The organism is Xenorhabdus sp. SGI 60 (genome assembly GCF_056632175.1).
On the sequence record NZ_CP196860.1, the window covers coordinates 2,296,187 to 2,411,529 of the forward strand.

Here is a 115,343-nt window from a genome sequence, read left to right on the forward strand (position 1 = left end):
GATCATCCAATATGCATGGGATAAAGGGGATGTTGATGGCTATCGTGAAACAGGTAACAACAGCACCTCCATGCATTTTGCAGATCAAAGCTATCACTCCAAAGTTGGCTCGGTGGGTTGGCGCGTAGATACTAAACTGGGCCGTTTCAATCCTTATGCCTCCATTCTGTTCAACCATCAATTTGATGATGAACGCTATGCTCTTCGCAGCGCGATCAATGCGACCAAAACAAGTTTCGTCCAACAGGGAGAGAAACAGAAGAGAGATCATGTCCAATATACGGTCGGTGTTAATGCCAATCTGACCAACGACTTTCGCGCATTTGCCGCCGTATCACATGAAAAAAATGATAATGAACCGAATCATGACTACTATTTCAACCTCGGCTTCAATGTCAGCTTTTAATATACTGAACATTTAACAAATAAGGATAAGGCGGTAACCATGACCGCCTTATCCAAAATAATCACGAATGTCGCTGTTTTTTACGGCAATAACGTTCATCGTAATTCTTTAGCCACCAGTATTTATCAGTAACCTGTTCTCGGCCGCCAATACTGGCTCCTACCAGCCAAATAAATGCCCCAACAAACAATCCCATTAATGAGAGGCTTGTCAAAAACTCCGAAAGACCAAAATTAAAGATATGACTAAGCAATACATAAGCTAAACTAATAAACATTGCCGCCATTCCCGCGCTCATGAGAATATTGCCAAAAATAAACGCCTTTTTACGTCTCATAACCAACCTCCAATACTTTTTGTGAACGCTAATTTGCAAATACAACGAACGCAAAAGCACGAAAGTAGATATCTTCTTCAAAATTAATTATAGACATATTATATGAAAGGTTATTGCGGTGGCGATCACAAGCTGTACAGATTTAAGCCTAATTTTTTACATTCCATCAGAATAATCTTTGTTAAATCAGTTTTGTACTCAAGCCTTAAGATAGGTAAACTAATCTCCTTTTTGTTCTATTGCCAATAAGCGAAATTAAACCGTGAGTAACATAAAATTAATCGTTGGTCTGGCAAACCCTGGAGCCGAATATGCACAGACCAGACATAATGCCGGAGCATGGTTTGTTGATTTGTTAGCACAACGCTATAACCAATCCCTGAAAGAAGAGAGTAAATTTTTTGGCTATACCGCCCGTATCAACGTTAATGGGCAGGATATTCGTTTACTGGTTCCCTCCACTTTCATGAATCTAAGCGGTAAATCCGTCCTTGCCCTTGCTGGATTTTATCGTATTCTGCCGGATGAAATCCTGGTGGCCCATGACGAGCTGGATCTCCCGCCTGGTGTGGCAAAAATGAAACTCGGTGGCAGCAATGGCGGTCATAATGGCTTAAAAGACATTCAGAACAAACTCGGTAATAATCCTAACTTCCACCGTCTGCGTATCGGTATTGGTCATCCAGGCGATAAAAACAAAGTCATCGGTTTTGTCCTTGGCAAGCCTCCTGCCAGCGAACAAAAACTGATTGACGATGCCATAGATGAAGCGTTGCGCTGTACTGACATCTTGATTAAAGATGGCATGAACCAGGCAATTAATCGCCTGCATGCCTTTAAAGCCAGCGCTTAACTGGGAGTGCATGGCGCATCGGGCTATTGCGTGTATAATAGCGCCAATTTTGTAAACTCACCGACAAGCCTGTTGCTTGTTGGTTTATAAGTGATTTAAGGTGATAAATATATGGGATTCAAATGCGGTATCGTTGGCCTGCCTAACGTTGGGAAATCTACATTATTCAATGCGCTGACCAAAGCAGGTATCGAAGCAGCAAATTTCCCGTTCTGCACTATCGAGCCAAACACAGGTGTTGTACCGATGCCAGATCCACGTCTCGAGCAGTTGGCTGAGATTGTGAAACCACAACGCATTCTGCCAACTACGATGGAATTTGTAGATATTGCCGGTCTGGTAAAAGGTGCATCAAAAGGTGAAGGTTTAGGCAACCAATTCCTGACCAACATCCGTGAAACAGAAGCAATTGGCCATGTGGTGCGTTGCTTTGAAAACGACAACATTATCCACGTTTCTGGTCAGGTTGACCCTGCCTCTGATATTGAAGTTATCAATACAGAACTGGCACTGTCGGATTTGGATACCTGCGAGCGCGCTATCCATCGTATCCAAAAGAAAGCCAAGGGTGGCGATAAGGACGCTAAAGCAGAACTGGAAGTCTTAGAAAAATGCCTTCCACACCTTGAACAAGCAGGTATGCTGCGCGCTTTAAATCTGAGTGCGGAAGAAAAAGCGATTATTCGCTATCTGAGTTTCCTGACTTTGAAACCGACCATGTACATTGCCAACGTCAATGAAGATGGTTTCGAAAATAATCCACACCTTAATACCGTCCGCGCCATTGCTGAAAAAGAAGGTTCCGTTGTTGTTCCTGTTTGTGCAGCGATTGAAGCCGATATCGCAGAGTTGGAAGATGCTGACCGCGAAGAATTTATGGCAGAGTTAGGTCTGGAAGAGCCGGGTTTGAACCGTGTCATTCGGGCTGGTTACCAGTTGCTGAATCTGCAAACCTACTTTACCGCAGGTGTGAAAGAAGTCCGTGCCTGGACGATCCCGGTTGGTGCTACCGCCCCACAAGCAGCGGGTAAAATCCATACTGATTTTGAAAAGGGTTTTATCCGTGCTCAGACTATTTCGTTTGAAGACTTTATCACTTACAAAGGTGAACAAGGCGCGAAAGAAACGGGCAAAATGCGTGCGGAAGGGAAAGACTATATCGTTAAAGATGGCGATGTGATGAACTTCTTGTTCAACGTCTAAATAGCTTCTGTAGTTCAAGCTCTCATGATGATTCACTGAAGACGCAGACAAGAAACCATATAAAATCCACGCGATTGCGTGGATTTTAATTTTTATCATGCTACAAAGAAACTCGTAAGGACACAGTGAAAATAAGTATGGAAGGCTGTTACTTCTATGAACCAATTACAATACCAAAACTGGCTGAGAATACAAAAAATAACCCTAATAATTATCACATATGAAATAAAATATTCCCTTAACGTTATTTAAAATAATAAATTCATTCAAAATATTTTTTATCTATTTTGTAATCATTTTTTCTATAAAATAATAATAAAAAATGATTAAAAAACTGTAAACAAAACATCAATACAATAAAAAAATCAATAGCAAAAAACACAGAGCACTTGTAAAAATGAGTATGTTGACGTTAATACTCGTTCTAACGTCAACTTCGTTTCTACATAATTTATCGTTATGCTTTTATTCATGTTAATCCCTAACTCTATGAGGTACAGATCATGAAAAGAAAATTAGCTGCTTGTATGCTTTCATTACTCGTAGGAACAATCATCACAACTAACGCAAATGCGTTCTTATGTAAGGCATTTAATCCAGATATACGGGAATCATGCGACAACTTGTGTAATCTAATACCTGACGGTGGTACTGGTCTTAAAATCACTAAAGCCATTTGCTTATAACTATAACTTAGTTATAACACTGTACGAAAAACAAAGATATTCTTGTCTTTATTTATTGATATTCTAACCTGAATTCTACTGTTACAGTAAAAATATGAAGCCAGAATAGAGATAACATTGAAGTTATGATACCTTAAAATATAATAGTGGGGGCGCTTTTAAGTGTTTTACTAAATAAACATGCAATAAAAGTCTCCAATAAAAGCCTCCCGCTATTATTTATCATAATCAATGGATTATTACACTTAATTTCATTGAAAATCCTTAAGAAATTTGACCAGGATAGGATTAAATAATTCCGGGGCCTCCCAGAATGGGGCATGGCCAACGCCAGACAAATTAAATACTTTGCCTTTCCAAAGAGTTAGGTAACTCAGACCATTAATATAATCAAAATTAAGATAGGGATCATCTGCCCCATTAACAATCGCCAACGGTATTTCACTGGATTCGGCCAATAGTTTTTGATCCGTTGCCTGAGAAGAAAGAAAAGCCTCAAACATATATTGCCGTGCCAATCCCTCTGTTCTTACCACCGCTTCAACAATAAAAGGCTCATGAGGAGCATTAACACCATAGGTATCAGATACAAAAATTTTGATATCTTCCCCAGTAAATTCCACCTTGCCGGCAAGCCCCAAACCAGGACGAAAACCCAGAGCCACGTTATCTGCACCGACGGATACCGGCGGCGTACCGCAAATCATTAAACCAATCATCTTAGGAAACAACGCCAACATTTCCAACCCAATATGACCACCTAATGACCAACCAAACACCACCACTCTGTTAATGCCTATTTTTGCCAGTACCTCAATGACCGTATGTGCATAACCCGGCATTGAATAGGCCTGACGTGGTTCACTGGCATTTGATGATGAACCATGCCCTGGCAAATCTAACGCCAAAACCCGATACTTTCCTTTTAACTGGTTAATTTGATGACGAAATATTTCTTTACAACTTGAATTGCCATGAATTAACAAAACGGGCAATCCATTTCCGCCCGTATCGATGACCGATATATTTGCATAACGAGTTCGGATATTATAGTGATGAATATTATGATGTGTAGTAATCATTATTTATCTCCTCAAGAGTCAATAACAGATTGGTTTAAGGAAATGTTAGAAATTTCTACTGATATACCTTAAGGGGGGTTGGTTAACATTAAAAAGGATTTTTTTTTAAAAACCCTTTTTTTTTTCCCCTGGGGGGGGTTTAGTGCCCTTCTCTCATTTAAAATCTATCAGTGACTGCATATTCCTCACCTATTTTTTAGGTATACAAAACACCTATCACAAATTTTCAACATCAAACTCTGAACTAAATCAGTAATGTTGTATACAAGTGAATGCAAACATTTAACATTTATTACACAACATCATCTGGTAACTACATTATGACTATAAAAAATATGGCTTCCTCAAAAGTAAAGCTCCTGTTAACAGCTATTGTCGCCATCGCTCTGGTCATTATGGCCGTGACAGGAAAAATGGAAAATGCCAATAAGCGTTTTCTCTCCGTTGCTACCGCTTCTACAGGCGGCACTTATTATCCCATGGGAGTGGGTCTGGCCAATGTCTGGAGTAACCATCTGAAACAAGAAAATATTCAGGTTACGGGACAATCTTCAGCCGGTTCGATTGAAAATATTGATCTGCTCCAAAAAAATGAAGCCCAGCTCGCTATTTTACAGAGCTTGCTCGCCGTCGAAGCCTATCAAGGTGTCCGAAATTTCAAAAATCACCCCTATCAGGATCTGCGGTCTATCTCCGTTCTGTGGCCAAATGTTGAACACTTTGTTTTAGCAGACGATAAGGTCAAAGATGGCACGCTAAACGATATTGCCGGAACACGTTTTTCGGTTGGACCACAAGCGAGTGGAACCGAACAATCTACCCAGATTATTCTGCAAGGTGTCAATCTCAGCAAACAAGATATTCACCCAGAATATCTTGGCTATGGCGATACCGTTTCAGCCATGCGGGACGGTCGTCTTGATGGCGGCGCCTTACCTGCGGGTGTACCCGCTTCGGCAGTCACAGATATGTATGCCAGTGGTGTCCCTGCTCGCATTCTAAATGTGACAGATGAACAATTGAAAAAGATTAACGCGATTGCTAACTCATGGTTCCGGTTTGTCATTAAACCTGAAACCTATCCACGCCAAAAACAGCCTATCCAAACAATTGCTCAACCCAATATTCTGATGACAACCCGTAAAATAGATGAAAAAACCATCTATGAATTAACAAAAGTGATGTTTGAAAACCAGAAAGAAGTCCACCAGATCCACAGCTCCGCAAAATACATTCAGCCCGAAAACGCGTTGAAAGGTGTCTCCGTACCATTACACCTTGGTGCCTATCGATATTATCGCGAAATTGGCCTTGATATTCCTGACTATCTTGTACCACCAGAACTTAAATCTACGGATAACTAACAATAACTTTTAACCTGAAACCCTAAGTTTCCATTTGATTTTCCCATCATGTTATTAACCATAATATTATGGAGTCAGCATGAACACTGATAATGTCACACCATCCACGATGGAGCTGGATAAAGAAACCGGATCAGGCAGCCGCCAATTAAGTGGTTTCTATTTGCAGCTCACAAAGATACTTGCTATCGCTATTTCCCTTTATGCTATCTATTCCAATGCGTTATCCAATACGCAGGAATTTTATCGCAATGCAACATTTCTCGCTGGCATTCTGGTTTTGGGTTTTATTCTGTTTCCAATTTCCCAACGCTATTCAACCGCCAAATTTAATTATTGGGATTACTTTTTTATTCTGCTTACCTTGATTAGCTATGGCTATTTTTATTTTACTTACATTGACTTGCATGTTGTACGCAACAGCATTCCCAATACCACGGATTATGTGATGTCTGTCATGGGTATCGCTGTATTATTTGAGGCAGCGAGACGTACAACAGGCTATTTCATACCAGGTTTATCCCTTTTTGCCATCATCTATGCTTTATTCGGCAACTATTTCATGGGACTCTTCGGTCATGCCGGATTTTCACTTGAGCGTCTGCTATTCCGCTTATTTATGACCAGCGAAGGGATTTTCGGTATTACCCTATCCACGGCATCAACGGCAATTATTGTTTTTATCCTGTTTGGTGCATTCTTAAGTGTCAGCGGCGCGACGGCATTGTTCAATGATCTTGCAATGGCAATGGCCGGACGTCGTCGTGGTGGCCCGGCCCAGGTTGCGGTCATCTCCTCTGCCCTGACAGGTTCACTGAGTGGCAGTGCTGTTGCCAACGTTGCCACCACCGGAACTTTCACCATTCCCCTGATGAAAAACATCGGCCTGTCTCCCCGTTTTGCCGGTGCTGTCGAAGCGGCGGCATCAACGGGCGGCATGATCATGCCACCGATTATGGGAGCAGCCGCATTTATCATGGCAGGTTTCTTGGGCATTTCTTACACCACCATTGTCATTGCCGCCATTGTTCCAGCCCTGCTCTATTACGCAGCCCTGATTATCGCCATTGATCTGGAAGCCAAGAAACAAGGATTGAAAGGCATCAGCAAGGAAAATATTCCCCAAGTCAAAACGGTACTCAAATCCCGTGGCCTACTATTACTACCACTCTTTATCGTGATTGGGACTTTATTGACTGGAAAAACACCGATTTATGCTGGTTTCCTCGGTATTATTGCGATTATTATCGCAAGTTGGATCACACCAGATACTTCCGTGCGCATGACTCCAAAAAAAATCGCTGCGGCCCTGAATGAAGCTGCCCAGGGAGCCATTCAGGTCACTGTCGCCTGTGCGGCCATTGGCGTTATTATCTGTGTTGTCACCATGACAGGCATTGGATCGACCCTCGCTTTCAATATCGTATCCCTGACCAACAATACCCTGTGGATGATCCTGTTGGTTGTCATGATAGTTTGTATCGTTCTCAGTATGGGGCTGCCTTCGACCGCTTTGTATATTGTTGTTGCCGTGACGGTGTCACCTATATTAATCAAAGCAGGTGTTTTACCCTTAGCTGCCCACTTCTTTGTTTTTTGGTTTGGCGCACTTTCCAATATCACACCACCTGTCGCACTCGCCAGTTACACGGCTGCCAGCATTGCTCGCGCTGATCCAATACAGACTTCATGGAACGCGGTCTATCTGGCTCTGCCCGGTTTTATCATTCCCTTTATTTTGGTGTACAACCCGGCATTATTGATGCAGGGTGATGACTTAAACGTCCTATCCATTAGTTATATGATCCTGACTGCGCTGATTGGCATCTATTCGCTTTCTGTTGCCAGCGCTAATTTCTGGATGTACAAAACTCATTGGCTAGAAAGAATTCTCTTTGCTATTGCCGCGATCCTGTTAATCAAACCGGGAATGCTCACAGACCTGGCCGGAACAGTAGTGATTATCGTGGCAGGAACCCTGCATTTCTTACGCAATAAATTGGAACGTGTAAAAAATAAACATAATGAGGAACCCTCTAAAAATGTATGACGTGATTATTATTGGTGCGGGATTGGTCGGACTTGGCACCGCCAATGCCTTGCAGGAACAGCATCCGCACTTACACTTGCTGATATTAGATAAAGAAAATGGCGTAGCTGTACACCAGAGCGGCCATAATAGTAACGTTGTGCACTCCGGCATTTATTACACACCTGGCAGTTTAAAAGCACGACTGGCGAAACAAGGAAACCGCACGATATATGAATTCTGTCAGCAGCACGGATTATATTACGACCGTTGTGGTAAAGTGATTGTCGCTACCCAACTCAAGGAGCTTCCCTTGCTGGAAAATATCTACCAGCGAGGATTGAAAAACGGCCTTGAAGTCAGCCTGCTTTCGCAAGACCAATTGAAAGATCGCGAACCTTATGTCAACGGCCTTGAGGCAATATTGGTGCCGGATGCTGGGATCGTGAATTACCCAGAAATTGCGGCTAAACTGGCTGAAATCATTCAAACCCGGGGTGGCAATATTTATTATCAACAGCAAACCCAGGGTATTCGTGAATATAGTGATTATGTTGAAGTACAAACTCAGCAAACCCGTTATCAAGCAAAATGGCTGGTGAATTGTGCCGGATTACATAGTGACAGAATTGCCAGGTTAGCAGGCTATAAGACAGGTATGAAGATCGTTCCTTTCCGCGGTGAGTATTATGTTCTGGACAGCAGTAAAAATTATCTGGTTAATCATCTGATTTACCCCGTACCTAACCCTGATTTTCCTTTCCTCGGCGTTCATTTTACGCGGATGCATAACGGCAAACGCGATGTTGGCCCGAATGCAGTATTAGCATTTAAGCGTGAGGGATATAGCAAAACAGATTTCAATTTACGGGATTTAGCAGAAGTACTGACATACAAAGGATTTTGGAATATCGCCACACGTTATTTCTGTGAAGGCATGGCAGAAATGCGACGGTCTTTTTCTCGCCAGCTTTTTACTGAAAATGCCCGCCAGCTTATTCCTGATTTGCAGCCGGAGGATATCACATCAGGGCCAGCCGGCGTGCGCGCTCAAGCACTCACCGCCGATGGTAAATTGGTGGATGATTTTCACTTTGTGAAAGGCCGTCGTTCACTGCATGTCTGTAATGCCCCCTCACCGGCCGCCACGGCTTCGATGGAGATTGGCAGGGAGATTGTGAGGCGATATTTTACTGAACTGTAAGGATTGGTATGGTTTAAACTGACAGTTACCGTTTTTTCGGTATCTGTCAGTGAAATAATGATAAGAAAACTAAAAATGGTACTGTAATCCAAGATCGATACTGTAGTTTCGGTTTTCAATTCCGACAGCATTGTCACCTAAATCTTCGGTGTAGCCAGCATCATAGTAGATGAGCCTCGCTTGACCTTTACCTTCGCGATATTTATTCCAGATAAACGCCGTATATACCTTTGTATTTTGAGTTAAATAATAACCGGCATCTATACTGGCACCAAAGTAACGCACATTATCAGATCGCTGAGGGAGGGTTAAACGACGCATATAGCGCTCGTCGTTGCCCCAGGCTTTTACCCACGAGCTATATTTTAGTAAAAGGTTAAATTCAAAATCCTGATAACGGTATTGTCCGGTTAATCCAATATAAGGCAGGCTATATTTTTGTTTATAGTCAGCGCCGGCAGGAAATTCTCCGATATTAGCACCATTATCATAGACATAATTATCGCCATAAGCCGTCCAACTGAAACGCGTTTCCTGATAACCCAATACCGCCCCCAATTTATAATTAGATTGTTTAATCAACCAACCTGCGGCATTTAAATCAAATTCATTGGTATCGCTCATTTTCCAATTCAATTGGCTGCTTTTGTATTTTGGATCTTGGGGATCCCCATAGAGATGTTCGTTAGATTCTCCTTTTAGCCAACCAAGTCCAAGCGCAAAAGATACACTGCCATCGTACCAATCCAATTGTGGTGGAGCAGACACTGCCATAATCCCAAAAGAAAAAGTCAATAATGGAGTAGCTATCAAGATTTTTTTCATAATTATTAATAACCTTACCAGAGTATAATTTAAGTTTTCATCATTTCAGTTACCTTGATGGCGATTCATCTTGGGTATATTACTTTTATCGTTGTATGCCTATAGTTTAAGATTATACTCTTTTAGCTATTTTTCATTTATTAGGTAAGGTTTTTTTAACTAAAATTTGAAATTATTGGATTTAATCACATAAAACTCAACGACCTGCTATAAAGCAGGCCGCTTATTGTATTAATTTTCAATAAGTATCCCATTCACCCAATCGGGCGTAAATCAACCCACAAAAGCTTGCTATCCGCAATCAATGGTTTAATTACCCCTTCTCGTATATCCGGTAACCACCATGCACCTTGACCAAAAGCAAGCTGGACACAATTCGCCCCTGTCATTTCCCAACGCCCTTTTAAAACATAAAGTACACCACTGTGTGATGTTGGCAGTAAACGTTCATCAGAAATAACTGAAATCTCAGAAGTCCAACATGAACGGCGAGTCATGATATTGAAACACTGAACAGGACCATCCATTAATTCCGCATGGACCAAAATATCACCTGAAAAATTAAATGGCGTCATCTTTTTCACCAATTCGTGTTCCAAAAAACCCGGACTGGTCAAGCGGACGCCCTTTCCTTTTAATAAAATGACTGAGCATTCAATATCAGGGAATTGCCCTAATATCCCACTTTGATGGACAGTCGAAAAACACGCTCTCCAGGCGAAATCATCAGACACAGGCCAGCAAACAATATCCCTTGTTTCGCCTTCCCCTCCAGACCATTGCACTCTTGGTAATGTTGCATAATCGAAACATTTCATTTTCATGCCACTCCCTCACCGCTTTTAAATTTTGTTTACAGAACTAAAAGATAACCAGTGTCAACTTGTTAACAGAAACATTGGCAAATAATTTCCCTTACGACAATATTGAGATAGTTGAAATGTGATTGATTACCCGCATTCTTTTAAGAGCATGTGGCACATATTCCCCAATTCTTTCATTGCCAAGGCCTGTGTTTCATTCCAGGCAAATGAAGTATTCAAGCGAAAGGCATGATCAAACTGGGTACTCGTGGAAAACATGCTACCTGGTGCGATACTGATATTCTTTGCCAATGCCAGTTGATAAAGTCGGTTGGCATTAAAAGGGGGTTCAAACTCCAGCCAGAGAAAATAACCACCACGTGCACTGTTTACTTTCACAGATTGGGGAAAGTATTCACTGATTGCCCATAACATCCGATTTTGCCGTTGCTCCAACTGCCGCCTCAATCGACGCAGATGATTGTCATATCCTCCCTGCGCCAGATAGTCTGCAATCGCCAACTGGGTTGGCGTGCTGGCAGATACCGTACTCATCATCTGTAATTGCTGAATTTTCTTCGCATGTTTGCCTGCTGCAACCCAACCTACCCGATAACCGGGCGCAAGACATTTTGAAAATGATGAACAGTGCATGAAATTATTTTCGGTATCCCATGCTTTGATTGGCGCCGGTGGTTCCTGCTCAAAATACAATTCACCATATACATCATCTTCAATCAGGGCGATCTGGTTTTGGTTCAAAATCGCTACCAATCGCTGTTTATTTTCAGGGGGCATTGTGCTGCACAGTGGGTTTTGAAAACGCGACATCAGCCAGCAAGCTTTTATTGGATATTTCTGCACAACGTCTTTCAAAGTATCCAAATCAATGCCTGTATGGGGATCTGTCTTAATAGCAATAGCTTTCAATCGTAACCGTTCTATCGCCTGCAACGCGCCATAAAAAGCCGGCGATTCAATCACCACCCAATCCCCTGGCGAAGTGACAGATTGCAAACTGAAACTTAATGATTCCATTGCTCCGGCAGAAATCACAATTTCCTCAGGAGAAACATGGATACCGTGGGAAGCATAGCGACGAGAAATATTACGCCGTAACTTTTCATTGCCTGGCGGCAAATTTGCCAGCGAACTGTGTGGCACGAAACGGCGAGCGACTGAAGCCAGCATTTTTGATAATTTGGGTTCGACCAATAAAGAAGGATCGGGAAATGCCGAACCGAAAGGAATAATTTGCGGATCTTTACATGCCTGTAGTACATCAAATATGGACGCACTGATCTCCACATTTTCACTTAAGTTGAGTCCCTTCCCCCCTTTTGCCGCCGCAAAGGGTTTTAACCGAGTGGCAACATAATACCCTGATTGTGGACGTGCCACGATCCAACCCTGGCTTTCCAGCAACTGGTAAGCTTGTAGCACCGTCATCAAACTCAAACCCGACGATTTCACTGATTCCCGCAATGATGGCAATCTATCACCTACTTGCCAAATATCATCTTCTATTTGTTGGCGGATCACGCCAGCCAATTGTTCGTAACGCGTCATACGCCTGGCCTTTGTCTAAACTGTTATAGGTATAGAATACAAAATTCTCAGTATTATACCTGGTGTTTTCTGAAACAGAAATCACTCTATGATTAGAATGAATGAATGCCCTGAAAAAGATAATTCCCATATACGCATTAAACTTCAAGTTGCAATTGACAACACGATATTAAGGCGCATCTTGAAAGGTGATAGGTATAAACAATGTGTATTAATTAATAATCTTTTCAATACGGTTAATAATAAATTTATTATTAATGCAATACTTCTCCCTTAATACATTCTAAAAGAAAGATAATGGATTATTTTAGTCTTTATGATTGCCCTATCTATTATTCAGCACTAATTTAGGATAGCATCTGTGCCCTTTTTAACATTTTCTACGATTAAATATGAGGAAACCTATGTTCATCGGTTTTGACTATGGCACATCAAATTGCGCAGTAGCAGAAATGATCGGAGATACACCACAGCTTATTGCTATTGAGAATGATAGCTTCTACATGCCTTCAGCTCTGGCGGCACCGACCAGAGAGTCTGTTTCTGAGCACTTGTTTCGCCACTGGAACATCAAACCCAGTAATCAAACAGGTGAGCAATTACTTCGTAGCGCGATCACGGCAAACAGAGAGGAAGGTATTGAACTTTTGCCAGGTGATATCGTCTTTGGGCAAAAGGCACTTGCTCAATATTTAGAAGATCCTCAAGAGGTTTATTACGTTAAATCGCCAAAATCTTTTCTGGGTGCAATGGGATTAAGAGATACTCAAATCAGTTTTTTTGAGGATCTGGTTTGTGCCATGATGGCGAATATCAAACAACAAGTAGAAGCCAATAAACAGCAAGTTATCACAGATGTCGTCATTGGGCGCCCAATCAATTTTCATGGGCGTGGTGGTGATAAATCGAATCAACAAGCTGAAGAAATCTTACTTAATGCAGCCAAACGGGCAGGTTTCCGCAACATTGAATTCCAATTTGAACCCGTGGCAGCGGGCTTGGAATATGAAGCCACATTAACAGAAGATAAAACGGTATTAGTTGTCGATATTGGTGGCGGAACCACAGATTGCTCAGTTATCCAAATGGGGCCAAGCTGGAAAAACCTATCTGAGCGCAATGACAGCTTACTGGCGCACACAGGTCAACGCATCGGGGGAAATGATTTAGATATTAATCTCACCTTTAAACAACTTATGCACCCTTTTGGATTAGGCAGCAAAGTCTCTTCAGGTATTGATATGCCCCTGACGCAATTCTGGAACCCGATTGCCATCAATGACATACAGGCCCAAAAAGCATTCTACTCTCGCCAGAATTTAACGACATTAAAATCCTTGCACAGAGATGCCCAAGAGCCAGAAAAACTCGCCCGTTTATTGAAAGTGCACCAAGAGACGTTAGGATACAGCCTGGTTCGCAGCGCAGAGGAAGCCAAAATTGCGCTTTCAGAACTGTCTGAGTATGGCGTTAAACTTAATTTATTAACAGAGATTATTGAAGTTAATATTCAGCGTGATCAGATGATTGCGGCCATCGAATCCACTAAAGAGAAAATGGCAAAATTGGTGAGTGAAGCCGTGGCACAAAGTGGAACCCAACCAGATGTGATATTTATGACAGGAGGCTCAGCCAGCTCCCCTATTCTGCGTCAGGAAGTTGAACAAAAATTGCCAAGTATCCCGTTGGTTGGCGGGAATTACTTCGGTTCAGTAACGACAGGCCTGGCACGCTGGGCAAAAATTTGTTTTGCTTAATAGGCATAAGCAGATTCAATGATACTGAGTCTGCTTTATTAGCATATACATTAATTGACTCTATAAAGTAGGGAGCGTATTGTAGCTTCTAGTAGATAGTCTATAATCATCAAAGGCAATGATAACCATCATCTCCAAATTTTTATGCTGTCCTTATTGCCCTATGGGAAAAATAATAGTCAATATAACCTGTTGCCATTAATATATTAATTCAGCGCCAGACTGTAAAGTGATGGTGAGATGGTCATAAGAAAATGAAGCGTAACATAATGACATGAAATCGAAAGCTTTCATCTATTATAAATCGATCTTCTTTTGCCCCAAATAAAGATGTGTTTTATAAACATATCATTTTTAACCCCATAAATTCAGCCTGAAACGAGGAACGTGTTGAACACTCTACTTTAGAATGCATTTTCAACACTACATGATCATAATATAAAAGGGGAAACTATATGTATAAAAAATTTTTCAAATCATTAAAAGTATTTTCTTTATTAAGTTTTATTTTATTTACAACAACGACTCAGGTTCATGCTCAACCTCGACCTTCTCATTTTGACCCATCTGATCCAGCTTATAATCATGTTGGCTTCTTAATAGAAGATGAAACACTGCACACTATTAGACCTCTGCCATATTCAGCAGTCCACAATTATGGACCTTTTATGCGTTACTATATAGAAAACCCACAAATGACAATTCGTTTTAATATAGAAGGTGGTGGGAGTGAAGATATTCTTTTACAGCCTCTTGTTGATGAAGCAGCAACATATTGGAATGAAATTCTTAGGGATCAAGGACTCACTATAGCACCACTTCCAGCAGGTGGTGGCATTCCAAATTTTATTATACGAACAGTTCCAAATTCTTATTTTAGCGATGTTTTGCATACGCCAGAATCTATGGCAACGACATATGAAGCAGGTTATAGAGAATTAAGAGAACTTAATAGACGATATCCTTTTATTACATCAGCTGGAATATACCTTCGCGAAAGTGATGAAATAACTAACGAAGATTTACAACAATTAGAGACTAACTTTGGAACCAACGATAGGAGAGTTCTACTAGAAAATCTCACTTATACACTTATTCTCCATGAATTTGGACATGCAGTAGGGCTTTCTCATCCAAGAACAAGCAGAGATGCAATTGAGTATTATCCACCACCAAGAGAAAGATGGCATGTTTATGATGAACTGGGTGTTGCCTCTCTTGAACCTTTACAAGATAGGCCACAGCCAGGTCTTATGGAAAATTTTCAATTTGAGTATTTGCAAGCGCTTTATCTTTATAATCAACCGCAATATCAACATCTTGCAAGACATATGATCCATTTATCAGATGGCGAAAGGCTTTGGATCCAGGGCATGGTTTCTTGTACTCGTAGGTATGATCCACCCCCCATTCCTCACTAAATTTGTTTTTCTCAATCGGAAATATACCCATAGAACAGCTTGATATGACAGGTTTATGTGTTGAAATCTAATGCTATGTATTAACGTGATACTATCGGTTAGAAATAAAGACTAAAAATCAATGATCAGCACTCCCCGTTAGATTAGGGATCAGTGGCGAAACCATCGCATACCACTTCCAGTAAATTCCCAAGCCTAAATAAAATTGTGAAAGGTTTTTAATTTTAATACAAGCATAAATAACTCACCCACCCACTCAAGTCGGTGGGTGAGTTATTAACGGACTGAAAACTTGGAGCTGTCATATTTGATCCACATTGCACCTCTCGTGCAACACAATTTCTCAGTTAACGCTGGCCGACTACTAAAGCCGGTTTTAACCTTTCATATATACGCATTAAACTTCAAGTTGCAATTTACAACACGATATGAAACCTGATCTCTCCCCGCTTCGCGGGGAGAGATCACACTCATCTTGAAGTAAGATTGCTATAGAAAAATAAATAAATATTTATACACATTTAAAAAGTAAAATGATGAAATCTGCTTTAATCATTAGCACCTTAAATATTTCAACAATCATATCTTCCGTAGTGACGACAAAACTCATTACAAAGTATGCATTTGTTGAATGTCAACATCTGTTTTCTACATAATAAATTTGCAACTAAATAAGTTAGTAAGCATCAGGTCCAACCCACAAAGATTTAATATAATTATTGGAGTCACATTGAATAACAACTTTTTGTCCACTAGATGCGGCATAAATTGCCGTTGCAAGGGTGGCTTTCCCTATCGGGGTATCAACTTGATAAGCTCCCCAATACCAAGCCTTGGCACCTTTTTCATTTTTAATTGTATAAGTTGCCCAGTTTGTATTATCATCATATCCTACAGATAAAGAAATAAGATAACCCTGGTTGACAGAGCAGTTTTGTGCAGAACCCAGCTTACTTACTGGGTCAACGATATTTGATTTAGGTTGTATATTATTTGTAGTATCTTTAGGTGTTATAGCAATTGCTATATTGCTAATTGCACCCAAAAACAAAGCAAGTATAGAAAATATTTTCATCTTATTTAACCTATTTTTTAACGTATTTATTCATATGTAGTATATTCAATTTTCCAACTGATTATTTTGTCTCGATTATAACAATTTAACCAAGATATACTAATGGTATTTTTAGTTTTTATGGTAAAAGAGCGATCTAAGTTTGGTTTAATTTCAAATGAGCCTGGGCCGGTATCGTAGTAACAACTAGAAGTAATATATGAAATTTTTGCAGTTCCGCTACCTTTATTTTCAAACTTCATGTTGTTGATTGATAATAGATTGATCGAATGGTGAGATACGTTAATTTTTTCTGTATTTTGAACACGCTCAATAGACTCTTGCTTATCATTTTTTTCACCATCATATATAATTAATTGAAATTTATTTTTTTTGGAATAATCTCCAACAGAAGGGGAACAGGCGCTTTCACTTCCATCACAAATTAACCTAAGCTTAATCTGACAACCATCTTTACGAGTAAAGGTGCTATACCATGAACTGAAAGTCCAAGTCTTTGTTGTTTTTAATTCAACCTCGCATTCTTTTATCTTAGGTTTAGAGTCAGTGAGCAATATATTGATAATTGGAATTAGATTTTCTGCCAGGGGATAGACAATAATAAAGTCATTGCATTGTAAGTTACTCGAATTTTTCTCTGTATGCGATAATGGAGGAGAATTGTCACGCCTATAATTAGCCATAGCGAGAGTCGGCGTTTGCTCATCATCAGATAAGCGCATCATGTACCTGTCAACAAAGATATTGGCATAAGGATCATTAGCATTGCTGTATTCATAAATATTTTGTAAGTCTTGTATTGCATTAGAACGCATAAAAATAGGTGGATTAAGGGAGTTAGTCACTGAGTCCATCTGAGCATCGTTTTTTAGTATTTGATAACGGGAGAAGCTATTTGGATCAAATACGCCATAATTTATCTGCTCTCTACAATTATAATTATATGGAGCAGAATAAGGAAAAGGTTGTCTTTGTGTATTTATATGGTTTTGTAGAATAAAAAATGCAACACGGTTGTTAACTGGATCACTTTCATTAAATGTGGCGTAGCTTTGCACCGACAAAGCAGACAGTGTCAAACTGATAAGAAATATCGCCTGTGATCGTCTCAAAAAAAATTTCATATATTTAATTTCCTTTTATTTTTTGAAATATAATGTTTTTTACATTTGGCAGTTTACTTTGGGATTGCAAACATTCATCTTCCGCTACTATCATTTTTCAGCGCAAGCCTTGGTTAAATTCATGATATGCATCCCTACATTACCAATGTGTCTGGTCTAACCCATAAAGATTTTATGTTGTAATGAGTTCCACGATTTCCTGCCGCCTCCATATTCGATTGCAACAAAACTAACACAGCGGTGTTTTGTCAGTTTCCACATAAGTGATATTTATAGTTATAAAAGCTAATTGCTAGTTTTAAACTATTTTTTATATTGACCTCTTATGTGATAGTTAATTTTCATAATATGTAATATGATATTTCATTAATTCTGGATAAGAAATTGACGTGAGGCCTGTTCCGGGAGCCAAGTTTTGGTGCACACCAAAAACAGCTCCGAGGTGGAACAGGCCATGAACAAGTTAGTTGAAATTTTCTGCGATGTCGACGATTTTTGTCGTCTTTTCATCCCTCAATGGGAGCAGTTTTGCCTTGATAACGGATACCGCCTGGCGTCGTAGGCAAGGTCAGTGAAATCATGACGATTTTGATCCTCTTTCACCCCCCTGATACTTCACTCCCGTTTAAAACGGCCTTAACAGAAAAACGATAGGCTATTCCAAATCAGAAGAGATGCACGACAAAGTGATAGATACATTGATTGAAGTCGAACACGACTTTTTCGAAGTGATCTAACTACCCTGAATTTTTATACGCATTAAACTTCAAGTTGTAATTTACAGCACGATATGAAACATGATTTCTCCCCGCGTCGCAGGGAGAAATCACATGCATCTTGAAGTTAGATTGGTATATATGTGCCATAGTGGCGGCAAGGCTTATCACAAAGAGTGCATTTTCTGAATATCAATATTTGTTTTCTACATAATACATGTGCAACTAAATGAGTTAATAAGCATCAGGTCCAACCCATAAAGATTTAATATAATTATTGCTGTCACATTGAATAAGAACTTTTTGTCCACTAGCTGCAGCATAAATTGCCGTTGCAAGGATAGCTTTCCCTGCCGGGGTATCAACATGATCAGCCCCCCAATACCAAGCTTGGCCACCTTTTACATTTTTTACTGTATAAGCTGCCCAGTTTTTATTATCATTATATCCTACAGATACAGAAATAAGATAACCCTGGTTGATAGAACAGTCTTGTGCAGAACTCAGATTACTTATTGGATCAACGATATTTAATTTAGGTTGTGTATTATTTGTAGTATCTACAGGTGTTGTAGCAACTGCTACGTTGCTCATTAAACCTAAAAATAAAGCAAGTATGGAAAACTTTTTCATCTTATTTATCCTCTTTTTAACGTATTTATTCATATGTAGTATATTCAATTTTCCAACTGATCTTTTTGTCTTGGTTATAACAATTCCACCAAGATACACTAAGCGTGTTTTTAGTTTTTATGGTAAAAGCACGATCTAAGTTTGGTTTAATTTCAAATGTACTTGGGCCGGTATCAGAGTAACAACTAGAAGTAACATATGAAATTTTTGCCGTGCCGCTGCCTTTATTTTCAAATTTCATATTATCGGTTGACTCTAGATTACTCGAACGGTGAGGTACGTTAATTTTTTCTGTGTTTTGAACACGTTCAATAAACTCTTGCTTATCATTTTTTTCATCATCATATATAATTAATTGAAATTTATTTCTTGTGGAATAATCTCCCGTAGAAGAGGAACACGCGTTTTCACTTCCATCACAAATTAACTTAAGATTAATCTGACAATTATCCTTACGAGTAAAGATACTATACCATGAACTTAAAGCCCAAGTTTTTGTTGTATTTAACTCGACCTCGCATTTTTTTATCTTAGGCTCAGAGCCAGCTAGCAATATATTAGTAATTGGAACTAGACTTTTTGCCAGGGGATAGGCAATAATAAAGTTATTGCATTGTAAACTACTCAAACTTTCCTCTTTATGCGATAACGGAGTGGAATGACCATGCCCATAATTAACCATAGCTTGAATCGGTCTTCGCTCATCATCAAATAAGCGCATCATGTACCTGTCAATAAAAATATTGGCATAAGGATCATTATCACTACTGTATTCATAAATATTTTGTAAGTCTTGTATTGCATTAGAACGCATCAAAATAAGTGGATTAAGGGAGTTAGCCGCTGAGTCTATCTGAGCATCGTTTTTTAGTATTCGATAACGAAAGGAGCCATTTGGATCAAATACGCCATAATTTATCTGCTCTCCGCAATTATAATTATATGGAACAGAATAAGAAGAAGGTTGTTTTTGTATATTTATTTGGTTTTGTTTAATAAAAAATGCAACACGGTTATTGACTGGATCATTTTCATTAAATGTGGCATAGCTTTGCACCGCTGAAGCAGGCAGTGTAAAACTTAGAAGAAATATCGTCTGTAATCGTTTCAAAAAAAATTTCATATATTTAATTTCCTTTGATTTTTTGAAATATAATGTTCTTACATTTGGCAGTTTACCTTGGGATTGCAAATATTCATCTTCCGCTGCCATCATTTTTCAGCGCAAGCTTTATTAAATTCATTATATGCATGGTCTAACCCATAAAGATTTTATGTTATAATAAGTTACACCATTTTCTACAGCCTCCATATTCGATTGACACAAAGCTAACACAACGGTGTTTTATCAGTTTCTACATAATTGATATTTATAATTCTAAAAGCTAAATAGGTTTTCATAATACTGAGAGTATCAGATGTTGGAATTCCTATCATTTTGAAACGCTATTTATACCCATCTCACTTCAAGAAACAATGAGTTATGTTGTCTTACTAATGAGCAACTTGAAAGGTAACGCGTATAGTTACTAGTTTTATTAATGAATAAAACATTTATTTACATCTACCCTCCTCCACTAATGGTAATATTATGATAAGTATGTTCTGTTTTTCAAACAGTATCCATTGCCCACAACACATCATATGGCTGATCTTCACTCAAAACTGTTATAGTCAATATACAAAAAATTGTCACTATTATACCTCAATTCCTTGTGTTCTACTTGTCTGCATCTTCTAACTTCGTTTATCCATATATCCAAAGATTTCAATAAGAGGTCACTATGCTAGGGTTGAATGCCCTTGAACTCGCAAGGATACAATTTGCATTTACGGTTTCTTTTCACATTATCTTTCCTGCCATTACGATAGGCTTGGCGAGCTTTCTGGCGGTATTGGAAGGTTTATGGCTTAAAACACGTAATACGGACTACAAAACGTTATATCACTTCTGGTCAAAAATTTTCGCGGTTAATTTCGGTATGGGCGTGGTTTCTGGTTTGGTGATGGCTTATCAGTTTGGCACCAACTGGAGTTTCTTTTCTGATTTTGCCGGCTCTATTACCGGCCCGCTGTTGGTCTATGAGGTGCTGACCGCATTTTTCCTTGAGGCTGGATTCCTCGGCGTTATGCTGTTTGGCTGGCATCGGGTCGGAGAAAAGCTACATTTTTTCTCAACCTGTATGGTGGCGCTCGGCACGATTATTTCGACATTCTGGATATTGGCCTCTAATAGCTGGATGCAGACACCACAAGGCCATGAAATTATAGATAATCAGGTTGTTCCTGTTGATTGGTTCGCAGTGATTTTCAATCCCTCTTTCCCCTATCGTCTGCTGCATATGGGAACAGCGGCATTCCTGGCCTCTGCATTTTTCATTGCGGCTTCTGCTGCCTGGCATTTGCTGAAAGGCAATGATTCATCCGCCATGAGAAAAATGTTGTCAATGGCGATGTGGATGATCCTGATTATTGCCCCATTGCAAGCCATCATTGGCGATATGCACGGGTTGAATACATTAAAACATCAACCGGCTAAAGTCGCTGCCATGGAAGGTCATTGGGAAAATCATCCTGGTGAAGCTACCCCATTGATTCTATTTGGTATACCCAACCAGGAAGCGGAAGAGACACGTTATGCAATCAAGATCCCCTATCTTGCCAGCCTGATTCTGACACACAGTCTGGACAAACAAGTTCCAGCACTAAAAGAATTTGCCCCAGAAGATCGCCCAAATACTTTTATGGTGTTTTGGGCATTTCGCATTATGGTGGGATTAGGGATTTTGATGATTTTTGCTGGCATTTGGGCGCTATGGTTGCGTCATAAAAAGCGCCTGTATGAAAACCCGCTCTTTCTCCGCTTTATGCTCTTGATGGCACCTTCTGGCCTTATCGCAATTCTGGCGGGCTGGTTCACCACAGAAATTGGCCGTCAACCGTGGGTCGTCTACGGCTTAATGCGCACCAAAGATGCAGTATCAGCACACGGTGAAATCCACATGAGCATCAGCTTGCTTATTTTCTTTGTCGTCTATGCCGCCGTCTTCGGGGTGGGTTACGCCTATATGATGAAACTCATCCGTAAAGGCCTTCCACAAGCCCCCAATAAGGAGTCAGTAAATGGGTATTGATCTTCCTCTCATTTGGTTCCTGATCATTATATTTAGCACCATGATGTATATCGTGATGGATGGTTTTGATCTTGGCATCGGTATCTTATATCCAGTGATTAAAGCGCAATCCGATCGTGATTTGATGATGAATTCTGTTGCTCCCGTCTGGGATGGCAATGAAACCTGGCTGGTGCTGGGCGGCGCCGGGTTATTTGGTGCGTTTCCACTGGCTTATGCAGTCGTTTTGGATGCACTGGCAATTCCATTAACCATTATGTTATTAGGCCTGATATTTCGTGGCGTAGCCTTTGAATTTCGGTTCAAAGCCACGCCAAGGCACCAACACCTCTGGGATAAGGCATTTATTGTCGGTTCAATTCTCGCCACTTTTATGCAAGGTGTCGTCGTTGGCGCAGTTATTACCGGTTTTCCTGTCGAAAATCGTGTTTATATCGGCAGCTATTTTGATTGGCTGGCCCCTTTTCCTCTGTTTTGTGGAATTGGACTCGTCATCGCTTATGCCTTATTAGGATGTGGCTGGCTAGTGATGAAAACAGAAGGTCATCTGCAACAACAAATGTACCGTGTCCTGCGCCCTTTGACATTGCTGATGCTGGTCATTATTACCATTATCAGTATTTGGACACCACTCGCTCACCCAACGATTGCTGAACGTTGGTTCAGTTTACCGAATCTATTTTTCTTCATGCCCGTACCATTATTGGTGCTGTGGTCAAGCTGGCAGCTATTGAAATCTAACCCAAACTCAAGCCATTACACCCCGTTTTTGACAGCACTATTATTGATTTTCATGGGCTTTACTGGATTGGGGATCAGCATTTGGCCGAACCTTATCCCTCCCTCTATTAGCTATGAAGGAGCTGCCTCCCCTCCTCAATCATTGGGCTTTATGCTGGTTGGTGCCCTGTTCATTATTCCGATAATTTTGACTTATACCTTTTGGAGTTATTATGTCTTCCGAGGAAAAATCACCCATGAACAAGGCTACCATTAAACCAGTACCACAGCGTCCATCATTATGGAAGCGCTTGAGCTGGATGGTAGCAATTTGGTTTTGCAGTGTATTGGCTTTATACGCCGTATCTACGTTATTTCGTACTCTAATGACAATGGCGGGAATGAAAGTCAAATGATAACTCTCTTTTTTTAATGGCTGAGACGGTATCTGAATTGATGCGTCTTATATCTCCCCGCATAGCGGGGAGTATAAATTTTTTAACCGGACGTTATGGTAAATATGGGGGGTATGACAAAAAACAAATCTACCGGATATCGTGTTTAATCTCTTTGGGTTGAATTCTCCGTTGCTTGCGACATATAAACTTAAATCATTTGCTGCTTGAGGCGGGGTTATTTGTTAGTAATTTTCAAATATAAGGTTAAATTACTGATGTGGAACGAAAGGTATTCATGCTCTGATTACATCTTCGGTACCGAACCGAACATCTTTCTTACCTCTTGTAAGCACCTGCTATCACCGGGGAAATCAGTGTTATCTGTCGCGGATGGCGAAGGCCGAAACAGCATCTGGCTCGCTTCGCAGGGGCTGAATGTGACGGCTTTCGATGTGTCCGCAGAAGGTCTGAACAAAGCGAAAAAACTAGCTACGCTTAAGGATGTGTCGGTTAATTTCAAACTCTCTGACATAGAAAATTGGCGCTGGATTCCGGAACAGTTTGATATTGTTGTTGCCATTTTTATTCAGTTCGCACCACCTGCTATGCGCAGGAGAATCTTCGAAGGAATGAAAACGACGCTGCGCCCAGGCGGGGTGATACTGATGCAGGGTTACAGACCAGAGCAGATAGAATATGGAACTGGTGGGCCGAGGGAACCTGAATATTGTTACACACGGGCGTTACTGGAAGAAATGTTTGGGGATTTCAACATAATCAAATTAGATGAATATGATACTGAACTCCAAGAAGGGACAGGTCATTCTGGTATATCTGCTTTGATTGATTTAGTCGCATTTAAACCGAGTTGATTGGCATCCTCCTGGCTGTGTGAAAAAGCGGGTTAAATGCCCGCTTCAGATCGCTGTATGGGCTTCTTCTGTACTTATCGGCTGATAACTTATTACTCAGGCAGCATTTCCATGACAATCTGTCCCGCATCTGATACGGTCACGTATCTGGTCAAGGGTAACACCGTATAGATGTGAAACTTATTTGATAAATTTTATGGCTATAAAATAGGAAAACTATGATCACCCCATTTTTGCAACACTGATTTTTAACCTTTGATGGGCTTGCTTAAATCTATCCTGTGTCTCTATGGGCAAGGATGCCCGCGCCACGATGAGTTCCGCGCCTGATGAACCTAAAAAACCCCTCGGCCTCAGTGAGCCATTTCTATTATTAGGCTGAATAACAGCAAAATAAAATGGGTTCCCGATCAGCAAATAACGTTTATACGCATTACCTTTCAAGTTGCTCATTATAAGACAACATAACTCATTGTTTCTCCCCGCTTCGCGGGGAGATATAAACAATTACATTGATTTGCAAGCCACAATTTGGAATTTATTGGTTATCAACCATAAGCCATCAATGCTTTCTGACATAATTTCGAGCGAATACAATCTTGTTGGGAGAAATGGATCACACTGATAGCTTCGTCATCAGAAAACCGCTTTAATGCATCCACCAATCCTGATGTGATATTTGTTGGCAAATCACACTGGCTAACATCACCATTTACAATCACGGTTACATTTTCTCCTAACCGCGTTAAAAACATTTTCATTTGATTAACGGTAACATTTTGCGCTTCGTCAAGGATCACAAATGCATTTTCAAATGTTCTTCCTCGCATATAGGCAAAAGGGGCAATTTCTACTTTGCCAATTTCAGGACGCAAACAATATTGCAAAAATGAAGTTCCCATACGTTTTAATAACACGTCATAAACCGGACGGAAATAAGGGGCAAATTTCTCTGCCATATCTCCTGGCAGAAAACCAAGATCTTCTTCTGCCTGTAATACCGGACGCGTCACAATAATTTTATCAACCTCTTTATTGATTAAGGCATCGGCCGCCATTACGGCACTAACGTAAGTTTTGCCACAACCCGCCTCACCATTAGCAATAATCAATTGCTTGTTATTGATCGCCCGCATATAACGATACTGCACTTCGCTGCGCGGCATAATTTCTGAAGTATCCCTGCTTTCACGCGCCATTCCGATAGCCTCCACACCTCCTAGCTGCACCAGTGAAGTGACATTATCGTTATCCCGATAACGTGATTCCCTTTTTAACATTCTTCTGACTTCACGGCGAGATTTCATCACTGCTTTCTGTCTACCCATAGTTGCACACCTTATTGTTAGCCTCACTTTACGGTGTCTTAACATCGATGTTATTTATAGATAGGAGCTCCCTTTTAAGCTCATTAAAGGCCCATAAAAAAACCGACGCTAAGATCGTCACTTTTTATCAGTGACATGATCTTAAGCGCCGGCTCCTAACCGAGAATGCAGTTTTAGTATCTGTCATTAGCATTCCTCGCATCTTTCCGTTTTCTTTGGTGTAATCTAACGGACTATGATGTCAGTATAATGACAGTTTTTTATTTATGACAAGCTCAATGGTTAAGTTTTACAATTACCTGCCAAGCGATATCCCGCTTTTTTAGCTTCTGCTTCTGAGCGGAAGTAAATTGCGTTTTTATCTGCCAGCGTTTTATAGCCAGCACAGTGTACAAAATGATAAATCTGGCTATTTTTATTCCCCTTAATTATCTCATTTTGCGCCATCAATCTTTGCTGCGATATTAAACTCTGGCCTGAATTTTTATGTCCCAATTCCCACTTTTTGCTGCCAGTCACAAATGGGTTATGGTGCCCCATAATCTTGGCGATTCGGTTATCTCTTTCACGCTCCCAGGCATTCACTGGATACTGGCGATCCCATGCCATCATCAATTGTTGCTGTTGGCGTGACATAGTCAGATTATAGCGGTCATGCATATAGAAATAGACTCTGGCAACCATACCTTTTACTCTATCGCGTGGTTCAAACAAATGTGATTTAAAATCCACCTTACTGCTACATGAACCATACATATTAGGTGTGTTTCTGGCGAGCATTCCGTAACCAAAATTACTGCGATCACCGTTAACTTCACCGATTGATGGCGCCAGATTATGCATGTCTGATTCGATCATGCGAAATACAGGATCGGTTTCAACGCAGTTTTTCCGCCCACCATTTTGCCAACATTGACGCTGATGCCCAAATACCCAGGCTGGCACCATATGTTCCCATTCAATGCGTGCAGCCCTTGTTTGCTGTGATCTGACGTGATAACCGCAAGAAGCCAGATCAACACGCCCACCACTTTTGCCAACCCATTGCCAATCACATCCACAATATAGTGTGCCTATGCCTGATTTTGTTTGTCCATTATAAACATTTTTTCTTGATTCAACTTTAGCTTGTTCGAAGCTGGTCGGTGCACTCCATGCATGAAAAGAGAGGGTTAATCCAAAAACCAAAAGATAACGTGCCAACTGACCTATTTTACTATTCAAAATAATACCTATTTACTTATTGTGCATAACATCCATCTATTATCCTGCCTGACAACACGCTAAAATGACAAATATTATTCGTCGATTTCCCTTTAACGATTAGGAAAACGTCAATGCATTATTTGAATTAATTGATAGTAATATGATTTATACAATAAGCTCAGGGAGAAAAAACAAGTTACTAACTGAAAACAACCGTGCTATGTTCAGGCACGGTTTTTATAGATAATAATCCACTTTATCCAGATGCAGTCGGTTATCTCACAACTAAAACAGCAATGTTGGCATATCCTACAATACCCGATGCATTTGAACCCAGCAAGTGAGTTGAGATATCTGGCCGACGGGATCCGACAATAATCAAATCTGCATTAATCTCACGCGCTGTAGACAACACCTTATCCCGTGGAGAGCCGAAGGCAACAGAGAATGATACCCTGTCTTTAGGTACATCAATTCGTTCTACGACTTTTTTCAGTTCCTCTTCAGAATTCGCTATTGCTTTTTTAGCAAAAGCACTCAATAAATCATAGTGGTAACTATAATTCACGGAAAATCGGGAAATATCTGGCACAGAGTGAAAAAGATGGACTTTGCATTAGATATTTTTGCCAAATATTCAGCATGTTTGATTGCATTATCAGTTAATATATCTTCCGCAATATCAATTGGAACTAAAATCGTGTTATACATACATATTCCCCCTGTAATCGGATATAACCACTAGCTATTGAGCATCAATTAAAATCAATAAATTAGCATTCTCACTACCAATAATTATCGCACTACTAATACAGATGTTTTTGCATATCTGACAACTCCAGCAGAGTTGGAACCCAACAAATGCGTCGTGATATTAGGCCGTCTTGAACCGATAACAATCAAATCAGCGCCAATTTCATCCGCTGTAGCAGTAATTTCGTCTCTTGGTGAACCAAATGCAATCGAATAGGAGATCTGACGATTTGGTAATCCAATGGAATCAACCCGCTTTTTCAAGTCCTGTTCTGCCTTGATAGTCGCCTTGTCCTTAATTTCCATATAGCCTAGTGCATAAGCATTAATAATCGCCGATGAAATGGGTAATACATGTAAAAAATGGAGTTTGGCCCCTGTTTCCCTGGCGATTTTAAGCGCACAGTCAACTGCCTTGTTGGTTAGATCTTCTTCTGAAATATCGACTGGTACTAAAATAGTTTTGTACATATGCACGCTCCTACTTATCGAAATACCTAGTTATCCTGATTTCTTTTAGTATATTGAAATGTGGATAACTTACTGTGAGTTATCTAACACCTAAAACATGTTAGCGCCTATTCAGATTCATGGATAGGGATTAGCCCGATAAGGTCATGTATTCGAGGCGTTGTTTATAGTACTTCAGCGAAAGAAAATATTATGTTTAAAGCCAATCAACACTCTGAATACATTGCCCCTTTATCTCGCGACCCCTGATTGATTATCACTCCACCTGTTCAAAGGTGGAGTGAAGTTAAATTGAACACGATTACAAAAAACTGGCGTTTAAAAAAGCGATTGTCAATAAACTGTCATGGCATTTCTTTAATTTTTTTAGAAAGGGATATTTGTCGGGAGTACGGGCTGCAAGACGAGAGGAATAACGTGGCAAAGACAGATTGAGAGCACAATAAGTTTCAGGCGCGATTATTTCATTTTGTGATGGGGAACGCTGTACATAATTACCTGTATTTGCGGTTGTTTCAGCATCCTGATACCACCTGTTAAGTCTATAATCACCTTCAACGTAACTACCATCATTCACATCATACAGAAACTCCTGAACTCCACGAATTTGTGTGACAGCAATACCTCGGATTGCCAAATATTCAGCCTGGTCTTCATAAATTTCAATCAGAGTCAGATAGTTCCTGTTACCTGTCTGAGCATAAAGCTGCTGCAATGATAAAACCACACTATAAAAATTAAAGGTTGGCCGTATATCATAGACATAGAATGGTTGTTCATCCTGGAATTTACGCCCCACTCAATAGCAACCTCTCGATTAGCTGTCGTTGCGACAAATGCTGAAGGGATTGTAGTTGCTCATTCCCTGCTTTCATCGCGTTCCTGAATATGTTCCACAATATCGTCATTCGTTCCCGGAGGAGAAAATCCTCCCCCTGCTGAACGGAAAATTATTTCTGGAGAGCGCGAATCCATTCGGTAAACTCTGGTAACTGGTGACTGAGCATAGGATAGCGCTGTGTATAAAAATAAAACGCATAATAAATAAAGGAGTTTTGAAATTCTCATTAAATGTTCCTCCCTTAAAATTTTATCAATTTTCAGAAAAACCAGAAAAATGATTCAAGATTATGGAAACCAAGCTTGTACTGAATTGAATTGCGGGCCGTTATATGAACCAGAACCCCATTTGTTACATCGAAATCCAGTCTGATCATCCAAAAGTGCCACCATCTGTCCACTGGCTTGGGCTGCCAGAATAGTTGCGTAAGCGTTTTTTCCACTATCATAGTCACTTTCTAACTTACTGTAAGCCCAATAAATTTGGACATCATCATTATTCCAACTCCGCCCTTTTTTTGATAACCAAACTGCCCACTGATCCCAGCCATTAGCATTTGACCATACCCCGACCACATAACCTCTTCCACATTCCATCATGGCCGTGCCGATCTTGAAGACTTGTGTCTTACGATCAATAGGGTTAGGGTTTAAAAAATGTGTTGTTCTAGTTAGTTTCGTACCATTTGAGCAAGCCGAACAACTCAGCGCTATCATTATCGATATGAATAATTTATATTTTTTCATAATATTTATTCCCCAAAGAAAGATAATCATCTGCAAGGCAAAGCCTTACCATCCAAATCAAGCATAAAATCATTTCCTTTGTTATTTGAATACTACACACAGAAGCGCCAATATCAGGACAAGATCACAAATTGCGAATGTTTTTTGATCAAAAATGACCATAGTCAGGGCGCGAGCATACTCTGATTAATTTTCACCCAAAGAAAACGCTTGCCCGATAATCATCACACCAACTCGCTTTTTTAAGCTTATTTCTTTGGCTGGGTGCACCGCAATCGCACTGTTTAACCATATTCAGCACGATACGTCGAAATAAAGCCAGATTCTCAACGGCTCCATCCAGAACAATCCGTGAATCATCTTCTTTAAAAACAACATCAAGGATATAGTGCTGACTATTTTCAATCCGCCAGTGTTGGCGAATGTAGTACCCCAATAATTTATGCTTGGGCGAGAGAGAACTCACATAATACGAGGTCTCTACCGTTCCTTTGCCCTTTTGTGTCCGGTGGCGTTCAACGGCAATAATACTGCGGATTGTCGGCCACTTATCTGCCAGTTCTGGTGGCAGTTTTGCCTTTAACTGAAAGACATAGCGCTCTTCCCGTCGACCATGCGCTTCTTGCTTTATTTCCGTGATAATTTTTTCTTTACCCGCATCAAACACTGCCTGAAATTGAGACCGGACAGCCTCCCATAGATGAGGCTGATTTTTCTTCACCTGAACAACGACATGCGCCTTTTTTTCACTGAGCTTTTCCAGCGTTTGGCGCTGACAATGCAAGGCATCCAGCGTCACGATACTGCCTTTCAGATTAAGGAGTTCCAACATCTGTTGGACGATACGGATCTCTCCATTTTTCGTGGCCGTCGCTTTTTGGCTTAGACAACCATGAAAATTCATCTGACACCAGAACAAAAACGTGCCCTCGAATTGATGCATGATACAACTCGTGACAGTCGAGTCAGTGATCGCATCAAGGCCGTGCTTTTGGCGTCAGAGGGCTGGACTGTCCAGATGATTGCACAGGCCTTGCGTATTCATGAAAGTACGGTAAGCCGTCACCTAAAAGATTTCATCGCGCAGGAAAGCTCACCCCGGAAAATGGCGGCTCTGAAAGCCATCTCTCTGCCGAACAATCCGCCGACCTGATTGACTATTTGACGGCAAATTTGCTGCATACCACCGCTCAAATTATGGCCTATGTCCGAACACGTTGGTCGGTTTCTTTCAGCGTGGGCGGAATGACGAAATGGCTTCACCGCCAAGGTTTCAGCTACAAAAAACCAAAGGGAGTGCCTCATAAATTCGATGCGAATAAACAGTAACAATTTATTGATGACGACCAGTCTCTGAAAGACGGAGCGGGTCAGAATGGCTGGATGAAAGCAGGAAAAAATCAGGTATAGTTAGTCAAGACCAAGGCAGTAGTACCCGTCTCAATATTCTGGTGCCCTCAATTTACAACGAATTGAAGACACCAGTAATCCGGGAATATCCGAGGAATCAATGCCGAAAACATCGCGTATTTCTTCGGCGCGCTCCGGGAAACTTACTCGCTTTCGCAAAAAATCCATATTATTTTGGATAGTGCGGGTTACCACCGGGGGTAGACCCAACAGTCGTGTCACCAGCCGCCATTTCGATTATGGAAGGTTAAGACGGGCATTCATATCAAGGTCGAAACGTCCATAGGGATTGACGTGTTCCCATATCAATGGCGTCAAAGCAGCATAATCTCGGAGCGTAAATTTCCTTTCCCAATGAGGTTGGGACAATACTTCCTGAATCATCAGCGTGTTGATGTAAATCATGCAGTTTTGGAGCAGGTGCAGTGCCAGCATACTGATTTCATGATCTTCACGGCGGTTACAGTATCCATCGTCTCGTCTCATGCGGTAAATCTGGTCATGATGCCTGTTGCAGAAAAAGCAAACCTATAGCAGAATCAACATAACCTGACACATTCGATGTGCTCGGTGAACAACTCATCAACTGAACATCTTTTTTGTCTTCTTATCGCTTTTGCCCCACCCCATTTGTGTTCTATGGGATTCAAGTCCGGACTATAAGCGGGCAGCCACTCTAATTGAGATTGACTCTCTGCTATCCAGCACTATATTCTTGATGTGGTTTTTAAAGAAGATGATTCACGGATTGTTCTGGAGGGGGCGGTTGAGAATTTGGCCTTATTCCGGCGTCTCGTTTTGAATAGGGTCAAACAGTGCGATTGCGGGGCCCCCAGCCAAAGAAACAAGCTTAAAAAAAGCGAGTTGGAGTGATGATTATCGTGCAAGAGTTTTCTTTGGATGAAAATCCATCAGAGTATGCTCGCGCCCTGCCATGAACGTAAACGCTCAATTAACCCGTGCAATTCACATAATCTCGCTGATATTCACATTCCACGGGAGCAGATCGTGCAGGGGATCACCGGATTGGCGTTTGGGGAGTTCGGTGAAAATATGCCGGAAGTAAAAATACGGATTGATGTCATTGGCCCGGCAGGTCATCACCAGACTGTATAAATTCGCGCTGGCAAATGCGCCTGCTGCTGAAGTCGAAAAAATCCAGTTTTTGCGCCCGGTGGTGAACGGACGGATATCCCGCTCGGTAATATTATTGTCAATGCTGATATGCCCGTCTTCCAGATACATTATTAGTTTCGGCCACTGATTCAGCGCATAGGTGATCGCCGTGCCGATAGCACTTTTCGGCAACACCGTCTGACTCGCCTCCGTCAGCCAGTCGTGAAAGTTTTTCAGCAGAGGACAGGCTTTTTCCTGCCGTAACCGTCGTCGTTCATCGGGGCTGAGTAATCGCGCTTCCCGTTCAATGCCGTACAGTTTGGCGATAAACGTCAGTGCCTGCTCAGCGCGGCCGGCTTTTTTACCGGCCTGTACTTTCTGGGCATCGGTAAATTTACGCCGGGCATGGGCCATGCAGCCCGCGTGTTTAACGGATTTCAGGGTATCATAAGCGGCATAGCCATCCGTCAGCAGATACCCCGCATAATCACCCAAAAAATCCGCGACACAGCGACTACTGCGGCTTGGCTGATAGTCAAAAATCACCGCCGGATGCGCCGCAAATTCACCACTGCGATACACCCACATGTAGGATTTGCTTTGCGCCAGGCGATCGACTTCGCGAAGCACCTGCACCGGCGTTTCATCCGCACAAATCAACGGTTCACTGAGCAAGTGAGTCCGCATCAGGTCAACCAGCACATGCACTTTGCGCCCGAGCTGGACACACCAGTTCGCCAAGGTACTGCGGCTGATTTCAATCCCGGAGCGGGCTAAAATATCGGCCTGCCGATACAGGGGCAGCGCATCGACATATTTCGCCGTGACTATCGCGGCCTGCGTGTCCGGGCTGGCGATGGTCCGGGGTAACAGGCTGGGCGGAACCGGTGCCGTGATGATGTTGCTGTGGGCTTCGGTTTTGTCACACTGCCGGCAGGCGTATTTGGTGCGTTCGTGACGAATGACGCTCACTTTTTGCGGGATGATTTTCAGCGTTTCTGACGTTTCGGTGCCGCAGGCATGCAATGGTTCACCGCAACAATCGCAGTGCGGCGCATTCAGCGTATGACGCAGCACTTCCCGCGCCAGCCCGGCCGGCAACGGCTGACGGCCTTTTTTGTGATGCGCCGGGGCCGGTTTCGGCAGGCTCTCCTGCTGTTCCGCTTTCGTTGAACGTCCCTTTGTCGGCCTTTTCGCTCTGTTTACCAAAGCGTTTTAATTTGCTGAGGTTAAGCTGTTCGAGCAGATGTCTGAATTTGATGATCTTTTTCCTGAATATCGGCCTGAAGCTGATAAATCAGGGCTTTTTAGTTGGTCAATATCATCAGGCAGGTCAGTCATGACTCAGGCTCTCAGAAGGAAAATCTGAGTGTGACAGCGCCACGGGGATCATGCAAATGAGCAAATGAAGGATGCAGTGTCACCGGTCACACTTTTAATTCCCGCAAGGGCTGATGAGCGCGGGAATGGGATAAGGTCAGCCCGGAAAGCAGCCAGTTCAGTTGCTGACGAAGGATGTGCACCGGTGCCATCCGACACCGGAGACGGCCACTGGAAGCGACCTTTTTCCAGCCGGCGATAGTAAAGCCAGAAGCCATTGGTGTCCCAGAACAGGATCTTGAGTTTATCGCGCTGGCGATTACAGAAAATAAATCCGGCTTCACTGAGCGGATCTAACCCCAGCGCATCAACCACACTGGCCAGCCCGTCGATGGATTTTCGCATGTCAGTCTGGCCAGACACCAGATAGATGTTGCCAACCGGTATCATTGCAGCGCCTCAACCCAGTGGCGGATCTGTACAGTGGATAACGCCGCGGGTAACTCAACCCGGATCCCGTTAGGCAGGCAGAGTATGACGGGATGTCCGGTATCCGGGAACTCATCAAGCACAACGGGATGCAGGCGCTGCGGTTCAGACTGTTGCCGAAGTTTTTTGGACCAATAGTAAAAGGTGGCGAGATTAATCTCATGGTGCTGGCAAAACGCGGTCACCGTCAGTCCGCTCTGCTTCTGGGAATCAATCACCGCTGCCCAATGTTGCTGTTTTTCAGTCAGTGTCATGGTGGTTTTCCTTATCAATAAGAGAAAACACACTATGACAAAAGATTAATGCGCTGGGTATGTGGGGTTAATTGCGCGGTTACGTTAAAAAAAGGTGCTGAAATAACAGCACCAAAATATGTGACACCCCAAAATTGAAGTTATTCTTTTTTATCTAACGGAAAAGGGACAGGATGTTTCGTGTTGTAGTTAAAGGTATACATTGCTGTTATGACCATCATGACAACGAGTGTCCATACCACTTCTTTTGCTCCGGTTCCCAAAACTGCCCAGATGCAATAAATGAAGGCAATAAACGTAATGATGATATATCGCGTTTTCTCTTGCCCAAGATGACCATGACCAATTAACAGCAACGCTGCACAGGTATACAGGTAAGGTATCAAGGTAAAAATCACAGAGACGGAAGAAACCAAGCCAAATTCTTTCGCGGCATTTGGCGAAATACTACTGAGTTGGAAAAGCGTCATTAAAACACCCAATATCAACAAACCCGCAACTGGCGTTCCGGCTTTGTTCACTTTGGCAAAGATTGAAGGAAACAGCCCATCATCTGCGGCAGCTTTGGCAGTTTGCCCTGCGAGCAATGTCCAGCCGCCCAATGATCCCAAACAGCCGGCCGCCGCACAAAAGGCAACTACTGCTCCTGCGGTATCGCCCAACGCCAATCGGGCAGCATCGCCAAAAGGTGAAGAGGAGATTTTCAACGCCGCGTTAGGGATCATGCCCATAATCACGCTGCTGGACAGCACATAACAGACGGCAGCAATCAGCACACCACCAATAGTCGCGATCGGCACGTTACGTTTAGGATTTTTGACCACACCAGCCGCAACAGAAGCACTTTCAACGCCAATAAAAGACCATAATGTGACGTTTAAAATACTTTGAATCGCGCCAAAGGTATTCAATCCACTGACGTTCCACGCATCCATATAGGTCTTACCGTTGAACCAGAACCAACCCAATACGGCGGTTGCTACAATCGGAATCAATGCTAAAGTGGTCGCTACCGCTTGCACTCGGGTAATAACATGTGGCCCGATAATGTTCAAAATGACAAATATCCACAGTATGACTGTACAAGTGATGGTTAAAATAATGGGATCTTTCAGGACAGGGAAAAAATAGCTCAGGTAACCCACGCCAATCACAACCATAGCGATATTACCGATCCAACACGCCAGCCAATACAAAATATTCGTCTGATAACCTAAAAAAGGACCAAAGGCCCGTCGTGCATAGGCATAAGACCCCCCCGGGCTGTCATCCAGTGAGGAGATTTTCGCATAGACGATTGATAACCCCACGGCACCAATAATAGTCACCAGCCATCCAAGGATCGCAATACCGCCTGTTGAAGCCAGGCTGGCAGGCAGCAAAAAAACGCCCGATCCCATGATGTTACCCGCAACCATCAGAGTAACGGGGATCAATCCGACTTTTTTTGCCTCTGAAACATTTGCCTCTGAAACAATAGCCATAATCTATCTTCCCATTTTCACTTTTTTATACACATAACGTGATAAATGCCGTTGATAATCTCTGTGCCTTCCGTTTCATGCTCAAAACCAGGAAATTCATGATCCCACTTTTGTAACGCATGCAAATATCCAATTTGGGGACTGGTTTTATCACCAAAGTTTTCGCCTGAAAGCAGCATGGGAATACCGGGCGGATATGGAATGATAGCGTTCGCCGCAATGCGATGAGGTAAATCGTCCAGGGCCACCATTTCCACATTATTGGTCACAATGGCCTGATAAGCGGCTCGCGGAGTCATTTCCATTTTGGGTAAACCAGCATATGCCCGATTCAGTTTTTCACCCGGATTATTCTGTCGCAAATAATCGAACATTTTATCGCCTAACTCTTTCAATCCTAATTGCTCATACACTTCCGGGCGCTGCTCTACCAAATCTGGCAACACCTTATTCAAGGGCGTATTAGCATCATAATGATGTTTGAAAGACAACAAGGTGTTAAGCAATGTTCCCCATTTTCCTTTGGTGATCCCCATTGAAAACAGGAACATAATTTGGAAGTCTGTCGTGCGGGTCGGTACGATACCGTGCTGGCTTAACCATGCGGTGACTAATGCGGCCGGCACGCCCTGTTTTTTCAACTTACCATTATCTCCCATGCCCGGAGCCAATATGCTGACTTTAATCGGATCAAGCATACTCCAGTTATCCGGCAAATCTTCAAATCCGTGCCAACTGTCTCCCGGACGCATTACCCAACAACTTTGTTCTTTCGCCAGTAATTCCTTTGGCGCATCCTCAAAGGCAATTTTCTTACCGGTTGCAGGATCTGTCACTTTTTCCTGATTCCAGGGTTTAAAAAACCAATCTCCCTTCTTATTGAAATCTCGATTCAAGCGTGCTAATGCCTGACGAAAATCAATGGCTTCCTCAATGACTTCCTGCGTTAATGAGTAACCGCTGTTGCCATCCATCATCGAAACGGCAATATCGTTTGAAGCGCAAATCGCATACAGAGGAGAAGTTGTTGCATGCATCATATAAGCTTGGTTAAACCTTGAAAAATCCACAGGTTTGCGTCCGTCCCGTACGTGGATAAAAGAGGCTTGAGATAGTGCATTCAACAACTTGTGAGATGAATGGGTAGCAAAGACTGTCGGCCCGGAGTGGTTTTTTGGATCTCCACGCATGGCAAAATGATCGTGATAGATTGGGTTAAACCGCGCATAGCCATACCACGCTTCATCAAAATGTATTCTATCGACGCTTTTATCCAATAACTCCTGTACATGTTTGACGTTATAACAGACACCATCATAGGTACAGTTTGTCACTACGCTATAAACGGGTTTCTGGCTCGCTATGCCCTGAATCAGTGGATTTTGTTTCAGTTTTTTCTGTAATGTTTTAACCTGCATTTCTTGTGGATAGATAGGCCCGATGATGCCATAGCGGTTACGACTCGGCAGCATATAAACCGGTTTGGCGCCTGTCAGTATCAGCCCTTGCTCAATGGATTTATGGCAATTTCGGTCAATGATCACCACGTCATCTTCGGTCATGCACGCTTGCATAATCGTGCGGTTAGAGCCTGACGTCCCCACCACGACAGAATAAGAATGGTCTGCGCCAAACACTCTGGCGGCGTTTTTTTCACTTTCACCAAATGCACCGGAATGATCTAATAGCGAACCCAATGAGGCTCGTTCAATTCCCATATCGGTACGGAAAAGATTCTCCCCATAATAGTCATGATAAAAGCGGCCAACCGGTGTTTTATTAAATCCGACTCCCCCTTGATGCCCAGGCGCCGCCCAGGAGTATTCATAGGTTCGGCTGTATTTCATCAACGCTGACATTAAAGGAGGAAATAATTGTTGACGATAACGCTGCATGGCAGCAATAGCCCGACCCGCGATAAAAGCCGCTGAATCTTCTAATATCCAGGCAAATTCAGTTAACTGTTCCAATAATTCATGATTTAGCAAAAATACCGTTTTTTCCCGATCACTTAACAAAAAGACCGGAACATTTTCCTGTCGTTCAAATAATTTATTTAATATTCTCTGTACTTGAAGATATAAATCATCATCCATGAGTGCACAACTTATCATTAAACAATCAAACGGCTCATTGGCAGAAATTATTGTATAGCTATCATCAAAAGAATCAGCAATAACAACATCAACATCTTTCTCGATTAATTTATCTGCCAACCTATGCACAGCATTTTCAACATAGTGACTATGATACCGTGTACCCACTTCATTTTTTGCTATCAATACTTTCATGGCATTATTCCTTACTCTATCTCTACTTGAACTGACAGGATAAATTCAGTGTTACTTGGCAATGACCATCGAATAGTTGATACGATCAAGGAAATTTTATGATGCTAAAATGAGCTACAGAAAAAATCACCAACAATATAATTGTTTAAGTTAACTATTTGTTAAAATATAATTTTACTATTAAAAATCACATTGATTAATATAGTGTCTATTTGAATTTGTGCAATTCATTTGTTTTTTGTCTATCTCTAAAATTTGGCGTTTATGGGTTTAGTAAGAGCCAGAGCACAATAGCGTAACCATGTGGATTTTCTTTACCAGCGTTACTATGAAAGGGTACGGGACGTCATTAAGTCAGTGTTGATGATGCCTATCACTAAATTATGGGAACAATAATGAAAGAACATCCTGATTTATGGGCCGATTTATTAAACGGCCTAAGAAACGCTTGGCCGCAAATTTCTGGTTCTATTTTGGCCGTCATGATCTGTTACGGCCGGCTTATTTATGACGGTGTGGAGCGGAAAAATCGCTGGGTCGAGCCGCTACTATGTGGAGCGCTGTCGTGGGGATTTTCCAGTGGACTGGAACTATTTGGTATTCCAAACAGCATTTCACCTGCCCTCGGCGGTGCCGTTGGTTTTATGGGCGTAGAGAAAATACGAGAGTTTGCCATTCGTGCCATCAATAAACGTTTAGGAGATAACAATGACAAGAGGGATTCGTAACCACAACCCTGGCAATATCCGTCATAGAGACAAATGGCAGGGTTTGCGTGATATCCAGACAGACAAATCATTTTGTCAATTTGTGGCACCAGAATATGGCATACGGGCGATGCTAAAAATTCTGCGCAACTACGAACGCAAATACGGGGACAATACTATTCGCCAGTTTATTTCCCGCTGGGCACCACCGAATGAAAATAATACCGAGAGTTATATCGCTTATGTCTGTAAATCAGTTGGCATAGCTAGCAGTGCCGTGGTGGATGTAGAAAATGTCGCCACGATGAGCCGACTGGTTAAAGCGATCATTCAAATGGAAAACGGCCAACAGCCTTATCCCGATGAGGTGTTTAAGCGAGCATTTGAATTGTTATAAGTTCTAATCACCGCCAGTAGGCGGTGATTTTCAACAGTATTGTATCCCTCTTACCCGCAATTATAAAAATCCGCTAAAATATAACTTGCTTAATATTCGAGATCATGCGTTAATAGCGGAGTCGGTTTGAAAGACAGACCTCATACAAAGCAGTTTATTAAAGCAGTTCTCATCCTCAGGCGTTATCCCAGATATCCCTTCTTTTTGAGTTTCTACGTTAAGCGCTAAGTAGTTTCTGTAAAACAAGCCATATTCGCCTAAAAAGGCTCAATTAAAGGAAATATCACATGTCTAATAAAATGACTGGTTTAGTAAAATGGTTTAATGCGGATAAAGGTTTTGGTTTTATCTCCCCTGCCGATGGAAGCAAAGACGTATTCGTACACTTCTCCGCAATTCAGAGTAACGACTACCGTACTCTGTTCGAAGGCCAGAAGGTCGAGTTCTCCATCGAGAAAGGTGCCAAAGGCCCAGCAGCAGCAAACGTTGTGCCTACAGCGTAAAATATTCCCTGAATCCCTTCCTCTGCGATAACGAAGACGGCCTCAGGCTTGAGTAGACAGAGTGACGGGATGTCAGAATATTTTCAGTTGCCGGTATGGATAAAACCAGACCGGTTTCTGAAACATCCCTCCAGTGTTCCCGTGCTAGTTAATCCTTTTTCTGGCGAGGGGATATTTATGCCAGATGCCTTCAATATACCGCCAAAAAGATTATATAAGAACAAAACACTATATATAGGGATTTGGAGATTTGATTCTTAAGAGTCTTATATGATAACCCCATAGGCACGCCATCAGCATTTTCAAAACTCCTTATATCTAACTTTAATCTCTGACTCTATTCAAAAATTCCCCAAACGACACTTATATCAGTATTTTTTATACAAATAATCAAAAAATACACAAACTCATTCCCTTATAACAAAAATCAAAAAAACAAAGCATCCGTTTATGAAAGCGTTAGTTAGCCAATCATATTCTAGCGTGCAGCACTGTTACATAACTCAAATTTAATTTATTAGCATGACTAATTATTATCACGAGCAGGAGTTAAGCAATGCCTATGCCACGTAATAGTAACAATAATATTAAATTCCCACTCAGTTCTCCCCAGCAAGTCGTCTGGCTCGACCAGATCTTCCGTCCTCATAGCACCTGCTATAACTTAGGTTCAGTGATTCTTGTTGAGGGAAAATTGGATGACGCGCTGTTAGTACGCGCTGTTGAGACCGTTGTTTATCGTCATGATGCATTGCGTTTACGACTTGTTAAAACTCAGGAATTACCACGGCAAGACTCACCGAGGCCTTGTCTGTATCCGTGACAATCCACGATTTCTCAGGTTATGCTGATGCTGAAGAACAAGCTGAACAATATATCCGTACTGCCTTCATACGCCCGTTTGATTTGTACAATGAACTATGGCGTTTTGCACTGTTACGGGTAAGTGATAACCGTTGGTACTTCCAGTTTTGCTGTCATCATCTTATTGGCGATACGACGACTTTAAGACTTATTTCCGAAGAAATAGCCAATACGTATACTCGGTTAAGCAGAGGAAAGAAATCGACAAAAGCGGCGCCCTCTTATCTCGACTTAATTAATGAAGATAATGCCTATTTAAACTCACAGCGCTATCGACAAGACCAGCAATTCTGGTCAGAGCGCTATAAAAATTTACCGCCTGCCTTAATTCAGCCATCAAATTTAGAGAAAACAACAGATAGCGAACATACCGAACCTTTAATTTGGCCACTGGATAAAACGCTCTTCCAGCGAATCGAAGAGATTGTCGCTGCACATGGATTGTCTGTCCTGCATTTTATGTATGCCGCGCTGGCTTGCTATTTTTCACGTACTGCTTATTCGCTGACAAACCGTACCGAAGATGAAGATATTGTTATTGGTATTCCCGTAGATAACCGTAAAAACAGCAAACAAAAACGCACGGTGGGGATGTTTTCATCGGTGATTCCGGTCGGTATAACTGTTTCGCCCCATGATACTTTCCTTGATGTGATGAGCAAAACTGCAACAGAATTGCGGCGTTGCTACAAACATCAGCGTCTTCCCCTCACAGAAATCAATCGTCTCACACAAATCCAGCAGCAGACCGGACGCACCCAGTTATTCGATATCATGCTGTCATTTGAGCGGATAGGAGTGAACGCCGATATACCCGACGCCACACTCAAATACTCAAAAATACAACGTGGTGCAGCGTTTCCTCTGACTATCGCAGTCCACCAATATGCCTTTGCTAACAGTGAGGATGCACAGAAACCGGTCACCCTTGAGTTTAATTTTTCGCCCAATTACCTGAGTCGTGCTGAAGTGACAGCACTCCAGTCCCGTCTCATGGTGTTGATAGAAGCCGCCCTGACGTCTCCAAAAACCCAGATCCGATGCTTACCTCTATTATCGCTAACAGAGCAGCAACAATTACTGGTGGATTTCAATGCCACACAGATAGATTTCCCACAAGAGACCCTGATCCATCAATTGTTCGAAGCACAAACGGCAAAAACACCCAACGCAACAGCCGTCGTGTTTGCCGAGCAATCCCTGAGCTATGACGAGCTTAACCGCCGAGCCAACCAACTGGCTCATTACCTGATTGCGCAGGGAGTGCGGCCGGATGATCGGGTCGCTATTTGTGTCGAACGCAGTCTGGAGATGATAGTCGGCTTTCTGGCTATCCTCAAATCTGGCGGGGCTTATGTGCCGATTGATCCCACTTATCCGGCCGAACGACTGGCCTATATGCTGGAAGATGCCGCCCCGGTGGCTTTACTGACCCAATCAGTGCTGGCCCGGTCAGAGTGGCTCGCTCAGTTTAACGCCTTGCCAACGGTCTTGCTGGATAACCAAGAACCGTATCTGGCAACACAACCTACTGATAATCCAGCGCCTCAAGCCTTGGGGTTGACGCCCCGCCATCTGGCTTATGTCATTTATACTTCCGGTTCGACCGGTCAACCGAAAGGGGTAATAATCAAACATCATAGCCTGTGCAATTTAGTAACCGCCCAGCAACATGCCCTGACACTCACTGCCGACAGTCGCGTCTTACAATTCGCCTCCAATAGCTTTGATGCCAGTATTTCGGGAATATGTCCATGGCTTTAATGACGGGTGGGCGTCTCTATCTCGTTAATGACCCGCGGCGGGTGTCCGGCGACAGCTCTCTAGCTGATCCAGCGACATACTGTATGACCGCATTTTTCTGACCTTATTTCGCTTCAGCATCTGACCTGTAACCGCCAGTTACAGTGATGACGACTTTGCCTGTCTGGCGCATATCGTGCAAACCTTGCTGGCGGGCAATTGCGTATCAGACTGTCCATAACCCGCTTAGTCAAACAGGCTGGTCGGCCGGTCAGATAATCACTATGGGCCGACAGAGATTCACGTTGTCACAGTCTATTCCTTCGCTGATTCCATCGCAAAATAATCCGCCCCCGATTGGCCGCCCGATAGCCAATACCCGGATTTATATTCTGGATGCACACGGCCAACTTGTTCCTCGCGGTGTGGCGGGAGAAATTTATATTGCAGGTGTCGGCGTGGCTCGCGGTTACCTGAATCGCCCTGAACTCACCGCCGAACGTTTCCTCGCTGACCCGTTCTCTTCCACCCCCAATGCGCGGATGTACAAGACTGGCGACCTCGGTCGCTGGCTGCCCGATGGCAATATCGAATACCTCGGCCGCAATGATTTTCAGGTCAAACTACGCGGTTTCCGCATTGAGTTGGGGGAAATAGAAGCCAGACTGACCCAATGTGACGGGGTACGCGAAGCGGTGGTGATTGCTCGCGAAGATGAACCCGGCCAAAAGCGACTGGTGGCCTACCTGTTACCACAGAAAGATGTTGAATTGGTGCCGGCTGAACTACGCCAGCAACTCGCCCAGCATCTGGCTGACTATATGCTGCCCAGTGCTTTTGTCACGCTGACATCCTTCCCGTTGACCCCCAATGGCAAGCTAGATAGCAAAGCCCTGCCTGCCCGATTTATCGGCCGTGATAGTTAGAGATTATGCCGCCCCCGAGGGCGAAATAGAAATCACCCTGGCCCAAATTTGGCAAGCGTTGTTAGGTTTGGAACAAGTGGGTCGTCACGATCATTTCTTCGAACTCGGTGGTCATTCCCTGCTTGCTACCCAACTGGTAGCACGATCCGCCAACGGTTAGCGCGAGAATTGCCATTACAGCAACTCTTTGAGCAACCTGTTTTGATGCATTTGGCTCAGACGCTCACAAATACTTCAACTATGGCTCAAGTAGTGATCCCTGTCGCTGACCGCAGCCAGTCGTTACCCCTGTCCTTTGCTCAACAAAGACTGTGGTTCCTGGGGCAACTCGATCCGGCGGCCAGCCTGGCATACCATATTCCTGTAGCATTGCGCCTGACGGGGCAGCTTAATCGCCCTGCCTTGACCCGTGCATTTGACCATTTGGTCGCCCGTCATGAAAGTTTGCGTACCCGCTTTGTACTGGTTTCCGGTCAACCTTGCCAGCACATCGATGCGGCTGATATCAGTTTTGCCCTGCCTTACCAGGATCTGCGTTTATTACCATCTGAAGCACATCACAATTTTATTGCGGAATTAACGGCACTCGAAGCTCAGACGCCTTTTGACTTTACCCAAGGTCCGCTGCTGCGTGGACACTTACTTCAACTGACAGACGAAGAGCATGTCTTACTGCTCACCCAGCATCATATTATTACTGATGGCTGGTCCGTCGGTGTGCTGATGCATGAACTCAGTGTTTTTTACCGCGCCATCCTTGATGGTCAAGACGCGCCTTTACCGCCCCTGCCGATTCAGTATGCCGACTATGCCGTCTGGCAGCGTCACTGGCTGCAAGAGGAAAAGGCCACGCTCACGGCACAACGTGATTTCTGGTGCTCCCAGCTTACAGGCGCCCCTGCCTTACTGACACTCCCGACCGATCGACCGCGCCCGGCAGTACAATCCTTTATTGGCAGCCGAGTCCCTGTGCACGTTGATGCAGACTTATTGGCCTCACTGAAAAAACTGGGATTGCGCCATCACACCACGTTGTTTATGACGGTGCTCAGTGCCTGGAGTCTCGTATTGTCCAGGCTTAGCGGGCAGGATGATATTGTTATCGGTACGCCGGTAGCTAACCGTCCGCATCATGAACTGGAAGAGTTAGTCGGTTTCTTCGTTAACACGCTGGCTTTACGCATTACCTTCAATGATGATCTCAGTGTGGCCGATCTGCTTGCCCAGATTCGGGAGCGGGCACTGGCGGCTTATGCCCATCAAGATTTACCCTTTGAGCAAGTGGTAGAAGCGCTCCAGCCCGAACGCAATCTCAGCTATAGCCCGATCTTTCAGGTGATGCTGGCCTTAAATAACACCCCCGCCCAGCCAGACACTGGCATTTCCTGATGTCCAATCACCCCATTGAGCAAATTCAGACCAGTGCTCATTTTGATTTGACCTTGTCACTGAGTGAAACCGAGGCCGGTCTGGTCGGTGAACTGGAATATGTCACCGATTTATTCGACACCACCACCGCTGAGCGGATAGTCGGTTATTTCAACAATGTGCTGACCGCCATGGTAGCGGATGAAACCCAACATATTGCCACTTTGCCGTTACTGCCCGCCTCAGAACGGCAACAACTGCTGGTGGATTTTAATACCACTCAGGCCGATTTCCCGCAAGACGCGTTGATCCACCTGCTTTTTGAGGCGCAAGCAACACAGAATCCCATACTACCGCGTATTTGAGGAGCAAACCCTCAGCTATGGCGAGCTTAATCGCCAAGCCAATCAGTTGGCCCATTACCTGATTGCGCTGGGGGTGCATCCAGATGATCGGGTGGCGATTTGTGCTGAACGCAGTCTGGACACCATCGTGGGCTTGCTTGGCATCCTCAAGGCTGGTGGGGCTTATGTCCCACTCGATCCGTCCTATCCTACCGAACGGCTGGCCTATATGCTCGAAGATGCCGCCCCCGTGGTGGTGCTAACCCAGACGGCACAAGTCCACAAGCTGCCCAACACCGTGCCGGTAGTTTTACTTGACCGTTTATTTGACAATCAAGAACCGAAGTGGGTATCACAGTCAACGGATAACCCCGACATACAAGCACTGGGACTGACATCACGTCATTTGGCCTATGTTATTTACACGTCAGGCTCGACGGGGCAACCGAAGGGGGTGATGGTCGAACACCGCAATGTCCTCCGTCTTATCGTTAATAGCGGGTTTGCTGATATTGCGCCAAATGACTGTGTCGCCCATTGTGCCAATATCGCTTTTGATGCCTCGACCTGGGAAATTTGGTCTGCCCTGCTCAATGGGGCACGCTTGCATGTGGTTCCACCATCGGTGCTGCTTAATCCGGTGCGGTTCTTCAATGTACTGGTAAGGCAAGGACAGGTCAACGCGGCACTTTGGTTAACAGCCGGTTTATTTAACGAATATCTGGATAATCTCCTTCCCCTGTTTGGGCAGTTACGTTACCTGCTTGTCGGCGGTGACTTGATCCGAGAAAGATACAACAGGTGCATTTATTTTGTCGCCCAGCCCGCGCATCTGATAAATGGATATGGTCCAACAGAAACCACAACATTTGCCGCCACCTATGCGATGACGTCCCCGGTTGATGTCACCCATTCCATTCCTATCGGCCGTCCAATTGCCAATACCCAAATTTATATTCTGGATACGTGTGGTCAGCCTGTTCCCCCTGGGGTAGCGGGTGAAATCCATATCGCGGGTGATGGTGTCGCCCGTGGCTATCTGAATCGGCCTGAACTCACCGTTGAACGCTTCCTGACCGATCCGTTCTCTTCCACCCCCAATGCGCGGATGTACAAAACCGGCGATCTCGGTCGCTGGCGGCCCGATGGCAATATCGACTACCTCGGCCGCAATGATTTTCAGGTCAAACTGCGCGGTTTCCGTATCGAGTTGGGAGAAATTGAGGCAGGACTGACCCAATGTGACGGGGTACGTGAGGCGGTGGTGATTGCTCGCGAAGATGAATTCGGGCAAAAGCGACTGGTGGCCTACCTGTTACCACAGAAAGATGTTGAATTGGCGCCCGCTGAACTGCGCCAGCAACTCGCCCAGCACCTCGCTGATTATATGTTGCCCAGTGCCTTTGTCACACTGGACACCTTCCCTCTCACGCCAAACGGAAAACTCGACCGTCAGGCGCTGCCAGCCCCCGATTTATCGGCGGTTGTCGCTCGCAACTATGAAGCCCCCGTCGGTGAGAGAGAAACCGCTCTGGCGCAGATTTGGCAAAAACTCCTGGGACTCGAACAGGTCAGTCGCCATGACCATTTCTTTGAACTCGGCGGCCATTCGCTGATGATTGTCAGCCTGATCGAAGAGTTGCAAAATCTTGGCTGGCAACTCCATGCTCGCAGTGTCTTCGCCGCCCCCATTCTGACCGATATGGCTCAGGCTATCCAGCGTGATGCCAATACCTTTGTCGTGCCACCCAACCTTATTCCTGAGAACTGTACGGCCATTACCCCCGATATGCTGCCACTGGTTTCGCTTTCCCAATCCGAAATTGATGCCATCATTGATACCGTTTCCGGCGGAGCGAGTAATGTACAGGATATCTATCCACTGGCTCCGTTGCAGGAAGGCATCCTGTTCCATCATCTGTTACAGACACAAGGTGATGCCTATTTATTACGGATCGTATTTGCCTGTGACACTCGCGAATATCTTGATGCCTTTCTGGCAGCTTTACAACAACTTATTGATCGTCATGACATCCTGCGCACAGCGGTTTATTGGCAAGGGCTGGAGCAGCCAGTTCAGGTGGTCTGGCGTCAGGCATCGCTGACTATCTGTGAATTCACCCCTGCCCAGACGGACGATATTCTAGCGCAGTTACTGGCTCACACTGATCCACATCAGCATCGTATTAATTTGAACCAGGCGCCCCTCTTTGCCGCTGATATCGCCTGTGATCCCACACAAAATGAGTGGTTGCTGGTGCTGCGCTTCCATCATCTGGTCAGTGACCATATGACCTCAGATCTGATTTTCGCCGAGATTGCCCAGATACTACAGGGCAATGCCAAAACATTGCCCCCCATGCTACCCTACCGCAACTTTATTGCCCAAACATTAAGTGTGCCCGTGGCAGAGCATGAAGCCTATTTCCGTAGCCGACTGGCGGATATTGATGAACCCACCGCCCCCTTTGGGATACTCAGCGTACCCAGCAATAATAGTGCTATCAATGAAAATAGCCTTCTGCTTGACTCCACGTTGGCACAGGCCATCCGCACTCAGGCGCGTCGGCTGGGCGTCAGCCCCGGAGTCCTGTTCCATGTGGCCTGGGCGCAGGTATTGGCCCAAACCAGCGGCCGCGATGATGTGGTGTTTGGCTCCGTGCTACTGGGTCGTTTGCAAGGCGGCGCAGGGCATTCGCATACTGGGGATGTTTATCAATACGCTACCCCTGCGTATCTCTCTGGATGGGCGCACAGTACAGGAAATCGTGCAGGAGGCCTATCACAATTTAAGTACCTTGCTGGAGCATGAGCAAGCCCCATTGGCACTGGCACAACGGGGCAGTAGCGTGACTCCACCGCTACCGCTGTTCAGTACCCTGCTCAATTATCGCCATAGCCAGGCTGACAAGGATAATCATAGACACCCCATATGGACAGAAATGCGCCTGGTCACGGCTGAGGAACAGACCAATTATCCCATTACCCTGTCTGTGGATGACTTTGGGGATGATTTCCAGCTGACAGCCCTGACCGTCACCGACATTGCGCCCGAACGCATCAATACCTATCTGACGACGGCCATCAGCGGTTTAATCGATGCCCTGGTTCACAACCCACAACAAGCGATCCAGACTATCCCCATCTTACCGGCGGCAGAGCGGCAACAACTGCTGACCGATTTCAATGCCACTCAGACCGACTTCCCGCAAGACGCATTGATCCACCAGCTGTTTGAGGCACAAGCCGCCCTGCATCCCGATAGCATTGCTGTCGTCTATGAAGACCAGACACTGAGCTATGGTGAATTAAACCGCCGCGCCAATCAACTGGCGCACCATCTGCTGGCGCTGGGCGTACAACCCGATGACCGGATCGCCATTTGTGTTGAACGCAGTCTGGAGATGGTGGTGGGATTCTGGGTATTCTCAAGGCCGGCCGCTTATGTGCCACTCGACCCAACTTATCCACTCGAACGGCTGGCTTATATGCTGGACGATGCGGCACCGGTGGTATTACTGACCCAAACGTCACTCATTGACAAGACAGGCACCAGCCTGCCTATCGTGCTACTTGATGCCCCTGTTTTCGGCTATCACGCGGAAAATAATCCTATCCCCAAGCACTGGGGCTGACCTCACATCATCTGGCGTATGTCATCTATACCTCTGGCTCAACCGGCCAGCCCAAAGGGGTGATGGTTGAACATCGTAATGTCGTTCGCCTGATCATCAATAATGGCTTTGCCGATATGGGACCTGACGACTGTATTGCCCATTGCGCCAATGTCTCATTTGACGCCGCCACCTGGGAAGTGTGGGCTGGTCTGGTTCATGGCGCGCGCATTTTGCTCATCCCGGAAAAGACCCTGCTACAGCCCACTCATTTTGGTCAGTGTCTGTCATCGCAAGGGGTCACTGCCCTCTTACTGACTACCCGTTTAACCAATATGCGAATCTAATTGGACTATCACTCTCTGGCTTACGCTATGTCCTTTTCGGCGGTGAACAGGCGGATAACCGCCCTGCTATTCATCTCAGAACCGAATTCCCTCCCAAACATTTATTGCATGTGTATGGGCCAACGGAGACCACCACGTTTGCCACCGCCTATGAGATCCCGGCCATGGCAGATCAGGAAGTTGACGGTAAGATCCCTATCGGCCACCCCATCGCTAATACCCAGATTTATATTCTGGACGCGCAGGGTCAGCCCGTTCCTTGCGGTGTGGCGGGGGAAATCCATATCGCCGGTGACGGGGTCGCCCGCGGCTACCTGAACCGGCCTGAACTGACCGCTGAACGCTTCCTGGCTGATCCATTCTCTTCGAAACCTAATGCTCGCATGTACAAGACCGGCGACCTCGGTCGTTGGCTGCCCGATGGTAATATCGAATACCTTGGCCGCAATGACTTTCAGGTCAAGTTGCGGGGCTTCCGTATTGAGTTGGGAGAAATCGAAGCCAAACTCAACCAATGTGACGGCGTGCGTGAGGCGGTGGTGCTGGTTCGCGAAGATGAACCCGGGCAGAAACGGCTGGTCGCTTACCTGCTTCCACAGGAAGGGGTTGAACTGGTGCCCGCTGAACTGCGCCAGCAACTGGTTCAACATCTGGCTGACTATATGTTGCCCAGCGCCTTTATCTCGCTGGACGCCTTCCCGCTCACGCCTAACGGCAAGCTGGATCGTCGTGCCTTGCCTGCGCCAGATGTAGCGGCCGTGGTGACCCGAGATTATGCCGCCCCCGTAGGCGAAACAGAAATCGCTCTGGTCGAGATTTGGCAAGACTTGCTAGGCTTAGAACAGGTGGGACGTCATGATAATTTCTTCGAACTGGGGGGCCATTCCCTGCTGGCTGTCCAGTTGGCGGCTCGCATTCGTCAACAACTGGCTCGCGAGTTGCCATTACAGCAACTCTTTGACCAACCGCTTTTGATCGATCTGGCTCACGCGCTGACTGATACGGCAACCACCTCTCGGGTAAACATCCCCGTGGCTGATCGCAACCAGCCGTTGCCCCTGTCCTTTGCTCAACAGCGTTTATGGTTCCTCGCTCAACTCGATCCGGCGGCCAGCCTGGCCTATCATATTCCGATGGCGTTGCGCCTGACCGGTCAGCTTCATCGCCCAGCTCTGACCCGCGCTCTTGACCATCTGGTCGCCCGCCATGAAAGCTTGCGTACCCGTTTTGTGCTGATTTCCGGTCAACCTTGCCAATATATCGATCCGGCAGATATCGGCTTTGCCCTGTCTTATCAGGATCTTCGGGCTCACCAGACGCCCGTAACAACCGTATTACCGAAGTCACGGCACTTGACGCGCAGACGCCATTTGACCTGGCCAAGATCCGTTGCTGCGGGGTCACTTGCTGCAACTGACCGATGATGAGCATCTCCTGCTGCTTACCCAACATCATATTATCTCGGATGGCTGGTCCATCGGTGTACTGCTGCATGAACTCAGTACCCTTTATCGCGCCATCCTTGACGGGCAAGATACACCTTTACCGCCATTACCCATTCAGTATGCCGACTATACCGTCTGGCAGCGAACATGGTTACAAGACGCCGTTATTACTGAACAACGTGATTTCTGGAGCAACCGGCTGGCTGGCGCACCGGCCTTACTGACATTACCCACCGACCGGCCCCGTCCTGCGGTACAAACTTATGCGGGCAGCCGATCCCAGTCCACATTGATGCAGCATTACTGGCTTCGCTTAAAGAACTGGGACAGCGCCATCACACCACCTTATTTATGACGGTACTCAGTGCCTGGAGCATCGTCCTCGCCCGGCTCAGTGGGCAGGAGGATATTGTTATCGGTACACCGGTAGCTAACCACCCGCATCATGAACTGGAAGGATTAATCGGATTCTTCGTCAATACGCTGGCTTTGCGTATCACGCTGGATGATGCCACCAGTGTTGCTGACTTGCTCGCCCAAGTGCGGGAACACGCTTTCGCGGCCTACGCTCATCAGAATATACCCTTTGAACAGGTGGTGGAACTCCTCCAGCCCGAACGCAGTCTGGGTTACAGCCCAATCTTCCAAGTGATGCTGGCCTTAAACAACACGCCGCAGCACTTATCATGCCAGCGGCCGCGTTACCTGATCTGCAACTCTCACACGTTGCGCAGGAATACCAGCGTGCACACTTTGATTTAACCTTCTCCCTGACCGAAACCGAAGCCGGTCTGGTCGGTGAACTGGCTTATACCGTGGATTTATTCGACGCCACAACCATTGAGCGCATGGTCGGTTATTTAACGAATGTGCTGACTGCCATGGTAGCCGATGAAACCCAACTGATTACCGCCCTGCCCATGCTGACGGTATCGGAGCGGCAACAACTGTTAGTGGACTTCAATGCTGCCCAGACAGATTTCCCGCAAGACGCGTTAATCCACCAATTGTTTGAAGCACAGGGCGCACAGCATCCCGATAGTATTGCTGTCGTCTATGAAGACCAAACACTGAGCTATGCTGAATTAAACCACCGCGCTAACCAGTTGGCTCATCATTTGATTGCGCTGGGCGTACAACCCGATGACCGGATTGCCATCTGTGTTGAACGTTGTCCAGAGATGGTGGTCGGCTTACTGGCTATCCTCAAGGCAGGCGCCGCCTATGTGCCGCTCGATTCGGCCTACCCCGCCGAACGGCTGGCTTATATACTGGAAGATGCCACTCCGGTGGCTTTACTGACCCAAAGATTTATTGTGAATCTAACAGCCCCTTACCTGTGGTCTTGCTGGATAGCCCGGAACTGAGCCTGACAGCCCGGCCGACGGATAATCCCGATGTACGCGCGCGGGGTCTGACATCCCGTCATCTGGCCTACGTGATTTACACGTCGGGTTCGACCGGCCAACCGAAAGGGGTGATGGTCGAACACGCCAATGTCACTTTCAGCTCGCCGATAGCCGCTTGACGGTATCCTCAGTGATGTCAAGACGTCTTCCCTCGTTTTTCTCGTTTGTTTCGATTTCTCCGTCTGGGAATTGTTGCTGGCTTACGGTGGCCGGCTGGTCATTGTCTCAGCAGAATGTTCCCGTTCACCGCACCGGTTTTATTCTGTCCTGTGACTGAACCGTCACACCCCCAGTGCTTTCCGTCCTCTGATTGCCGCTCAGGATGCGACTGCGCATTCCCTGCGGTGCATCATTTTTGGCGGCGAAGCGCTGGAATTACATACTCTGGCACCGTGGGTAGAGCGCAACCCGGACGGCAAACCCGTGTCAATATGTACGGCATCACCGAAATCACCGTTCATTCTACGCCTACCTACAGACGCACCGATAGTTCACTCAATTGACCAGGGCGTTGTGATTGGTCAGCCTCTGGCGGATCTGCAGCTCTATATCCTCGATACCCACAGCCAACCGGTGCCATTCGGTGTGGCGGGGGAAATCTATATCGCCGGTGACGGGGTCGCGCGCGGCTACCTGAACCGGCCTGAACTGACGGCCGATCGCTTCCTGACCGATCCGTTTTTCCCAGACTCGGCTGCCCGCCTGTACAAGACCGGTGACTCGGGACGCTGGCTACCCGATGGTTCGATTGAATACCTCGGCCGCAATGATTTTCAGGTCAAGTTGCGTGGATTCCGCATTGAGCTGGGGGAAATCGAGGCCCGACTCAGCCAATGTGACGGTGCGTGAGGCAGTGGTGCTGGCACGCGAAGATGGCCGGGGGGCGAGAACGGCTGGTCGCCTATCTGCGGCCACTGGAGGGCGTTGAGCTGTTACCGGCTGAACTGCGCCAGCAACTCGCCCAACACCTTGCCCAATATATGTTACCCAGCGCTTTTGTGACATTGGCAACACTTTCCCGCTCACCCCTAACGGTAAACTCAACCGTCAGGCTCTGCCTGCTCCTGATTTATCCGCGGTAGTCACGCGCAGCTATGAAGCCCCCATCGGTGAGACAGAAATCGCCTTAGCCCAAATCTGGCAAAAACTCCTGAGGTTGAAACAGGTCAGCCGCCATGACCACTTCTTTGAGCTTGGCGGCCATTCGCTGATGATTGTCAGCCTGATAGAAGAGCTGCGCAATCTGGGTTGGCAACTTGATGTTCGCAGCGTGTTTGTCGCGCCGGTCCTCATTGATATGGCTCGGACTATACGGCGTGAGGTCAGCACTTTTGTCGTGCCCCCCAACCGTATTCCCGAAGATTGCACAAATATTACGCCCGATATGTTGCCTTTGGTTGTCCTGTCCCAAACTGAAATTGATGCCATCGCTACCACTGTTCCGGGCGGCGTCACCAATGTGCAGGATATCTATCCGCTGGCTCCATTACAGGAAGGTATCCTGTTCCATCATCTGTTACAGGCACAAGGAGATAATTATCTGCTGCAAAGCTTGCTCGCGTTCGATACCCGTGAGCACCTCAATGCCTTTTTAGCGGCACTGCAACAGGTTATCGACCGCCATGATATCCTGCGCACCGCCGTTTGCTGGCAGACGCTGGCACAACCGGTACAAGTGGTCTGGCGTCAGGCACCGACTGGCGGTTAACATTTTCAACCCCGCTACAACGGTGACGTTGTTACTCAACTCAAGCATCATACCGATCCACACCAGCATCGTATCAATTTAAATCAGGCCCCCCTCTTTGCCACTGATATCGCCTATGATCCGGCACAAGATGAATGGTTGCTGGCGCTGCGCTTTCATCATCTGGTCAGTGACCATATGACACTGGAGCTGATTCTGGCGGAAATCGCGCTTATCTTGCAAGGTAAAACGGAGAGGCTGCCATGGTACTGCCTTATCGCAACTTTATTGCCCAAACATTAAGTGTGCCCGTGGCAGAACATGAAGCCTATTTCCGACACTGGCGGATATTGATGAACCCACGGCCCCCTTTGGGGTACTCAGGATACCGAAATAACGTGCCAGTGATAATAATGCTGTCACTGTGGCTGATCCCGCTTCCTATCGCCCCTAATTTGGCCAAAGCCATCCGCACTCAGGCGCGTCGTTTGGGCGTCAGCCCGGGAGTCCTGTTCCATGTGGCCTGGGCGCAGGTATTGGCCCAAACCAGCGGCCGCGATGATGTGGTGTTTGGCTCCGTGCTACTGGGTCGTTTGCAAGGCGGCGCAGGGGCTGATCGCATACTGGGGATGTTTATCAATACGCTGCCCCTGCGTATCTCTCTGGATGGGCGCCACAGTACAGGAAATCGTGCAGGAGGCCTATCATAATCTAAGTACCTTGCTGGAGCATGAGCAAGCCCCATTGGCACTGGCACAACGGTGCAGTAGCGTAGCTCCACCGCTACCGCTGTTCAGTACCCTACTCAATTATCGCCATAGCCAGGCTGACAAGTATGAATCCATAGACACCATATGGACAGAAATGCGTACTGTCGCGGCTGAGGAACAGACCAATTATCCCATTACCCTGTCTGTGGATGACTTTGGGGATGATTTCCTACTCACAGCCCTGACCGTCACCGACATTGCGCCAGAACGCATCAATACCTATCTGACGACGGCCATCAGCGGTTTAATCGATGCCCTGGTTCACAACCCACAACAAGCGATCCGGGATATCCCCATCTTACCGGCGGCAGAGCGGCAACAACTGCTGACCGATTTCAATGCCACTCAGACCGATTTCCCGCAAGACGCGTTGATCCACCAGCTGTTTGAGGCACAGGCGGCGCCCTGCATCCCGATTGCTGTCGTCTATGAAGACCAGACACTGAGCTATGGTGAATTAAACCGCCGCGCCAATCAACTGGCGCACCATCTGCTGGCGCTGGGCGTACAACCCGATGACCGGATCGCCATTTGTGTTGAACGCAGTCTGGAGATGGTGGTGGGATTATTGGGTATTCTCAAGGCCGGTGCCGCTTATGTGCCACTCGACCCAACTTATCCACTCGAACGGCTGGCTTATATGCTGGACGATGCGGCACCGGTGGTATTACTGACCCAAACGTCACTCATTGACAAGGACAGGCACCAGCCTGCCTATCGTGCTTGACTCTGTTTTTGACAATGACCCCTGTTTTCGGCAAACGCGGAAAATAATCCTGATCCCCAAGCACTGGGGCTGACCTCACATCATCTGGCGTATGTCATCTATACCTCTGGCTCAACCGGCCAGCCCAAAGGGGTGATGGTTGAACATCGTAATGTCGTTAGCCTGATCATCAATAATGGCTTTGCCGATATGGGACCTGACGACTGTATTGCCCATTGCGCCAATGTCTCATTTGACGCCGCCACCTGGGAAGTGTGGGCTGGTCTGGTTCATGGCGCGCGCATTTTGCTCATCCCGGAAAAGACCCTGCTACAGCCCACTCATTTTGGTCAGTGTCTGTCATCGCAAGGGGTCACTGCCCTCTTCCTGACTACGGCCCTGTTTAACCAATATGCGAATCTAATTGGACTATCACTCTCTGGCTTACGCTATGTCCTTTTCGGCGGTGAACAGGCGGATAACCGCCCTGCTATTCATCTCAGAACCGAATTCCCTCCCAAACATTTATTGCATGTGTATGGGCCAACGGAGACCACCACGTTTGCCACCGCCTATGAGATCCCGGCCATGGCAGATCAGGAAGTTGACGGTAGATCCCTATCGGCCACCCCATCGCTAATACCCAGATTTATATTCTGGACGCGCAGGGTCAGCCCGTTCCTTGCGGTGTGGCGGGGGAAATCCATATCGCCGGTGACGGGGTCGCCCGCGGCTACCTGAACCGGCCTGAACTGACCGCTGAACGCTTCCTGGCTGATCCGTTCTCTTCGAAACCTGATGCTCGCATGTACAAGACCGGCGACCTCGGTCGTTGGCTGCCCGATGGTAATATCGAATACCTTGGCCGCAATGACTTTCAGGTCAAGTTGCGGGGCTTCCGTATCGAGTTGGGAGAAATCGAAGCCAAACTCAACCAATGTGACGGCGTGCGTGAGGCGGTGGTGCTGGTTCGCGAAGATGAACCCGGGCAGAAACGGCTGGTCGCTTACCTGCTTCCACAGGAAGGGGTTGAACTGGTGCCCGCTGAACTGCGCCAGCAACTGGTTCAACATCTGGCTGACTATATGTTGCCCAGCGCCTTTATCTCGCTGGACGCCTTCCCGCTCACGCCTAACGGCAAGCTGGATCGTCGTGCCTTGCCTGCGCCAGATGTAGCGGCCGTGGTGACCCGAGATTATGCCGCCCCCGTAGGCGAAACAGAAATCGCTCTGGTCGAGATTTGGCAAGACTTGCTAGGCTTAGAACAGGTGGGACGTCATGATAATTTCTTCGAACTCGGGGGCCATTCCCTGCTGGCTGTCCAGTTGGCGGCTCGCATTCGTCAACAACTGGCTCGCGAGTTGCCATTACAGCAACTCTTTGACCAACCGCTTTTGATCGATCTGGCTCACGCGCTGACTGATACGGCAACCACCTCTCGGGTAAACATCCCCGTGGCTGATCGCAACCAGCCGTTGCCCCTGTCCTTTGCTCAACAGCGTTTATGGTTCCTCGCTCAACTCGATCCGGCGGCCAGCCTGGCCTATCATATTCCGATGGCGTTGCGCCTGACCGGTCAGCTTCATCGCCCAGCTCTGACCCGCGCTCTTGACCATCTGGTCGCCCGCCATGAAAGCTTGCGTACCCGTTTTGTGCTGATTTCCGGTCAACCTTGCCAATATATCGATCCGGCAGATATCGGCTTTGCCCTGTCTTATCAGGATCTGCGGGCATTAACGCCAGACGCCCGTAACAACCGTATTACCGAAGTCACGGCACTTGACGCGCAGACGCCATTTGACCTGGCTCAAGATCCGTTGCTGCGGGGTCACTTGCTGCAACTGACCGATGATGAGCATCTCCTGCTGCTTACCCAACATCATATTATCTCGGATGGCTGGTCCATCGGTGTACTGCTGCATGAACTCAGTACCCTTTATCGCGCCATCCTTGACGGGCAAGATACACCTTTACCGCCATTACCCATTCAGTATGCCGACTATACCGTCTGGCAGCGAACATGGTTACAAGACGCCGTTATTACTGAACAACGTGATTTCTGGAGCAACCGGCTGGCTGGCGCACCGGCCTTACTGACATTACCCACCGACCGGCCCCGTCCTGCGGTACAAACTTATGCGGGCAGCCAGATCCCAGTCCACATTGATGCAGCATTACTGGCTTCGCTTAAAGAACTGGGACAGCGCCATCACACCACCTTATTTATGACGGTACTCAGTGCCTGGAGCATCGTCCTCGCCCGGCTCAGTGGGCAGGAGGATATTGTTATCGGTACACCGGTAGCTAACCGCCCGCATCATGAACTGGAAGGATTAATCGGATTCTTCGTCAATACGCTGGCTTTGCGTATCACGCTGGATGATGCCACCAGTGTTGCTGACTTGCTCGCCCAAGTGCGGGAACACGCTTTCGCGGCCTACGCTCATCAGGATCTACCCTTTGAACAGGTGGTGGAACTCCTCCAGCCCGAACGCAGTCTGGGTTACAGCCCAATCTTCCAAGTGATGCTGGCCTTAAACAACACGCCGCAGCACTTATCACTCCAAGCGGCCGCGTTACCTGATCTGCAACTCTCACACGTTGCGCAGGAATACCAGCGTGCACACTTTGATTTAACCTTCTCCCTGACCGAAACCGAAGCCGGTCTGGTCGGTGAACTGGCTTATACCGTGGATTTATTCGACGCCACAACCATTGAGCGCATGGTCGGTTATTTAACGAATGTGCTGACTGCCATGGTAGCCGATGAAACCCAACTGATTACCGCCCTGCCCATGCTGACGGTATCGGAGCGGCAACAACTGTTAGTGGACTTCAATGCTGCCCAGACAGATTTCCCGCAAGACGCGTTAATCCACCAATTGTTTGAAGCACAGGTCGCACAGCATCCCGATAGTATTGCTGTCGTCTATGAAGACCAAACACTGAGCTATGCTGAATTAAACCACCGCGCTAACCAGTTGGCTCATCATTTGATTGCGCTGGGCGTACAACCCGATGACCGGATTGCCATCTGTGTTGAACGTTGTCCAGAGATGGTGGTCGGCTTACTGGCTATCCTCAAGGCAGGCGCCGCCTATGTGCCGCTCGATTCGGCCTACCCCGCCGAACGGCTGGCTTATATACTGGAAGATGCCACTCCGGTGGCTTTACTGACCCAAACCATATTATGTGACAAACTGAACAGCCCCTTACCTGTGGTCTTGCTGGATAGCCCGGATAGCCGGAGCGCCTGACAGCCCGGCCGACGGATAATCCCGATGTACGCGCGCGGGGTCTGACATCCCGTCATCTGGCCTACGTGATTTACACGTCGGGTTCGACCGGCCAGCCGAAAGGGGTGATGGTCGAACACGCCAATGTCACTCGCCTGTTAGCCGCCACGCAAGCCCGTTTCCAGTTTGATGATCAAGATGTCTGGACGCTCTTCCACTCGTTTGCTTTCGATTTCTCCGTCTGGGAATTGTGGGGGGCGCTGGCTTACGGTGGCCGGCTGGTCATTGTCTCAGCAGAATGTTCCCGTTCACCGCACCGGTTCTATTCACTCCTGTGCCGTGAACACGTCACGATCCTGAACCAGACCCCCAGTGCTTTCCGTCCTCTGATTGCCGCTCAGGATGCGACTGCGCATTCCCTGCGGTGCATCATTTTTGGCGGCGAAGCGCTGGAATTACATACTCTGGCACCGTGGGTAGAGCGCAACCCGACGGCGCAAACCCGTCTGGTCAATATGTACGGCATCACCGAAATCACCGTTCATGCTACCTACCGTGAACTCACCGAAGCCGATATTCACTCAGGGCGCGGCAGTTTGATTGGTCAGCCTCTGGCGGATCTGCGGATCTATATCCTCGATACCCACAGCCAACCGGTGCCATTCGGTGTGGCGGGGGAAATCTATATCGCCGGTGACGGGGTCGCGCGCGGCTACCTGAACCGGCCTGAACTGACGGCCGATCGCTTCCTGACCGATCCGTTTTTCCCAGACTCGGCTGCCCGCCTGTACAAGACCGGTGACTGGGACGCTGGCTACCCGATGGTTCGATTGAATACCTCGGCCGCAATGATTTTCAGGTCAAGTTGCGTGGATTCCGCATTGAGCTGGGGGAAATCGAGGCCCGACTCAGCCAATGTGACGGGGTGCGTGAGGCAGTGGTGCTGGCACGCGAAGATGAGCCGGGGCAGAAACGGCTGGTCGCCTATCTGCGGCCACTGGAGGGCGTTGAGCTGTTACCGGCTGAACTGCGCCAGCAACTCGCCCAACACCTTGCCGAATATATGTTACCCAGCGCTTTTGTGACATTGGACACTTTCCCGCTCACCCCTAACGGTAAACTCAACCGTCAGGCTCTGCCTGCTCCTGATTTATCCGCGGTAGTCACGCGCAGCTATGAAGCCCCCATCGGTGAGACAGAAATCGCCTTAGCCCAAATCTGGCAAAAACTCCTGAGGTTGAAACAGGTCAGCCGCCATGACCACTTCTTTGAGCTTGGCGGCCATTCGCTGATGATTGTCAGTCTGATCGAAGAGCTGCGCAATCTGGGTTGGCAACTTGATGTTCGCAGCGTGTTTGTCGCGCCGGTCCTCATTGATATGGCTCGGACTATACGGCGTGAGGTCAGCACTTTTGTCGTGCCCCCCAACCGTATTCCCGAAGATTGCACAAATATTACGCCCGATATGTTGCCTTTGGTTGTCCTGTCCCAAACTGAAATTGATGCCATCGCTACCACTGTTCCGGGCGGCGTCACCAATGTGCAGGATATCTATCCGCTGGCTCCATTACAGGAAGGTATCCTGTTCCATCATCTGTTACAGGCACAAGGAGATAATTATCTGCTGCAAAGCTTGCTCGCGTTCGATACCCGTGAGCACCTCAATGCCTTTTTAGCGGCACTGCAACAGGTCATCGACCGCCATGATATCCTGCGCACCGCCGTTTGCTGGCAGACGCTGGCACAACCGGTACAAGTGGTCTGGCGTCAGGCACCGCTGGCGGTTAACATTTTCAACCCCGCTACAACGGGTGACGTTGTCACTCAACTCAAGCATCATACCGATCCACACCAGCATCGTATCAATTTAAATCAGGCCCCCCTCTTTGCCACCGATATCGCCTATGATCCGGCACAAGATGAATGGTTGCTGGCGCTGCGCTTTCATCATCTGGTCAGTGACCATATGACACTGGAGCTGATTCTGGCGGAAATCGCGCTTATCTTGCAAGGTAAAACGGAGAGGCTGCCAGTGGTACTGCCTTATCGCAACTTTATTGCCCAAACATTAAGTGTGCCCGTGGCAGAACATGAAGCCTATTTCCGTACCCGACTGGCGGATATTGATGAACCCACGGCCCCCTTTGGGATACTCAAGGTACACCCTGACAATAACTGCGTGACTGAGTCCCGTCTTCCTATCGCCCCTAATTTGGCCAAAGCCATCCGCACTCAGGCGCGCTTGTTTAGGGGTCAGTCCGAGTGTGCTGTTCCATGTCGCCTGGGCTCAGGTGCTGGCACACACCAGCGGGCGCGATGACGTCGTCTTTGGCTCCGTGCTATCGGGACGTCTGGCAGGTGGCGCAGGGGCTGATCGGAAGATGCATGTTTATTAATACGCTGCCCCTGCGCATCTCCCTGAGCGGGTTCACGGTACAAGATATCGTGCAGGAAACCTATCATAACCTGACTGCCTTGCTTGAGCATCAGCAAGCCCCATTGGTACTGGCACAACGGTGTAGTGGCGTAGCCCAACCAATGCCGCTGTTCAGTAGCTTACTGAATTATCGTCATGGTCAATCTGCTGAAACCGGAGGGCTTGATACTATCTGGGCGGGTATACGTACTTTAGCCGCAGAAGAGCGCACTAACTATCCTGTCACCCTGTCAGTAGATGATTTAGGCGTCAATTTCCAGCTCATCGCCCAGACAGTAGCCGGTATCGACCCAACCCGCGTAACCAACTATCTGGTCACCGCCATCAGTGGCTTAATCGATGCTCTGGTTCATGATCCACAACGGTTAGTTCGGGCTATCCCCATCTTACCGGCGGCAGAGCGGCAACAAGTGTTGGCAGATTTCAATACCACTCAGGCCGATTTCCCGCAAGACGCGTTTGATCCACCTGCTTTTTTGAGGCGCAAGCAACACAGAATCCCGATACTATCGCCGTCGTATTTGAGGGAGCAAACCCTCAGCTATGGCGAGCTTAATCGCCAAGCCAATCCGTTGGCCAATTACCTGATTGCGCTGGGGGTGCATCCAGATAATGGGTGGCGATTTGTGCTGAACGCAGTCTGGACACCATTGTGGGTTTGCTTGCCATCCTCAAGGCTGGTGGGGCTTATGTCCCACTCAATCCGTCCTATCCTACCGAACGGCTGGCCTATATGCTCGAAGATGCCGCCCCCGTGGTGGTGCTAACCCAAGAGGCACAAGTCCACAAGCTGCCCAGAAAACAGACCCGTGCCGGTAGTTTTACTGACCGTTTATTTGACAACCAAGAACCGAAGTGGGTATCACAGTCAACGGATAACCCCGACATACAAGCACTGGGACTGACATCACGTCATTTGGCCTATGTTATTTACACGTCAGGTTCGACGGGGCAACCGAAGGGGGTAATGGTCGAACACCGCAATGTCCTCCCGTCTTATCGTTAATAGCGGGTTTGCTGATATTGCGCCAAATGACTGTGTCGCCCATTGTGCCAATATCGCGTTTGATGCCTCGACCTGGGAAATTTGGTCTGCCCTGCTCAATGGGGCACGCTTGCATGTGGTTCCACCATCGGTGCTGCTAATCCGGTGGTTCTTCAATGTACTGGTAAAAGGACAGGTCACGGCACTTTGGTTAACAGCCGGTTTATTTAACGAATATCTGGATAATCTCCTTCCCCTGTTTGGGCAGTTACGTTACCTGCTTGTCGGCGGGATGTCCTCGATCCGAGAAAGATACAACAGGTGCAGTTGGCTCTGTCCCAGCCCGCGCATCTGATAAATGGATATGGTCCAACAGAAACCACAACATTTGCCGCCACCTATGCGATGACGTCCCCGGTTGATGTCACCCATTCCATTCCTATCGGCCGTCCAATTGCCAATACCCAAATTTATATTCTGGATACGTGTGGTCAGCCTGTTCCCCTCGGGTAGCGGGTGAAATCCATATCGCGGGTGATGGTGTCGCCCGTGGCTATCTGAATGGCCTGAACTCACCGCTGAACGCTTCCTGACCGATCCGTTCTCTTCCACCCCCAATGCGCGGATGTACAAAACCGGCGATCTCGGTCGCTGGCGGCCCGATGGCAATATCGACTACCTCGGCCGCAATGATTTTCAGGTCAAACTGCGCGGTTTCCGTATCGAGTTGGGAGAAATTGAGGCAGGACTGACCCAATGTGACGGGGTACGTGAGGCGGTGGTGATCGCTCGCGAAGATGAATTCGGGCAAAAGCGACTGGTGGCCTACCTGTTACCACAGAAAGATGTTGAATTGGCGCCCGCTGAACTGCGCCAGCAACTCGCCCAGCACCTCGCTGATTATATGTTGCCCAGTGCCTTTGTCACGCTGACATCCTTCCCCTGACGCCCAATGGCAAACTTGACCGTCAGGCCCTGCCGGCGCCGGATCTGGCTGCCGTGGTGACTCAGGGTTATGAACCGCCACAAGGCAGGATAGAAACCGCGTTGGCGCAAATCTGGCAGGATTTATTAGGACTGAGCGTATCAGTCGCCACGACCACTTCTTTGAACTGGCGGTCACTCGCTGATGGTCGTCAGACTGATAACCCGCATACAAGACAAATTCCTGGTCAGTATCCCTCTGACTTCGTTATTTGCTTCGCCCACATTGACAGAGCAGGCCACTGTCATTCTCTCAGCCCAAAAGAGTGTAGTAGGGGAAAACGAACTTGAGTCAATTCAGGACGATCTTGACTCACTGTCAGCAGAAGAATTGATGGCCATTTTAGGCGGGAAAGAGCCCCGCGGAGGCAGTAGATAATGACAAAGATCAATATGAATATCGATGACTTGAAACAGGCGGTTCTGGAGAAAAGACTTGCAGAACAGCTGAAAGCCCGCAGAGAACAACAGCAACCGGCATTGATTAAACCCGCGGACAGACATCACTCTCTGCCTCTTTCTTTTGCCCAGCAGCGGTTATGGTTTATCAACCAGCTCGATCCGGCGGCCAGTCAGGCTTATCATCTGCCAGTGACCTTACGCCTCACAGGCCAGCTCAACTCCCATGCGCTGAAAACATCACTTGACCGCCTGATTGCCCGCCATGAAAGTCTGCGTACCCGCTTTATCCTGGCAGAAGGTCAACCCTGCCAGCATATCGATCCGGCTGATATCGGTTTTGCTCTGTCCTGTCACGACCTGCGCCCGCTTGATCCGGCCTTACGTACCCAGCGTGTCACTGAACTCGCTGATATTGAGGCGCAAACGCCCTTCGATTTTGCCCGGGGGCCGCTGATCCGTGGGCAATTGCTACAACTGGCAGACGAAGAGCATGTGCTGTTACTGACCCTGCATCACATCATCACTGATGGCTGGTCCATCGGTGTGCTGGTGCAAGAACTGGGCACTTTTTACCGTGCGGCCCTTGACGGTCATCATGATGACCCTTTGCCCTCCCTGCCAATTCAGTATGCTGATTATACGGTCTGGCAACAGGAGCAGTTACAAGGCACAGTCTTCACTGAACAACGTGATTTCTGGTGTGCCCAGCTTGCTGGCGCGCCCGCCTTACTCACTCTCCCAACCGACCGGCCACGCCCGGCGGTACAAACCTATGTGGGCAACCAAGTGCCTGTGCACGTTGACGCAAACTTATTGGCTTCACTAAAGGAACTTGGACAGCGCCATCACACCACCTTATTTATGACGGTACTCAGTGCCTGGAGTCTCGTATTGGCTCGGCTCAGTGGACAGGATGATATCGTTATCGGCACCCCGGTTGCCAACCGTCCACACCGTGAACTGGAAGGGTTAATCGGTTTCTTTGTTAACACACTGGCTTTACGCATTACCTTCAATGATGATCTCAGTGTGGCGGATCTGCTGGCCCAGGTTCGGGAGCGGGCACTGGCCGCCTATACCCGTCAGGATCTGCCCTTCGAACAGGTGGTAGAAGCACTCCAGCCTGAACGTAGCTTAAGCTACAACCCCCTTTTTCAGGTGATGCTGGCCTTAAATAACACCCCAGCCCAAGCGTTGACCCTGCCGGGGTTGCAACTGACTACGATTGACCAGGCACATCGTAGTGCACATTTTGATTTGACCTTGTCACTGAGTGAAACCGAGGCCGGTCTGGTCGGTGAGTTGGAATATGCCACCGATTTATTCGACACCACCACCGTTGAGCGGATAGTCGGTTATTTCAACAATGTGCTGACCGCCATGGTAGCGGATGAAACCCAACATATTGCCACTTTGCCGTTACTGCCCGCCTCAGAACGGCAACAACTGCTGGTGGATTTTAATACCACTCAGGCCGATTTCCCGCAAGACGCGTTGATCCACCTGCTTTTTGAGGCTCAAGCAACACAGAATCCCGATACTATCGCCGTCGTATTTGAGGAGCAAACCCTCAGCTATGGCGAGCTTAATCGCCGAGCCAATCAGTTGGCCCATTACCTGATTGCGCTGGGGGTGCATCCAGATGATCGGGTGGCGATTTGTGCTGAACGCAGTCTGGACACCATCGTGGGCTTGCTTGCCATCCTCAAGGCTGGCGGGGCTTATGTCCCGCTCGATCCGTCCTATCCTACCGAACGGCTGGCTTATATGCTCGAAGATGCCACTCCGGTGGTGTTACTGACCCAGACAGCACAATACGACAGACTGCACGACAGCATCCCGGCAACGGTGCCTGTCATCGTGCTTGAGGCCCAGAAAACGTTACTGGAAACACAACCGACTCATAATCCGCAAGCCCATACATTGGGGCTGACATCACGCCATCTGGCTTATGTGATTTATACCTCCGGCTCGACGGGGCAGTCCAAAGGCGTAATGGTCGAACATCGTAATGTACTTCGGCTCATCATTAACAGTGGCTTTGCTGATGTTGGCTCTGACGATTGTATTGCCCATTGCGCCAATGTCTCATTTGACGCCGCCACCTGGGAAGTGTGGGCGGGCTTAGTTCATGGGGCGCGTATTCTGCTCATCCCGGAAAAGACCCTGCTACAGCCCACTCATTTTGGTCAGTGTCTGTCATCGCAAGGGGTCACTGCCCTCTTCCTGACCACAGCCCTGTTTAACCAATATGCGAATCTAATTGGGCCATCACTCGCTGGTTTACGCTATGTCCTTTCGGCGGTGAACAGGCGGATAACCGCCCTGCTATTCGTCTCAGAACCGAATATCCCCCCAAACACTTACTGCATGTGTATGGGCCAACGGAGACCACCACGTTTGCCAGTGCCTATGAAATCCCGGCCATGGAAGACGAAGACGTTGAAGGTAAAGGCAGAAAAATCCCTATCGGCCACCCCATCGCTAATACCCAAATTTATATTCTGGATACGCAGGGTCAACCTGTTCCCGTCGGGGTGGCGGGTGAAATTCATATTGCCGGTGACGGTGTGGCTCGCGGTTACCTGAATCGGCCTGAACTCACCGCTGAACGCTTCCTGCCCGATCCCTTCTCTTCGCAGCCAAACGCCCGTATGTACAAAACCGGCGACCTTGCCCGCTGGCTGCCCGATGGCAATATCGACTACCTCGGCCGCAATGATTTTCAGGTCAAACTGCGCGGTTTCCGTATCGAGTTGGGAGAAATTGAGGCAAGACTGACCCAATGTGACGGGGTACGTGAAGCGGTTGTGTTGGCTCGCGAAGATGAGCCGGGACAGAAACGGCTGGTGGCCTACCTGTTACCACTGGAAGGGGTTGAACTGGCGCCCGCTGAACTGCGCCAGCAACTCGCTCAGCATCTGGCTGACTATATGCTGCCCGGTGCTTTTGTCATGTTAGAGACTTTCCCGCTCACGCCCAATGGTAAACTTAACCGTCAGGCGCTGCCGGCCCCGGACTTATCAGCGGTTGTGGCCCGCAGCTATGCAGCCCCCGTCGGCGAGAGAGAAATCGCTCTGGCGCAGATTTGGCAAAAACTCCTGGGACTCAAACAAGTCAGTCGCCATGACCATTTCTTTGAACTCGGCGGCCATTCGTTGATGATTGTCAGTCTGGTGGAAGAACTGCGCAATTTAGGCTGGCAGCTCGACGTTCGCAATGTATTCGCCTCACCTGTCCTCGCCGATATGGCTCAGGCTACCCAGCATGGGGTCAACACCTTTGTCGTGCCCCCCAACCGTATCCCCGAAGATTGTACGGCTATCACCCCTGATATGTTGCCACTGGTTTCGCTTTCCCAATCTGAGATTGATGCTATCGTTGAGCAGATCCCGGCGGAGCAGGTAATGTACAGGATATCTATCCACTGGCCCCGTTGCAGGAAGGTATCCTGTTCCATCATCTGTTACAGACACAGGGGGATACCTATCTGTTGCAGAGCCTGCTCGCGTTCAATTCTCGCGATCGTCTCGATAGCTTCCTGAATGCCTTGCAACAGGTTATCAACCGCCACGATATCCTGCGTACGGCAGTTTATTGGCAAGGACTGGCACAGCCGGTTCAGGTGGTCTGGCGTCAGGCACCGCTGACTATCCATGAATTCATCCCGGCCACGACAGGCGATATTCCGGCTCAGTTACAGGCTCACACTGATCCGCGTCAGCATCGGATCAATTTGAACCGCGCCCCTCTCTTTGCTGCCGATATCGTCCACGATCCGCTACAGAATGAGTGGCTGCTGGCTTTACGTTTCCACCATCTGGTCAGTGACCATATGACACTGGAGCTGATTTTAGCGGAAATTGCCCAGATACTACGGGGCAATGCAAAAACACTGCCCTCGATGTTGCCCTACCGCAACTTTATTGCCCAGACATTAAGTGTGCCCGTGGCAGAACATGAAGCCTATTTCCGTAGCCAACTGGCAGATATTGATGAACCCACCGCTCCCTTCGGGATACTTCAGCGTACCCAGCGATAATAGTGTTATCAACGAACACCGTCTTCCACTTGACTCTACGTTGGCGAAGGCCATTCGCTCTCAGGCGCGTCGGTTGGGCGTCAGTCCCGGTGTCCTGTTCCATGTGGCCTGGGCGCAGGTATTGGCCCAAACCTGCGGCCGCGATGATGTGGTTTTTGGCTCCGTGCTGCTGGGTCGTTTGCAAGGCGGTGCGGGAGGCTAATCGCATACTGGGCATGTTTATCAACACCCTGCCCCTGCGTATCTCTCTGAATGGACGAACTGTACAAGAAATCGTGCAGGACACCTATCACAATCTGACCACCTTGCTGGAGCATGAGCAGGCACCGTTAGTGCTGGCACAACGATGCAGTGGCGTGGAGCAACCCATGCCGCTGTTTAGCACTTTCGTCAATTATCGCCATTCGGGTGAAACGAAAGTGGGTGAAAACGAGGGGGTTGATACCATTTGGCCAGGCATACGTACTTTATCTGCTCGTAGGAGCGTACTAGCTATCCCATTACCCGGTCAGTGGATGATTTAGGGAACGGCTTCCAGCTTACGGCCCTGACCGTCACCGAAATCGCCCCCGAACGAATCAACACCTTATCTGGCGACAGCTATCAGCGGTTCTATTGATGCTCTGGTTGACACAACTGGCAAAACAAATCCGGCATATCCCCCCGATCTTACCGGCGGCAGAGCGGCAACAAGTGCTGACCATTTTAACGCCACTCAAGTTGATTTCCCACAAGAGGGACTGATGACCAATTAGTCGAAGCACAAGCGGGCAAAATGCCAATGCAACCGCCGTCATTTGTGGCGCTCACGCTCTCAGCTATGAGAAATTGTATCGCCACGTGACTGTTTGGCAAATCACCTCATTGCGCTGGGGTTCATCCTGACTCATCGGATAGCGATTTGTGTCGAACGCAGTCTGGAGATGGTGGTGGGGTTACTCGCCATTCTTAAAGCAGGTGGTGCTCATGTCCCGCTCTATCCCGCCTTACCGTACCGAACGGTTGGCCTATATGCTGGAAGATGCGGCACCGGTGGTTTTACTGACCCAGACAGCACAATTCGACAGGTTACACCGCAATGTATCTGCGACAGTGCCTATCATCGTGCTTGATAGCCAAGAGATACATCCGATTTCCTCCCCTAATCCACGGGTACTGAACCTGACATCACAAAATCTAGCCTATGTGATCTACACCTCTGGCTCTACGGGGCAACCCAAAGGGGTGATGGTCGAACACCGCAGTGTCAATCGGCTGGTTATCAATAGTGCTTATGCAGATATCGGTACATCCGACTGCGTTGCTCATTGTGCCAATATCGCTTTTGATGCCTCGACCTGGGAAATTTGGTCTGCCCTGCTCAACGGGGCACGCCTGCATATCATTCCGCAATCCGTGCTGCTCGATCCAGAACGTTTCTGCGATTCATTGATCAAGGGGCGAGTCACCGCCCTTTGGTTAACGGTGGGTTTGTTCAACGAATATCTCGATAGTCTCAAACCCTTATTTGGTCAGTTACGTTACCTGCTTACCGGTGGTGATGTGCTCGATCCGAGGAAAATACAACAGGTACAACGGGCTGCGTCTCAACCCGTCCACCTGATTAACGGCTATGGCCCAACGGAAACGACAACATTTGCCTCCACCTACGAGATCACTTCCCCCGTGGATGTAACCCGCTCCATCCCTATTGGCCGCCCAATTGCCAATACCCGGATTTATATTCTGGATACGCGTGGTCAACCCGTTCCCATCGGGGTAGCAGGTGAAATCCATATTGCCGGTGACGGCGTGGCTCGCGGTTACCTGAACCGGCCTGAACTGACTGCCGAACGCTTCCTTGCCGATCCGTTCTCCCAGAACCCCGATGCCCGTATGTACAAAACCGGTGATATCGGGCGTTGGCTGCCTGATGGCAATATCGAATATCTTGGTCGCAATGATTTTCAGGTCAAGTTGCGTGGTTTTCGCATTGAACCCGGCGAGATTGAAGCTAAGTTAATGCAATGTGATGGCGTGCACGAAGCCATCGTTCTTATGCGCGAAGATACGCTTCTCGACAACACGGGGAGCCAGAGACGTCTGGTCGCCTACCTGATCCCCCAAACCGGTGTTGAACTGGTGCCGACAGAACTGCATCAGCAACTGGCCCAGCATCTCGCTGGCTATATGCTGCCTGGCGCCTTTGTCATATTGGAGACTTTCCCGCTGACCCCCAATGGCAAACTCGACCGTCAGGCACTTCCTGCCCCTGATGCATCCGCTATGGTCGCACGCCACTATGAAGCACCGATCAATGCAGAAGAAATCATGCTGGCCCAAATCTGGCAAGACTTGCTGGGATTAGCACGAATTGGTCGCCACGATGACTTTTTTGAACTTGGCGGCCACTCATTGCTGATCGCGCAATTAGCAACACGCATACAAGATGAATTTCTGGTCGATATCCCTATCTCCTCGTTGTTTCTTTCTCCTCAATTGGCAGAGCAGGCCGACATCATCCTTACTACCCAATTGGATGCTATAGGGAACAGCAATATTGAATTACTTGAGGACGAGCTGGATTTAATGTCAACCGAAGAATTAATGGCAATTTTAGGCGGAGACAACAACAAATGATAAGGCATAACATGAACCGCGATAATCTGAAACGTGCTGTTTTACAAAAGAAAATTAAAGAACAATTACAACATAACAAGCATCATCAGAAGCGGCCACCCATCAAACAAGCCGTCCGTGCGCGTCCTCTGCCATTGTCCTTCGCCCAACAGCGGCTGTGGTTCCTTAACCAACTCGATCCTGCCGCTAGTCTGGCCTATCATCTTCCAATAGCGCTGCGCCTGACAGGCCAACTTAACCGTGACTCCCTGACTAACGCACTCAATCATCTGGTTGCACGTCATGAAAGTCTGCGTACCCGCTTTGTTCTGAACGAAGGCCAACCCTGTCAGCATATCGATCCGGCTGACAGCGGTTTTGCCCTGTCCTGCCATGATCTACGTCGATTAGACACCAAAACGCGGGCTAGCCGTCTCGCCGAACTGACTGCCCTTGCAACACAGGCGCCTTTCGACCTAACTCAAGGCCCGCTGATCCGCGGCCAACTGTTACAACTCACGGATGAAGAACATGTGTTATTGCTGACCCAGCATCACATCATCTCTGACGGCTGGTCTATCGGGGTACTGGTGCACGAACTAGGCGCACTCTATCGTGCGGCTCTTGACAACCAGGATGATCCGCTGCCGCCACTCCCCATTCAGTATGTTGACTATGCCGTCTGGCAACGTGAGTGGTTACAAGACACTGTCCTTGCTAAACAACGCGATTTTTGGTGTACGCAACTTAAGGGCGCCCCAGCCTTGCTGACATTACCCACCGATCGGCCACGACCTTCCGTACCCACTTATGCAGGTAAACAGGTGCCTGTTCAGTTTGATGCGACCTTGCTGGCATCACTTAAGTCATTTGGACAACGGCATCACACGACTCTGTTTATGACTATACTGGCAGCCTGGAGTATTGTACTCGCCCGACTCAGTGGACAGGATGATATCGTCATCGGTACGCCAGTTGCTAACCGTCCACACCGTGAGCTTGAGGGGCTGGTTGGTTTCTTTGTCAATACGCTGGCCTTACGTGTCACTCTCAATGATGACCTTAATGTAACGGATCTGCTTGACCAGGTGCGGGAACGGGCACTTGCTGCCTACGCCCATCAGGATCTGCCGTTTGAACAGGTCGTGGAAGCACTCCAGCCTGAACGTAGCCTAAGCTACAGCCCGATCTTTCAGGTGATGTTGGCTCTAAACAATACGCCCGCCAAGACCCTGACGTTACCTGGCTTGCAACTCAGCCAAATTGAACAAGCACGCCACAGTACCCACTTCGATATGACCTTATCGCTGACCGAAACAGAATCTGGTTTGTTTGGCGAGCTGGAATATGCCGTTGATCTGTTTGATTCCTCGACGATAGAACGGATGGTCAGCTATTTGAAACGGGTACTGGTGGCAATGACAAGCGAAACCGAACAGACTATTGCCAGCCTGCCAATATTGTCAGCCTCGGAGCGGCACCAATTGTTGGTGGAATTCAACGCCACTCAAGCCGATTTCCCCCAGGACGCCCTGATCCATCAATTGGTCGAAATGCAAACTGCACAAACGCCCAATGCAACAGCGGTAGTATGTGGCGATCAGTCTCTTAGCTATGGGGAATTGAACCACTATGCCAATCATCTGGCTTATCATTTGATTACATTAGGGGTAAATCCAGATGATCGAGTCGCTATCTGTGTCGAACGCAGTTTAGAAATGGTGGTGGGGTTACTGGCTATTCTTAAAGCGGGGGGTGCTTATGTCCCGCTCGATCCCGCTTACCCAACCAGCCGATTGGCCTATATGCTTGAGGATGCGACTCCCGTCGTAGTCATCACGCAGAAAAAATTCACCGACAGACTGACCAGTTCCGCCGCTACGGTCTTTATCGACAATCTACTCAGCAGTGACAATCAATACCGCTTAAGTCAATCGATAGCCAATCCCGACGCTCAGGCACTGGGTTTAACATCAAATCATTTGGCTTATGTGATCTACACCTCAGGTTCGACCGGATCACCCAAAGGGGTTGCCATTGCGCATCGCAATACCGTGAATTTCCTGACCTGGGCCCAACGGGCTTTTCGCCCCGAAGTATTGGCTCATACTCTGTTTGCGACTTCGTTTAATTTTGATTTGTCCGTGTACGAATGTTTTGCGCCACTGATTTCTGGCGGTACGGTTCATATTGTTGCTGATACCCTGTCGTTAATCGCTGCCAAATCTGCTGCTACAGAACAGGCGATCAGCCTGATTAATACGGTGCCATCGGCCATCGCGCATTTGAGCGAGACAAATGCCATTCCCCCCACCGTTAAAGCCATTAATCTGGCGGGGGAAGCGCTGAAACCCCATATTGTCGAACATCTGTTTACCCATTCTGGTGTAGAGGATATCTGCAATCTCTATGGCCCTTCGGAGACGACAACGTATTCGACCTGGACCCGCATGAATCGGACAACAAATGTTGTTTCTCATATTGGTCGTCCCATCGCCAATACCCGCATCTATATCCTTGACGCGGCCAGACAACTTGTTCCCCTTGGAGTTACCGGCGAAATTTATATCGCCGGTGCCGGTGTGGCCCGCGGTTACCTGAATCGGCCTGAACTCACTGCCGAGCGCTTCTTAAGCGATCCCTTCGCTTCAGAACCGAACGCACGTATGTACAAAACCGGTGATCTCGGCCGTTGGCTGCCTGATGGCAATATCGAATACCTCGGCCGCAATGATTTTCAGGTCAAGTTGCGTGGATTTCGCATTGAATTAGGGGAAATCGAGGCACAACTGATGCAATGTCACGGTGTACGTGAAGCGGTGGTTATTGCCCGTGAAGATGAGCCAGGGCAGAAACGGCTGGTGGCTTATCTGCGATCGCTGGCGGGTGCCGAACTGATACCGGCCGAATTACGCCAGCAACTCGCCCAACACCTGGCCGAATATATGTTACCCAGCGCTTTTGTGACATTGGACACCTTCCCACTGAATGCTAATGGCAAGCTCGACCGGCAGGCCCTGCCTGTCCCCGATACATCTGCGGTGATCACTCGCGGCTATGCAACGCCGGTCGGAGAGATAGAAACGGCTTTAGCCCGGATCTGGCAAGATTTGCTGGGACTGGAACAGGTCGGTCGTCATGAACATTTCTTTGAACTCGGCGGACACTCATTGCTGATAGTCAACCTGATTGAACAACTGCATAACCTTGGTTGGCGACTTGACGTGCGCAGTGTGTTTGCGACCCCAATCTTAAGTGAGCTGGCGCAAGCCATTCTGACATCTCAAGACAATCCCTGCGCTTTTGAAACGCCACCCCAGCTTATCCCCGAAGGCTGTACTTCCATTACGCCAGATATGCTGCCACTGGTTTCGTTGTCCCAGGACGAGATTGATGCCATTGTCGCGACTGTGTCAGGAGGGGTCGCCAATGTGCAGGATATCTATCCTCTGGCGCCGTTACAGGAAGGCATTCTTTTCCAGCACTTATTACAGACACAAGGTGATGATTATCTGCTGCAAAGCCTGCTCGCTTTCGATACCCGCGAACGGCTTGATGCCTTTTTAGCCGCGCTGCAACACATTATCGATCGCCATGATATTCTGCGAACTGCCGCCTATTGGCAAGATCTGGCCCAGCCCGTTCAGGTAGTTTGGCGTCAGGCATCGCTGCATATCAATGTCTTCACCCCGTCCACGGAAGACGACGTATTATCCCAACCAATGCCATTACAATTACGTAACTACACAGATCCACGCCAGTATCGCCTCGATTTAAGCCGTGCGCCGCTGTTTGCCGCAGATATCGCCCATGATCCCGTACACGATGAATGGTTGTTATCTTTGCGTTTTCATCATCTGGTCAGTGACCATATGACACTGGAGCTGATTTTCGCTGAGATTGCCCACGTGTTGCAGGGAAATGCCGCCATGCTGCCTACTGCTCTGCCCTATCGTAACTTTATTGCCCGGACATTAAGTGTGCCAGTAGCAGAGCATGAAACCTATTTCCGTGACCAGCTGGCTGATATTGCTGAGCCAACCGCTCCTTACGGGGTACTCAGCGTAGCAAGCGATAATCGGACTCTCAACGAACACAGCCTGTCGCTTGATCCCACGCTGGCAAAGGCGATTCGTTCTCAGGCTCGCCGTTTAGGTATCAGTCCTGGCGTCCTGTTTCATGTCGCGTGGGCGCAAGTGTTGGCTCAAACCAGTGGTCACCACGATGTGGTCTTTGGCTCAGTATTATTGGGACGTTTGCAAGGGATCACAGGAGCCAACCGAATATTGGGCATGTTTATCAACACGCTGCCGATACGGATTACGCTGACCGGATTTAGCGTGCAAGAAGTGGTACAGGCTACCTACCACAATCTGACTCGGTTATTAGAACATGAACAGGCACCGTTATCGCTGGCACAACGATGCAGTGGCGTACCCCAACCAATGCCGCTGTTCAGTGCGTTATTGAATTATCGTCATAGTCAATCGGGTGAGATAGAAACAGCCAGTTCGGTCTGGGCGGGTATCCGCATCCTGGCAGCGGAAGAGCGAACCAACTATCCAATCACGCTATCGGTAGATGATATGGGCGTTGGTTTCCATTTAACTGCCCAAACTGTGACGAATATTGATCCGGCACGTATAACTCATTATCTGGTCACTGCTATCAGTGGTCTTATTGATGCACTTATCCATAATCCGCAGCAACCCATTCTGCACGTGCCGATCCTGCCTGCTCTGGAGCAACGACAACTGCTGACAGACTTCAATGCCACACAAGCCGATTTTCCGCAGGATGTCCTGATCCACCAACTGTTTGAAATCGAAGCAGTACAGCACCCCGCTGATATCGCCGTAGTATACGGTGAACAGTCACTCAGCTATGGTGAACTGAATCGCCGTGCCAATCGTCTGGCGCATCATTTAATCATGTTGGGTGTACGCCCAGACGATCGTGTCGCTATGTGTGTCGAACGCAGCCCAGAGATGGTGGTCGGTTTACTGGCTATCCTGAAAGCGGGAGGGGCTTATGTGCCGCTTGATCCGGCTTACCCGGCCGAACGGCTGGCCTATATGCTTGAGGATTCAGCACCGGTAGCGATACTGACCCAACTAGCCTGGCTTGATATTTTTACAGGTACTGAGTCAACCGATGCTGTTCCTCTCCTCCTGCTTGATATCCAAGATGACAGCATGGAAATGCAGCCAGATCACAACCCAGAAGTATCTGGCCTGACTCCCCGTCATCTGGCCTATGTTGTTTATACTTCTGGCTCCACTGGCCTGCCCAAAGGAGTCATGAGTAGTCATCTAGCCCTATGCAATCGGCTCTTGTGGTTCGTCCGAGACATCGCGATTCCGCCATTAATCGGGGCGCTGAAAACCAGTATCAGCTTTGTTGATTCAATCACTGAAACGTTGGGTGTACTGCTGGCAGGTGGCAAACTGGTGGTTTTCAATAACTATGAAGTGAAAGATCCCAGCCAGTTCAGTGCAGGTTTGCAGCGTTTTAATGTTAACTATCTGGTCGTTGTACCTTCACTATTAAAACTTTTAATACAGGATCATGATAATCGAATTCATCTCAAATCAGTCAGGACGTTGATTTGCAGCGGAGAACGGCTTGCACCTGAGTTAGCCCGACAGGTAGTGACAGATTACCCCTGGCTCCGTCTCCTGAATTTTTATGGTTCATCTGAAATCAATGGTGATGCCACTTGGTATGAATATTCTGCTCAGGCAGGTGTACCGGAAGTTTCCGTTATTGGTCGCCCGATCGCCAATAGCCAAAGTTATATTCTGGACCCTCACGGACAACTCGTCCCCCTTGGTGTCACAGGGGAAATCTATATCGCGGGCGTCAGCCTGGCCCGCGGTTATCTCAACCAACCGGAACTGACTACCGAACGTTTTCTTGCCGATCCATTCTCTTCAGAGCCAGACGCACGTATGTATAAAACCGGTGACCTTGGCCGCTGGCTGCCCGATGGTAATATCGAATACCTCGGCCGCAATGATTTTCAGGTCAAGCTGCGGGGCTTTCGCATTGAATTGGGCGAAATCGAGACACAACTGATGCAGTGTGATGGGGTGCGCGAAGCGGTTGTGATCGCCCGCGAAGATGAAGCAGGGCAAAAACAGTTGGTTGCCTATCTGCGTCCACGAAATGGTGCTGAACTACTGCCCGCTGAATTGCGTCAGCAACTCGCTCAACACCTTGCCGACTATATGCTGCCGAGTGCTTTTGTCACGTTAGCGACTTTTCCGTTAACGCCTAACGGCAAACTCAACCGGCAGGCGCTCCCTGTGCCGGATGCTGCTGCCGTCGTGACGCGCAGCTATGAAGCCCCCGTCGGTGAAATAGAAACTGCGTTGGCCCAAATTTGGCGAGACTTACTGGGGCTGGAACAGGTTGGCCGTCATGATCATTTCTTTGAGCTGGGTGGACACTCTCTGCTTGCCGTCCAACTTGTTGCGCGTATCCGTCAGGTGCTGGCACGGGAGTTACCGTTACAGACGCTCTTTGACCAACCGATTCTAATGGCATTAGCGCATACGTTAACTAACATGGCTACAACGACTCATACCGTTATTCCCATTGCGGATCGCAACCAGCCACTGCCTCTCTCCTTTGCGCAACAACGTTTATGGTTCCTCGGTCAGCTCGATCCGGCGGCGAGTCAAGCCTACCATTTACCTGCGGCACTACGCCTGAGCGGTTCACTGGATCGTCATGCGTTAGTGATTGCCCTTGACCGTCTGGTTGCTCGCCATGAAAGCCTGCGCACTCGCTTTATATTGATTGAAGGACAACCCTACCAACACATTGAACCTGCTGACCTCGGTTTTACCTTGTCCTGCCACAACCTGTGCCAGCTTGATCCGGCCTTGCATACCCGCCGTGTTACCGAGCTTATCGAACGCGAATCCCAAACACCTTTTGATTTCGTCCAAGGGCCACTTATTCGTGGTCAACTGCTGCAACTGGCAGACGAAGAACATATCTTGCTGCTGACCCTGCATCATATTATCACTGACGGCTGGTCGCTTGGTGTGCTGGTACGAGAACTGGGTGTTTTCTACCGTGCAGCGCTTGAGAGCGAAGAAAATCCTTTACCACCACTCCCCATCCAGTATGCGGATTATGCGGTCTGGCAACATGCTCAGCAAAAAGAAACGCCTCTGGAAACACAACGTGATTTCTGGTGTACCCAGCTTAAAGACGCGCCAGCCTTACTGACATTACCCACCGATCGGCCGCGTCCAGCCATACAAACCTATGCGGGTGACCAGATCTCTTTCCAGTTTGATACCGCGTTATTGGTATCACTTAAAGAACTTGGACAACGCCATAACTGCACCTTGTTTATGACCCTATTGAGTGCCTGGAGTATCGTATTGGCCCGACTCAGTGGTCAGAGCGATATCGTTATCGGCACCCCAGTCGCCAATCGCCCACACCATGAACTTGAAGGCGTGATAGGTTTCTTTGTCAATACGCTGGCCTTACGTGTCACATTTAATGATGGCCTCAATGTCACGGAGCTGCTCGCACAAGTTCGCGAACGATCACTTGCCGCCTATGCTCATCAGGATCTGCCTTTCGAACAGATGGTGGAGGCACTCCAGCCTGAACGTAACTTAAGCTACAGTCCCATTTTTCAGGTAATGCTGACCTTGAATAACACACCCGCCCAGAATCTGGTATTACCTGATTTGCAGCTCATCTCAATTGAGCAGGCTCACCATGGTGCCTATTTTGACATCACATTATCACTCACTGAAACCGAATCAGGTTTAGCCGGCGCTATAACCTATGCTGCTGATTTATTCGATTCAACCACGGTTGAACGGATGGTTGACTACCTGAAGAATATATTGGCGGCCATGGTTACTGATGAAACACAATGCATTGCCACTCTGCCGATAATGCCAAAATCGGAACAGCAATTGCTGACAAATTTCAATGCCACACAGATGGATTTCCCGTCAGAAATCTTAATCCATCCCCCGTTTGAAGCACTGGCCGCGCAACAACCCAATGCGCCCGCCGTGGTATTTGAAGAACAAACGATGAGTTATGGCGAACTGAACCGTCGCGCTAATCAGCTGGCCCATTATTTGATTGCGCGGGGCGTCCGTCCAGACAAGCGCGTGGCGATTTGTGTCGAGCGCAGTCTGGATATGGTGGTCGGCTTACTGGCTATCCTTAAGGCTGGCGGAGCCTATGTCCCGCTCGATCCGGCCTACCCGACTGAACGGCTAACCTATATGCTCAACGATGCGGCGCCCGTGGTCCTGCTGACCCAGAGCACGTTAGCTAACACCCTGAACAGGACAGACACCGGTTATCTCACCCTGCTGCTTGATGCGCCGGCAATGTCTCTCGCAGAACAACCGACTGACAATCCAGACACGCAGAATTTGGGGCTGACACCCCACCATCTGGCCTATGTGATTTACACGTCTGGCTCCACCGGATTACCCAAGGGCGTAGAAATGCCGCTGGCCGCCTTATCAAACTTACTGCAATGGCACCGGCACGCCCCTTCACACCCCGCCGGCACGGGCAAAACCCTGCAATTTGCCGCGCTGGGATTTGATGTCGCTTTTCAGGAAATCTTTACCACCCTGAGTGAAGGCGGCTGTCTGGTTCTGGTTAATGAAACCCGACGGCGGGTGCCGCAACAGTTTCTCCGGCTGATCCAGCAACAACAGATTGACCGCATTTTTCTGCCCTATATTGCGCTCCAGCATCTGGCTGAAGCCGCCAGTGACAGCGAAGAGGATTTTTCCTGTCTGGCGCATATCATCACCGCCGGCGAGCAATTGCGTATTACGCCGGCCATTGAACGTTTCCTGCAACGGGCTGATTGCCGGTTACATAATCACTATGGCCCGACAGAAAGCCACGTTGTCACGGCATATTCATTAGATAAGGAGATAGCGCAATGGCCAACACTGCCCCCCATCGGTCGCCCGATTGCCAACAACCGTATTTATATCCTTGATGGCAGCGGCCAGCCCGTACCTTTGGGCGTGACCGGAGAAATCTATATCGCCGGCGCTGGGGTGGCCCGTGGGTATCGAAACCGGCCGGAACTGACCGCTGAACGTTTCCTTGTTGACCCGTTTTCCCCAAATCCCAATGACCGCATGTACAAAACCGGCGACCTCGGCCGCTGGCGGCCCGATGGCAATATCGAATACCTCGGCCGCAATGATTTTCAGGTCAAACTGCGGGGGTTCCGCATTGAACTGGGGGAAATCGAAACACAGCTGATGCAATGTCACGGGGTGCGCGAAGCCGTGGTGATTGCCCGCGAAGAGGAGCCTGGCGAGAAACGGCTGGTGGCCTATCTGCGGCCGCTGGCGGGCGCTAAACTCATGCCGGCTGAACTGCGTCAACAACTCGCCCGACACCTGGCCGACTATATGTTACCCAGTGCTTTTGTGATACTGGAAACTTTTCCACTCACGCCCAATGGCAAACTCAACCGTCAGGCCCTGCCTGCACCGGATGCGTCGGCCGTGGCAACGCGCCGCTATGAAGCGCCAGCCGGTGACACAGAAACCGCACTGGCCCAAATCTGGCAAGACTTGCTGGGGCTGGAACGGGTTGGCCGCCATGATCATTTCTTTGAGCTGGGCGGGCATTCTTTGCTTGCCGTCCAGCTTGTCGCCCGTATCCGTCAGCGACTGGCGCGGGAATTACCGTTACAAACCCTGTTTGCTCAACCCGTCCTGCTGGCGCAGGCCCAGACGCTGACAGAAACGGCCACTCTCACACAAACCGTGATCTCCCCAGCTGATCGCAGCCAGCCCTTGCCTTTATCCTTTGCTCAACAGCGGTTATGGTTCCTCGGTCAGCTCGATCCGGCAGCGAGTCAAGCCTACCATCTCCCTGCGGCGCTACGCTTGTCCGGTTCACTCAATCGCCATGCCCTGATGACGGCGTTTGATCGTCTGGTGGCTCGGCATGAAAGTCTGCGGACACGTTTCGTGCTGGTTGCAGGCCAACCCAGCCAGCAAATCGCCCCGGCGGATATCGGTTTTGCCCTGTCCTGTCAGGACTTGCGTCAGCTCGATCCCACTTTGCATATCAAGCGGGTAACTGAACTCGCGACCCTTGAAGCCCAGACTCCCTTCGATTTTGCTCAAGGCCCCCTGATCCGCGGTCAACTGCTGCAACTGGCGGATAAGGAACACGTGTTGCTACTCACACAACACCATATTATTACCGACGGTTGGTCTATTGGCGTGCTGGTACGAGAATTGGGGATTTTCTACTGTGCGGCACTTGATGGCAATGAAGATCCTTTACCACCACTACCCATTCAATATGCTGATTATGCGGTCTGGCAACATGAACAGTTAAAAGCAACCACCCTCGCTGCACAACGTGATTTCTGGTGTACTCAGCTTGAAGGCGTACCGGCCTTACTGACGTTACCCACCGATCGGCCACGCCCAGCCATACAAACCTATATCGGTGGCCAAATCTCTTTCCAGCTTGATACCACCTTATTGACGTCACTGAAGGAACTTGGACAGCGCCATAACACTACGCTGTTTATGACCCTATTGAGTGCCTGGAGTATCGTGCTGGCCCGACTCAGTGGACAAGATGATATCGTTATTGGTACTCCAGTCGCTAACCGCCCGCATCATGAGCTTGAAGGGTTGATAGGGTTCTTCGTCAATACGCTAGCCTTGCGCGTTACATTCAATGATGAACTCAGTGTGGCTGATCTGCTTGCACAAGTTCGCGAACGGGCGCTGGCCGCCTACGCCCATCAGGATCTGCCTTTCGAGCAGGTGGTAGAAGCCCTCCAACCTGAACGTAGTCTGGGCCACAGCCCGCTCTTCCAGGTGATGCTGGCCTTAAATAATACGCCAGCCCAAACTCTCATCTTGCCTGAACTACGGCTCACACCATTTGAACAGACGTATCACACCACTCATTTTGATTTGACATTATCACTGGCAGAAACTGAAGCAGGTTTAACCGGCGCCTTGTCCTATGCTACCGCGCTGTTCGATGCTGCAACTGTTGAGCGTATGATCAGTTACTTAACCAATATACTGATGGCGATAGTGGCAGATGAAACACAACGCATTGCTGCCTTGCCGATGCTGCCGGAATCAGAACAGCAACAGCTATTGATAAATTTCAACGCCACTCAAACGGATTTTCCGCAAGATGCCCTGATCCACCAACTGTTTGAAACTCATGCAGAACAGCATCCTGATACTCTTGCTATTGTCTATGAAGGCCAGACACTGAGCTATGGTGAACTCAACCGCCGCGCCAATCGGCTGGCCCATTATTTGATCACGCTGGGTGTGCGCCCGGATGATCGGGTAGCGATTTGTGCTGAACGCAGTTTAGACACAATCGTCGGCTTACTGGGTATCCTTAAGGCTGGCGGGGCTTACGTCCCTATCGACCCAAACTATCCGACTGAGCGGCTGATCTATATGCTTGAGGATGCAAGACCCGTGGCCTTGCTAACGCAAACAACACAGGTTAACCGACTGGACAACACCATACCCAAAGTATTGCTTGATGCACCAGATCCATGTTTGGCAACGCAACCGACCCACAACCCGCAAGCACATACACTGGGACTCACGTCACGCCATCTGGCCTATGTGATCTATACGTCTGGCTCAACCGGCCAGCCGAAAGGAGTGATGGTCGAGCACCGCAGTATCAATCGGCTGGTGATTAATAATGCTTACGCAGATATCGGTGCGCACGACTGTGTCGCTCATTGTGCCAATATCGCTTTTGACGCCTCAACCTGGGAAATCTGGTCTGCCCTGCTCAATGGAGGATGTCTGTACATCGTTCCACAATCTGTACTACTCGATCCGGCTCATTTCTGCACTTCCCTAATGAAGGGGCACGTTACCGCCCTTTGGTTAACGGTGGGCTTGTTCAACGCCTATTTCGATAGCCTCAAGCCCCTGTTAGGGCAATTGCGCTACCTGCTTATTGGCGGCGATGTGCTCGATCCCAGGAGGATACAGCAGGTGCAATTGGCTAAGTCCCAACCTGTACATTTCATTAATGGCTATGGTCCAACGGAAACCACGACGTTTGCTGCAACCTACGAAATGACTGCTCTTATTGATGCAACCCGTTCTATTCCTATAGGCCGCCCGATTGCCAATACCCAGATTTATATTCTGGATGCACATAGTCAACCCGTTCCCATCGGTGTTACTGGTGAAATCCATATCGCAGGCGCTGGCGTGGCCCGCGGTTATTTGAATCGCCCTGAACTGACGGCCGAACGTTTTCTCACTAATCCGTTCTCTGCGGAGCCAGACGCCCGCATGTACAAAACCGGCGATCTCGGCCGCTGGCTGCCCGATGGCAATATTGAATACCTCGGCCGCACTGATTTTCAGATCAAGCTGCGTGGCTTCCGCATTGAACTGGAAGAAATCGAAGCCAGACTCAGCCAATGTGACGGGGTACGCGAAGCGGTGGTGCTGGTTCGTGAAGATACGCCCGGTCAAAAACGACTGGTCGCCTATTTACGGCCGCAGGAAAGAATTGAGTTGCTGCCAACCACACTGCGCCAGCAACTTGCCCAATATCTTGCCGACTATATGCTGCCCAGTGCCTTTGTCTCGTTAACGACTTTTCCGCTAACCCCTAACGGCAAACTCGACCGACAGGCGTTACCTGTTCCCGATCAGTCCGCTTTCGTGGTGCGTGGCTATGAATCGCCTATCGGCAAGACAGAAACCGCTCTGGCCCAAATCTGGCAGGATTTGTTAGGACTGGAAAAAATCAGTCGTCATAATCATTTCTTTGAGCTTGGCGGGCACTCGCTGCTCGCTATACAGTTGTTGAATCGTATGCGTGAACAAAATATGCAGGTTTCACTGACCACCCTGTTCGCCCATCCAACCTTATGTGATCTGGCCCTGGCTACTAAGGAGCACTTCGTCATGCCTGTATCCCCATTTGATGCAAACCCTGTCCCACTCAGCCCGGCAGGTTCCTTGCTCCCTTTATTCTTAGTGCACGAAACTTCCGGCGATCCCCTGGTGTATTCTCCCCTGGCTGCCTTACTACCCCCTGAACTTCCCGTCTATGCTTTACAGGCGCTTGGCATCCATACATTGGCACACCCTCCGATGTCGATTGAAGCACTTGCCGCCTGCCATATTCAGGCCATTCGCCGCCTCCAACCCCAAGGACCTTATCGTCTGATGGGCTGGTCGATTGGCGGGTTGATTGCCTATGAAATAGCCCAACAATTAACCTGTGAGGGTGAGACAGTCGCGTTTCTTGGTATGATCGATTCCTATTATCACACCCATAAAGACAGTGATGACTTCTCTATAGACGAAGAAGCAAGGCGAATAGAATTAATCATTAACGCACTGCGTACTCAAAAAATGATTGGCGATGAGGAAGCGTTAGCAGAGCTGCACAGCCTCAGTGATCTGGAGCAAGTGCTTGATCACTGTATCGAACGCCAATGGCTGTCGGCGGGCATCACGCGCGAAGATATTCTTCTGCGTTTCTATACCGCCGAGATGATTACACAGCTTGGTCAGGGATATATCGCGCAAAAATCCACCTTACCTGTCTACCTCTATACTGCGGAGGAGTTAGTCAACGGCGACAGTTGGCACGGCTGGCATGACATTGTCGGTCACGATTCGGTGCTCCATCCTATCGGCGGGACGCCGTTTCCATTATGCAGCCTCCTTTGCTAAACCAAATCGTGGATTCAATCACTGAAAACTTACGGGATGTGCCTTCCTTCAGAGCCACTGGTTATTATTCAGCAAGGCTCTCCAGCCGTATCGCCGCTATTTTGCCTGCCAGGTGCCGGTGCCAGCCCGTCCAGTATTCTCGAACTGGCGCTATCGTCCACAGACAACTTCCGGTATACGCTTTACAGGCACGTGGGTTCACGATTGAGCATCATTTCCCTTACAGCAGTGTTGAAGGAGCAGCTCGTGCCTATATCCGGAATTATCCGCCAAATCCAACCGCATCCACCCTATCACCTGCTCGGTCACTCTTTTGGAGGCTGGCTGGATTGCCTTTGAAATAGCCTTGCAATTGCAGGCCGATGGAGAACAGGTCTCCAAGCTGATTCTTATCGATACCGATGAACCTGACCAGCAAGGAAAAGCTCTCAAGTCAGTCAACCGTATTGAGACAATCATGGAGTTAATCGATATCTATAATATGATATTAAATCAGCCGCTTCCGCTCGCCCGGCAAGATTTTGCTAACCTGGCCGCGGATGAACAAATTCAGCACCTGCACAGTGCCTTGGTTAAGGCCGGCCTTTTCCCGGCCAAAACACCAATATCGCTGTTGCAAGGGATTATTCGCGTTATGCAGGCTAATCTGAACACCAGTTATATTCCTCGTGCCCGTTATAAGGGACTTGTCCATCTGGTTAACGCTGAGGAAGGCGATAAGAATGAAAGGAGGAGTCGCGAAACCCAATGGCGTCTTCTGGTGGCAGAACTCAATACGATAGTTGTGCCCGGCAATCATATGACCCTGTTATCCACCCCCCATGTCGGGCAATGGGTAACCCGCCTATGGCAGAAGTGAGAGAAAAACATGACCGATATTATTAATGACTCTAAAGAGGCAAACTATGCTGTATTTTCCTGACAGCCTGGATCACGACGAAACGGATAAAAAAACGCTTAACACGCACTGTCTGGATGAGCAAGAATGGCAAGCACTGCTCAACCAGTTTATTTCCGCTGTCGGTGACGAAGATCTGGCCGGACTGGAAACGGAAATTGCTAGTGACCCTGTCGCTTATTGTCTGCGCGAATTAAACAAACCCATACGCGAACTAACGGAAATTGAAAGTCAGTTCTCCTCCGTGATTATCCCAGAATCTCCGGTTGATGCTGGGGCATATACCCAGTATCTGAGCGAAAATATCCTCAATCAAGTTGTGCCTGTATCATCACCGGCCTTTGTCGGTCACATGACATCGGCTCTCCCCAGACATTTGCCTGCTCTTGGCAAGATAGTAACAGCCCTGAATCAGAATCTGGTCAAACTGGAAACATCGCATATTTTAACTGCGCTGGAACGGCAGGTTCTGGGTATGATGCACAAGCTGGTGTATCGCGGTGATGAAACTTTCTATAAACAGTGGCTGCACAACAGTGATCATGCGCTGGCGACCTTCTGTTCTGGTGGAACCGTGGCTAATTTAACCGCCATGTGGGCGTGCCGAAACAAGCTTATGCCCGCCGACGGAGAGTTTGCTGGTCTTGCACGTGAGGGATTAGCCAGGGGGATGATGCATTATGGCTATAGTGGCTTAGCTATTTTGGTATCGGAACTCGGACACTATTCGCTGAAAAAAGCGGTGGATATTCTTGGATTAGGGCAGGATGCCCTGATAAAAGTGGATGCCGACAGAGAGGGGCGGATCAGCATTGATGCTCTGCTCACACAATTGCAAAAACTGCGCCAGCGCAATATCAAGCCTATGGCGATTGTCGGAATAGCTGGCACCACAGAAACCGGTGCCATTGACCCGCTGGATCTTCTGGCGGATATCGCTGAACAAGAACAGTGTCATTTTCATGTCGATGCCGCCTGGGGCGGAGCGAGTTTGCTGTCCGAACGCTACCGACACTTATTTACGGGTATCGAACGTGCTGATACCGTCACGATCGATGCACATAAACAAATGTATGTCCCTATGGGAGCAGGTATGGTGTTGTTCCGTCAGCCTACCCTGACCAACGCCATCGCCCAGCATGCTAATTATATTGTACGCAAGGGGTCAAAGGATCTGGGGCGCCATACTTTGGAAGGTTCACGCAGTGCAATGTCGTTGATGTTACACAGTAACTTCCATTTGCTTGGCCGCCAAAGATTGGCTGGCCTGATCGATGCAAGCATCGAGAAAGCACAACAATTCGCCAATCTCATCCGCCAGCAAGAAGATTTCGAGTTGATCAGTGAACCACAGCTTTGCCTGTTGACCTACCGATACGTGCCGCCAAAGGTATTACAGGCACTACGGGAGAGTTCAGACCAGATGAAACAGCAATTGCATGAAGCAATTAATGCACTGAACCAGAATATCCAAGCGGTGCAGTGGTCCGCCGGAAAATCTTTTGTCTCACATACCAGTCTCAAACCCGTGCAATGGGATCGACAACCCACAACCGTTTTGCGTGTCGTGCTGGCAAATCCTCTGACCACGTTGGCAATACTCGAAAATATGCTTGAAGAGCAGCGTCAGCTAGCACAACAAAGCCCGTTTTGGCAAACGCTACACAACTTAATCTGTTGAATATACCAATCTCACTTCAAGATGCGTGTGATATCTCCCCACGAAGCGGGGAGATATCAGGTTTCATATCGTGTTGTAAATGGCAAACGCCCTATCACCATATTTATATCAGTATTTTTTATACAAATAATCAAAAAATACACAAACTCATTCCCTTATAACAAAAATCAAAAAAACAAAGCATCCGTTTATGAAAGCGTTAGTTAGCCAATCATATTCTAGCGTGCAGCACTGTTACATAACTCAAATTTAATTTATTAGCATGACTAATTATTATCACGAGCAGGAGTTAAGCAATGCCTATGCCACGTAATAGTAACAATAATATTAAATTCCCACTCAGTTCTCCCCAGCAAGTCGTCTGGCTCGACCAGATCTTCCGTCCTCATAGCACCTGCTATAACTTAGGTTCAGTGATTCTTGTTGAGGGAAAATTGGATGACGCGCTGTTAGTACGCGCTGTTGAGACCGTTGTTTATCGTCATGATGCATTGCGTTTACGACTTGTTAAAACTCAGGAATTACCACGGCAAGAACTCACCGAGGCCTTGTCTGTATCCGTGACAATCCACGATTTCTCAGGTTATGCTGATGCTGAAGAACAAGCTGAACAATATATCCGTACTGCCTTCATACGCCCGTTTGATTTGTACAATGAACTATGGCGTTTTGCACTGTTACGGGTAAGTGATAACCGTTGGTACTTCCAGTTTTGCTGTCATCATCTTATTGGCGATACGACGACTTTAAGACTTATTTCCGAAGAAATAGCCAATACGTATACTCGGTTAAGCAGAGGAAAGAAATCGACAAAAGCGGCGCCCTCTTATCTCGACTTAATTAATGAAGATAATGCCTATTTAAACTCACAGCGCTATCGACAAGACCAGCAATTCTGGTCAGAGCGCTATAAAAATTTACCGCCTGCCTTAATTCAGCCATCAAATTTAGAGAAAACAACAGATAGCGAACATACCGAACCTTTAATTTGGCCACTGGATAAAACGCTCTTCCAGCGAATCGAAGAGATTGTCGCTGCACATGGATTGTCTGTCCTGCATTTTATGTATGCCGCGCTGGCTTGCTATTTTTCACGTACTGCTTATTCGCTGACAAACCGTACCGAAGATGAAGATATTGTTATTGGTATTCCCGTAGATAACCGTAAAAACAGCAAACAAAAACGCACGGTGGGGATGTTTTCATCGGTGATTCCGGTCGGTATAACTGTTTCGCCCCATGATACTTTCCTTGATGTGATGAGCAAAACTGCAACAGAATTGCGGCGTTGCTACAAACATCAGCGTCCTTCCCCTCACAGAAATCAATCGTCTCACACAAATCCAGCAGCAGACCGGACGCACCCAGTTATTCGATATCATGCTGTCATTTGAGCGGATAGGAGTGAACGCCGATATACCCGACGCCACACTCAAATACTCAAAAATACAACGTGGTGCAGCGTTTCCTCTGACTATCGCAGTCCACCAATATGCCTTTGCTAACAGTGAGGATGCACAGAAACCGGTCACCCTTGAGTTTAATTTTTCGCCCAATTACCTGAGTCGTGCTGAAGTGACAGCACTCCAGTCCCGTCTCATGGTGTTGATAGAAGCCGCCCTGACGTCTCCAAAAACCCAGATCCGATGCTTACCTCTATTATCGCTAACAGAGCAGCAACAATTACTGGTGGATTTCAATGCCACACAGATAGATTTCCCACAAGAGACCCTGATCCATCAATTGTTCGAAGCACAAACGGCAAAAACACCCAACGCAACAGCCGTCGTGTTTGCCGAGCAATCCCTGAGCTATGACGAGCTTAACCGCCGAGCCAACCAACTGGCTCATTACCTGATTGCGCAGGGAGTGCGGCCGGATGATCGGGTCGCTATTTGTGTCGAACGCAGTCTGGAGATGATAGTCGGCTTTCTGGCTATCCTCAAATCTGGCGGGGCTTATGTGCCGATTGATCCCACTTATCCGGCCGAACGACTGGCCTATATGCTGGAAGATGCCGCCCCGGTGGCTTTACTGACCCAATCAGTGCTGGCCCGGTCAGAGTGGCTCGCTCAGTTTAACGCCTTGCCAACGGTCTTGCTGGATAACCAAGAACCGTATCTGGCAACACAACCTACTGATAATCCAGCGCCTCAAGCCTTGGGGTTGACGCCCCGCCATCTGGCTTATGTCATTTATACTTCCGGTTCGACCGGTCAACCGAAAGGGGTAATGATCGAACATCATAGCCTGTGCAATTTAGTAACCGCCCAGCAACATGCCCTGACACTCACTGCCGACAGTCGCGTCTTACAATTCGCCTCCAATAGCTTTGATGCCAGTATTTGGGAATATGTCATGGCTTTAATGACGGGTGGGCGTCTCTATCTCGCCCAGCGGGCCAGCCTGTTGCCCGGCGACATACTGTCTGGCTACTTAGCTGACCATGCCATCAGCCATGTTACCTTGTCACCGACCACGTTAGCCGTAATGGATTCCCTGCCCGATACCGTGCAAACCTTGCTGGTGGGGGGAGAGGCCTGTCCATCAACCTTAGTCAAACGCTGGTCACCAGGCCGGCAGATGATCAATGCGTATGGGCCGACAGAGATCACGGTCTGTGCCACACTCTATGCCTGTACTTCCTTCGCAGAGGATAATCCGCCCCCGATTGGCCGCCCGATAGCCAATACCCGGATTTATATTCTGGATGCACACGGCCAACTTGTTCCTCGCGGTGTGGCGGGAGAAATTTATATTGCAGGTGTCGGCGTGGCTCGCGGTTACCTGAATCGCCCTGAACTCACCGCCGAACGTTTCCTCGCTGACCCGTTCTCTTCCACCCCCAATGCGCGGATGTACAAGACTGGCGACCTCGGTCGCTGGCTGCCCGATGGCAATATCGAATACCTCGGCCGCAATGATTTTCAGGTCAAACTACGCGGTTTCCGCATTGAGTTGGGGGAAATAGAAGCCAGACTGACCCAATGTGACGGGGTACGCGAAGCGGTGGTGATTGCTCGCGAAGATGAACCCGGGCAAAAGCGACTGGTGGCCTACCTGTTACCACAGAAAGATGTTGAATTGGTGCCGGCTGAACTACGCCAGCAACTCGCCCAGCATCTGGCTGACTATATGCTGCCCAGTGCTTTTGTCACGCTGACATCCTTCCCGTTGACCCCCAATGGCAAGCTAGATAGCAAAGCCTTGCCTGCCCCCGATTTATCGGCCGTGATAGTTAGAGATTATGCCGCCCCCGAGGGCGAAATAGAAATCACCCTGGCCCAAATTTGGCAAGCGTTGTTAGGTTTGGAACAAGTGGGTCGTCACGATCATTTCTTCGAACTCGGTGGTCATTCCCTGCTTGCTACCCAACTGGTAGCACGAGTCCGCCAACGGTTAGCGCGAGAATTGCCATTACAGCAACTCTTTGAGCAACCTGTTTTGATGCATTTGGCTCAGACGCTCACAAATGCTTCAACAATGGCTCAGTTAGTGATCCCTGTCGCTGACCGCAGCCAGTCGTTACCCCTGTCCTTTGCTCAACAAAGACTGTGGTTCCTGGGGCAACTCGATCCGGCGGCCAGCCTGGCATACCATATTCCTGTAGCATTGCGCCTGACGGGGCAGCTTAATCGCCCTGCCTTGACCCGTGCATTTGACCATTTGGTCGCCCGTCATGAAAGTTTGCGTACCCGCTTTGTACTGGTTTCCGGTCAACCTTGCCAGCACATCGATGCGGCTGATATCAGTTTTGCCCTGCCTTACCAGGATCTGCGTTTATTACCATCTGAAGCACATCACAATTTTATTGCGGAATTAACGGCACTCGAAGCTCAGACGCCTTTTGACTTTACCCAAGGTCCGCTGCTGCGTGGACACTTACTTCAACTGACAGACGAAGAGCATGTCTTACTGCTCACCCAGCATCATATTATTACTGATGGCTGGTCCGTCGGTGTGCTGATGCATGAACTCAGTGTTTTTTACCGCGCCATCCTTGATGGTCAAGACGCGCCTTTACCGCCCCTGCCGATTCAGTATGCCGACTATGCCGTCTGGCAGCGTCACTGGCTGCAAGAGGAAAAGGCCACGCTCACGGCACAACGTGATTTCTGGTGCTCCCAGCTTACAGGCGCCCCTGCCTTACTGACACTCCCGACCGATCGACCGCGCCCGGCAGTACAATCCTTTATTGGCAGCCGAGTCCCTGTGCACGTTGATGCAGACTTATTGGCCTCACTGAAAAAACTGGGATTGCGCCATCACACCACGTTGTTTATGACGGTGCTCAGTGCCTGGAGTCTCGTATTGTCCAGGCTTAGCGGGCAGGATGATATTGTTATCGGTACGCCGGTAGCTAACCGTCCGCATCATGAACTGGAAGAGTTAGTCGGTTTCTTCGTTAACACGCTGGCTTTACGCATTACCTTCAATGATGATCTCAGTGTGGCCGATCTGCTTGCCCAGATTCGGGAGCGGGCACTGGCGGCTTATGCCCATCAAGATTTACCCTTTGAGCAAGTGGTAGAAGCGCTCCAGCCCGAACGCAATCTCAGCTATAGCCCGATCTTTCAGGTGATGCTGGCCTTAAATAACACCCCCGCCCAGACACTGGCATTTCCTGATGTCCAATGCACGCCCATTGAGCAAATTCAGACCAGTGCTCATTTTGATTTGACCTTGTCACTGAGTGAAACCGAGGCCGGTCTGGTCGGTGAACTGGAATATGTCACCGATTTATTCGACACCACCACCGCTGAGCGGATAGTCGGTTATTTCAACAATGTGCTGACCGCCATGGTAGCGGATGAAACCCAACATATTGCCACTTTGCCGTTACTGCCCGCCTCAGAACGGCAACAACTGCTGGTGGATTTTAATACCACTCAGGCCGATTTCCCGCAAGACGCGTTGATCCACCTGCTTTTTGAGGCGCAAGCAACACAGAATCCCGATACTATCGCCGTCGTATTTGAGGAGCAAACCCTCAGCTATGGCGAGCTTAATCGCCGAGCCAATCAGTTGGCCCATTACCTGATTGCGCTGGGGGTGCATCCAGATGATCGGGTGGCGATTTGTGCTGAACGCAGTCTGGACACCATCGTGGGCTTGCTTGGCATCCTCAAGGCTGGTGGGGCTTATGTCCCACTCGATCCGTCCTATCCTACCGAACGGCTGGCCTATATGCTCGAAGATGCCGCCCCCGTGGTGGTGCTAACCCAGACGGCACAAGTCCACAAGCTGCCCAACACCGTGCCGGTAGTTTTACTTGACCGTTTATTTGACAATCAAGAACCGAAGTGGGTATCACAGTCAACGGATAACCCCGACAGACAAGCACTGGGACTGACATCACGTCATTTGGCCTATGTTATTTACACGTCAGGCTCGACGGGGCAACCGAAGGGGGTGATGGTCGAACACCGCAATGTCCTCCGTCTTATCGTTAATAGCGGGTTTGCTGATATTGCGCCAAATGACTGTGTCGCCCATTGTGCCAATATCGCGTTTGATGCCTCGACCTGGGAAATTTGGTCTGCCCTGCTCAATGGGGCACGCTTCTGTGGTTTCCCACCATCGGTGCTGCTTAATCCGGTGCGGTTCTTCAATGTACTGGTAAAAGGACAGGTCACGGCACTTTGGTTAACAGCCGGTTTATTTAACGAATATCTGGATAATCTCCTTGGCCCCCTGTTTGGGCAGTTACGTTATCTGCTTTTCGGCTGAACAGAAAGATACAACAGGTGCTGGCTCTGTCCCAGAATGAATACCCGCGCATCTGATAAATGTATATGGTCCAACAGAAACCACAACATTTGCCGCCACCTATGAACGATGATGACGTCCCCGTTGATGTCACCCATTCCATTCCTATCGGCCGTCCAATTGCCAATACCCAAATTTATATTCTGGATACGTGTGGTCAGCCTGTTCCCCTCGGGGTAGCGGGTGAAATCCATATCGCGGGTGATGGTGTCGCCCGTGGCTATCTGAATCGGCCTGAACTCACCGTTGAACGCTTCCTGACCGATCCGTTCTCTTCCACCCCCAATGCGCGGATGTACAAAACCGGCGATCTCGGTCGCTGGCGGCCCGATGGCAATATCGACTACCTCGGCCGCAATGATTTTCAGGTCAAACTGCGCGGTTTCCGTATCGAGTTGGGAGAAATTGAGGCAGGACTGACCCAATGTGACGGGGTACGTGAGGCGGTGGTGATTGCTCGCGAAGATGAATTCGGGCAAAAGCGACTGGTGGCCTACCTGTTACCACAGAAAGATGTTGAATTGGCGCCCGCTGAACTGCGCCAGCAACTCGCCCAGCACCTCGCTGATTATATGTTGCCCAGTGCCTTTGTCACACTGGACACCTTCCCTCTCACGCCAAACGGAAAACTCGACCGTCAGGCGCTGCCAGCCCCCGATTTATCGGCGGTTGTCGCTCGCAACTATGAAGCCCCCGTCGGTGAGAGAGAAACCGCTCTGGCGCAGATTTGGCAAAAACTCCTGGGACTCGAACAGGTCAGTCGCCATGACCATTTCTTTGAACTCGGCGGCCATTCGCTGATGATTGTCAGCCTGATCGAAGAGTTGCGAAATCTTGGCTGGCAACTCCATGCTCGCAGTGTCTTCGCCGCCCCCATTCTGACCGATATGGCTCAGGCTATCCAGCGTGATGCCAATACCTTTGTCGTGCCACCCAACCTTATTCCTGAGAACTGTACGGCCATTACCCCCGATATGCTGCCACTGGTTTCGCTTTCCCAATCCGAAATTGATGCCATCATTGATACCGTTTCCGGCGGAGCGAGTAATGTACAGGATATCTATCCACTGGCTCCGTTGCAGGAAGGCATCCTGTTCCATCATCTGTTACAGACACAAGGTGATGCCTATTTATTACGGATCGTATTTGCCTGTGACACTCGCGAATATCTTGATGCCTTTCTGGCAGCTTTACAACAACTTATTGATCGTCATGACATCCTGCGCACAGCGGTTTATTGGCAAGGGCTGGAGCAGCCGGTACAGGTGGTCTGGCGTCAGGCATCGCTGACTATCTGTGAATTCACCCCTGCCCAGACGGACGATATTCTAGCGCAGTTACTGGCTCACACTGATCCACATCAGCATCGTATTAATTTGAACCAGGCGCCCCTCTTTGCCGCTGATATCGCCTGTGATCCCACACAAAATGAGTGGTTGCTGGTGCTGCGCTTCCATCATCTGGTCAGTGACCATATGACCTCAGATCTGATTTTCGCCGAGATTGCCCAGATACTACAGGGCAATGCCAAAACATTGCCCCCCATGCTACCCTACCGCAACTTTATTGCCCAAACATTAAGTGTGCCCGTGGCAGAGCATGAAGCCTATTTCCGTAGCCGACTGGCGGATATTGATGAACCCACCGCCCCCTTTGGGATACTCAGCGTACCCAGCAATAATAGTGCTATCAATGAAAATAGCCTTCTGCTTGACTCCACGTTGGCACAGGCCATCCGCACTCAGGCGCGTCGGCTGGGCGTCAGCCCCGGAGTCCTGTTCCATGTGGCCTGGGCGCAGGTATTGGCCCAAACCAGCGGCCGCGATGATGTGGTGTTTGGCTCCGTGCTGCTGGGTCGTTTGCAAGGCGGCGCAGGGGCGGATCGCATACTGGGGATGTTTATCAATACGCTACCCCTGCGTATCTCTCTGGATGGGCGCACAGTACAGGAAATCGTGCAGGAGGCCTATCACAATTTAAGTACCTTGCTGGAGCATGAGCAAGCCCCATTGGCACTGGCACAACGGGGCAGTAGCGTGACTCCACCGCTACCGCTGTTCAGTACCCTGCTCAATTATCGCCATAGCCAGGCTGACAAGGATGAATCCATAGACACCATATGGACAGAAATGCGCCTGGTCACGGCTGAGGAACAGACCAATTATCCCATTACCCTGTCTGTGGATGACTTTGGGGATGATTTCCAGCTGACAGCCCTGACCGTCACCGACATTGCGCCCGAACGCATCAATACCTATCTGACGACGGCCATCAGCGGTTTGATCGATGCCCTGGTTCACAACCCACAACAAGCGATCCAGACTATCCCCATCTTACCGGCGGCAGAGCGGCAACAACTGCTGACCGATTTCAATGCCACTCAGACCGACTTCCCGCAAGACGCATTGATCCACCAGCTGTTTGAGGCACAAGCCGCCCTGCATCCCGATAGCATTGCTGTCGTCTATGAAGACCAGACACTGAGCTATGGTGAATTAAACCGCCGCGCCAATCAACTGGCGCACCATCTGCTTGCGCTGGGCGTACAACCCGATGACCGGATCGCCATTTGTGTTGAACGCAGTCTGGAGATGGTGGTGGGATTATTGGCTATTCTCAAGGCCGGTGCCGCTTATGTGCCACTCGACCCAACTTATCCACCGAACGGCTGGCCTATATGCTGGAAGATGCCACCCCGGTGGTAGTACTAACCCAGACGTCACAATCAACAAGCTGCCCAACACAGTGCCTATCGTTTTACTTGACCGTTTATTTGACAATCAAGAACCGAAAATAGTATCACAGTCAACGGATAATCCCGACATACAAGCACTGGGACTGACATCACGTCATCTGGCCTATGTTATCTACACCTCAGGCTCGACGGGCCAACCCAAGGGGGTGATGGTCGAACATCGTAATGTCCTCCGTCTTATCGTTAATAGCGGCTTTGCTGATATTGCGCCTAATGACTGTGTCGCCCATTGTGCCAATATCTCGTTTGACGCCTCGACCTGGGAAATTTGGTCTGTCTTGTTCAATGGCGCGCGCTTGCATGTCATTCCACCATCGATGCTGCTTAATCCGGTGCATTTCTTCAATGTACTGGTAAAAGGACGGTCACTGCACTTTGCTTAACAGCCGGTTTATTTAACGAATATCTGGATAATCTCACTCCCCTCTTTGGGCTTACGTTATCTGCTTTTCGGCGGGGATGTCCTTGATCCGAGAAAGATACAACAGGTGCAGTTGGCTCTGTCCCAGCCCGCGCATTTGATACATGTGTATGGGCCAACGGAAACCACCACGTTTGCCGCCACCTATGCGATGACGTCCACGGTTGATGTCACCCATTCCATCCCTATCGGCCACCCCATCGCCAATACCCAGATTTATATTCTGGATGCGTGGGGTCAGCCCGTTCCTTGCGGTGTGGCGGGTGAAATCCATATCGCGGGTGATGGTGTCGCCCGTGGCTATCTGAATCGGCCTGAACTGACCGCTGAACGCTTCCTGACTGATCCGTTCTCTTCGAACCCTGATGCTCGCATGTACAAGACCGGCGACCTCGGTCGTTGGCTGCCCGATGGTAATATCGAATACCTCGGCCGCAATGACTTTCAGGTCAAATTGCGGGGTTTCCGTATCGAGTTGGGAGAAATTGAAGCCAGACTCAACCAATGTGACGGCGTGCGTGAGGCGGTGGTGGCTGGCTCGCGAAGATGAACCCGGGCAGAAGCGGCTGGTGGCTTACCTGCTTCCACAGGAAGGGGTTGAACTGGTGCCCGCTGAACTGCGCCAGCAACTGGTCCAACATCTGGCTGACTATATGTTGCCCAGCGCCTTTATCTCGCTGGATGCCTTCCCGCTCACGCCTAACGGCAAACTGGATCGTCGGGCCTTGCCTGCGCCAGATGTAGCGGCCGTGGTGACCGAGATTATGAAGCCCCCGTAGGCGAAACAGAAATCGCTCTGGTCGAGATTTGGCAAGACTTGCTAGGCTTAGAACAGGTGGGACGTCATGATAATTTCTTCGAACTCGGGGGCCATTCCCTGCTGGCTGTCCAGTTGGCGGCTCGCATTCGTCAACAACTGGCTCGCGAGTTGCCATTACAGCAACTCTTTGACCAACCGCTTTTGATCGATCTGGCTCACGCGCTGACTGATACGGCAACCACCTCTCGGGTAAACATCCCCGTGGCTGATCGCAACCAGCCGTTGCCCCTGTCCTTTGCTCAACAGCGTTTATGGTTCCTCGCTCAACTCGATCCGGCGGCCAGCCTGGCCTATCATATTCCGATGGCGTTGCGCCTGACCGGTCAGCTTCATCGCCCAGCTCTGACCCGCGCTCTTGACCATCTGGTCGCCCGCCATGAAAGCTTGCGTACCCGTTTTGTGCTGATTTCCGGTCAACCTTGCCAATATATCGATCCGGCAGATATCGGCTTTGCCCTGTCTTATCAGGATCTGCGGGCATTAACGCCAGACGCCCGTAACAACCGTATTACCGAAGTCACGGCACTTGACGCGCAGACGCCATTTGACCTGGCTCAAGATCCGTTGCTGCGGGGTCACTTGCTGCAACTGACCGATGATGAGCATCTCCTGCTGCTTACCCAACATCATATTATCTCGGATGGCTGGTCCATCGGTGTACTGCTGCATGAACTCAGTACCCTTTATCGCGCCATCCTTGACGGGCAAGATACACCTTTACCGCCATTACCCATTCAGTATGCCGACTATACCGTCTGGCAGCGAACATGGTTACAAGACGCCGTTATTACTGAACAACGTGATTTCTGGAGCAACCGGCTGGCTGGCGCACCGGCCTTACTGACATTACCCACCGACCGGCCCCGTCCTGCGGTACAAACTTATGCGGGCAGCCAGATCCCAGTCCACATTGATGCAGCATTACTGGCTTCGCTTAAAGAACTGGGACAGCGCCATCACACCACCTTATTTATGACGGTACTCAGTGCCTGGAGCATCGTCCTCGCCCGGCTCAGTGGGCAGGAGGATATTGTTATCGGTACACCGGTAGCTAACCGCCCGCATCATGAACTGGAAGGATTAATCGGATTCTTCGTCAATACGCTGGCTTTGCGTATCACGCTGGATGATGCCACCAGTGTTGCTGACTTGCTCGCCCAAGTGCGGGAACACGCTTTCGCGGCCTACGCTCATCAGGATCTACCCTTTGAACAGGTGGTGGAACTCCTCCAGCCCGAACGCAGTCTGGGTTACAGCCCAATCTTCCAAGTGATGCTGGCCTTAAACAACACGCCGCAGCACTTATCACTCCAAGCGGCCGCGTTACCTGATCTGCAACTCTCACACGTTGCGCAGGAATACCAGCGTGCACACTTTGATTTAACCTTCTCCCTGACCGAAACCGAAGCCGGTCTGGTCGGTGAACTGGCTTATACCGTGGATTTATTCGACGCCACAACCATTGAGCGCATGGTCGGTTATTTAACGAATGTGCTGACTGCCATGGTAGCCGATGAAACCCAACTGATTACCGCCCTGCCCATGCTGACGGTATCGGAGCGGCAACAACTGTTAGTGGACTTCAATGCTGCCCAGACAGATTTCCCGCAAGACGCGTTAATCCACCAATTGTTTGAAGCACAGGTCGCACAGCATCCCGATAGTATTGCTGTCGTCTATGAAGACCAAACACTGAGCTATGCTGAATTAAACCACCGCGCTAACCAGTTGGCTCATCATTTGATTGCGCTGGGCGTACAACCCGATGACCGGATTGCCATCTGTGTTGAACGTTGTCCAGAGATGGTGGTCGGCTTACTGGCTATCCTCAAGGCAGGCGCCGCCTATGTGCCGCTCATTCGGCCTACCCCGCCGAACGGCTGGCTTATATACTGGAAGATGCCACTCCGGTGGCTTTACTGACCCAGACGTCACTGGTTGACAGGCTAGGCACCCGCCTGCCACATGTGTTACTTGATGCTCTGGTTTTCGACAAGGGTACAGCAGATAACCCTGATCCACAAACGCTGGGGCTGACTTCACATCACCTGGCCTATGTGATTTATACCTCTGGCTCAACGGGTCAACCCAAAGGCGTCATGGTTGAACACGCCGGATTTAGAAATTACCTGCAATGGGGGCTAAGTTATTATGTAACGGCCAGCAGAGCAACAGCATCGTGTCATCACCTTTTGCTTTAGATGACAGCGTCTCCAGTATTTACTTGCCTCTGCTTTGTGGCGGCAAAATAACCTTATCCATGAAGGTAGCACTTACTGAGTGGTGACCGCACTATTATCTCTCTACGGCACCTACTACGCTGGTTAATATACCCCGACTCATTTCGCTGCAATTGGTAAGGGATTAATGGCGGAAAAACGGACTTGTCCTGCCCATTGTTTTATCGTTGGTGGGGAGGCACTTCTCAATCCGTCATCGCACTTTGGCGCCATTGTCACCGGGATCACGCATTATCAACGAATATGGCCCAACCGAAACGGTGGTGGGTTGCATCACGTTTGATACTCATCATCAGGAGAGTATCGTTGACAACATGATTCCCATCGGAAAACCGATCGCTAATACCCAGATCTATATCCTCGATACCCACAGCCAACCGGTGCCATTCGGTGTGGCGGGGGAAATCTATATCGCCGGTGACGGGGTCGCGCGCGGCTACCTGAACCGGCCTGAACTGACGGCCGATCGCTTCCTGACCGATCCGTTTTTCCCAGACTCGGCTGCCCGCCTGTACAAGACCGGTGACTGGGACGCTGGCTACCCGATGGTCTCTATGAATACCTCGGCCGCAATGATTTTCAGGTCAAGTTGCGTGGATTCCGCATTGAGCTGGGGGAAATCGAGGCCCGACTCAGCCAATGTGACGGGGTGCGTGAGGCAGTGGTGCTGGCACGCGAAGATGAGCCGGGGCAGAAACGGCTGGTCGCCTATCTGCGGCCACTGGAGGGCGTTGAGCTGTTACCGGCTGAACTGCGCCAGCAACTCGCCCAACACCTTGCCGAATATATGTTACCCAGCGCTTTTGTGACATTGGACACTTTCCCGCTCACCCCTAACGGTAAACTCAACCGTCAGGCTCTGCCTGCTCCTGATTTATCCGCGGTAGTCACGCGCAGCTATGAAGCCCCCATCGGTGAGACAGAAATCGCCTTAGCCCAAATCTGGCAAAAACTCCTGAGGTTGAAACAGGTCAGCCGCCATGACCACTTCTTTGAGCTTGGCGGCCATTCGCTGATGATTGTCAGTCTGATCGAAGAGCTGCGCAATCTGGGTTGGCAACTTGATGTTCGCAGCGTGTTTGTCGCGCCGGTCCTCATTGATATGGCTCGGACTATACGGCGTGAGGTCAGCACTTTTGTCGTGCCCCCCAACCGTATTCCCGAAGATTGCACAAATATTACGCCCGATATGTTGCCTTTGGTTGTCCTGTCCCAAACTGAAATTGATGCCATCGCTACCACTGTTCCGGGCGGCGTCACCAATGTGCAGGATATCTATCCGCTGGCTCCATTACAGGAAGGTATCCTGTTCCATCATCTGTTACAGGCACAAGGAGATAATTATCTGCTGCAAAGCTTGCTCGCGTTCGATACCCGTGAGCACCTCAATGCCTTTTTAGCGGCACTGCAACAGGTCATCGACCGCCATGATATCCTGCGCACCGCCGTTTGCTGGCAGACGCTGGCACAACCGGTACAAGTGGTCTGGCGTCAGGCACCGCTGGCGGTTAACATTTTCAACCCCGCTACAACGGGTGACGTTGTCACTCAACTCAAGCATCATACCGATCCACACCAGCATCGTATCAATTTAAATCAGGCCCCCCTCTTTGCCACCGATATCGCCTATGATCCGGCACAAGATGAATGGTTGCTGGCGCTGCGCTTTCATCATCTGGTCAGTGACCATATGACACTGGAGCTGATTCTGGCGGAAATCGCGCTTATCTTGCAAGGTAAAACGGAGAGGCTGCCAGTGGTACTGCCTTATCGCAACTTTATTGCCCAAACATTAAGTGTGCCCGTGGCAGAACATGAAGCCTATTTCCGTACCCGACTGGCGGATATTGATGAACCCACGGCCCCCTTTGGGGTACTCAAGGTACACCCTGACAATAACTGCGTGACTGAGTCCCGTCTTCCTATCGCCCCTAATTTGGCCAAAGCCATCCGCACTCAGGCGCGTCGTTTAGGGGTCAGTCCGAGTGTGCTGTTCCATGTCGCCTGGGCTCAGGTGCTGGCACACACCAGCGGGCGCGATGACGTCGTCTTTGGCTCCGTGCTATCGGGACGTCTGCAAGGCGGCGCAGGGGCTGATCAAATACTGGGCATGTTTATTAATACGCTGCCCCTGCGCATCTCCCTGAGCGGGTTCACGGTACAAGATATCGTGCAGGAAACCTATCATAACCTGACTGCCTTGCTAGAGCATGAGCAGGCCCCATTGGTACTGGCACAACGGTGTAGTGGCGTAGCCCAACCAATGCCGCTGTTCAGTAGCTTACTGAATTATCGTCACAGCGCTTCGAATGGAACGGAAGTGAGTGAAACCGAGGCGGTTGATACCACCTGGGCAGGCATCCGTATTTTGACCGCAGAGGAGCGTACTAACTATCCTCTTTCCTTATCGGTCGACGATTTAGGGGACGGCTTCCTACTCACTACCTTGACCGTCACCGACATTGCGCCAGAACGAATCAACGCCTATCTGGAGACGGCCATCAACGGTTTAGTCGATTCTTTAGTTCATCACCCGCAACAATCGATACGGGATATCCCCATCTTACCGGCGGCAGAGCGGCAACAACTGCTGGCCGATTTCAATGCCACTCACACCGATTTCCCCCAAGACGTGTTGATCCACCAGCTGTTTGAGGCACAGGTTGCACAGCATCCCGATAGCATTGCTGTCGTCTATGAAGACCAGACACTGAGTTATGGTGAATTAAACCGCCGCGCCAATCAGCTGGCGCACCATCTGCTGGCGCTGGGTGTACAACCCGATGACCGAGTCGCCATTTGTGTCGAACGCAGCCCGGAGATGGTGGTGGGATTATTGGGTACTCTCAAGGCCGGTGCCGCTTATGTGCCACTCGACTCAACTTATCCACTCGAACGGCTGGCTTATATGCTGGACGATGCGGCACCAGTAGTATTACTGACCCAGACGTCACTCATTGACAAGCTAGGCACCAGCCTGTCTATCGTGCTACTTGATGCCTCTGTTTTCGACAATGACGCGGAAAATAATCCTGATCCCCAAGTATTGGGGCTGACCTCGCATCATCTGGCGTATGTCATCTATACCTCTGGCTCGACCGGCCAACCCAAAGGGGTGATGGTTGAACACGCCGGATTCAGAAATTACTTACAATGGGGGCTAAGTTATTATGTAACGGCCAAGCAGACAGACAGCATCGTGTCATCACCTTTTGCTTTTGATGCCACCGTCTCCAGTATTTACTTGCCTCTGCTTTGTGGCGGCAAAATACACCTTATCCATGAAGGTCAGGCGCTTACTGAGCTGGTACCCGCACTATTATCCCTCTCTACGGCACCTACTACGCTGGTTAATATCACCCCGACTCATTTCGCTGCAATTGGTAAGGGATTAATGGCGGAAAAACGGACTTGTCCTGCCCATTGTTTTATCGTTGGTGGGCAGGCACTCCTCAATCCGTCATCGCACTTTGGCGCGATCTGTCACCGGGATCACGCATTATCAACGAATATGGCCCAACCGAAACGGTGGTGGGTTGCATCACGTTTGATACTCATCATCAGGAGAGTATCGTTGACAACATGATTCCCATCGGAAAACCGATCGCTAATACCCAGATTTATATCCTGGATGCCCAGAGCCAGCCAGTGCCCCTTGGGGTGAGCGGTGAAATTTATATTGGCGGGACAGGTGTGTCCCGCGGTTACCTCAATCGCCCGGAACTCACGGCAGAACGTTTTATTCCCGATCCATTTTCGACAACGCCAAATGCTCGTTTGTACAAAACCGGCGACCTCGGTCGCTGGCGACCGGATGGCAATATTGAGTATCTCGGTCGCAATGATTTTCAGGTCAAGATACGGGGTTTCCGCATTGAATTAGGAGAAATTGAAACCCGGCTGGTTGCTTGTGAAGGCGTCAGGGAGGCGGTGGTGATCGCCCGCGAAGAGGAAAATGGTGGTAAGCGTCTGGTTGCTTACCTCATTCCACAACCGGGAGTCACTCTCAACCCCGCCTGTCTGCGTGAACAATTGAGTTCCAATTTGATGAAACACATGCTGCCCAGTGCCTTTGTCACGCTGGCATCCTTCCCCCTGACCCCCAATGCCAAACTGGATCGCAAGGCCCTGCCAGCCCCGGATTTATCGGCCGTGGTGGTGCAAGATTATGCCGCCCCCGAGGGCGAAATAGAAATCGCCTTAGCCCAGATTTGGCAAGACTTGCTAGGTTTAGAACAAGTGGGTCGTCACGATAATTTCTTCGAACTCGGTGGCCATTCCCTGCTTGCTGTCCAACTCGTCGCACATGTACACCAAAAGTTGGCACGGGATTTGTCACTACAGCAACTCTTTGATCAACCTGTTTTGATGCATCTGGCCCAGACGCTCACAGATGCTTCGACAATGGCTCAGATAGTGATCCCTGTGGCTGACCGCAACCAGCCGTTGCCCCTGTCCTTTGCCCAACAGCGTTTATGGTTCCTGGGTCAATTCGATCCGGCGGCCAACCTGGCTTATCATATCCCTGTGGCATTGCGCCTGACGGGTCAGCTTAATCGCCCTGCCTTAACCCATGCATTCGACCAGCTGCTTGCCCGCCATGAAAGCTTGCGTACCCGCTTTGTGCTGGTTTCCGGCCAACCTTGCCAGCACATTGATTCGGCTGATATTGGCTTTGTCCTGACTTACCAGGATCTGCGCTCATTACCATCTGAAACACATAGCCACCGTATTGCGGAATTAACGGCACTCGAAGCACAAACGCCTTTTGACTTTACTCAAGGCCCGCTGCTCCGCGGCCACTTGCTGCAACTGGCAGACGAAGAGCATGTCTTGTTATTTACACTACACCATATTGTCTCGGATGGCTGGTCCACTGGTGTCATGCTACATGAACTCAGTGTTCTTTATCGCGCCATCCTTGATGGTCAAGATACGCCTTTATCGCCATTACCCATTCAGTATGCCGACTATGCCGTCTGGCAGCGTCATTGGCTGCAAGAGGCCACGCTCACGACACAACGTGATTTCTGGTGCACCCAGCTTACTGGGGCGCCAGCCTTACTGACGCTCCCGACCGACCGACCGCGCCCGGCAGTACAATCCTTTGTTGGCAACCGAGTCCCTGTGCACATTGATGCCGATTTACTGGACTCACTGAAAAAGCTAGGACTGCGCCATCACACCACGTTGTTTATGACAGTGCTCAGTGCCTGGAGTCTCGTGCTGGCCCGGCTTAGCGGGCAGGATGATATTGTTATCGGTACGCCGGTAGCTAACCGCCCGCATCATGAACTGGAAGGGTTAATCGGTTTCTTCGTTAACACGCTGGCATTACGTATCACCTTCAATGATGATCTCAGTGTGGCCGATCTGCTGGCTCTGGTTCGGGAGCGGGCACTGGCCGCTTATGCCCATCAAGATTTACCCTTTGAGCAAGTGGTAGAAGCGCTCCAGCCCGAACGAAATCTCAGCTACAGCCCGATTTTTCAGGTGATGCTGGCTTTAGACAATACCCCCTCGCAGGCGCTGGCATTTCCCAATATTCAGTGTTCACCCATTGAGCAAATATATCCCAGCGCCCACTTTGATTTAACTTTGTCATTGGCCGAAACCGAGGCGGGTTTGATCGGTGAACTGGAATATGTCACCGATCTATTCGACACCGTCACCGTTGAGCGAATAGCCGGTTATTTCAACAATGTGCTGACCGCCATGGTGACGGATGAAACCCAGCGGATTGCCGCTTTGCCCATGCTGCCAGCATCGGAACGGCAGCAACTACTGGTGGATTTCAATGCCACTCAGGTAGATTTCCCGCAAGACGTGTTGATCCACCAACTGTTTGAAGCACAAGCCGCCCAGCATCCCGATAGCATTGCTGTCGTCTATGAAGACCAGACACTGAACTATGGTGAATTAAACCACCGCGCCAATCAGTTAGCCCATTACCTGATTGCGCTGGGGGTGCGTCCAGATGATCGGGTCGCCATCTGTGTCGAACGCAGTCTGGAACTGGTAGTAGGGTTACTGGCTATCCTCAAAGCAGGAGCCGCCTATGTGCCGCTCGATCCGGCTTATCCGGCTGAACGGCTGACCTATATGCTGGATGATGCCGCCCCTGTGGCCTTACTGACCCAAGAATCGTTAGTTGAAACACTGAGCAGCGACCAACCTACCGTACTGCTTGACACCGTGGCCCTCGATACCTGCGCAATAAGTAATCCTGATGCTTGTGCACTGGGGTTAACTTCACACCATCTGGCCTATGTGATCTACACCTCTGGTTCCACGGGTCAGCCCAAAGGCGTGATGATTGAGCATCGTGGTCTGTACAACCTGATTCAAGCACTAATTGAAGCATTCCATATCACAGCCAGCACCCGGCTATTGCAATTTGCTTCTTTCAGTTTTGATGCCTGCATCTCTGAAATTGCTCCTACACTGTGCCAAGGAGCCTGCCTTGTTCTGGCATCCCGTGAAGCGCTATTACCCGGTGAGGCTCTGATTAATACATTGAAAACTCAGGCGATCACTCATGTAACTCTACCGCCCGTTGCAGCCAGTGCCTTAACGCCGGATGCTGAATTACCCGACCTGACCATTCTGGTGCTGGCCGGTGAAGCTTGCTCATCGTCGTTGATCAAACGTTGGGCAACAGACCAACGGATCATCATCAATGCTTATGGACCGACGGAATCTACTGTTTGTGCAACTTTCGCCCCCTGTGATACCCAGAATGAAAGAGTACCACCGATAGGCCGACCTATCGCGAATACGCAAATTTATATTCTGGATACACAAGGTCAACCCGTTCCTCTTGGTGTGGCGGGAGAAATTTATATCGGCGGAGTAGGTGTCGCCCGTGGCTATCTGAACCGCCCTGAACTCACCGCTGAACGTTTCCTGACCGATCCGTTCTCTTCGCAGCCCGAGGCGCGGATGTACAAAACCGGCGACCTCGGTCGTTGGCTGCCCGATGGCAATATTGAATACCTCGGCCGCAATGATTTTCAGGTCAAGTTGCGTGGCTTCCGTATCGAACTGGGGGAAATCGAGGCACGACTCATGCAATGTGACGGCGTGCGCGAAGCCGTGGTACTGGCTCGTGAAGATGAGCCGGGACAGAAACGACTGGTGGCCTATTTGCGTCCGTTAGAGGGCGCTGAATTGGTACTGGCTGAATTGCGTCAGCAACTGACGCAGCATCTTGCCGACTATATGCTGCCCAGCGCCTTCGTCACTTTAGAGACTTTCCCGCTCACCCCTAACGGTAAACTCGACCGTCAGGCGCTACCAGCCCCCGATTTATCAGCGGTTGTCGCTCGCGGTTATGCAGCCCCCGTCGGTGAGACAGAAATCGCTCTGGCACAAATTTGGCAAAAACTCCTGGGACTCAAACAGGTCGGTCGCCACGATCACTTCTTTGAGCTTGGCGGCCATTCACTGATGATTGTCAGTCTGATCGAAGAGCTGCGCAATCTGGGTTGGCAACTTGATGTTCGCAGCGTATTTGTTGCGCCGCTCCTCACTGATATGGCGCAGACTATCCAGCGTGAAGTCTGCACCTTTGTCGTGCCCCCTAATCGTATCCCCGCAGATTGTACGGCTATCACGCCCGATATGCTGCCTTTAGTTTCTCTTTCTCAGGCTGAGATTGATACCCTCGTTGAGCAGACCCCGGACGGAGCAATTAATGTACAGGATATCTATCCACTGGCCCCGTTGCAGGAAGGCATCCTGTTCCATCATCTGATACAGACCCAAGGGGATAATTATCTGCAACAAAGCTTACTCGCTTTCGATACCCGTGATCGTCTCGATAGCTTCCTGAATGCCTTGCAACAGGTTATCAACCGCCATGATATCCTGCGCACCGCAATTTATTGGCAAGGACTGGCACAGCCGGTGCAGGTGGTCTGGCGTCAGGCAACGCTGACTGGCTATGAATTCACTCCTGCCGTGACAGACGATATTCCGGCGCAATTACTGGCTCACACTGATCCGCGTCAGCACCGTATCAATTTGAACCAGGCCCCCCTCTTTGCCACCGATATCGCCCATGATCCGGTACAAGATGAATGGTTGCTGGCGCTGCGCTTCCATCATCTGGTCAGTGACCATATGACGCTGGAGCTGATTTTTACAGAAATTGCGCTCATCTTGCAGGCAAAGACGGAGAAGCTGCCAGCGGTATTGCCCTATCGCAACTTTATCGCTCAAACCTTACATACATCAACCGCCGAGCATGAAGCTTATTTCCGCGCCCAATTAGCGGACATTGATGAACCCACCGCGCCATTTGGGTTGCTTAATGTACAAACTGACAACGACCTTGTCACTAAAGCCCATCTCCCTGTCGCGCCTGATCTGGCCAAAGCCATCCGCACTCAAGCGCGTCGTTTCGGTGTCAGCCCAAGTGTCCTGTTCCATGTCGCCTGGGCACAGGTGCTGGCACTCACCAGCGGCCGCGATGATGTGGTGTTTGGCTCCGTGCTATCGGGACGTCTGCAAGGCGGCGCAGGGGCTGATCAAATACTGGGCATGTTTATTAACACGCTGCCCCTGCGCATCTCTCTGAGCGGACGCTCGGTACAAGACATCGTGCAGGACACCTATCACAACCTGACCACGTTGCTGGAACATGAGCAGGCTCCATTAGTGCTGGCACAACAATGCAGTGGCGTGGAGCAACCCATGCCACTGTTCAGCACTTTGTTCAATTATCGTCACAGCGCTTCGAATGAAACGGAAGTGGAGGAAACGGAGGCGGTTGATACCTCCTGGACAGGTATACGTGTTTTGGCCGCAGAAGAGCGTACTAACTATCCCATCACCTTGTCAGTCGATGACTTAGGAGACAGTTTCCAATTAACGGCTCTGACTGTCAGCGAAATTGCACCAGAACAAATCAACGCCTATCTGGCGACGGCTATCAGCGGTTTGATCGATGCTCTGGTTCACAATCCGCAACAAACGATCCGGGCTATCCCCATCTTACCGGCGGCAGAGCGGCAACAAGTGTTGGCAGATTTCAATACCACTCAGGCCGATTTCCCGCAAGACGCGTTGATCCACCTGCTTTTTGAGGCGCAAGCAACACAGAATCCCGATACTATCGCCGTCGTATTTGAGGAGCAAACCCTCAGCTATGGCGAGCTTAATCGCCAAGCCAATCAGTTGGCCCATTACCTGATTGCGCTGGGGGTGCATCCAGATGATCGGGTGGCGATTTGTGCTGAACGCAGTCTGGACACCATTGTGGGTTTGCTTGCCATCCTCAAGGCTGGTGGGGCTTATGTCCCACTCGATCCGTCCTATCCTACCGAACGGCTGGCCTATATGCTCGAAGATGCCGCCCCCGTGGTGGTGCTAACCCAGAGCGGCACAAGTCACAATGGCTCGTCCAGTTTAACACCCTGCTGGTAGTTTACTTGACAACCAAGAACCGAAGTGGGTATCACAGTCAACGGATAACCCCGACATCACAAGCACTGGGACTGACATCACGTCATTTGGCCTATGTTATTTACACGTCAGGTTCGACGGGGCAACCGAAGGGGGTAATGGTCGAACACCGCAATGTCCTCCGTCTTATCGTTAATAGCGGGCATTTGCTGATATTTGCGCCAAATGACTGTGTCGCCCATTGTTCGCCAACATGGTTTCGATGCCTCGACCTGGGAAATTGTCTGACCTTAATGGTCGGTGCGCGTTTGCATGTGGCTAATCGGTCCTGCTTAATCCGGGTGCCTTACTGTACTGGTTACTTAGGACCAGGTCATCAGCCACTTATTTGTTAACAGCCGTTATTTACCGAAACTTGGATAATCTCCTTCCCGTTTGGGCAGTACGTACCTGCTTGTCGGCGGGGATTCCTGTTCATCAACAGTGCATGTTGGCTCTGTCCCAGCCCGCGCATCTGATAAATGGATATGGTCCAACAGAAACCACAACATTTGCCGCCACCTATGCGATGACGTCCCCGGTTGATGTCACCCATTCCATTCCTATCGGCCGTCCAATTGCCAATACCCAAATTTATATTCTGGATACGTGTGGTCAGCCTGTTCCCCTCGGGGTAGCGGGTGAAATCCATATCGCGGGTGATGGTGTCGCCCGTGGCTATCTGAATCGGCCTGAACTCACCGCTGAACGCTTCCTGACCGATCCGTTCTCTTCCACCCCCAATGCGCGGATGTACAAAACCGGCGATCTCGGTCGCTGGCGGCCCGATGGCAATATCGACTACCTCGGCCGCAATGATTTTCAGGTCAAACTGCGCGGTTTCCGTATCGAGTTGGGAGAAATTGAGGCAGGACTGACCCAATGTGACGGGGTACGTGAGGCGGTGGTGATTGCTCGCGAAGATGAATTCGGGCAAAAGCGACTGGTGGCCTACCTGTTACCACAGAAAGATGTTGAATTGGCGCCCGCTGAACTGCGCCAGCAACTCGCCCAGCACCTCGCTGATTATATGTTGCCCAGTGCCTTTGTCACGCTGACATCCTTCCCCCTGACGCCCAATGGCAAACTTGACCGTCAGGCCCTGCCGGCGCCGGATCTGGCTGCCGTGGTGACTCAGGGTTATGAACCGCCACAAGGCAGGATAGAAACCGCGTTGGCGCAAATCTGGCAGGATCTATTAGGACTGGAGCGTATCAGTCGCCACGACCACTTCTTTGAACTCGGCGGTCACTCGCTGATGGTCGTCAGACTGATAACCCGCATACAAGACAAATTCCTGGTCAGTATCCCTCTGACTTCGTTATTTGCTTCGCCCACATTGACAGAGCAGGCCACTGTCATTCTCTCAGCCCAAAAGAGTGTAGTAGGGGAAAACGAACTTGAGTCAATTCAGGACGATCTTGACTCACTGTCAGCAGAAGAATTGATGGCCATTTTAGGCGGGAAAGAGCCCCGCGGAGGCAGTAGATAATGACAAAGATCAATATGAATATCGATGACTTGAAACAGGCGGTTCTGGAGAAAAGACTTGCAGAACAGCTGAAAGCCCGCAGAGAACAACAGCAACCGGCATTGATTAAACCCGCGGACAGACATCACTCTCTGCCTCTTTCTTTTGCCCAGCAGCGGTTATGGTTTATCAACCAGCTCGATCCGGCGGCCAGTCAGGCTTATCATCTGCCAGTGACCTTACGCCTCACAGGCCAGCTCAACTCCCATGCGCTGAAAACATCACTTGACCGCCTGATTGCCCGCCATGAAAGTCTGCGTACCCGCTTTATCCTGGCAGAAGGTCAACCCTGCCAGCATATCGATCCGGCTGATATCGGTTTTGCTCTGTCCTGTCACGACCTGCGCCCGCTTGATCCGGCCTTACGTACCCAGCGTGTCACTGAACTCGCTGATATTGAGGCGCAAACGCCCTTCGATTTTGCCCGGGGGCCGCTGATCCGTGGGCAATTGCTACAACTGGCAGACGAAGAGCATGTGCTGTTACTGACCCTGCATCACATCATCACTGATGGCTGGTCCATCGGTGTGCTGGTGCAAGAACTGGCACTTTTTACCGTGCGGCCCTTGACGGTCATCATGATGACCCTTTGCCCTCCCTGCCAATTCAGTATGCTGATTATACGGTCTGGCAACAGGAGCAGTTACAAGGCACAGTCTTCACTGAACAACGTGATTTCTGGTGTGCCCAGCTTGCTGGCGCGCCCGCCTTACTCACTCTCCCAACCGACCGGCCACGCCCGGCGGTACAAACCTATGTGGGCAACCAAGTGCCTGTGCACGTTGACGCAAACTTATTGGCTTCACTAAAGGAACTTGGACAGCGCCATCACACCACCTTATTTATGACGGTACTCAGTGCCTGGAGTCTCGTATTGGCTCGGCTCAGTGGACAGGATGATATCGTTATCGGCACCCCGGTTGCCAACCGTCCACACCGTGAACTGGAAGGGTTAATCGGTTTCTTTGTTAACACACTGGCTTTACGCATTACCTTCAATGATGATCTCAGTGTGGCGGATCTGCTGGCCCAGGTTCGGGAGCGGGCACTGGCCGCCTATACCCGTCAGGATCTGCCCTTCGAACAGGTGGTAGAAGCACTCCAGCCTGAACGTAGCTTAAGCTACAACCCCCTTTTTCAGGTGATGCTGGCCTTAAATAACACCCCAGCCCAAGCGTTGACCCTGCCGGGGTTGCAACTGACTACGATTGACCAGGCACATCGTAGTGCACATTTTGATTTGACCTTGTCACTGAGTGAAACCGAGGCCGGTCTGGTCGGTGAGTTGGAATATGCCACCGATTTATTCGACACCACCACCGTTGAGCGGATAGTCGGTTATTTCAACAATGTGCTGACCGCCATGGTAGCGGATGAAACCCAACATATTGCCACTTTGCCGTTACTGCCCGCCTCAGAACGGCAACAACTGCTGGTGGATTTTAATACCACTCAGGCCGATTTCCCGCAAGACGCGTTGATCCACCTGCTTTTTGAGGCTCAAGCAACACAGAATCCCGATACTATCGCCGTCGTATTTGAGGAGCAAACCCTCAGCTATGGCGAGCTTAATCGCCAAGCCAATCAGTTGGCCCATTACCTGATTGCGCTGGGGGTGCATCCAGATGATCGGGTGGCGATTTGTGCTGAACGCAGTCTGGACACCATCGTGGGCTTGCTTGCCATCCTCAAGGCTGGCGGGGCTTATGTCCCGCTCGATCCGTCCTATCCTACCGAACGGCTGGCTTATATGCTCGAAGATGCCACTCCGGTGGTGTTACTGACCCAGACAGCACAATACGACAGACTGCACGACAGCATCCCGGCAACGTCATAGTGCTTGGCCCAGAAAACGTTACTGGAAACACAACCGACTCATAATCCGCAAGCCCATACATTGGGGCTGACATCACGCCATCTGGCTTATGTGATTTATACCTCCGGCTCGACGGGGCAGTCCAAAGGCGTAATGGTCGAACATCGTAAGTGTACTTCGGCTCATCATTAACAGTGGCTTTGCTGATGTTGGCTCTGACGATTGTATTGCCCATTGCGCCAATTCATTTGACGCCGCCACCTGGGAAGTGTGGGCGGGCTTAGTTCATGGGCGCGTTTCTCTCATCCCGGAAAATATCACTCATTTTGTTCAGTGTCTGTCATCGCAAGGGGTCAACTGCCCTCTTCTAACCAACAGCCCTGTTTAACCAATATATCTAATTGGGCCATCACTCGCTGGTTTACGCTATGGATTCCCTTTCCGCGGTGAACAGGCGGATAACCGCCCTGCTATTCGTCTCAAACGAAGATCACCCACCCAAACACTTACTGCATGTGTATGGGCCAACGGAGACCACCACGTTTGCCAGTGCCTATGAAATCCCGGCCATGGAAGACGAAGACGTGAAACAGAAAAATCCCTATCGGCCACCCCATCGCTAATACCCAAATTTATATTCTGGATACGCAGGGTCAACCTGTTCCCGTCGGGGTGGCGGGTGAAATTCATATTGCCGGTGACGGTGTGGCTCGCGGTTACCTGAATCGGCCTGAACTCACCGCTGAACGCTTCCTGCCCGATCCCTTCTCTTCGCAGCCAAACGCCCGTATGTACAAAACCGGCGACCTTGCCCGCTGGCTGCCCGATGGCAATATCGACTACCTCGGCCGCAATGATTTTCAGGTCAAACTGCGCGGTTTCCGTATCGAGTTGGGAGAAATTGAGGCAAGACTGACCCAATGTGACGGGGTACGTGAAGCGGTTGTGTTGGCTCGCGAAGATGAGCCGGGACAGAAACGGCTGGTGGCCTACCTGTTACCACTGGAAGGGGTTGAACTGGCGCCCGCTGAACTGCGCCAGCAACTCGCTCAGCATCTGGCTGACTATATGCTGCCCGGTGCTTTTGTCATGTTAGGGACTTTCCCGCTCACGCCCAATGGTAAACTTAACCGTCAGGCGCTGCCGGCCCCGGACTTATCAGCGGTTGTGGCCCGCAGCTATGCAGCCCCCGTCGGCGAGAGAGAAATCGCTCTGGCGCAGATTTGGCAAAAACTCCTGGGACTCAAACAAGTCAGTCGCCATGACCATTTCTTTGAACTCGGCGGCCATTCGTTGATGATTGTCAGTCTGGTGGAAGAACTGCGCAATTTAGGCTGGCAGCTCGACGTTCGCAATGTATTCGCCTCACCTGTCCTCGCCGATATGGCTCAGGCTACCCAGCATGGGGTCAACACCTTTGTCGTGCCCCCCAACCGTATCCCCGAAGATTGTACGGCTATCACCCCTGATATGTTGCCACTGGTTTCGCTTTCCCAATCTGAGATTGATGCTATCGTTGAGCAGATCCCGGGCGGAGCAGGTAATGTACAGGATATCTATCCACTGGCCCCGTTGCAGGAAGGTATCCTGTTCCATCATCTGTTACAGACACAGGGGGATACCTATCTGTTGCAGAGCCTGCTCGCGTTCAATTCTCGCGATCGTCTCGATAGCTTCCTGAATGCCTTGCAACAGGTTATCAACCGCCACGATATCCTGCGTACGGCAGTTTATTGGCAAGGACTGGCACAGCCGGTTCAGGTGGTCTGGCGTCAGGCACCGCTGACTATCCATGAATTCATCCCGGCCACGACAGGCGATATTCCGGCTCAGTTACAGGCTCACACTGATCCGCGTCAGCATCGGATCAATTTGAACCGCGCCCCTCTCTTTGCTGCCGATATCGTCCACGATCCGCTACAGAATGAGTGGCTGCTGGCTTTACGTTTCCACCATCTGGTCAGTGACCATATGACACTGGAGCTGATTTTAGCGGAAATTGCCCAGATACTACGGGGCAATGCAAAAACACTGCCCTCGATGTTGCCCTACCGCAACTTTATTGCCCAGACATTAAGTGTGCCCGTGGCAGAACATGAAGCCTATTTCCGTAGCCAACTGGCAGATATTGATGAACCCACCGCTCCCTTCGGGATACTCAGCGTACCCAGCGATAATAGTGTTATCAACGAACACCGTCTTCCACTTGACTCTACGTTGGCGAAGGCCATTCGCTCTCAGGCGCGTCGGCTGGGCGTCAGTCCCGGTGTCCTGTTCCATGTGGCCTGGGCGCAGGTATTGGCCCAAACCTGCGGCCGCGATGATGTGGTTTTTGGCTCCGTGCTGCTGGGTCGTTTGCAAGGCGGTGCGGGGGCTAATCGCATACTGGGCATGTTTATCAACACCCTGCCCCTGCGTATCTCTCTGGATGGACGCACTGTACAAGAAATCGTGCAGGACACCTATCACAATCTGACCACCTTGCTGGAGCATGAGCAGGCACCGTTAGTGCTGGCACAACGATGCAGTGGCGTGGAGCAACCCATGCCGCTGTTTAGCACTTTGCTCAATTATCGCCATAGCGCTTCGGGTGAAACGAAAGTGGGTGAAACCGAGGGGGTTGATACCATTTGGGCAGGCATACGTACTTTATCTGCTGAGGAGCGTACTAGCTATCCCATCACCCTGTCAGTGGATGATTTAGGGAACGGCTTCCAGCTAACGGCCCTGACTGTCACCGAAATCGCCCCCGAACGAATCAACACCTATCTGGCGACAGCTATCAGCGGTTTGATCGATGCTCTGGTTCACAATCCGCAACAAACAATCCGGGATATCCCCATCTTACCGGCGGCAGAGCGGCAACAAGTGCTGACCGATTTTAACGCCACTCAAGTTGATTTCCCACAAGAGGCACTGATCCACCAATTAGTCGAAGCACAAGCGGCAAAAACGCCCAATGCAACCGCCGTCATTTGTGGCGCTCACGCTCTCAGCTATGAGAAATTGAATCGCCATGCTAATCGTCTGGCACATCATCTGATTGCGCTGGGGGTTCATCCTGACGATCGGATAGCGATTTGTGTCGAACGCAGTCTGGAGATGGTGGTGGGGTTACTCGCCATTCTTAAAGCAGGTGGTGCTTATGTCCCGCTCGATCCGGCCTACCCAACCGAACGGTTGGCCTATATGCTGGAAGATGCGGCACCGGTGGTTTTACTGACGCAAACCACGTTACGCGACAAACTTGACAGCACCTTGCCTGCGGTCTTGCTGGATAAGATCTTTGATCGCCATGAATCGTTTCTGACAGCACAACCGACTGACAATCCAGACGCCCAGACGCTGGGGCTGACATCGCGTCATCTGGCCTATGTACTCTACACCTCTGGCTCAACCGGATTACCCAAAGGCGTGATGAATGAGCACCGCGGTGTTAACCGTTTGCTTTGCGCAAATGAAACCCTTATCAGTTTTATAATAAAGATGTCTGGTCGCTTTTACAAAAAACGTCGTTTAGTTTCGATGTTTCCGTGTGGGAATTTTGGGGGGCTTTAGCTTACGGCGGTTGGTTGGTCGCTATTTCAGCCGAATGTCGCCCCGGTCAACCGCACTATTCTATTGGTATGAGCCATAGAAAACCGTCACTATCTACCAGACGATCCATTTTGTGCCTTCCAGTTGCACTGATTTCCGCTCAGGTTCTGGATGTTGCGGCTGCCCTTTCCCTGCGTCCATGATTTTTGGCAGTGAAGCGCTGGAATTACATACACTGGTCCCGTGGGTGGCCCGCAACCCGACGGCACAAAACCGTCTGTCACTTTATACGGCCTCACAGAGATTACCGTCATCAATCTATCACGGTCTCACCGAGGCCGCTATTTATTCACGGCCTGGCAGTCTGATTGGGCAGCCTATGGCCAATATCCAAATCTATATTCTTGATGCCCATGGGGAGGCCGTTCCCATTGGTGTGGCGGGGGAAATTTATATCGGCGGAGTAGGTGTCGCCCGTGGCTATCTGAATCGCCCTGAACTCACCGCTGAACGCTTCCTGACCGATCCATTCTCTTCGGATCCCGATGCTCGCCTGTATAAAACCGGTGACCTCGGTCGTTGGCTGCCCGATGGTAATATCGAATACCTTGGCCGTAATGACTTTCAGGTCAAGTTGCGGGGCTTCCGTATCGAGTTGGGGGAAATCGAGGCCAAACTCAACCAATGTGACGGCGTGCGCGAAGCCGTGGTACTGGCCCGCGAAGATGAGCCGGGACAGAAACGACTGGTTGCCTATTTGCGTCCGTTAGAGGGCGCTGAATTGGTGCTGGCTGAATTGCGTCAGCAACTGACTCAGCATCTTGCCGACTATATGCTGCCCAGCGCCTTTGTCATCTTAGACACTTTCCCGCTCACCCCTAATGGTAAACTCGACCGTCAGGCCCTGCCAGCCCCCGATTTATCGGCGGTTGTCGCTCGCGGTTATGAAGCCCCCGTCGGTGAGACAGAAATCGCTCTGGCGCAGATTTGGCAAAAACTCCTGAGACTCAAACAGGTCAGTCGCCATGACCATTTCTTTGAGCTTGGCGGTCATTCGCTGATGATTGTCAGTCTGGTCGAAGAGCTACGTAATCTGGGCCGTCAGCTAGAGGTTCGCAGTGTATTCGCCTCACCGGTCCTCACCGATATGGCCCAGGCTATCCAGCATGGGGTCAGCACCTTTGTTGTGCCCCCCAACCGTATCCCCGAAGATTGTGCGGTCATTACGCCCGATATGTTGCCACTG

At 49.0% G+C, this 115,343-nt stretch carries 50 protein-coding genes and 22 pseudogenes (2 of these 72 running past the window's edge); 48 read left to right on the forward strand and 24 right to left on the reverse strand.

Features of this window, described 5'->3' with window-relative positions:
* Positions 1-406, forward strand: the 3' portion of a protein-coding gene (locus ACSJJG_RS10695) for an autotransporter outer membrane beta-barrel domain-containing protein (RefSeq protein WP_481089347.1). Its footprint begins 1,577 nt before the window's first position; only the last 406 of its 1,983 coding nucleotides appear in the window; the start codon falls outside the window, past its left edge; its stop codon occupies positions 404-406.
* 61 nt (positions 407-467) lie between these two features.
* Here ACSJJG_RS10695 and ychH read toward each other — a convergent pair whose 3' ends face one another.
* Positions 468-743 (reverse strand): stress-induced protein YchH, encoded by a 276-nt coding sequence (gene ychH, locus ACSJJG_RS10700; RefSeq protein ID WP_481089348.1) that lies wholly within the window; start codon positions 741-743, stop codon positions 468-470.
* 262 nt (positions 744-1,005) lie between these two features.
* Between ychH and pth the strand changes: the two genes are divergently transcribed.
* Both pth and ychF read left to right on the forward strand, forming a co-directional pair.
* Positions 1,006-1,596 (forward strand): aminoacyl-tRNA hydrolase, encoded by a 591-nt coding sequence (pth, locus tag ACSJJG_RS10705; protein WP_481089349.1) that lies wholly within the window; start codon positions 1,006-1,008, stop codon positions 1,594-1,596.
* A 111-nt stretch (positions 1,597-1,707) separates the two neighbouring features.
* Positions 1,708-2,799 (forward strand): redox-regulated ATPase YchF, encoded by a 1,092-nt coding sequence (gene ychF / locus ACSJJG_RS10710; RefSeq protein ID WP_481089350.1) that lies wholly within the window; start codon positions 1,708-1,710, stop codon positions 2,797-2,799.
* Between the two features lie 937 nt (positions 2,800-3,736).
* On the opposite strand, the gene ACSJJG_RS10715 is transcribed toward ychF, so the two are convergent.
* On the reverse strand, positions 3,737-4,567 hold the full coding sequence (locus tag ACSJJG_RS10715) for an alpha/beta fold hydrolase (RefSeq protein ID WP_481089351.1): 831 nt from the start codon (positions 4,565-4,567) through the stop codon (positions 3,737-3,739).
* Between the two features lie 335 nt (positions 4,568-4,902).
* On the opposite strand from ACSJJG_RS10715, the gene ACSJJG_RS10720 reads away from it, so the two are divergent.
* The 3 genes from ACSJJG_RS10720 (at position 4,903) to lhgO (ending at position 9,164) form a co-directional block, all read left to right on the forward strand.
* Positions 4,903-5,931, forward strand: a complete 1,029-nt coding sequence (locus ACSJJG_RS10720; RefSeq protein WP_481090423.1) for a TAXI family TRAP transporter solute-binding subunit — start codon at positions 4,903-4,905, stop codon at positions 5,929-5,931.
* A gap of 79 nt (positions 5,932-6,010) precedes the next feature.
* A complete protein-coding gene (locus ACSJJG_RS10725; RefSeq protein ID WP_481089352.1) occupies positions 6,011-7,981 on the forward strand; it encodes a TRAP transporter permease in 1,971 nt (656 codons plus the stop codon).
* On the forward strand, positions 7,974-9,164 hold the full coding sequence (gene lhgO / locus ACSJJG_RS10730) for an L-2-hydroxyglutarate oxidase (RefSeq protein WP_481089353.1): 1,191 nt from the start codon (positions 7,974-7,976) through the stop codon (positions 9,162-9,164). The genes ACSJJG_RS10725 and lhgO overlap by 8 nt, the downstream gene beginning before the upstream one ends.
* Positions 9,165-9,233: 69 nt before the next feature.
* Here lhgO and ACSJJG_RS10735 read toward each other — a convergent pair whose 3' ends face one another.
* The 3 genes from ACSJJG_RS10735 to ACSJJG_RS10745 all read right to left on the reverse strand — a co-directional run bounded on the left by ACSJJG_RS10735 (position 9,234) and on the right by ACSJJG_RS10745 (position 12,361).
* Positions 9,234-9,989 (reverse strand): omptin family outer membrane protease, encoded by a 756-nt coding sequence (locus ACSJJG_RS10735; RefSeq protein WP_481089354.1) that lies wholly within the window; start codon positions 9,987-9,989, stop codon positions 9,234-9,236.
* Between the two features lie 254 nt (positions 9,990-10,243).
* The gene (locus ACSJJG_RS10740; protein WP_481089355.1) at positions 10,244-10,813 is read right to left on the reverse strand and encodes a HutD/Ves family protein; all 570 of its coding nucleotides are present in this window, start codon (positions 10,811-10,813) and stop codon (positions 10,244-10,246) included.
* 126 nt (positions 10,814-10,939) lie between these two features.
* Positions 10,940-12,361: an aminotransferase-like domain-containing protein gene (locus ACSJJG_RS10745; protein ID WP_481089356.1), complete on the reverse strand. Its 1,422-nt coding sequence runs from the start codon at positions 12,359-12,361 to the stop codon at positions 10,940-10,942.
* 404 nt (positions 12,362-12,765) lie between these two features.
* On the opposite strand from ACSJJG_RS10745, the gene yegD reads away from it, so the two are divergent.
* Together yegD and ACSJJG_RS10755 are read left to right on the forward strand one after the other, a co-directional pair.
* Complete coding sequence (yegD, locus tag ACSJJG_RS10750; protein ID WP_189759734.1) at positions 12,766-14,118, forward strand: molecular chaperone; 1,353 nt, start codon at positions 12,766-12,768, stop codon at positions 14,116-14,118.
* A gap of 455 nt (positions 14,119-14,573) precedes the next feature.
* Positions 14,574-15,539 (forward strand): hypothetical protein, encoded by a 966-nt coding sequence (locus ACSJJG_RS10755; protein WP_189759735.1) that lies wholly within the window; start codon positions 14,574-14,576, stop codon positions 15,537-15,539.
* Positions 15,540-16,215: 676 nt separating this feature from the next.
* Here the strand turns inward: ACSJJG_RS10755 and ACSJJG_RS10760 are convergent.
* On the reverse strand, positions 16,216-16,614 hold the full coding sequence (locus ACSJJG_RS10760; RefSeq protein WP_189759736.1) for a hypothetical protein: 399 nt from the start codon (positions 16,612-16,614) through the stop codon (positions 16,216-16,218).
* 26 nt (positions 16,615-16,640) lie between these two features.
* Complete coding sequence (locus tag ACSJJG_RS10765) at positions 16,641-17,738, reverse strand: hypothetical protein (RefSeq protein WP_189759737.1); 1,098 nt, start codon at positions 17,736-17,738, stop codon at positions 16,641-16,643.
* A 454-nt stretch (positions 17,739-18,192) separates the two neighbouring features.
* Here ACSJJG_RS10765 and ACSJJG_RS10770 point away from each other — a divergent pair.
* Positions 18,193-18,341: pseudogene (locus ACSJJG_RS10770) on the forward strand (IS982 family transposase); the annotation flags it as partial.
* Positions 18,340-18,475 (forward strand): annotated as a pseudogene (locus ACSJJG_RS10775) (IS1 family transposase); the annotation flags it as partial. The pseudogenes ACSJJG_RS10770 and ACSJJG_RS10775, both read left to right, overlap by 2 nt.
* A 213-nt stretch (positions 18,476-18,688) precedes the next feature.
* On the opposite strand, the gene ACSJJG_RS10780 reads toward ACSJJG_RS10775, so the two are convergent.
* Both ACSJJG_RS10780 and ACSJJG_RS10785 read right to left on the reverse strand, forming a co-directional pair.
* Positions 18,689-19,087 carry a hypothetical protein gene (locus ACSJJG_RS10780; protein ID WP_189759738.1) on the reverse strand — a complete coding sequence of 133 codons (399 nt, stop codon included), beginning with the start codon at positions 19,085-19,087 and terminating at the stop codon, positions 18,689-18,691.
* A 25-nt stretch (positions 19,088-19,112) separates the two neighbouring features.
* On the reverse strand, positions 19,113-20,303 hold the full coding sequence (locus ACSJJG_RS10785) for a hypothetical protein (RefSeq protein ID WP_189759739.1): 1,191 nt from the start codon (positions 20,301-20,303) through the stop codon (positions 19,113-19,115).
* Between the two features lie 568 nt (positions 20,304-20,871).
* On the opposite strand from ACSJJG_RS10785, the gene ACSJJG_RS10790 reads away from it, so the two are divergent.
* The 4 genes from ACSJJG_RS10790 to ACSJJG_RS10805 all read left to right on the forward strand — a co-directional run bounded on the left by ACSJJG_RS10790 (position 20,872) and on the right by ACSJJG_RS10805 (position 24,211).
* Entirely contained in the window at positions 20,872-22,221 is a 1,350-nt protein-coding gene (locus ACSJJG_RS10790) for a cytochrome ubiquinol oxidase subunit I (protein ID WP_481089357.1), read from the forward strand.
* Positions 22,211-23,218 (forward strand): cytochrome d ubiquinol oxidase subunit II, encoded by a 1,008-nt coding sequence (cydB, locus tag ACSJJG_RS10795; RefSeq protein ID WP_481089358.1) that lies wholly within the window; start codon positions 22,211-22,213, stop codon positions 23,216-23,218. The genes ACSJJG_RS10790 and cydB overlap by 11 nt, the downstream gene beginning before the upstream one ends.
* A complete protein-coding gene (locus ACSJJG_RS10800) occupies positions 23,199-23,357 on the forward strand; it encodes a DUF2474 domain-containing protein (RefSeq protein WP_481089359.1) in 159 nt (52 codons plus the stop codon). Before cydB ends, ACSJJG_RS10800 begins: the two co-directional genes overlap by 20 nt.
* Before the next feature lie 257 nt (positions 23,358-23,614).
* The gene (locus tag ACSJJG_RS10805) at positions 23,615-24,211 is read left to right on the forward strand and encodes a class I SAM-dependent methyltransferase (protein WP_189759755.1); all 597 of its coding nucleotides are present in this window, start codon (positions 23,615-23,617) and stop codon (positions 24,209-24,211) included.
* Between the two features lie 548 nt (positions 24,212-24,759).
* Here ACSJJG_RS10805 and phoH read toward each other — a convergent pair.
* The 8 genes and pseudogenes from phoH to ACSJJG_RS10845 form a co-directional block, all read right to left on the reverse strand.
* Positions 24,760-25,539: a phosphate starvation-inducible protein PhoH gene (gene phoH, locus ACSJJG_RS10810; RefSeq protein ID WP_189759743.1), complete on the reverse strand. Its 780-nt coding sequence runs from the start codon at positions 25,537-25,539 to the stop codon at positions 24,760-24,762.
* Positions 25,540-25,821: 282 nt separating this feature from the next.
* Entirely contained in the window at positions 25,822-26,763 is a 942-nt protein-coding gene (locus tag ACSJJG_RS10815) for an endonuclease (RefSeq protein WP_481089360.1), read from the reverse strand.
* A 256-nt stretch (positions 26,764-27,019) separates the two neighbouring features.
* Positions 27,020-27,456 (reverse strand): annotated as a pseudogene (locus ACSJJG_RS10820) (universal stress protein).
* An 84-nt stretch (positions 27,457-27,540) separates the two neighbouring features.
* The gene (locus tag ACSJJG_RS10825; RefSeq protein WP_481089361.1) at positions 27,541-27,969 is read right to left on the reverse strand and encodes a universal stress protein; all 429 of its coding nucleotides are present in this window, start codon (positions 27,967-27,969) and stop codon (positions 27,541-27,543) included.
* 301 nt (positions 27,970-28,270) lie between these two features.
* On the reverse strand, positions 28,271-28,768 hold the full coding sequence (locus ACSJJG_RS10830; protein ID WP_481089362.1) for a hypothetical protein: 498 nt from the start codon (positions 28,766-28,768) through the stop codon (positions 28,271-28,273).
* Positions 28,769-28,827: 59 nt separating this feature from the next.
* Positions 28,828-29,037: a hypothetical protein gene (locus ACSJJG_RS10835; protein ID WP_481089363.1), complete on the reverse strand. Its 210-nt coding sequence runs from the start codon at positions 29,035-29,037 to the stop codon at positions 28,828-28,830.
* Positions 29,038-29,097: 60 nt separating this feature from the next.
* The gene (locus ACSJJG_RS10840; RefSeq protein WP_481089364.1) at positions 29,098-29,556 is read right to left on the reverse strand and encodes a hypothetical protein; all 459 of its coding nucleotides are present in this window, start codon (positions 29,554-29,556) and stop codon (positions 29,098-29,100) included.
* Between the two features lie 193 nt (positions 29,557-29,749).
* Positions 29,750-30,442 (reverse strand): annotated as a pseudogene (locus tag ACSJJG_RS10845) (ISAs1 family transposase); the annotation flags it as partial.
* 6 nt (positions 30,443-30,448) lie between these two features.
* On the opposite strand from ACSJJG_RS10845, the pseudogene ACSJJG_RS10850 reads away from it, so the two are divergent.
* Positions 30,449-30,882 (forward strand): annotated as a pseudogene (locus ACSJJG_RS10850) (helix-turn-helix domain-containing protein); the annotation flags it as partial.
* A gap of 321 nt (positions 30,883-31,203) precedes the next feature.
* On the opposite strand, the pseudogene ACSJJG_RS10855 reads toward ACSJJG_RS10850, so the two are convergent.
* Both ACSJJG_RS10855 and ACSJJG_RS10860 read right to left on the reverse strand, forming a co-directional pair.
* Positions 31,204-31,467 (reverse strand): annotated as a pseudogene (locus ACSJJG_RS10855) (Tn3 family transposase); the annotation flags it as partial.
* 38 nt (positions 31,468-31,505) lie between these two features.
* Positions 31,506-31,667 carry a transposase gene (locus ACSJJG_RS10860; protein WP_481090424.1) on the reverse strand — a complete coding sequence of 54 codons (162 nt, stop codon included), beginning with the start codon at positions 31,665-31,667 and terminating at the stop codon, positions 31,506-31,508.
* 1 nt (position 31,668) lies between these two features.
* On the opposite strand from ACSJJG_RS10860, the pseudogene ACSJJG_RS10865 reads away from it, so the two are divergent.
* Positions 31,669-31,870 (forward strand): annotated as a pseudogene (locus ACSJJG_RS10865) (transposase); the annotation flags it as partial.
* A gap of 62 nt (positions 31,871-31,932) precedes the next feature.
* Here the strand turns inward: ACSJJG_RS10865 and tnpC are convergent.
* The 5 genes and pseudogenes from tnpC to adiA form a co-directional block, all read right to left on the reverse strand.
* Positions 31,933-33,423, reverse strand: a pseudogene (gene tnpC / locus ACSJJG_RS10870) (IS66 family transposase).
* A 48-nt stretch (positions 33,424-33,471) separates the two neighbouring features.
* A complete protein-coding gene (gene tnpB, locus ACSJJG_RS10875; protein ID WP_481089365.1) occupies positions 33,472-33,852 on the reverse strand; it encodes an IS66 family insertion sequence element accessory protein TnpB in 381 nt (126 codons plus the stop codon).
* Positions 33,849-34,145: an IS66 family insertion sequence element accessory protein TnpA gene (tnpA, locus tag ACSJJG_RS10880; RefSeq protein ID WP_481088608.1), complete on the reverse strand. Its 297-nt coding sequence runs from the start codon at positions 34,143-34,145 to the stop codon at positions 33,849-33,851. The genes tnpB and tnpA overlap by 4 nt, the downstream gene beginning before the upstream one ends.
* 140 nt (positions 34,146-34,285) lie before the next feature.
* Positions 34,286-35,629, reverse strand: coding sequence for an arginine/agmatine antiporter (gene adiC, locus ACSJJG_RS10885; protein ID WP_481089366.1), 1,344 nt, complete (start codon positions 35,627-35,629; stop codon positions 34,286-34,288).
* A gap of 17 nt (positions 35,630-35,646) precedes the next feature.
* Entirely contained in the window at positions 35,647-37,920 is a 2,274-nt protein-coding gene (gene adiA, locus ACSJJG_RS10890; protein ID WP_481089367.1) for an arginine decarboxylase, read from the reverse strand.
* Between the two features lie 395 nt (positions 37,921-38,315).
* On the opposite strand from adiA, the gene ACSJJG_RS10895 reads away from it, so the two are divergent.
* From ACSJJG_RS10895 to ACSJJG_RS11050, 32 genes and pseudogenes are all read left to right on the forward strand, one after another.
* The gene (locus ACSJJG_RS10895; protein ID WP_481089368.1) at positions 38,316-38,648 is read left to right on the forward strand and encodes a phage holin, lambda family; all 333 of its coding nucleotides are present in this window, start codon (positions 38,316-38,318) and stop codon (positions 38,646-38,648) included.
* Positions 38,629-39,024 (forward strand): structural protein, encoded by a 396-nt coding sequence (locus ACSJJG_RS10900; protein ID WP_481089369.1) that lies wholly within the window; start codon positions 38,629-38,631, stop codon positions 39,022-39,024. Before ACSJJG_RS10895 ends, ACSJJG_RS10900 begins: the two co-directional genes overlap by 20 nt.
* Before the next feature lie 287 nt (positions 39,025-39,311).
* Positions 39,312-39,527, forward strand: coding sequence for a cold shock protein CspG (cspG, locus tag ACSJJG_RS10905; protein WP_481089370.1), 216 nt, complete (start codon positions 39,312-39,314; stop codon positions 39,525-39,527).
* Between the two features lie 556 nt (positions 39,528-40,083).
* On the forward strand, positions 40,084-40,350 hold the full coding sequence (locus ACSJJG_RS10910; RefSeq protein ID WP_481089371.1) for a condensation domain-containing protein: 267 nt from the start codon (positions 40,084-40,086) through the stop codon (positions 40,348-40,350).
* Positions 40,335-42,155, forward strand: a complete 1,821-nt coding sequence (locus ACSJJG_RS10915) for a condensation domain-containing protein (protein WP_481089372.1) — start codon at positions 40,335-40,337, stop codon at positions 42,153-42,155. The genes ACSJJG_RS10910 and ACSJJG_RS10915 overlap by 16 nt, the downstream gene beginning before the upstream one ends.
* Before the next feature lie 332 nt (positions 42,156-42,487).
* Positions 42,488-51,670, forward strand: a pseudogene (locus tag ACSJJG_RS10920) (amino acid adenylation domain-containing protein); the annotation flags it as partial.
* 256 nt (positions 51,671-51,926) lie between these two features.
* Positions 51,927-52,436: an AMP-binding protein gene (locus ACSJJG_RS10925; RefSeq protein WP_481090425.1), complete on the forward strand. Its 510-nt coding sequence runs from the start codon at positions 51,927-51,929 to the stop codon at positions 52,434-52,436.
* The gene (locus ACSJJG_RS10930) at positions 52,433-52,669 is read left to right on the forward strand and encodes a hypothetical protein (RefSeq protein ID WP_481089373.1); all 237 of its coding nucleotides are present in this window, start codon (positions 52,433-52,435) and stop codon (positions 52,667-52,669) included. Before ACSJJG_RS10925 ends, ACSJJG_RS10930 begins: the two co-directional genes overlap by 4 nt.
* Before the next feature lie 74 nt (positions 52,670-52,743).
* A complete protein-coding gene (locus tag ACSJJG_RS10935) occupies positions 52,744-53,295 on the forward strand; it encodes a condensation domain-containing protein (protein WP_481089374.1) in 552 nt (183 codons plus the stop codon).
* Between the two features lie 242 nt (positions 53,296-53,537).
* Positions 53,538-53,984: a condensation domain-containing protein gene (locus ACSJJG_RS10940; protein ID WP_481089375.1), complete on the forward strand. Its 447-nt coding sequence runs from the start codon at positions 53,538-53,540 to the stop codon at positions 53,982-53,984.
* Positions 53,965-54,771 carry an AMP-binding protein gene (locus ACSJJG_RS10945; protein WP_481089376.1) on the forward strand — a complete coding sequence of 269 codons (807 nt, stop codon included), beginning with the start codon at positions 53,965-53,967 and terminating at the stop codon, positions 54,769-54,771. Before ACSJJG_RS10940 ends, ACSJJG_RS10945 begins: the two co-directional genes overlap by 20 nt.
* Positions 54,772-54,885: 114 nt before the next feature.
* Positions 54,886-55,491 (forward strand): annotated as a pseudogene (locus ACSJJG_RS10950) (AMP-binding protein); the annotation flags it as partial.
* A pseudogene (locus ACSJJG_RS10955) lies at positions 55,407-56,108 on the forward strand (non-ribosomal peptide synthetase); the annotation flags it as partial. The pseudogenes ACSJJG_RS10950 and ACSJJG_RS10955, both read left to right, overlap by 85 nt.
* A gap of 96 nt (positions 56,109-56,204) precedes the next feature.
* Positions 56,205-62,771: pseudogene (locus tag ACSJJG_RS10960) on the forward strand (amino acid adenylation domain-containing protein).
* Positions 62,771-69,455, forward strand: a pseudogene (locus ACSJJG_RS10965) (amino acid adenylation domain-containing protein). Before ACSJJG_RS10960 ends, ACSJJG_RS10965 begins: the two co-directional pseudogenes overlap by 1 nt.
* Positions 69,452-82,831: pseudogene (locus tag ACSJJG_RS10970) on the forward strand (amino acid adenylation domain-containing protein); the annotation flags it as partial. The pseudogenes ACSJJG_RS10965 and ACSJJG_RS10970, both read left to right, overlap by 4 nt.
* 387 nt (positions 82,832-83,218) lie before the next feature.
* Entirely contained in the window at positions 83,219-83,521 is a 303-nt protein-coding gene (locus tag ACSJJG_RS10975) for a thioesterase domain-containing protein (RefSeq protein WP_481089377.1), read from the forward strand.
* Positions 83,496-84,041 (forward strand): thioesterase domain-containing protein, encoded by a 546-nt coding sequence (locus ACSJJG_RS10980; RefSeq protein ID WP_481089378.1) that lies wholly within the window; start codon positions 83,496-83,498, stop codon positions 84,039-84,041. The genes ACSJJG_RS10975 and ACSJJG_RS10980 overlap by 26 nt, the downstream gene beginning before the upstream one ends.
* Positions 84,042-84,087: 46 nt before the next feature.
* The gene (gene panP / locus ACSJJG_RS10985; protein WP_189760895.1) at positions 84,088-85,761 is read left to right on the forward strand and encodes a pyridoxal-dependent aspartate 1-decarboxylase PanP; all 1,674 of its coding nucleotides are present in this window, start codon (positions 84,088-84,090) and stop codon (positions 85,759-85,761) included.
* A 296-nt stretch (positions 85,762-86,057) separates the two neighbouring features.
* Positions 86,058-87,155: a condensation domain-containing protein gene (locus tag ACSJJG_RS10990; protein WP_481089379.1), complete on the forward strand. Its 1,098-nt coding sequence runs from the start codon at positions 86,058-86,060 to the stop codon at positions 87,153-87,155.
* Positions 87,156-87,165: 10 nt separating this feature from the next.
* A complete protein-coding gene (locus tag ACSJJG_RS10995) occupies positions 87,166-91,491 on the forward strand; it encodes an amino acid adenylation domain-containing protein (protein ID WP_481089380.1) in 4,326 nt (1,441 codons plus the stop codon).
* Positions 91,492-91,556: 65 nt separating this feature from the next.
* Positions 91,557-94,235, forward strand: coding sequence for a condensation domain-containing protein (locus ACSJJG_RS11000; RefSeq protein ID WP_481089381.1), 2,679 nt, complete (start codon positions 91,557-91,559; stop codon positions 94,233-94,235).
* Between the two features lie 40 nt (positions 94,236-94,275).
* Positions 94,276-95,256, forward strand: a pseudogene (locus tag ACSJJG_RS11005) (amino acid adenylation domain-containing protein).
* Positions 95,225-95,485 (forward strand): AMP-binding enzyme, encoded by a 261-nt coding sequence (locus ACSJJG_RS11010; RefSeq protein ID WP_481089382.1) that lies wholly within the window; start codon positions 95,225-95,227, stop codon positions 95,483-95,485. The pseudogene ACSJJG_RS11005 and the gene ACSJJG_RS11010 overlap by 32 nt, the downstream one beginning before the upstream one ends.
* A gap of 56 nt (positions 95,486-95,541) precedes the next feature.
* A pseudogene (locus ACSJJG_RS11015) lies at positions 95,542-97,727 on the forward strand (condensation domain-containing protein).
* Between the two features lie 302 nt (positions 97,728-98,029).
* Positions 98,030-98,149, forward strand: a pseudogene (locus tag ACSJJG_RS11020) (hypothetical protein); the annotation flags it as partial.
* Between the two features lie 281 nt (positions 98,150-98,430).
* Positions 98,431-98,823: pseudogene (locus ACSJJG_RS11025) on the forward strand (AMP-binding enzyme); the annotation flags it as partial.
* A 132-nt stretch (positions 98,824-98,955) separates the two neighbouring features.
* Positions 98,956-101,352, forward strand: coding sequence for an AMP-binding protein (locus ACSJJG_RS11030; protein ID WP_481090426.1), 2,397 nt, complete (start codon positions 98,956-98,958; stop codon positions 101,350-101,352).
* Positions 101,262-108,555, forward strand: a pseudogene (locus ACSJJG_RS11035) (amino acid adenylation domain-containing protein); the annotation flags it as partial. The gene ACSJJG_RS11030 and the pseudogene ACSJJG_RS11035, both read left to right, overlap by 91 nt.
* 102 nt (positions 108,556-108,657) lie before the next feature.
* Positions 108,658-114,129: pseudogene (locus ACSJJG_RS11040) on the forward strand (condensation domain-containing protein); the annotation flags it as partial.
* A 167-nt stretch (positions 114,130-114,296) separates the two neighbouring features.
* A pseudogene (locus ACSJJG_RS11045) lies at positions 114,297-114,524 on the forward strand (hypothetical protein); the annotation flags it as partial.
* Positions 114,465-115,343 (forward strand): annotated as a pseudogene (locus ACSJJG_RS11050) (amino acid adenylation domain-containing protein); its annotated part runs 5,827 nt beyond the window's last position; the annotation flags it as partial. The pseudogenes ACSJJG_RS11045 and ACSJJG_RS11050, both read left to right, overlap by 60 nt.

Coding starts and splice junctions, on each gene's coding strand:
- ychH (WP_481089348.1), bottom strand. CDS start 743: ATGAGACGTAAAAAGGCGTTTATTTTTGGCAATATTCTCATGAGCGCG.
- ychF (WP_481089350.1), top strand. CDS start 1,708: ATGGGATTCAAATGCGGTATCGTTGGCCTGCCTAACGTTGGGAAATCT.
- ACSJJG_RS10715 (WP_481089351.1), bottom strand. CDS start 4,567: ATGATTACTACACATCATAATATTCATCACTATAATATCCGAACTCGT.
- ACSJJG_RS10720 (WP_481090423.1), top strand. CDS start 4,903: ATGGCTTCCTCAAAAGTAAAGCTCCTGTTAACAGCTATTGTCGCCATC.
- ACSJJG_RS10725 (WP_481089352.1), top strand. CDS start 6,011: ATGAACACTGATAATGTCACACCATCCACGATGGAGCTGGATAAAGAA.
- lhgO (WP_481089353.1), top strand. CDS start 7,974: ATGTATGACGTGATTATTATTGGTGCGGGATTGGTCGGACTTGGCACC.
- ACSJJG_RS10735 (WP_481089354.1), bottom strand. CDS start 9,989: ATGAAAAAAATCTTGATAGCTACTCCATTATTGACTTTTTCTTTTGGG.
- ACSJJG_RS10740 (WP_481089355.1), bottom strand. CDS start 10,813: ATGAAAATGAAATGTTTCGATTATGCAACATTACCAAGAGTGCAATGG.
- ACSJJG_RS10745 (WP_481089356.1), bottom strand. CDS start 12,361: ATGACGCGTTACGAACAATTGGCTGGCGTGATCCGCCAACAAATAGAA.
- yegD (WP_189759734.1), top strand. CDS start 12,766: ATGTTCATCGGTTTTGACTATGGCACATCAAATTGCGCAGTAGCAGAA.
- ACSJJG_RS10755 (WP_189759735.1), top strand. CDS start 14,574: ATGTATAAAAAATTTTTCAAATCATTAAAAGTATTTTCTTTATTAAGT.
- ACSJJG_RS10760 (WP_189759736.1), bottom strand. CDS start 16,614: ATGAAAATATTTTCTATACTTGCTTTGTTTTTGGGTGCAATTAGCAAT.
- ACSJJG_RS10765 (WP_189759737.1), bottom strand. CDS start 17,738: ATGAAATTTTTTTTGAGACGATCACAGGCGATATTTCTTATCAGTTTG.
- ACSJJG_RS10780 (WP_189759738.1), bottom strand. CDS start 19,087: ATGAAAAAGTTTTCCATACTTGCTTTATTTTTAGGTTTAATGAGCAAC.
- ACSJJG_RS10785 (WP_189759739.1), bottom strand. CDS start 20,303: ATGATGGCAGCGGAAGATGAATATTTGCAATCCCAAGGTAAACTGCCA.
- ACSJJG_RS10790 (WP_481089357.1), top strand. CDS start 20,872: ATGCTAGGGTTGAATGCCCTTGAACTCGCAAGGATACAATTTGCATTT.
- cydB (WP_481089358.1), top strand. CDS start 22,211: ATGGGTATTGATCTTCCTCTCATTTGGTTCCTGATCATTATATTTAGC.
- ACSJJG_RS10800 (WP_481089359.1), top strand. CDS start 23,199: ATGAACAAGGCTACCATTAAACCAGTACCACAGCGTCCATCATTATGG.
- ACSJJG_RS10805 (WP_189759755.1), top strand. CDS start 23,615: ATGTGGAACGAAAGGTATTCATGCTCTGATTACATCTTCGGTACCGAA.
- phoH (WP_189759743.1), bottom strand. CDS start 25,539: ATGGGTAGACAGAAAGCAGTGATGAAATCTCGCCGTGAAGTCAGAAGA.
- ACSJJG_RS10825 (WP_481089361.1), bottom strand. CDS start 27,969: ATGTACAAAACTATTTTAGTACCAGTCGATATTTCAGAAGAAGATCTA.
- ACSJJG_RS10835 (WP_481089363.1), bottom strand. CDS start 29,037: ATGAGAATTTCAAAACTCCTTTATTTATTATGCGTTTTATTTTTATAC.
- ACSJJG_RS10840 (WP_481089364.1), bottom strand. CDS start 29,556: ATGAAAAAATATAAATTATTCATATCGATAATGATAGCGCTGAGTTGT.
- tnpB (WP_481089365.1), bottom strand. CDS start 33,852: ATGATACCGGTTGGCAACATCTATCTGGTGTCTGGCCAGACTGACATG.
- tnpA (WP_481088608.1), bottom strand. CDS start 34,145: ATGACACTGACTGAAAAACAGCAACATTGGGCAGCGGTGATTGATTCC.
- adiC (WP_481089366.1), bottom strand. CDS start 35,629: ATGGCTATTGTTTCAGAGGCAAATGTTTCAGAGGCAAAAAAAGTCGGA.
- adiA (WP_481089367.1), bottom strand. CDS start 37,920: ATGAAAGTATTGATAGCAAAAAATGAAGTGGGTACACGGTATCATAGT.
- ACSJJG_RS10895 (WP_481089368.1), top strand. CDS start 38,316: ATGAAAGAACATCCTGATTTATGGGCCGATTTATTAAACGGCCTAAGA.
- ACSJJG_RS10900 (WP_481089369.1), top strand. CDS start 38,629: ATGACAAGAGGGATTCGTAACCACAACCCTGGCAATATCCGTCATAGA.
- cspG (WP_481089370.1), top strand. CDS start 39,312: ATGTCTAATAAAATGACTGGTTTAGTAAAATGGTTTAATGCGGATAAA.
- ACSJJG_RS10910 (WP_481089371.1), top strand. CDS start 40,084: ATGCCTATGCCACGTAATAGTAACAATAATATTAAATTCCCACTCAGT.
- ACSJJG_RS10940 (WP_481089375.1), top strand. CDS start 53,538: ATGGTACTGCCTTATCGCAACTTTATTGCCCAAACATTAAGTGTGCCC.
- ACSJJG_RS10975 (WP_481089377.1), top strand. CDS start 83,219: ATGTGCCTTCCTTCAGAGCCACTGGTTATTATTCAGCAAGGCTCTCCA.
- panP (WP_189760895.1), top strand. CDS start 84,088: ATGCTGTATTTTCCTGACAGCCTGGATCACGACGAAACGGATAAAAAA.
- ACSJJG_RS10990 (WP_481089379.1), top strand. CDS start 86,058: ATGCCTATGCCACGTAATAGTAACAATAATATTAAATTCCCACTCAGT.
- ACSJJG_RS11000 (WP_481089381.1), top strand. CDS start 91,557: ATGGTCCAACAGAAACCACAACATTTGCCGCCACCTATGAACGATGAT.
- ACSJJG_RS11030 (WP_481090426.1), top strand. CDS start 98,956: ATGTTGCCTTTGGTTGTCCTGTCCCAAACTGAAATTGATGCCATCGCT.